The following is a 113694-nucleotide window of genomic DNA, read 5'->3' on the forward strand; positions in this document are numbered from 1 at the left end:
GGGCGCGGCTCCGCCTGCTCGTCGCGTCCCGGGAGCCGGGCACCCTCGGCACGGTGGTGGAGGTGCCGCCGCTCTCGGCCGCGGCCACCGCCGAGCTGATGGCCCGCCACGGCGCGGTCGACGTCCGGCCGGCCGGTGGGAACCCGCTGTTCGCCATCGAGCTGGCCAAATCACCCGGCGGCGTCCCGGACCGGCTCCGCCACCTCGTCGCCGACCTGCTGGCCGCGCAGCCCGCCGGGACCCGCGCCGCCCTGCTCGTGGCGAGCCTGCTCGACGAACCCACCTTGCGCCTGCTCGCCCACTGCGGGCAGGACGACGCGGGGCTGCGCGACTGCCCGCTGGTCCGGATCGGGCCCGGTGGCGAGGTGCGCTTCCGGCAGCCGCTCGTCGCCGCCGCGGCACCGCTGGTGCTGCCGCCGGACGAGGTCCGCGCCGCGCACGCCCGGCTGGCGGCGCTGGTCGCGGACCCGGTGGCGCGGGCCCGGCACCGGGCGGGCGCGGTCGCCGGGTTCGACGAACCCACCGCCGCGCTGCTGGTGCGGGCCGCGGACACCGCCCGCCGCCGGGGTGAGCCCGACCGGGCGGCCGAGCTGGGCGGGCTCGCCGCCGAGCGCACCCCGCCGGGGGCGCGGGCGGCCGGGCGGCGGTTGCGCGCCGCCCGGGACGCATGGACGCGGGACGGCCGGGGGCGGCCACCGCGCTGGCGCGGGCGGTGCTGCGCTCGCCCGGCGTGCCGCGGGCCCCGCGGGTGCGGGCCTGGCTGCTGACCGTCGACGCCGCCGGCTACGCCAGGACCGCGGTCGACGGCATCGTCGGCGAGGCGCTGACCCAGGCCAGGGGTGACGTGGCGCTGGAGGCGCCCGCGACGTACCGGGTCGCGGTGCACGCGGCGGTGGGCGGCGACCTGCGCGCGGCCGCCCGGCAGCTGGCCGACGCGGTGCTGCTGGCCAGGACGGCCGAGGACCTGGGCACCGAGGTCATGTCGCTGTGCTCGCTGGCGCTGTGCCAGGCGGCCCTCGGCGACCCGACCGCCGGCGCGACCCTGGACCTGGCCCGGCGGATCGCGCCGGAGCGGATGGTGGTCGGCCACGTGGGCACGCGGTGGGCGGCGGCCCGCCTGGACCTGTTCGCCGACCGGCTGCCCGCCGCCGCCGAGCACCTGGCGGCGCTGCTCGACTCCGCCGGCGACCGGGGCGTGCTGTCCGAGGTGGTCGGCATGACGTGGGCCGCGGTGGAGGTGTGGGTGGCGATGGGCCGGTGCGCGGGTGCGCGGCTGCGGGCCGCGGAGTGCCTGCGCCTGGCCGAGGCGGCGGGCTCCGACCTCGCCTCGGCCTGCTACGGGGCGGCGCTCGCCGAGGCGTACGGCGGTGACCCGGTGGTGGCGGACGGGTTCGCGCGCCGGGGTGCCGAGCGCGCCGAGGCCGACGGCGACCACTCGTTCCTGGCGCGCAACCTGCACGCCCGGGGCTTGGCGGCGCTGGGCGCGGGCGATCCGCGGGCCGCGCTCGGGCCGCTGCGGCGGGCCGCGGCGCTCGAACGGGACATGGGGGTCGCGGACCCGGCGGTGTTCGCGGTGCTGCCGGACCTGGCCGAACCGCTGGTCGCGACCGGGCGGCTGGCGGAGGCCGCCGGGGTGATCGGGGGCGCCAGGGCGGGTGCGGTGCGGTTGGGCAGGCGTGGCGTGCTCGCGTCGCTGGACCGGGTGGACGGGTTGCTGCACCTGGCGCTCGGGGACCACGCCCGGGCCGAGCGGTCCCTGCGGGCCGCGGTCGAGGCGCACCGGGAGCTGGGGCAGCCGCTCCAGCTCGGGCGCGGGCTGCTGGCGCTCGGCGTCGCGGAGCGCCGGCGCAGGCGCCGGGGTGCCGCCCGCGGGCTGTTCGAGCAGGCCCGGCAGGTGTTCGCCGACAGCGGCGCGCCGGGGTGGGCCGGTCGGGCGGCCGCGCTGCTCGGCGACGCGCCCGGTGGTGCCCGGCTGACCGGGTTCGAGGCGCGGATCGCGCGGCAGGTGGCCGAGGGCGCGGGCAACCCGGAGGTGGCGGGGCGGCTGGGCATCAGCGTCAAGACCGTGGAGGGCGCGCTGACCCGGGTCTACCGCAAGCTCGGGGTGCGCAACCGCACCCAGCTCGCGGCCCGGCTGCGCGGGGAGCGGGAGTTCCCCGTTTCGGGCGGGGGAGCGGCGCGGTCATCCTGAACCCCGCCTGTCCCACCCTGCCAGCGGACGAGGAGATCCCCGCATGCGTTCCATCGCCATCGCCTGCGCACTGCTGTGCGCGGTCACCACCGCCCCGGCGAACGCCGCCGAGGACGGCGGCGCGCAGCCCCTGATCATCGGCGGTGCGCCGGTGTCGTCGGCCCCGTGGGCCGCCGCGGTCTACCGCAGCGGCTCGTTCACCTGCTCCGGCACGATCCTGGCGCCCCAGTGGGTGCTCACCGCCAAGCACTGCGTCGGCGCGGGCCTGTCGGTGCGGGTCGGCAACGTCTACCGCGCCCAGGGCACGCCCAGCTCGGTGACCCGGTACGTCAGCCACCCGCAGGCCGACATGTCCCTGCTCCAGCTCGCCACGCCGATCCAGACGAGCCAGTACTCGCGGCTGGCCGACGCCAACCCGCCCACCGGCTCCACCAACCAGCTCTACGGCTGGGGCTACACCAGCCGCACCGGGCCCGTGTCGCCGCAGCTCAAGACCGCCGACGTGCGGCTGACCTCGATCTGCCGCGACTACTACGGCGGGCAGGCGCTGTGCACCACCCGGATCACCGGCAACGCCTGGTCCGGCGACTCGGGCGGGCCGCAGGTTTACAACGGGCTCCAGGTCGGCGTCGCCTCGACCGCCGACGGGACCTCGACGCAGCAGTACAGCAGCGTGCCCGCGGTCCGGGCGTGGATCCGCTCCACCTCGGGCGTCTGACCCGCCGCCGGGGTGACCGGGCGTCGTCCGGTCACCCCGCGGTCGCCCGCCGCCACTGCTGGTTGGCGTTGCCGCCGCACGTCCACTGGACGAGCTGGGCGCCGTCGGCGGTGGCGGCGTTGAGCACGTCCAGGCACTTGCCGCTGTGCCGGGCGACCAGCCGCGCGTAGCCGCTGCCCGCGTCCTCGAACCGCCAGTGCTGGTTCGCGCCGCCGTTGCAGGTCCACTGGACCACCCGGGCACCGTCGCCGGTGGCCGGCGCGCCGCCGTAGACGTCCAGGCACAGCCCGCTGCCGACGTTGACCACCTCGCTGTACCCGCCGCCGGCGTCGCGCACCCGCCACCGCTGGTTGTCCTGGCCGTTGGGCGCCCACTGGACCACGTTGCCGCCGTCGGTGGTCGAGGCGTTGTAGACGTCGGCGACCTTGCCGCTGTGCCGCGCGGTCAGGGTCTCCGCGGTGGGCACGGGCACGGTGGTGCGCGGGGTGAGCCGGTAGAGGCCGGCGCCGTGCGCGGGCAGCGAGCGGGACAGCGTGCCGCTCACCGCGCCCAGGTTCGCGCCCGACCACAGGTCGACCACCGAGGCCGAGCCGATGCCGAGCTCGGCGAGCCGGAGCGACACCGTCGAGGTCGCGGAGCCCCGGTTGAACAGCGCGACGTACCGGTCCTGGCCGTCGGGGGCGTTCGCGGTCCAGGCCGTGTGCGTGCCCGCGAAGAGCTGCCGGTTGCCGGTGCTGTCCTGGTCGACGGCCAGCACGGCGGCGTTGGTCATCAGCGCCAGCTCGGAGGCGCGGTTCTGGGTCAGGTCGCCGCCCCACATCAGCGGTGAGCGGGTGATCGACCACAGGGTCATCAGGGTGCGCTGCTCGTCGGGCGTCAGGTTGGAGTAGCGCGGCGAGCCCACCGGGCCCTGCTGCGACAACCGGCCGATCGGGATCATGTCCGGGTCGGGCCACGCGCCGGCCCGGCGGTGCGGCGTCCACGCGTGCAGCCGCTCGAACAGGGCGTCCAGGCTCGACCAGTTGTCCCACAGGTCGTTGACGACCCGCCACATGTTGGCGTTGGCGGCGACGTGCGCGCCGTTGCCGGTCGAGGTCGGGCCGGGCGAGAGGCTGAGCACCATCGGCCGGCCGCTGCGCTGGATCGCCAGCCGGTAGCCCTCGACCTCGGCCTGCCGGTAGGTCGGGGCGGCGATGTCGTCGACCTTGACGTAGTCCACGCCCCACGAGGCGAGCAGCCTGAACTGGGCGTCCAGGTAGGACTGGGCGCACGGGTTGGCCATGTTCAGGCCCCAGTTGAGGTTCAGCCACGCGGCGGTGGTGCTGTTGTTGATCTCGTTGGCGCGGCAGTCGGTGCCGGGCACGGGGAGGTTGTCCGCGACCACCTGGCGGGGGATGCCGCGCATCAGGTGCACGCCGAACTTCAGGCCCGCGGCGTGGATGTAGTCGGCCAGCGGCTTGAAGCCGTTGGTGCCCGCGGCGGAGGGGAAGCGGGTGGTGTCGGGCAGCAGCAGGCCGTTGGCGTCGGTGCGCAGCCTGGGCTGGAAGTCGGCGCCCTGGTTGGGGCTGCCGGTGCCGCGGCCGGGGTAGTACCAGGCCCAGTCGATGACGACGTACTGCCAGCCGTGCTGCTTGAGGTTGTCCCTCATGTAGTCGGCGTTGGCCTTGACCTGCGCCTCGGTGACGTTCCAGTTGAACGAGTCGTAGCTGTTCCAGCCCATCGGCGGGGTCGTGGCGACCCCGTTGTCCCACGCCAAGGCGGGCTCCTCCGATCCTGAGGTGCAGGTCGCGGCCAGCAGGGCGGCGGCGGCGAGCAGCGCGCCCGCCCGTCGCGCGGATGAGGTCCGGAGTCCGCCCACGGTGTCTCCTGCTCGTCGTTGAGGGGTGCTTCCGCCGGTTCCCGGCTCGCGCCGTCGAGCGAAGTGCGAAAAAGTGTCGCACCGTTATGTTCACGCTCACAAGAGACGGTAAGGCGTCATGTAGCTGGTTCCTTCGGGTGATTGTGCAGTTGTGGTTAGCGTTCACATGACCGTCTTGCGATTCCGTGCGGCTGATCACGGGCGGATCGCAAGGCAAGCGTCAGGTTCACCCCCGCCGGTCGGTGCCACGATCGGGGCAGGCCGCGCAACGGCGTGCGGCCGCCATCGTGCGGGGGAGGGGCGCTGTGACGTCCGTGGGGACGCGGCCGAGCGCGGTCGCGCGGCGTCGGCCCTGGTGGGACGCCGCGGTCTCGTTCGCGGTCGCGGTGTGCTCCCTGGTGCACGCCATGGCGCCGCGGGAGACGCCGTGGGAGACGCCGTGGCTGGGGCCGGTCCTGGTCGGGATCGGGGTGTGGCTCGCCGTCGCCGCCCTCGCGGAACCCCTCCCGGAGGCGGGTGACGTCGCGGTCGGCGACGCCGTCACCGGCGCCGTCGTCGTGCTCGCGGGGGTGGGCGCGACCGCCAGGGCGGTCGTCCGGTGGCGGTACGCCGCCGACCGGTGACATGACCGCGATACCCCACCAGCACGATCCCGCGGCGCTGCTGCTGATCTGCGACAGCTGCGGGTCCGCCTACGAGGGGGACACCTGTCTGCCTTGGATCACCCTGTGGGCGGTGGCGATCGGCGCGGGGTGGCGCGGCCGGGACCGCGCGATCGGTCCCCACCGCTGCGCCCGCTGCCCGGCTTGAGGGTTGCGACGAGGCCGCCGTGAGGTCGTGCCACCGCCCGCCTGCCGGGCAGGCCGGCCGGGCCGGTCGGCTCGACCTCGACACCCGGCGGCAGCCAGGCGGACAGGTGCTCCACGTCGGTGACGACCTCGAACACGGCCTCGGCGTCGGCGGGCGTGGACCTCGTCCGGGCCGCCGCGCTCGAGGCGCTGAGCGAGCAGTGGGGCGCGCTGGCCCGGGGCGGCACCACGACCACGTGGGCGGAGATCCCGCTCGACGAGGGCTGAGGCGGACCGGTGAACCCGCCGATGCGGGTCGCGGGGCGCGTGGCCATGCTGGGCGCATGGCCGTTGATCCACGTGGTGCGGATGTGAAGCGACTGCTCGCCGAGGACCCGGGCGGGCCGGTGGTGATGCTCAACCTGCTCCGGTTCGCCGAGGGCGGGGACGAGTCGTACCGGGAGTACGCGCGTCACCTGCGCGAGACGTTCCTGCCCCGCTACGGCGCCGAGGTCGTCTACGCCGGCGTCGGGTCCACGGTGCTGGTCGCGGAGGACGGGCAGAGCTGGGACGCGGTGGTGGTCGTCCGCTACCCCGACCGGGCGGCGTTCGGCCGCATGGTGGCCGATCCCGAGTACCAGCAGGTGACGCGGCTGCGCACGGCGGCGTTGAGCGAGGCGGTGCTCCAGGCCACCACGCCGTGGCGGTGAGGCTCAGGGTTGGCGTTCCCGCTGGACGTGCTCCTGGGCCTGGCGCGGGTCGGCGCCGTGCTCGCGTGCGTCGACGGCGGTGCGCAGTTCGTCGGGGTTCATTCGTTCGTGGTGGAGCACACCGAGCAGTTCGGCGCGTTTGTGCAGCGCCTCGATGTCCGTTTTATCCATTGTGGTCCTTTCTGTTGTAACGGACCCCGAAAACGGAATTACCCACTCGGAGCCGGGTACTCACGCGGGACGACGAACGCGCTGAGAGGTGATCGGGTTGACCACCACGACGATGCTGGAGACCTACCCGGCCGAGATCAACCTGGACCGGGTGAAGCTCGCGGCCGTGATCGACGCCCTGATCGCGTGCTCCGAGGCGTGCACGGCGTGCGCGGACGCCTGCCTGGGCGAGGACTCGGTGGCGGAGCTGACCAAGTGCGTGCGCACGAACCTGGACTGCGCCGACGTCTGCGGCACGACGGCGCGGGTGCTGTCGCGGCACACCGGTTACGACGCCAACGTCAGCCGGGGCCTGCTGGAGGCGTGCGCGACGGTGTGCAGGTCCTGCGGCGACGAGTGCGGGGGGCACGCGAGCATGCACGAGCACTGCCGGATCTGCGCCGAGGCGTGCCGGGCGTGCGAGCGGGCCTGCCGCGACCTGCTGGCCGTCATGGGGTGAGCCCGCCCGGTAGGGCTTCGGGTGGCCTCACCGGCTGCCGTGGGGGATGTCGAGCAGGCCCTTCGGCCTCTCGGGCCGGCCAACCCCGCCGGCAGGTCGAGCCGTCGCCGCAGCGGGGGTGTGAGTCGCGCCGACCGCCGTCCTCCGGTGGTCTGGCCGGGCGTCGCGCGACCGCCTCCCGGTAGCCGGGGTCGTCGAGCCCGGCCCGGAACGGGCTGGACACCTCGTTCGCGACCAGGCCCTGCCGCTCCGCCGGCTCGACGAACCGCCCGGAAGTACGCCCAGGCGGCGGCCCGGTCGGCGTCGACCTCCTGCCGCCGCCGGACCACCCGGTGCAGCCACGCCTCCGGCGCCCCGTACCCGCTCTGCCTGACGTCGCTGTTCACCGGCCGTCCCCCGACGATCGCCGAACCGCTCCCGCTGGTGTCCGGCATCGCCCTGACGATCCCGGGCCTGTTCGCGTGCCTGCCGACCGCGGTCACCGGCGTGGTCGAGGCCCTGCGGCGCGGCCGACCTGCCGCGCCCCGGTCATTCGCAGGGCGAGGGCTCCTGGTCGACCGGGTGGAAGCGGACCGTGCCGACCCGGTCGTTGGCGAACTCCAGCGTGTCCCGGTCGACGAGCACCGCGGTGCCGGGGAGGTAGCCGGTGTAGGTCGTAATCCCCCGCTCGTCCGGGGTCGGCCGCGGCTCGGGCAGGGGCTGCTCGGCCTTCCAGGTGCGCCCCGCGAACGCGGCGAACTCGATGCCGCAGTGCACGTACAGGTCGTAGGCGTACCGCGTTCCGATGACCGGTTCCCCGGGGGCGGGGGACAGGGGCGCGGACGACGGGGGCGCCGCGGGGACCGAACTGGCGGTCGTCGAGGTGGGCGGTGCTGCGCCGGGGTCGCCGCCGGTCCCGCACGCCGCCAGGAGGAACGCCGACAACGCCCCGAGGACGGCGGCCGGGCCGCGCTGGTGGATGGTCGTCGAGCGCATGGGGGTCCTTCCGGGCGACGGCACGTGATCACGGTGGGGACGGAACGGGGGCCCATCCTGGTTGCACGGCTCGCGGTCAGGCGTACAGGTCGGCCAGCAGGGCGAAGTCGTTGCCGTCGGGGAGCGGCGCGATGTCGTTGTTCGCGTGGAACAGGCAGCTCGACTCGTTGGTGTTGTGGCTCAGGCCCAGGGCGTGGCCGAGTTCGTGGCACGCGGTCTTGCGGTGGGCGTTGGCGCTGCGCGGGTAGTAGTCGTTGAACTCGCTGCGGACCGAACCGTCGATGAAGAAGGTCCCGTTGTCCTGCCAGGTGGTCTGCGTGGACCAACCGGTCGCGCCGAAGTCGCCGTTGGTCACGTTGACGCAGTGGGCGCCGCCGACGTTCGGGCAGGTCGCCCAGCGGTACCAGGAGTCGACGCCCTGGGCCTGGTTCCAGGTGGACACCGCCGCGTCGACCGGCCAGGCGGCGCTGGTGTGGTCGACGAAGTAGATCTGCGGGTGCGCGTGCCCGTTGCGGGCCCATTCGACCCTGGGGCACGTCAGCGTCGTCGCGGTCCACCACGCGCACGCGCCGTCGTCCAGCGCCGTCACGCCCTCGGCCCGCGGGTCGACCAACCCCGTCACGCCCTGCTCCTTCAGCCGGTCGAACAGCTGCTGGTCGGTGATGCCCGGGGCGGGGGCGTACAGCGTGGTCTCGCTGGTGCCGTCGCCGAGGTCGCGGACGGTCCGGACACCGCGGTCACCGCCCACGCCGGGCTGGGGAGCGGGTCGCGTGGTGGGAGCGGGCGCGGTGGGCGGTTTGGTGGTCTGGGTGACCGCCCCCGGCTTGCCGTCGGACGCGGCCTGGTCCGGCGCCGCGGTCGCGGGCGCGGTCGCGGCGACCAGGGCCGCGGCGAGCAGTCCGACGACCGCGGCCAGGCGTGCTCTCCGTGAATCTGGCATGGCTGTCCCATTCTTCTAATTGGTGCGGGAAGGCGTCGCTGCGGCGGGATTCGCGGTGGGCGTTCCGCGGTCGACCGGGTGGTGCGCGGGGTGGTGCCGCGTGCCAGGCTAATGCGGGACTGATTGTGCACCAAGGGTTTTGCTGATCCCTTCCCGCGCGCGGGCGGCGGCTTCGGGAATTGCTCTGGATGGTGGAACGCCGCCGCGGGATCGGTCGCTGTCCCGCCGGCGGGTGGACTTCTCGGGAGCCGTTGGGAAATGTCCTGTGTTTTGTCAAGCGCGCGTACGGGAAGTTCCACGCGGTTTTTCCCGGTCGTCGCACGGGCGGGCCGCACCTCTGTGTGCGGTCGACCGGCGATCGGACAAGATCACCGGCTCGATCGGACGGGATCAAACATGCAGCCGGTGGCCTTTCTTGTTCAGGCTCCGCTGGTCAAGGTCGGTCCTTACTGCCGGTGAAAGGTCGAGGGTTGGTCTGGTCCATTGGTGGATCTCCTCTTGACCAGCACAAGATCCCTGGCAAGCTCTACGGGTCAAGTGGGTTGCTGTTGGAGTCGACTTGTCGAGCTGCGCACCTCCGGCCGCAGCCGCCGGGCCCGACCTGCCGACCGCCGTGGCGGGTAACCCGTTCGTGGACGGCTGGTACGCCGACCCGGACGTCGCGCGTTCTCCTCGACCGACCTCGTGCACTGGACCAAGCACCCGAACGTGTCGTCTTCATCGACGACGACGGGCACCACCTACCGGGAGATCACACCTTCGGGGTACGTGGAGGGCGCGCAGATGTTCAAGCGCGGCGGCCGGTACTGCCTGATGTGGTTCAAGGGCGGCTGGACGGGCCCCGGCACTCGGTGTCCTACGCCATCGCCGACTCGCCCACCGGGCCGTTCGCCAAGCTGGACGGGGTACTCACGCAGGGCCCGGTGGTCGCGCGCGGCTCGGGGTGCAACTCGGTGCTCAACGTGCCGGGCACCGACACCTAGTACGTCGTCTACCACCGCAGGCCGCTGGGCGAGACCGACGGCAACCACCGCCGGCTCGCCTACGATCGCATGAACTTCAACGCCGACGGCACCACGTACGGGTGGAAGACCCACGGCGGTTCGTGGACCGTCCCGGACGGACGCCTGCGGGCCGGCAGCTCCGCCGGCGGCAAGGCGTTGCCGGACACCGACTTCGACGACTTCGCCCAGGACGCCGACGTCACCGTCACCTCGGGCGGCGGCGACGCGGGCCTGGTGTTCCGGGCGACCGGGGCGGCGGTGGGCGTGGGCGCCTACTCCGGCTACTGCGCGGGCACCGCCCACCACCTGCGCGTCACCGCGGTCGGTTCGTCGATCAGGGTGTACGTCGGCGACATGACCACCCCGCGGATCAGCGCCACCGGCGCGACCCTCGCCTCCGGCGCGAACGGCGTGCGCGTGTTCAACCCAGATCTACGAACTGCGCGTCTTCGGCCGACCGCCGCTCACCCCTGCACCCCCTGCACCCCCTGCACCCCCTGCACCCCCTGCACCCCCTGCACCCCCTGCACCCCCTGCACCCCCTGCACCCACGAGGAGTTCCACGCGCCGCCTCCGTCGCCTCAGCGGCAGCCGTGCTGGCATTGGCCGCCGCGCCGGTCAGAAGCAGCCGGTCGGCGAGCAGACCGACAACCCCGGCGGCATCTTCTGCACGCGGGTCAGGGTCCTCACCCGCGGAACGTCGGCGGGCACACCCCGCCGGCCGAGGCGCCGGCCGGCTCCACCGCCGTGGGCAGCGCGACCGGCGGCTTCACCGAGTTCTCCGCGCCGGTGCCCAACGCCCGGCGCTGGTCGCCCGACGACCCGTACCTCCACGACCTGCGCGTGTCGCTGCACAACGCTCCCGGTACCACCGTGGACCAGGTCGTCGGCTACTTCGGCACGCGCGAGGTCGGCACCCTGGACCAGGTCGAACCCGCCCGCTGGTGCCACCACGCCGACCGGCTCGGCCTGCTGGTGTGGCAGGACGTCCCGCCCACGCAGGCGTTCGACGCCAACCGCACCCCGGCGCAGGTCGCCCAGTTCGAGGCCGAGGCCCGCGAGATCGTCGACGAGCACCGGTTCTCCCCGGCCGTGGTCGCCTACGTGCCGTTCAACGAGGGCTGGGGCGAGTGGAACCTCGCCGACACCCGGCGCATCACGACTGGCGCGTCCACACCGGACCGGACGCGCCCGTCGGCCACCCGGGTCTCCGCGCTGGGCGAGTCCGGTGGCGCCGGGCCGCGCGACCCCGGCCACGGGTACAGCCCCAACGGCCAGTTCTTCGCCTACGAACAGGTGAACAGCACCGCCCAGCTCAACGACCGCTACACCGGCGTGGTCCGCGACGTGCTCGACACCAACCGGGTGCGCGCCGCGCACGCCGACCTGATCGCCGCCTCGCGCAACCTCGACTCCCGGGTGCCCCTGCCCCTCGGGCACGTCCGCTCGTTCCGGGTGACCCCCGGCCACGCCGACCGCTACCTGCGGCACGCCAATACCTGCGGCACGCCAACTCCGCGGCCCGCACCGACGTGATCACCACCGCGAGCGGTGACGGCGCGTGCCAGGACGCGTCGTTCCGGACCGTGGCGGGCCTGGCCGACCCGCGCTGCCACTCGTTCGAGTCGCTGAACTTCCCCGGCTCCTACCCGCGCCATCACGAGTCCCAGGTGTTCATCGCCTCCGGCGGCGACACCGGGTCCAACCGCCCGCAGACCCCCACCGCCGACAGCAGCCGGAACCTCGCGGCGCCCTGGGCGCCGTGGTGGCGTCCCCGTGGTGGCCGACGGCGCGCCACCACGGAGGTTCACCCGTCCAGGTCGATCGCGCTCTTGGCCCGCTCCACCGACTCCGGCGACGCGCCCCGCCCGGGGTTCTCCGTGGCCAGCGCCTGGTTCAGCTCCGCGAACGGCCGCACCCGCCGCTCGTAGCGGGCCGCCGCGCCGGCGAAGTCCCGGGCCAGCTCGTCGGCCAGCACGTAGGCGCCCACCAGGCTCAGGCTGGTGCCCTGGCCGGACAGCGGGGACGGGCAGTGGGCGGCGTCCCCGACCAGCACGACCCGCCCGCGCGACCAGGTGTCCAGGCGCACCTGGGCCATGGCGTCGAAGTAGAAGTCCGGTGCCCCGTCCATGGCCTTGAGCAGCCGCGGGGTCTCCCAGCCCAGGCCGGCCGCCCGCTCGGCGAGCAGCGCCTTCTGCCCCGCCACGTCGTGGCGGTCGTACTCGAAGGGCTCCGAGGCGAAGCCCAGCGTGGCCCGCAGCTCGCTGTTCCCGCGCGCCGGGTACAGGCAGCAGGTCGCGCTGTCGCCCTGCACCCACACCTGCCAGTCGTCCAGGTCCAGGAAGTTCTCGGTGCTGAACACGGCCACGTAGGACCCGAGGTGGCGCAGGAACCGCGACTCCGGGCCGAACGCCAGCCGCCGCACCGCCGAGTGCAGCCCGTCCGCGCCGATCACCAGGTCGAACGCGCGCGGCGCGCCGTGCCGGAAGGTGACGTGCACGCCGCGGTCGTCCTGCTCCAGCGCGGTGATCGAGTCGCCGAACAGGTACTCGACCCCGGCGCGGCCGTGCAGCAGGGACGTGAGGTCGTCGCGCAGCAGCTCGATGTCGTCGCTGTCGAGGCGGCCGCTGCTCAGCGTCATCTCGGTGGAGCGCCACTGCTCGTTGCCCTCGGCGTCGAGCATCGTCATGCCGCGCATCCGGGTCCGCGCCCGCCGCGCCTGCGCCAGCAGGTCCATCCGGTCCAGCACCTCCAGGGCGACGCCCCGCACGTCCAGGGCCTGGCCGCCGCTGCGCAACCCGGGCGCGTTCTCGACGACGGTGGTGGCGAAGCCGTGGCGGTGCAGCCAGTGGGCGGCGGTGAGGCCGGCGACGCCGGCGCCGGAGATGAGCACGCTCTTCATCAGGGGGTCCCTTCCACTGCGGTGTACGCGACTGAACGTACGCAGTACGCGCAGCGTCGACCAAGCCTGTACTAGCTCAATAAGCCCTGTTCAGAGGCCAAGTGCCTGCTAGGTTCTGCACTAGTACAGGAGGAGGCTCGACATGATCCCGCCCTACCAGCGCATCGTCACCGAGATCAGGCGCCGCATCGCCGAGGGCGAGCTGGCCCCCGGTGACCGGGTGCCCTCGGCCCGGCAGGTCGCCAGGGAGTGGGACGTGGCGCTGGCCACCGCCACCAAGGCCCTGACCACGCTGCGCCAGGAGGGCCTGGTCGAGGCGCTGCCGCGGGTGGGCACCACGGTGGCCGCCGCCCGACCGCGGCCGGCCGCGGCCGGGGAGGCGCCCGAGCTGACGCGGGAACGGGTGGTGCGCGCGGCCATCGAGATCGCCGACGCCGAGGGCCTGTCCGCGCTGTCCATGCGCGGCATCGCGGCCCGCCTGGGGGTGGCGGCCATGTCGCCCTACCGCTACGTCACCGGCAAGGGCGACCTCGTGCTGATGATGGCGGACGCGGTGTTCGGCGAGGCGCGGTTGCCCCCGCACCCGCCCGCCCACTGGCGGACGCGGGTGGAGGTGGGCGTCCGGGCGCTGTGGGCGCTGCACCGCGCCCACCCGTGGCTGGCGCAGCTCGGCCCGCTGACCCGGCCGCTGATGGTGCCCAACCTGCTGACCTGCTCGGAGTGGGTGCTGGCCGGCCTCGACCGGCTCGGCTTGGGCGCCACCGCCACGTTCGACCTCAACGTGCTGCTCTACAGCCACGTCCTGGGCATCGCGGTGCACCTGGAGCGACAGGCCCACGCGGAGAGCGTCACCGGCATGTCCGACGAGGAGTGGATGGCCGGCCAGGCCCGCGCCCTGGACCGGCTGACCTCCTCCGGGGCGAGCCACCCGACGTACGCGCGGATCATGGGCTCCTTCGCCGAGACCGGCTACGACCTCGACCTGGACGCGCTGTTCGAACTCGGGCTGCGCTCGATCCTCGACGGGCTGGAGGCGCGGGTCGCCTGATCCGGGCGGCGGACCAGGCCGCCCAGCACCGCCACGGCGCGCGAGAGCGCGGGGGAGCGGTCGTCGGCGCGGACCGCGGCCGCGAGGTCGATGCGGGCGCCGCGGCCGGTCAGCGGCCGGTACGCCACGCCCGCCACGCCCAGGTCGGCCACCGGTTCGGGCACCACGGCGACGCCCAGCCCGGCCGCGACGAACGTCACCAGCGTGGAGGTCTCGGAGACCTCGTGCCGGACGCGGGGCTCGAAGCCCGCCTCGCGGCACAGCTCGGCCACCACCCCGTGCATCACCGACCCGCCCGCCGCGTGCATCACCGACCCGCCCGCCGCGTGCAGGACCAGGTCCTCGTCGCGCAGGTCGGCCACCCGCAGCCGGCGGCGCGCGGCCAGTCGGTGGCCGTCGGGCACGGCCGCGATCAGCCGGTCGGTGCGCAGCACCCGCACCCGCAGCGCCGGCTCGTCCACGGGCGGGCGCAGCAGCGCCAGGTCCAGCTCGTGCCCGAGCAGCGCGGCCACCTGCTCGGGCACCAGCACCTCGCCGCGGAACGACACCTCCACGCCCGGCAGCTCCTCGCGCAGCGCGCGGGCGAAGGCGGGCAGCAGGCTGTAGGTGGCCGACCCGACGCAGCCCACGACCAGCCGGCCCTGCGCGCCCGCGGCCACGCGCCGCGCCTCCTCGGCCGCGTCGTCCACCTCCGCCAGGACCGCGCGCACCCGCCGGAGGTACGCCTCGCCCGCGTCGGTCAGCTCCACCCGGCGCCGGGTGCGCTCGAACAGCAGCACGCCCAGCTCCGCCTCCAGCTGCCGGATCTGCTGGGACAGCGGCGGCTGGGCCATGTGCAGCCGCTCGGCGGCCCGGGTGAAGTGCCGCTCCTCGGCCACGGCGAGGAAGTAGCGCAGGTGACGGAGTTCCACCCCTTCATACTTCCTGCATATCAGTGTCGATGAAATGAGTATTTCCGAATATCACCGGACCGATCTACGGTCGACGGGTGAGCGAAGTCGTCATCTGCGAGCCGATCCGTACGCCGGTCGGCCGGTTCGGCGGTGCCCTCTCCCGGCTCGGTGCCGCGGACCTGGCCCGGGTCGTGCTGGAGGAGCTGGTGCGCCGCACCGGCCTGGGTGAGGGCGACGTCGACGACGTCGTGCTGGGCCAGTGCCACCCCAACGGCGAGTCGCCGGCCATCGGCCGGGTCGCCGCGCTCGACGCGGGCCTGGGCACGGGCGTGCCGGGCATGCAGCTCGACCGCCGCTGCGGCTCCGGGCTCCAGGCCGTGCTGCACGCCGCCGGTCAGGTGGCCACCGGTGCGGCCCGCCTGGTCGTCGCCGGGGGCGTGGAGTCGATGTCGCAGGTCGAGCACTACGCGCTGGGCCTGCGCGACGGCGTCAAGCAGGGCGGGGTGCAGCTGCTGGACCGCCTCGACCGCGCCCGCCTCACCGCCGGCGGCCGGGACCACCCGGTGCCCGGCGGCATGCTGGAGACCGCCGAGAACCTGCGCCGCGAGTACGGCATCTCCCGGCAGGAGCAGGACGAGCTGGCCGTCCGCTCGCACCGGCGCGCCGTCGCCGCCCACGAGCAGGGCCGGTTCGCCGACGAGCTGGTGCCCGTCACCGTGCCCGGCACGCGCGGCAAGCCCGACGTGGTGGTCGACCGCGACGAGCACCCCCGTCCCGGCACCGAGGTCGAGAACCTGGCCAGGCTCAAGCCGGTGCGGATCGCGCTCGACCCGGGGTCCACCGTCACCGCGGGCAACGCGAGCGGCCAGAACGACGGCGCCGCGATGTGCGTGGTCACCACCCGGGACGAGGCCGAGCGGCGCGGGCTGCGGCCCCTGCTGGCGCTGCGCTCGTGGGCGGTGGCGGGCGTGGGCCCCGAGGTGATGGGCATCGGCCCGGTCCCGGCGGCCGCGGCCGCGCTCGGCCGCGCCGGGCTGACCCTCGACGACGTCGACGTCATCGAGCTGAACGAGGCGTTCGCCGCCCAGGTGCTCGCCTGCCTGCGCGAGTGGAAGGTCGACGCGGGCGACGACCGGCTCAACCCCAACGGCTCCGGCATCTCCCTGGGCCACCCGCTGGGCGCCACCGGTGCCCGCATCCTGGCCACCCTCGCCCACGAGATGCGCCGGCGCGAGGCCCGCTACGGCCTGGAGGCCATGTGCATCGGCGGCGGGCAGGGCCTCGCCGCGGTCTTCGAGGGGGTCGCGCCGTGAGCCTGGACAAGGTGGTCGCCGGCGCCGCCGAGGCGGTCGCCGGCGTGCCCGCCGGGGCGAGCGTCGCGGTCGGCGGCTTCGGGCTCGCGGGCATCCCGTGGTTCCTCATCGAGGCGCTGCTGGAGCAGGGCGCCGACGACCTCACGATCGTGTCGAACAACTGCGGCGTCGACGGCGCCGGCCTCGGCCTGCTGCTGGAGCGGCGGCGCATCAGCCGCGTCATCGCCTCCTACGTGGGGGAGAACAAGGAGTTCGCCCGGCAGTACCTGGCCGGTGAGCTGACCGTCGAGCTGACCCCGCAGGGCACGCTGGCCGAGCGGCTGCGCGCCGGCGGCGCGGGCATCGGCGCCTTCTACACCCCCGCCGGCGTCGGCACCCTGGTCGCCGACGGCGGCCTGCCGTGGCGCCACCACCCGGACGGCACGGTGGCGGTCGCCTCGCCGCCCAAGGAGGTACGCACCTTCCGCGGCCGGGAGATGGTGCTGGAGGAGGGCATCGTCACCGACGTGGCCCTGGTGCGCGCCGCGGTCGCCGACCGGGCCGGCAACTGCCGCTTCCACGCCGCCGCCCGCAACTTCAACCCGGTGGTCGCCATGGCGGGCCGGCTGACCGTCGTCGAGGCCGAGCGGGTCGTGGACACCGGCGACCTGCACCCCGACGACGTGCACCTGCCCGGCGTGTTCGTGCAGCGCGTGGTCGCGCTCAGCCCCGAGCAGGCCGCGCGCAAGGACGTCGAGAAGCGGACCACGCGCGGCGAGCGCCCCGCCGAGGAGGACTGACGTGCCCTGGAACCGGGACCAGATGGCGGCCCGCGCCGCCCGCGAGCTGCGCGACGGCGAGTACGTCAACCTCGGCATCGGCCTGCCCACCCTGATCCCCGACCACCTGCCCGCCGGGTCGTCGGTCGTGCTGCACGCGGAGAACGGCATCCTCGGCGTCGGCCCCTTCCCCTACGAGGACGAGGTGGACCCCGACCTGGTCAACGCGGGCAAGCAGACCGTGACCGTGCTGCCCGGCGCGTCCTACTTCGACTCGGCCACCAGCTTCGCCATGATCCGCGGCGGCCACGTCGACACGGCCGTGCTGGGCGGCATGCAGGTGTCGGCGACCGGCGACCTGGCCAACTGGCTGGTGCCCGGCGCGATGGTCAAGGGCATGGGCGGTGCCATGGACCTCGTCCACGGCGCCCGGCGCGTGGTCGTGCTGATGGACCACACCACCAAGCGCGGCGAACCCAAGCTGCTCCGGGCGTGCACGCTGCCGCTGACCGGCCGCGGCGTGGTGTCGCGGGTGATCACGGACCTGGCCGTGCTCGACGTGGCCGACGGTGCGTTCCGGGTGGTGGAGCTGGCGCCCGGCGTGGAGTTCGACGAGGTGGCCGACAAGACCGGGGCGCCTACCCGGAGTGCTGTCGGCGCACCACCTCGGTGATCCAGGTCGGCGCGAACGGGGACGTGCAGTTCGGCGGCGTCGGGTAGTCCTTGAGGACTTCCAGGCGCTCGCCGATGTCGATGGCGCGGGCGCGGTGCCCGGCGTGGGTGATCCCGATCTGGGCCAGGCAGTGGTTCATCGCCCACTGGAGGCGGTCCGGGGCGTCGCGCAGGTGCGCCTCGATGGTGTCGAGCAGCCCGGGGAGGTCGAGCCCCTCGGGCTTCTTGGCGACGCGCTCGGTGGTCAGCGCCCAGCCGGCACCGGCCACCACCGGGTCGGGGTCGGCGGACCAGGCCAGGCGCAGCTCCTCGGCGTGCGGGCTCTTCTTCACCACGTAGTTCACCAGCCAGTCGTGCACCTTGGGTGCCCGCGCTTGGCGCAGCATGGCGTCCAGCTCGTCGCGCCCGAACGCCTTCGGGCGGCAGACCAGGAGCGCCAGCAGCCGCGCCGCGGTGTCGCCGGTCTCCCACAGCCGGCGCGCCAGGTCCTGCTGCGTCTTCAGCCGCTTCGCCAACGCGCGCAACCTGCCGAGGTTCACGCCGTGGTCGTCGCCGTGCTTCTCGTTGACCGCGCGCGCCTTCGGGTCTTCGAGCGCGGCCAGCTCGGCCATCACCTCGGCCACCGTCGTCTCGGTCACCGCAGCCTCCTGTCCACCGGGGGACGCCAGCCTAGTGCTCCGGTGGTCGTTCGTGATCGTCGTGCCCGGCAGGGCCCGCGTGCCGGCGGGGTACTACGAAGCGCGGCGCCGGACCTTCCCGGCCTTCAGGCACGCCGTGCAGACCTTGAGCTTGACCGGCCGGCCGTCGATGGCCGCCTTCACCGGCTGGATGTTCGGGCGGAACACCCGCGCCGAGCGCCCCGGGCACCCGCCGCCTCTGGGCGTTGCGCCCCAGCGCGTTCAAGCGGTTTACGGCCTGCGCAAGACCCCTTGCCCCGAACCGTCACCGGCGCACCGCGCGACCGACCCGGTCGCCCAGGTCCCGCAGGTGGGCGACCAGCTCGGCCGGTTCGCGCACCTCGAACTCGCAGCCCAGCCCGGTCAGCCGGAACGCCAGCCACTCCACCGTGTCGGGGTGGAGCACCACGCGGCAGGACCGCTCGTCCAGCGGCTCGGCGGTCGCCACGGCGGTGCCGAGCCGCCGGGTCACCTCGTCGGCGGGCAGGTGGACCGCTGCCGCGGCCCGGTGGGTGGGCGCGAGCGAGTACGACCGGTCCCGCAGGAACTCGGCGGCGTTGGCGGCGGGCAGCGCGCGCGACGCGCACCGGACGCCGGTCGCCAGCGGGTCGCGGATGCGGTCCACCCGGAACACCCGCCAGTCGTCCCGGTCCACGTCGAACGCGGGCAGGTACCAGCGGCGCCCGGCGGCCACCAGGCCGTGCGGTTCGACCAGCCGCCCGGCCGCCCGGTAGGTGAAGCGCACGCGCTCGCGGTTGGCGATCGCACCGGCCAGCGCGGTCAGCACCCGCGGGTCGACGGCCGCGCCGTCCCCGTGCGGGAACGCGGACGTGGCGGCGCCGAGCACCGCGACCCGCCGCCGCAACCTGCCCGGCAGCACCTGCTCCAGCTTGGTCAGGGCGCGCACGGACGCCTCGTCGATGCCCTCCACCGCGTGACCGGCCGCGATGCGCAACCCGACCGCGATGGCCACGGCCTCGTCGTCGTCGAGCAGCAGCGGCGGCAGGGCACTGCCCGCGACGAGCCGGTAGCCGCCCTCGGCGCCCATGGTCGCCTCGACCGGGTAGCCGAGGTGGCGCAGGCGGTCGACGTCCCGGCGGACGGTGCGCGCGCTGACCCCCAGCCGCCGGGCCAGTTCGCTGCCGGGCCACGCGCGCGGCACCTGAAGCAGGGACAGCAGCTTGAGCAGCCGGACCGGGGTGTCGCCCATGGATTCGAACAGTAGCGGCCATGTAGGACCTGTTCTGACCTACATGGCTCCTACGGTTCAGCCCATGAGCCACGAGATCCGCCCCTTCCGCATCGACGTCCCGCAGGCGGAGCTGGACGACCTGCACACCCGCCTGGCCAACACCCGCTGGTCGCGCCCACTGCCCGGCGGGTGGGACCGGGGCGTGCCCGTCGAGGTGGTGCGGGAGTTCGCGGAGCACTGGCGCACCGGCTTCGACTGGCGGGCGCGCGAGGCCGAGCTGAACGGGTTCCCCCAGTACCTGACGGAGATCGACGGCACGGAGATCCACTTCCTGCACGTCCGCTCGCCGCGCCCCGACGCCCTGCCGCTGCTGCTCACGCACGGCTGGCCCAACTCGTTCGTGGAATTCGTCGACCTCGTCGGGCACCTGACCCCGGACTTCCACGTCGTCGTGCCGTCCGTGCCGGGGTTCGGGTTCTCCGGTGCCCCCACCGAAACGGGCTGGGACGCCGCGCGCGTGGCCCGGCTCTGGGCGCGGCTGATGGACCGGCTGGGGTACGCGGAGTACGGCACGCAGGGCGGCGACTTCGGGGCCTACGTCGCTCCGGAGGTCGCCAAGGTGGGCCTGGGGCGGGTGGTGGGCGTGTACGTCATCAGCGGCCTGGGGTTCCCCACCGCGGACGACGAGCTGACCGGGGACGAGCAGCGGTTGTTCGCCGAGCTGATGAACGCGGACTGGATGCACGGCGTCGACCACCTCGCCCTGCTGAGATCCGCACCGCAGACCTTCGCCCACGGGTGGCACGACTCACCGGTCGGGGCGCTGGCGTGGATGCTCCAGAAGTTCCACGACTTCAACTCCTCGGACCGTCCCCTGGCCGAGTCGATCGACCGCGACCGGTTCCTGACCAACCTGAGCATCCACTGGTTCACCGGCACCTCCGGCACGTCGGCGTGGCCGTACTACGACAGCAGCGGCCCGGCGTGGCCGGTGGGGCAGCGGTCGGTGCCGACCGGCGTGTACAGCGGACCACCCGGGATCCGGCGGTTGGCCGAGCGCACCAACGACATCGTCCACTGGCCGGAGCACAACCCCGCCGGGCACCACTTCATCGCCATGGACCAGCCCGCCGCGCTCGCCGCGGACCTGCGGGAGTTCTTCGCGAAGGTGCGGTGACGGCCCCGCCCGGGACCGGTCCCCCCGGTTGTAGGACAGGCTGGGGGGATGCCCTGTCCCCGGTCGAGAGCGAGGGCCCCGATGACGCGAACCCGCCGTGCGCTCCTGGTGGCGCTGCTCGCGGTTGCCGCCACGTCCCAGCCGGTCACGTCGTGGGCGGTCGGCGGGCCACCGGGCGCCCGGTGGCCCGCCGACCGCACCGTCCACGTCGCGAACTCCACCCGGTTGCGCGACGCCCTCGCCGACGCGCGGGCCGGTGACCGGATCGTGCTCGCCGACGGCCGGTACACCATCGGCGGCATGACCGGCCGGACCGGCACCGCGGCCAGGCCCATCACCGTCGTGGCGGCCCACCGCGGCCGGGCGGTGGTCGACGACGGGCAGCTGGAGGTGGCGAACTCCGCGCACGTGACCGTCGAGGGGCTGACCTGGACCAACCGCTCCACCCTGCTGATCACCGGCTCGAACCACGTGCGGCTGACCCGCAACCACTTCCGGCTCACCGAGGACGCGCAGGTGAACTGGGTGCTCGTCCAGGGCGCGGACAGCCACCACAACCGGATCGACCACAACCTGTTCGAGGACAAGCACCAGCTCGGCAACTTCATCACCGTGGAGGGGTCGGAGACGCAGCAGTCCCGGCACGACCTCATCGACCACAACCACTTCCGCGACATCGGGCCGCGCGCGGTCAACGAGATGGAGGCCATCCGGGTCGGCCGGAGCACGATCTCCCGGTCCAGCGGGTTCACCGTCGTGGAGGCCAACCTGTTCGAGGACTGCGACGGCGACCCGGAGATCGTGTCGGTGAAGAGCAACGACAACACCGTGCGCTACAACACCTTCCGCGCCTCGCAGGGTACGTTGTCGCACCGCCACGGCAACCGCGGCTCGCTGCACGGCAACTTCTTCCTCGGCGAGGGGAAGGAGGGGACCGGCGGCATCCGGCTCTACGGCGAGGACCACCGGGTCTACAACAACCACTTCGAGGGCCTGACCGGCTCCGGCCACGACGCCGCGCTCCAGGTCGACGGCGGCGACGTGGACGTCTCGGGCCCGTTGAACGGGCACTGGCGCGTCTACCGGGCGACCGTCGTCAACAACACCTTCGTGGACAACACGTCGAACATCGAGGTCGGCGCCAACTACACCTTCCCGCCGGTCGGCTCCACCATCGCCGACAACGTGGTGACCGGCGCCCGGGGCAAGCTGTTCAACGAGGTCAAGGCGGTGAACACCACCTACGCCGGCAACATCGCCTGGCCGACCGGGACCGCGACCGCCGGCATCACCGCGGTCCGCGTGGTCGACCCGCTGCTGCGCCCCGCGGGACCGGTGCACCGGATCGGCCCGCGCAGCCCGGCGATCGACGCCGGCACCGGCCGCTTCGCGTTCGTCACCGACGACGTGGACGGCCAGCCGCGCACCGGCGTCGCCGACGTCGGCGCGGACGAGTGGTCGACCGCCGCGGTCGTCCGGGGACCGCTCCGCGCCGGCGACGTCGGCCCGAACGCCCGGTAGGGCAGCCACGTCCGGGAGCCGGCGGTCGTACCCGCCGGCTCCCGGACGTGGTCAGGACGGCAGCTTCGCGGCGGCCACCGCCGCCAGGCGCTGTGCCCGGGGGCAGTACTCGATCCCCGGCCGGTCGCCCCCCACGGTCAGCTCCACCACGTCGATGTGGGTGCCCTGCGCCGAACCCCGCGGCCGGTGGGGGACGCTGACGGCGCAGCCCGTGCTCGACTCCCGGTCCACGTGCACGTACCCGGTGCGGCCGCCGACCTCGACCGGTTCACCCTCGATCAACTGCTGCGCGGGCTCCTGGTCGTAGCGCAGGTTGACGGCGGGCCCGCCGAGCGTGCTGTACCACTTGCACCCCCAGTGGCCGAACACGTTCACGGCCGAGCCGCCGTTGAACCCGGCCAGCGCGACGAGCGCTTCGTCGTCCAGCAGCGCGCAGGCGTCGACGTTGGCGAGCGAGCCGGCGGGGAACGGGACGGCGCGCCGCGGGATGGGGCCGCCGCGCAGCACCTCCAGCACGCTGCCCGTCGCGGACTCGACCACCGCGCAGAGGTCCACCGGGGGGTTCGCCAGCTTCGCCGTCACGCGGACGGCGTACGCGTCGTCCACCACCACGGTGCGGTCGCACTCCTCGCTGGAGCCGGCCTCCACCACGACGTCCAGCGGTCCTCCCTGCACGGCGCGGGACGTCCGGGTGATCAGCTGGATCTCCACGTCGACCGGTTTGACGGCGCGGACGTCGACCAGGGCGTCGCAGCGGTTGAAGTTGCCGTACGTGGTGGACACCCGGGTCGGGCCGAACCGGCGCAGCTCCTCCTGGTCGATCAACGCGCAGGGGTCGGCGGTGCGCTCGTCGCCGACGAGGCCGCCGGCGGAGGCGGACGTCTGCGCCGCCGGCGCCCGGTACGGCCAGGTGAGCACCGCCGCGCTGAGCGCCACGACGAACGCGATCCCCGCGGCGGCCCGGAAGGCGGGACGGCGCCGGACCGGGACGCGGGCGGGGCGGGGTACCGGCGGCTCCCACTCGCCGACGACCTCCTTGAGGCGGGCCCGGACCTCGTCGGCGGTCGGCCTCGCGGCGGGCCGCGGTCGCAGCATGTCCGCCAGCAGCGGGGCGAGGGGACCCGCCCGGCGCATCGGCCGGACCTCGCCGCGCCGGACGCGTTCCAGCACCTCGTGCGCCTCGCCGTCGCCGAACGGCGGCGTGCCCTCGACCGCGGCGAACAGCGTGGCGCCGAGCGAGAAGACGTCCGAGGCCCGGCTCGCCGGGTACCCGCCCGCCACCTCGGGCGAGGTGTACGCGGGCGTGCCGGTGACCCGGCCGTCGTCGGTCCGGGTCACCTCGCGCCAGAGGGAGACGCCGAAGTCGGTCAGCTTGGCCAGGTCGTCGTCGGTGACCAGGACGTTGCCCGGCTTCACGTCGCGGTGCACGATGTTCTTCGCGTGCACGGCGGCCAGCGCGCTCGCGACCTGCACCCCGATCCTCGCCACCCGCTCCGGCGGCAGCGGTCCGCCCGCCGCGAGCACCCGGTCCAGGCTCTCCGCCGGCACGTACTCCATGACGAGCCAGCAGTCGTCGGCGTCGACGGTGTCGAAGACCGAGACCGCGTTCGGGTGGTTCACCTGCGCGGCGGTCTCGGCCTCGCGGCGGAACCGCGCCCGCTCGGCGTGGTCGGCCGCCGCGTGGGGCCGCTTGAGCGCCACCCGCCGCTTGAGCTTCCGGTCGAACGCGGCCCAGACGACACCGCCGGACCCGGAGCCGCGGGCGTCCTCCAACTCGTAGCGCCCGCCGATGACATCCCCCGTACGCACGGTTCGCAGCGTAGGGAACGCGTTTGCCGGCCGTCTCCGATTTCGCCCGGCCAATTCACCGCGAACTGGCCCGATGCGCGGAGTTTCACCCGATGGGAGTCACTTGACCATTGCTCACGTTGTCGAACGTGAAATTGTTGCAGTCCACCCGAGGTGTCAAAGCGCGAATATCGGAATGCGTCCGCGGTCGGACGTCGGCCTCGATCAGGAAAGGGGGTCCAGCAGCGCCAGGTCCGGCGGCACGAGCGTGGTCGACAGGACGAGTTCGCGCAGCAGGTTGTCGTTGAGCGCGTTGCCGACGGGTTCGCCGACCTCCTCGCGCAGCAGCCCGTGCACGCCCGCCGCGGACAGCCTGGCCCGGACGTCGGCGACCATGTGCTCGACCCGCTTGACGCCCCAGCCCGCGTCCGGCTGGAGCTCGTGCAGGATCTCGGCGGCGTGCTGGCGCGACACCGGCTGCGGGTTGGCCTCGTGCAGCAGGTAGCGCTGCCCCAGCACGACCAGCAGCAGGTGCTCGTCCGGCGTGAGCCGCCACCGCCTCGGCGGCTGGGTCACGCTGGAGTGCCGGGTCGTCGGGCGGCCGCCGTCCTCGCCGGCGACGTACAGCTCCAGCAGGTGCTCGCGGTCGTGGGAGCCGCGGATGAACAGCGGCGTGTAGCCGTCGCCCAGCGGCACCGGGTCCTCGTCGCGGAACAGCCACCGGGTCCTGGGCAGGCGGATGGGCAGCCGCCCGGTGTTGGTGACCCACCACCGGCCCGCGCGGCGCGTCAGCAGGCCGTGCAGGCGGCTCACCCGCGGGTCGGTCTCGCCGACGCACAGGTCCACGTCCGGCCGGTTGCGGCCGAACCGCACGCTGCGCCCCTCGACGGGGTTGACGCTGATCCTCCCGCTCAGCGCGAGCGCGACGACGGCTCCGGGCGCGGTGAACGGCACGTCGCGCGCCAGGCTTTCGGTGTCCATGCCGGCCTCCTCGGGTCGCCGCGCAGTGTCGCCGGGTCGCGTCGGGACCCCTCCCGGGGCGGTCCTGTTCCGTACTGCCCCATGATTACCCGAACGACGCGTTTCACAAGGCCCGCGGTCCACGCCGCGGTGTTCTCGGCGGTGCTGCTCGCCGTTCCCGCGGCCCACGCGGCGCCCCAGGAGGGCTACCCGGTGGCGGAGGTGACCGCGAGCGACCACGACGGGAACGTCCCGGCGAACACGCTCGACAACGACCTGGGCACGCGGTGGTCCGCGCACGGCGACGGCGCGTGGATCCGGTACGACCTCGGCACCGCGAAGGCGGTGGCCGCGGTCGCCATCGCGTGGCGCGACGGCGACGTGCGGACGGCCTACTTCGACATCGAGACCTCCCAGGACGGCACGACGTGGGTCCCGGCGGCGGTCGGGCTGCGCAGCCGACCCACCCTCGCCCAGGAGCCCTACGACATCCCGGACGTCACGACCCGGTACGTGCGGGTCGTCGGCCACGGCAACTCCTCGGGCAACGGGTGGAACTCCGTCACCGAGGTCGACGTCCTGGGGGCCGACGCCCCCGGCGGCGGCTGCACGCGGCCCTCCGACGTGCTGGACCTGGCGAACTGGAAGATCACGCTGCCCGTCGACGACCCGAACCGGTCGGGCAGCCAGCCGCTGGAGGTCAGGCAGCCGCAGCTCGACGGCTACGCGCTCGACCCGTGGTTCGTGCCGGCGCCGGACTGCGCGGGCGTGCGGTTCCGCAACCCCGTCAACGGCCTGACCACGCAGAACAGCAGCTACTCGCGGTCGGAGCTGCGCGAGATGACCGACGGCGGCAGCGCGTCGGCGGCGTGGTCGTCGACCTCGGGCACCCACACCATGGTCGTCGACCAGGCGATCAACCACCTGCCCAACGACAAGCCGCACGTCGTCGCCGGCCAGATCCACGACTCCGACGACGACGTGGCGGTGTTCCGGCTGGAGGGCACGAAGCTCTACGTCACCAACGGCGACACCACGCACCACAAGCTGATCACCGACAACTACGCCCTCGGCACCCGTTTCCAGGCGAAGTTCGTGGTGAGCGGCGGGCAGGTCAAGGCTTACTACAACGGCGTCCTCCAGACCACGATCAGCCGGTCGTTCAGCGGCGCCTACTTCAAGGCCGGCGTCTACACGCAGGCCAACTGCGGCAATTCCAGCCCGTGCGACAGCGGAAACTACGGCGAGGTGACGATCTACGGCGTCACCGTGACCCACTCCTGAGCCGAACGGCCCCGGCGCCGGCGCGCCGGGGCCGCCCGAATTCGTGAAAGCGGTCGGGAGGGGTCCCCGGCCATTCCCGCCACGCTGCGCGCATGAGCGATATCCAACTGACCATCGACGACCTCCACGGGATGCTCGACAGCCACCGCTCGCTGCACGACGACCTGACCGAGACCAACGAGCAGAGCCGGTTGCTCGCGCAGGTCCGGCCACCGATGCCGGACCCGGCGACCACCTCCTTCGTCACCGCGGCCTGCCAGGCGGGCCGGGCCTACCTCGACTCGGTCGAGACGACCCGGCAGGAGCTGCAGACGCGGATCGCGGAGTTGCGGGCGTCGATCGAGCAGTACCGGAAGACCGAGCAGGCGACCACGGACACCTTCAAGGGGTAGCGGTGATGGCGGAACCGAGCGGGTACGAGATCTGGCTGATGGTGTCGCAGGGCGCGAGCCCCGACGAGCTGAACCGGGCCGCGGACGTGTCGGAGGAGGCGCGCACGCGCATCCAGGCCCTCGCCGACGAACTGCGCCGGCTCACCGCCAAGGCGCAGGAGCACTGGCAGGGCGAGGCGTCGGACCGGGCGGCACAGGCCGAGCAGCCGATCGAGCAGGCCCTCCAGCGCGCGCAGGAGACGCTGGGCCGGACCGACGCCTCGTGGCGGACCCAGGCGCAGAACTACGGCCGCCTCCGGCAGCAGGTGATGCCGATGGCGACGGCACAGCCGCCGGAGCTGACCCTCTTCGACGAGCTGACGCCGTGGGACACCGACAACGAGATCGCGCGCAAGGAGTGGTTCGAGGCCGATGCCCACAACCGCCGCGTCTACGGGGAGTACGCCGCGATGACGGGCCAGAACCAGGCGGTGCTGCCGCAGATGGCCCAGGCCCCGGGCGGCGTGTTGGCCGCGGACACGGCGGTGCAAGCCACGAGCGGCCCCGGCGTGCGGTCGGCGGCGTCCGCGCCGCCGCAGGTCGGGGGTGCGGGCGCGGGCGCGGGTGCCACCTCGCCCTCGTCGGCGGGGTCGGGCGGCGGTGAGAAGACCTCCGCGCCGCCGGTGACGGGTGCGGCCGGCACCGACGACAACGCCTCCGCGCGGCCGTCGACGAGCGGCGGCGGCAAGACCTCGCTCAGCAACACCGGCGGCGGTGACGGGGGTCTCGGCCTCGCCGGCCGGGGACCGGGCGTCCAGGGGCCCGCCGCGCCCGGACCCGCCGCGCCGAGGCCGTCGGGTGACCGGACGACGATCGCCGACTGGTCCGCCGCCGGTGTGCCGGGCGGCCTGCCGATCACGGCGCCCCCGCCGTCGGCCAGGGACACCGCGCACAAGGCGAACGGCCCGAAGGGCGACCACCTGGCCGGTGCCGCCCCGGTGCTCCCGGGCGGGGTCGGCATCGTCGACCCGACCGGCACCAGGGGGCAGCGGGGTGCCCCGGGCGACCGCTCCGCCGTCGTGGGCAGGGCCCCGGCCGCCGTCCCGGTCGCGGCCGGTGCCCGCGGCGCGGCCGGCCGGGCCGGGACGGCCGGCGCGGGCGGGTTCGCGCCGCACGCCGCGCACTCGCGTGGGGACGAGGACGGGGAGCACAAGCGCACCGTGTACCTGGAGGAGGACGCGGACGCGCTCATCGGCCGGCTGCCCGGCAGCGTGGCGCCAGTGATCGGGGAGGACTGATGTTGCGCGCACCGGTGGTGTTGTCCGACACGGCGTTCGACGTGCTGTGGCACCACGACGACCTGGGGGAGCACCACACGGTGCTGCACGTGCCGCCCGCCGGGGCCAACACCCTGGAGGTCGAGCAGGCGCTCCACCGCGAGGGCGTGCCGGTCGACGAGGCGCTGGAGGCGTTGCGGGTGCTCGCGTTCGCGGACTTCGAGTGCTTCGGCTGGATCGCGTTCAACCGCGGGAGCACGCTGCCGGTCGTCGTCGCCACGGCCGGGCGGCACGGCGTCATCGCGGTGCGGGACAACGGTCACGTGCGGCTCGACGCGGTGCGCGGCGATCCGTCGGACACGCTCGTGGCGTGCCTGCCGGAGGTGCGGCCCGGTCGGGGATCGTCGATCAACGCCCGGGCCGAGGAGGCCCGGGGGTCACGGGCGCTGGTCGAGCTGATGCGGCGCCCGCGCGCCGGCGTCGCCAAGCTCTTCGCGGCCAGGCGCGACCGGTACGGGCGGCGCCGGCGCTCGGCGTCGTTCGTCACCACGATCGACTGCCCGGACGGCCGCTGGCTGGTCGTCCGCTACACCGACGGGCACGGCCAGGGCTGGGTGCACGCCACGCCCGCGACCCGCCCGATCATCAGGGAGTGGCTTCACCGGCTCGGCGACTGACCGGGGGTGCGGAGCGGCGAGCCGACCCGCCGCTCCGCCTCCGGGGAAGCGCTAGGCGTCCCGCCTGACGAACGCCGCGGCCGCCACCGCACCGGCCACCACCACCCAGGCGCACAGCACCGCCGCGCCGGGCACGTCGGCCGCCGTGGTCCGGTAGAGCTGCGCGCCGACGCGCCCGGGCAGGTACTCGGCCACCCGGGTCACCGCGGCCAGCAGCGGCGAGACCAGCAGCACCAGGGTCAGCACGGCGACCAGTGCGCCGACGACGTCCCGGGTCAGGGTCGCCACCGCGTGCGCGAAGAACCCGACCAGCACCAGGTACACCACCGCGCCGGCGGCGGGACCGACCCCCACGCCCGGCAGCACCGCAGCGACCCCGCCGACCGCCGACACCGCCGTCAGCGAGGCGACCACCAGGTACGCCACCCCCTTGCCCGCCAGCAGCAACCCCCGGCGCGGCACGCTGAGCAGCGTCGTCCGGACCTGGCCGTCGGCGTACTCGCCGCCCACCGCCAGCACCCCGAGCAGGACCACCCCGGCCTGCCCGTACTCGACCGCGCGCAGCCCCGACTCGACGGGGGCCACCAGGCCCGCCAACCCCACCGTGACGAGGACGGTGAGAACGGCGCTCGTGACCACGGCGGGCAGCGTGCGCAGCTTGTCCAGCTCCGCCAGCACGACGTCGCGGAACCTCATGCCACGTCCCGCCGCGCGAAGGCGAACCCGGCGACCAGCACCAGCACCGCCGCCCACACCGCCATGGTCACGCCGCCGGCCACCGGGGACAGCATGTCCTCGGCCGCGTAGCGGTCGACGAACATCTGCGCCCCGGCCACGTCGGGCAGGTACCTGGCCAGCGGCGTGACCTTGGTCAGCAGGTAGGTGGCCGAGACCAGCGACGAGTTGGCGATGAACAGCACCAGCGGCACGACCGCGGTGCGCGTGAGGGTGCCGACGGCGAACGCGATCAGCGCGGTGAACACCCAGAACAGCACCGCCCCCGCCACCCGCCAACCGAGGTCGGGCAGCGCGTCGAACGCCGGCCGCCCGGCCGCCGCCTCGGCCACCGACACCGCGGCGACCACCGTCACCAGGGCCAGGAACGCGGACACCGCCACCAGCACGACGGCCTTCGCCGCCAGCAGCACCCCGCGCCGGGGCACGCACAGCAGGCTGGTGGCGAGCTGCCGGCCGCCCCCGCCGTCGGCGGGGCCGGCGGCGTACTCGCCGGTGATGATCAGCACGCCCAGCACCAGCACCCCGATGGTGCCGAACGGGACGGTGACGAACCCGAACCCCGGCGTGGCGTACGGCCCGCGGGCGTTCAGCACGGCGATCCCGGTGGTGCCGAGCACGCTGATCCCGGCGGCGACCCAGGTCGACGGCAGGCCCAGCAGCTTGCCGAACTCGGCGCGGACGGCGTTCAGCACGGCCGCTCCCGGTCGAGCAGGGCGAAGAACGCGTCCTCCAGCGACGCGTGGCCCGCGGTGACCTCGCTGGTCGTGCCGCGGGTGACGACCTGGCCGGCGTTGATCACCACGAGGTCGTCGGCGGTGACCGCGACCTCGGCCATCACGTGGCTGGACAGCAGCACGGTGCGGCCCTCGGCGGCGCGGTCGCGCAGGAGACCGCGCACCCAGCGGATGCCCTCGGGGTCGAGGCCGTTGAGCGGTTCGTCCAGCACCAGCACGGCCGGGTCGCCCAGCAGCGCCGCGGCGATGGCCAGCCGGCGGCCCATGCCCAGCGAGTAGGTCCGGACCCGCTTGCGCGCCGCGTCGGCGAGGCCGACGACGTCCAGCACCTCGTCCACGCGCGAGCGGGGGATGCCGTTGCTGCGAGCCACCCACGACAGGTGGGCGCGGCCGGTGCGGGAGCGGTGCGCGCCGCTGCCCTCCAGCACCGCGCCGACGGTGCGCAGCGGGTGGCGCAGCTCCCGGTAGCGGACCCCGGCGACCAGCGCCGTGCCCGCGTCGGGGGAGTCGAGGCCGAGCAGGACGCGCAGCGTGGACGACTTGCCGGCCCCGTTCGGGCCGAGGAAACCGGTGACGCGGCCGGGGAGCGCGGTGAAGCCGACGTCGCGCACGACGGCCCGGCCGCCGTGCTTCTTGGTCAGGTGGGCGATCTCGATCACGACGCCCAGGTTCGGGCCGCGCGCCCGGCGGGGCATCGGCCAAAGGTTGACACCCGGCTCAGCGGCGCAGCTCGTCCACGAACCCCGACTCGTAGGCGAGCACGACCAGCTGGGTGCGGTCGCGCACGCCGAGCTTGTCGAACAGCCGGCTCAGGTAGGTCTTCACCGTGGCCCGGCTCAGGAACAGCTCGGCGGCCACCTCCTCGTTGGACAGCCCGCGCACGATCGCGGCGACCACCTCGCGCTCGCGGGAGGTCAGGGCGTCGAACCGCTCGCGCGGGCCCGTGCGGCGGGCGGCGAACTCGGCGACCACCCGGCGCGTCACCTCCGGCGCCAGCAGCGCGTCGCCGCGGTGCACGGTCCGCAGCGCGTGCAGGACGTCGGGCACCCCGGCGTTCTTGAGCAGGAACCCGGTCGCGCCGACCCGCAGCGCCTCGTAGACGTACTCGTCGAGGTCGAAGGTGGTCAGCACCAGCACCTTCGCGGCGGTCGACGAGCAGATCAGCCGGGTCGCCTCCAGGCCGTCCATGACCGGCATGCGGACGTCCATCAGCACCACGTCCGGGCGCAGGCGGTGCGCGGCGTCGACGGCGGCCCGGCCGTCCCCGGCCTGGCCCACCAGCACCATGTCGGGCGTGCCGGAGACCAGCTCGCACAGCGACTCGCGCAGCAGGTCCTGGTCCTCGGCCACGAGGACCCTGATGCGCTCACCCACGGCGCACCCCCACCCGCCGGGGCAGCACCGCGCGCACCGCGAACCCGCCCCCGGGCCGCGGCGCGGCGTCGAACCCGCCGCCCAGCGCCTCCACCCGCTCCCGCAGGCCGACCAGGCCGTGCCCGCCGGGGCCGGCCGGTTCACCCGAGGCGGCCGGCCCGCCCGTCCCGCCCGATCCGCCCGTCCCGCCCGGCCCGTCGTCGCGGACCAGCACCTCGACGTCGTCGGGCGAACCGGTGACGGTCACCTCGCACCGCGCGCCCGGTGCGTGCCGCACCACGTTGGTCAGCCCTTCCTGCACCACCCGGTACACCGCCAGCCCGAGCGTCGGCGCGACGCCCTCGACGCCCTCGACCGCCACGCGCACGTCGACGCCCGCGTCCCGCGCCCGCCCGACGAGCACCGCGAGGTCGCCGACGCCCGGCTGCGGCGCGCGGGCGGCGTCCTCCCGGACCGCGCCCAGCACGGCGCGCAGCTCGTCCAGCGCCTGCCTGCCGGTCTCCTCCACGCGCACGAGCCCCCGCCGCAGCCGCTCCGGGTCGTCCCCGGCGACGTGGGCGGTGACGCCGGCCGTGACGGCGATGGTGCCCAGGGAGTGCGAGACCACGTCGTGTACCTCGCGCACCACGCGCAGCCGTTCGGCCAGCACGGCGTGCTCCCGCTCGGCGCGGGCCACCCGCACGGCCTCCTCCCGCTCCCGGCGGACCGCGTCGCCCAGCCGCCACGCGCCCACCACGACCAGCAGGCCGATCGCCGCGTACCGGGCGACCGGCTCGCCGTCGGGGGTGCCGACGACGGCCAGCGCGACGAGCACCCCGAGCGCCACCGACCCCGCCTTGGCCGGCCCGGGGCCGCGGCGGGTGGCCGCGACCCGGTAGAGCGCCCAGGCGGCGGCGGTGAACGGGTCCTGCGCCAGGCCCAGCGCCACGCCGGCGAGCGTCGCGGCGGCGGTGACGCCGAACGAGGCCACCGGCCACCACGAGCGCAGGAGCACGCCCACCACCAGCACGGCGGCCAACGCGTACTCGGCCGGGCCGTCGAGCGGCAGCCAGAACACCATCACGCACAGCGCCGCCACGCCCGCGTCCGCGGCCACCGCGCGCGACGACGGGGCCCTCACGGCACGGGCCCGGTCGACTCGCGCACGACCAGCGTCGTGGCCAGCTCGATGTGCAGGGCCTCGGGCCGGTGCCCGTCGAGCACGCGCATCAGCTGGGTGACGGCGATGCGCCCCATCTCCTCCAGCGGCTGGCGCACGGTGGTCAGGGTCGGGGTGGTCGCCCGGCTGAGGTCGATGTCGTCGAACCCGGCGACCGACAGGTCCTCCGGGACGCGCAGCCCGCGTTCCCGCGCGGCCCGCAACGCGCCCACGGCCAGCTTGTCGTTGAAGCAGACCAGCGCGGTGGGCCGCTGCGGGTGGTCCAGCAGCTCGGCGGCGGCCCGGTGGCCGGCGGCCGCGGTGGGCTCGATGTGCCGCAGGTGGTGCGGCATCGGCAGCACGCCCGCCTGGGACAGCGCCGCGCGGTGGCCGGCCAGCCGGGCGTCGCCGGCCAGCCACTCCTCGGGCCCGGCGACGACGCCGATGGCGCGGTGGCCCAGCTCGACCAGGTGCCGGGTCAGGGCGAGCGCGCCGGCGAAGTGCGCGGCCGAGACGGCGGCGATGTGCGGTGGCGGCGGCGTGCGGGGGTCGACCACGACGAAGGGCAGGTCGGTGCGCGACAGGGCGACGAGCCGGTCGCCGTCCTCGGGCGGGAGGATGAGGATCGCGGCGCTGACGCCGGGCTCGTCGGGCAGGGTCGCGAGCGCGTCGGTGTGCTGCGCGGACTCCCCGGCGTCGAGCAGCAGGCGCAGGCCGTGGACCTTCAGCGCCTCGGCGATCGAGGAGACGATCAGGCCGAAGTAGTCGGTGAGCACGTACGGGCAGCGCACGTAGACGGTGCGGGTCCCGGTGGCGCGCAGCCTGCTCCGCTCGACCGCCCGCAGCACCAGGTCGCGGGTCCTGGGCGCGACGTTGGCGTGGTCGTTGAGCACGCGGGAGACGGTGGCGATCGAGACACCGGTCTCCGCCGCGATGTCGCGGACGGTGACGCGCCTGCTATCGGGCATGGAGGTGGTCGGCTCGTCGTTCCACCTGGTCACTATAGCGATCACGGACCTCGGGGTTGACGCGGGCGCGGCGCCGCATGTTTCATGCTGCAACAACTTGTTCCACCGCTGTGAATCATTTGTTACATCGACTGCTCCCGAGGGACGATGATGAGAACGGCTGTTCGCAGTGCCGCGACGGCGGCCCTGGTCCTCGGCCTGGCCGCCGTGCCGGCCACGCAGGCGTCCGGGCACCGCGACGACGCGCCCCGGGCCCGGGTGTGGGTCACCGCCGCCGACCGGTCGGAGCTGATGGCCGAGCGGCCCGCCGTCGCGTTCGGCACCGGCTCCTCGCCGCACCAGACGATCGTGGTGGACCCCGACCGCGCCGAGCAGGTCGTGGACGGCTTCGGCGCCTCGATCACCGACTCCTCGGCGAGCGTGCTGCACGGGCTGGCCCCCGCCGTGCGCGAGGAGACCATGCGCGGGCTCTTCGACCCGGTGCGCGGCATCGGCGTGAGCTTCCTGCGCCAGCCCGTCGGCTCCTCCGACTTCACCGCCGCGGCCGAGCACTACACCTACGACGACGTGCCGGCCGGGCAGACCGACTTCCCGCTGCGCCACTTCAGCATCGCCCGCGACGAGCAGCGGGTGCTGCCGCTGCTGCGCCAGGCCAAGCGGCTCAACCCGGAGCTGAAGGTCATGGGCACGCCGTGGAGCCCGCCCGCGTGGATGAAGACCACCGGCTCCCTGGTCGGCGGCCGGCTCAAGGACGACCCGGCGGTCTACGACGCCTACGCCCGCTACCTGGTGAAGTTCGTCCAGGCGTACGCGGCGGCCGGCGTGCCGGTCGACTTCCTGTCGGTGCAGAACGAACCGCAGAACCGCACCCCGGACGCCTACCCCGGCACGGACATGCCGGTCGCCCAGCAGCTCAGGGTGATCGAGGCGCTGGGGCCCAAGCTGCGCCTCGCCAGCCCGCGCACGAAGATCCTGGCCTACGACCACAACTGGGCCACCCACCCCAACGACGGCGGGACCGAGACCGACTACCCGTACCAGGTGCTGCGCAGCCGCGCGGCCCGCTGGGTGGCCGGCACCGCGTTCCACTGCTACTACGGCGACCCGGGCGCGCAGACCGCGCTGCACGAGGCGTTCCCGGACAAGGGCATCTGGTTCACCGAGTGCTCCGGCTCGCGCGGCGCGACCGACCCGCCGGCGAAGGTCTTCCGCGACACCCTCACCTGGCACGCCCGCAACGTCGTCATCGGCACCACCCGCAACCAGGCCCGCTCGGTGGTGAACTGGAACATCGCCCTGGACAGCACCGGCGGCCCGCACAACGGCGGCTGCGCCACCTGCACCGGCCTGGTCACCGCGCACCCGGACGGCACCGTCACCACCGACGCCGAGTACTACACCGTCGGCCACCTGTCGAAGTTCGTGAAGCCGGGCGCGCGGCGGGTCGCCAGCACCTCGTTCGGCACCACCGGCTGGAACGGCCAGGTCATGGACGTGGCCTTCCGCAACCCCGACGGCTCCACCGCCCTGGTGGTGCACAACCAGAACGACGACCCGCGCTCGTTCGCGGTGCGGGTGGGGGAGCGGAGCTTCGAGTACACCCTGCCCGGCGGCGCCCTGGCCACGTTCACCTGGCCGCGCCACCACGCGCTGGAGAGCCGCCTGCACCGGGTCCGGCTCGACGGCGCCCGCGCCACCGCCTTCCCCGCCGGCGAGAACGCCGGGGCGCTGGTGGACGACGACGCGTCGACGCGGTGGAGCAGCGGCCGGGCCCAGGCGGCCGGGCAGTACGTGCAGCTCGACCTCGGGTCGCGCGAGCACTTCCGCCGGGTCGCCGTGGACAGCGGCGGCAACCTCGGCGATTACGCCCGCGGCTGGGAGCTGTCGGCCAGCGACGACGGCAGGTCGTGGCGGACCCTGGCGACCGGGACCGGCGTCGGGCAGCTGACCGAAATCGACGTGCGCCGCACCGGCGCCAGGCACCTGCGGATCACGTCGACCGGCACGGCCGGCAGCTGGTGGAGCATCGCGGACGTCCGCCTCTACGACTGAGCCCGGCGGACATCGCCACGAACGGGTGAAATTAGGTCGGTCGGGCCGGCATCTCCACCCGACCGGTTGAACCCGGGGCCGCGGGCGTTGGATGCTGGCCGGACCGCCGGCGCACCCCGACGTGCGCGGGCGGCCGGCGCCCGCGGACCCGGGAGACCTCAGCCATGGCGACAGCGCACCCGCCACCCGGGCGGGCGGCCTTACCCGGTCCACCGGTGCACCGCGCGATCCTCGCGGTGGACGTGGAGCGCTTCACCGACCCGCGCCGGATCAACCCCGACCAGGCGGTCGTCCGCGACGCGGTGTACGCCGCGCTGCGGTGGGCGTTCGACCGGTGCGGCGTGCCGTGGGACGGGGTCTACCACGAGGACCGCGGTGACGGGCTGCTCGGCCTGGTCACGCCGGAGGTGCCCAAGAACCTCCTGGTCACCGCGCTGCCCCGGTACCTGGCGGAGGCGCTGGCGCGGCACAACGAGGGCCGCCCGGCCGAGGTCCGGGTGCGGCTGCGGGTCGCCCTGCACGCGGGCGAGGTGCTGCTGGACGCCCACGGCGTGGCCGCCACGGCGGTCAACGACGCGTTCCGCCTGCTGGAGGCCCAGCCGCTCAAGGACGCGCTCGCGGCCTCGCCGGGCGTGCTCGCGCTGATCGTGTCGGACTGGTTCTACACCGAGGTCGTGCGCAACGACCCGGACGCCGGCGCGGCCACCTACCGGCGGGTGCGCACCACCGTCAAGCGCAGCGTCGTGTCGGGCTGGCTCGGCCTGCCCGACCACCCCTACCCGCCCGACGAGCAGCGCGACGCCCCCGAGCCGGACGGCCCCCGGCAGCTGCCCGCGAGGGCGTCCCGCTTCGTCGGCCGCACCCGCGAGCTGGCGACCCTGCTCGACCTCGTGGCGGCGGGTGGGGACGAGGTGCCGGTGCTGCTGGTCACCGGCACCGCCGGGGTCGGCAAGACCGCGCTGGCCGTGGCGCTCGCGCACCGGGTCCGCGACCTGTTCCCGGACGGCCACCTCTACGCGGACCTGCGCGGCTACGACGGCGGACCGGCGCTGACCCCCGAGCGGGTGCTGGGCGACCTGCTGACCGCGCTCGGCGTCCCGGTCGAGCGGGTGCCCTGCGGCGTCGCGGCGCAGGCGGCGCTGTTCCGGTCCACAGTGGACGGCAAGCGGGTGCTGCTGGTGCTGGACAACGCCGCGGGCGCCGAGCAGGTGCGCCCGCTGCTGCCCGGCTCGCCCGGCTGCCTGGTGCTGGTCACCAGCCGCAACCGCCTGTCGGGGCTGGTCGCCCGCGAGGGCGCGCACCGGGTCGCGCTCGGCAGCCTGTCCGGGGCCGAGGCCGTGGAGCTGCTGCGGCTGGTGGTCGGCCCGGAGCGGGTCGACGCCGAACCCGCCGCCGCGGCCCGCCTGGCGGAGCAGTGCGCGCACCTGCCGCTCGCGCTGCGCATCGCCGCCGAACGGGTCGCGACCCGACCCCACCTGCACCTGGCGGACGTGGTCGCGGAGATCGGGCGGGACCGCGACCGGCTGGACCTGCTGGCCGCCGACGACGACGGCGACACCGAGATCCGGGCGGTGTTCTCCTGGTCCTACCGCGCGCTCCCGGAACCGGCCGCCCGGGTGTTCCGCCTGCTGGGCCTGCACGCCGGCGCCACGTTCGACGTCCGCGCCGCGGCCGCCCTCGCCGACGTCGAACCCGCCGCGGCCCGGCGCCTGCTCGACGCCCTGGCCTCGGTGCACCTGCTCGACGAGACCGCCCGCGACCGCTACCGCCTGCACGACCTGCTGCGCGTCTACGCCGCCGAGCGGGCCGCCGCCGTGGACGGCGACACCGAGTGCGCGGACGCCGTCCGCCGCACCCTCGCCTGGTACCTCCGCGGCGCCGACGCCGCCGACTCGCTCCTGCTGCCGATGCGGCCCTACAGCGTCGACCTGGGCCCCTTCGCCGAGGTGGGCGGGGTCATGGCGTTCACCGGGTACGACGAGGCCCTGGCGTGGTGCGAGGCGGAGCGCGCCAACCTGCTCGCGGCCGCCCAGCAGGCCGCCGAGCACGGCTACCACCAGGCCGCGTGGGCGTTCGGCGCCGCGACGTCCGCCTACTTCGACCTCCGCAAGCACTGGAACGACCGGATCGCCGTGCTGCTGATCGGGTTGGCGAGCGCCGAGCGGGCGGGTGACGGGCGGGGCGAGGCGTTCATGCTGCTGAACCTGGGCGTGGCCTACCGGGACCTGCGGGACTTCGACCGGGCCCTGGAGTGCCTGGACCGGGCCCTGGTGCTCAGCCGGGAGCTGGGCGACCGGTGGACCGAGGGCGGCGTGCTGCACAAGCTGGGCGACACCCACCGCCGGACGCGCCGGTTCACCGAGGCCCTCGACTTCCTCGGGCACGCCCTGGCGCTCGCGCGCGATGTCGGTGAGGAGTGGGGCGAGGGCCGGGTCCTCAACAGCCTCGGCGACACCTGCGTGGACCTCGGGCGGTACGAGGAGGCGCTCGACCACTACGCCGGGGCCCTGGCCATCTGGCGCCGCCGGGGCACCGACTGGGGCGAGGGCGTCACGCTGACCGCCCTGGGCGACACCCACCGGCGCCTGGGCCGGTGCGACGAGGCGCTGCACTGCCTGGAGGGCGCGCTGCTGATCGCCCGGAAGGTCGGCAACCGGCACGGCGAGGCCGAGACGCTGCGGACCTCGGGCGACGTGCACCACGACCTCGGCGACGAGGCCACCGCGCGGGCGCTGTGGCACGAGGCCCTGCTGATCTTCGACGACCTGGGCGACCCGCAGGCCGAGCACCTGCGCGCCCGCGTGCCGGGCTGATCGGGGAGCACTTCCCTCCCCGGCCGGTGGTTCCGCCGTCCGCGGACCACCGGTGCGGACCTGGCCGCCCCTCCGGGCACTCCCGCGGGCACGCGGTGGTGACCGCGACCCGCGCGGGGCTCGAATTCGACCGGACGCGCACGGTGTCGCCCGTCGGACCGGGGGGCACCTGACCTCGCACGAGCGACCGGGGACGCAGCGGGGGCGGGGAAGTGCCGGCTGCCGGCCGTGCAACGCGACCCGGTCACCGCACCGCCGCTCGACCAGCGGTACCGCGAGGCGCTGCGGACCGCGCGGTCGACCGGGAACCGGGACTCGGCCGCCGAACTGCCGAACGGGTTCAACCGCGGTGACACCTTCAGCCGGGCGACGCGGGGATCGCCGCCCTGCACGCGGGCGCGCTCCACAACCCCGCGGTCGGCCCGGGCGCGCGGGTGAGCGAGCCGACCCGTCCCGGTGCGCCGCGTGCCTCCACCGTCGGGCCGAACAGCAGCCGGGCGCCGGTGCGGCCGCCGGGACCGACGTGGCGGCCCTGTCCGGGCCGCAGAAGCTCGCGGAGGCGTTCCGCCGCGCCGACCTCGGCGACGCGGTCCTCCGCACGGCCGGCCACCTGCTCAACTCCGCCGGCGTGGTCAACGCGACCACGTCCGCGCGGCTCGACCGTGATCGCGATGAGCGCGGCGGGCGGACCCGACGACTACCGGGAGGACAGGTACGGCGACGACTCGCGTGACGAACTGCCGCGGCGCTCGCGCAACCAGGGCGAGGCCCAGGGACACCCCCGACCCGGCTCGCGGGAGGCCGAGGCCGCGGTCCGCGACTTCGAGGCGGAGAACCCCTGATCCACCGCGCCGCCCGCGAGGACCGGCGCGGTGCTCGGCGACGGCCCGAGGTGGGCGACAATCCTTCCAGGACCGCGAGGGAGGAAGCCCATGGCGCACGACACCGGCACGGACGAGCAGCTGGTCCGGTCGGGTGTGCGCAGAGCGGTGCGGCGCCTGGTACCGCTGCTCGTCCTGCTCTACTTCGTGAACTACCTGGACCGGGTGAACATCGGCTTCGCCGGCCCGAACGGGATGAACGCGGAGCTGGGCCTGTCGGCCACCCTCTTCGGCGTCGCGGCCGGCGTGTTCTTCATCGGGTACCTGCTCCTGGAGGTGCCCAGCAACCTGATGCTGCACCGGTTCGGGGCCCGCCGGTGGATCGCCCGCATCATGGTGACCTGGGGCGTCGTGGCCACGGCCATGGCCTTCACCCCGAACGCGACCACCCTGGTCGTGCTGCGGTTCCTGCTCGGCGTCGCCGAGGCGGGTTTCTTCCCCGGCATCATCCTGTACCTCACGTACTGGTTCCCGGCCGCGCAGCGGGCCCGCGTGACGGCCTGGTTCATGACCGCCGTGCCGATCTCGACCGCGCTGGGCGCCGTGGTCTCCACGCTGGTCGTCCAGCACGCCGACGGGTTGTTCGGGCTCCCCGGCTGGCGGGTGATGTTCCTGCTGGAGGGCGTCCCGTCGGTGCTGCTGGCGGTGGTGGTGTGGTTCCTGCTGACCGACCGGCCCGCCAAGGCCGCGTGGCTGCCGCCGGCCGAGCGGGACGCGCTGGAACGGGTGCTCGCGGCCGAGCGGGAGCAGGTCGCGCGGGCCGGTCCGCGGTCGGTGGCCGGTGCCCTGCGCAGCCCGCGCGTGCTGGCCCTGTCCTGGGTCTACTTCGGCGTGGTCTACGGCCTCTACGCGCTGGGCTTCTTCCTGCCCACCATCATCAAGGGCTTCGCCGCGCAGTACGGCACCGCCTTCTCCACGGTCGAGCAGGGCCTGATCAACGCCGTGCCGTACGTGGTGGGCCTGGTCGCGATGGTGGTGTGGACCCGGCGCGCGACCGACCCGGCGGTCCGGGTCGCGGTGCCCGCCCTGCTCGGCGGCCTGGCCATCCCGGTGGCGCTCTACCTGGACGACCCGTGGTCGGCGATGGTGGCGGTGACGATCTGCGCGTGCGGCGTGCTGGCCGCGCTGCCCGCGTTCTGGGCGCTGCCCACGGCCCACCTGACCGGCGCCGCCGCGGCCGCCGGCATCGGCCTGGTCAACTCGCTGGGCAACCTGTCGGGGTTCCTCGCGCCGTACGTCACCGGGGTCCTGGCCGACGCGACCGGCGGCAACCGGCTCGGCCTCTGGGTGGTCGGCGCCTGCATGGTGTCCGCGGCGGCGGTGACGTGGGTGCTGCGCCGGGCGTCCTGACGGGCGGTCAGGAGGTCGGCGGCGCCACCGGCGCGGTGCCGACGTGGTGGTGGAACCACCGCGAGGCCAGCCTGATCACCCGGTCGAGCGCGTCGGGCTCCCCGGCCAGCCGACCCGCGCCCGGCACGACCTCCACCCGCTGGTGGGCGGCCGGGTGCTCGTCGCCCTCCTCCAGCACCAGCAGCGCCGGCGCCAGGACGCGGGTGAGGGCGTCCTCCGCGCGGTCCGGGTGCCCACCGACGGAGACCACGGCGCGCACCGCGGCCGGCCGCTCCGCCGCGACGACCAGGGCGACCGCCGCGCCGCCGTCCGCGCCGAACAGGCCGACCGGGTTGCCACCGGTCGCCGGCTGGTCGGCCAGCCAGTCCACCACCGCGGCCAGGCGCCCGGCGAGCACGGGCACGTCGGAGCCGGAGCCGCCCGAGCCCTGGTCCACCCCGCCCAGGTCGACCAGCACGGTGCCCACGTGCTCGCGTTGCAGCGCCTCGGCCACGCGCCGCTCGGGCTCGCCGTCGTGCGCGAACACCACCACGCCGCTGTTGCGGGTCGGCATCGTGAGCCGGACGTCCAGACCGGACCCGTCCAGCGGGACCCGCAGGTCCTCGTCGAGGAACACGACCTCCACCCCTTCCGCGTGACGACCGGTTCCGGGTTGCCCGGTGCGGCCGGTCGAAACCAGCCGACCGGTGTCCGTCCGCGGGGGACGGGCACCGGTCGACGGGGGGTCAGGACGCGGTGCAGGTGAGCGTCGGGGTGCCCGCGGTGCCGGAGGCGACGAAGCCGAAGGTGGTGCTGCCACCCGCGGCGAGCGAGCCGTTGTAGGCCGCGTTGCGGGCGCTGACCGACGTCCCGCTCGTGGTCGCCGTGGCGCCCCAGATCGAGTTGACCCGCTCGCCGGCGGCGAACGTCCAGCCGACCGTCCAGCCGGTGATCGCGGCCGAGCCGGCGGTCACCCGCACCTCGGCCTGGAAGCCGCCGGACCACTGGGCGGTGGTGCGGTACGTGGCCGAGCAACCGCGCGAGGGCACGTCCGAGGAGGTCGTGGTCGTCGTGGTGGTCGTGGTGGTCGTGGTCGTGCTGGTGGGCGTGCCGCCGTCGGTGAAGTTGACGTCGCTGCAGAAGTAGTAGGACTGGTCGAGGTGGCTGGCCTGCCAGACGGTGAACAGCACGTGGTGGCCGCTGCGACCGGGCGCGTTGACCTCGACGGGCGTGGTGGTGCCGGTGGGGATGCGGCCGGTCTGGCCGACCAGCTCCAGGCTGCCCCAGGTCAGCGGCTGGGTCTTGGGGTCGAAGCCCTGCTTGGTGGCGTAGACGCGGATGTAGTCGGCGCCGTGCGAGGACTGGTCGTGCAGGTTCAGGGTGAACCGCGCGGGGCGGTCGACGGTCTTCCAGGCGCCGGGCTTGTCCAGGGCGGCGTAGCGGCCGTTGGCGGCCAGGCCGCCGCTGCACATCTTCCCGTCCGGGACGGCGGCCTGGTGGTTGCCGGCGACGTTCTCGCGCAGCAGGCCGTTCCAGTTGTACATCGCCGACGGGTCGGCCTGCCACGCCTGGTAGCACATGGGGTCTTCGGTGGCCATCTGCTGCGTGGGGCCGTTGGGCCAGCGGAAGTAGCAGCCGTAGTGGCGCGAGGGCGGGTCGCTGACCGCGCCGTGGGCCGAGGCGGTGCCGGCGCCGAAGGTGACCAGCAGGGTGGTCAGCAGGGCCACGCAGGCGCCGAGCACGGCGACGGCCTTGCTCGACGGCTTCGCGAGGGCACGGGCGACCGCGCCGCGGGTGACTGCGCTGGGAGCGTTCCCAGAAGAGGCAAGCATGGAAACCGCCAAATCTCCGTTGATCGACGATGTGGGCTGTGACGACGGGTTCTGTGAACGCGGACCGGGGTGGTCGGTCCGCGTCCACCGTGCCTGGGAGCGCTCCCAGCGCGGCTCAGTCTCAGGATCGGGCCTGATGCCCGGAATCCGCCATTCAGGTATGTGTTGCGCAAATGCGCTGATCGGCCGGTCGGGCGGCAGGGGGATCGGGTGCGTCGCGGCACCCGTCCGGAGGGCGCGGAACCGATTCACCCACCGGGCCGGCACGACAACGGCCCCCCGCGGGAGGCGGGGGGCCGTGGGCAAGGGGTCGGCGCGGCGGTCGCCTCTCGGCGAGTGGCACGACGCGGCTCCAGCCGAACGGTATTCCGCGAAGGCGTTGTAGGTGAGGCCCGGGGGACACGGACCGCACCGACCGCTCCGTACAACGACACCCCCCGCCCCGCTGTTCCCGGCCCGGTGTGGCGTCCGTCTCGCCCGTCCGGGCACGGGAGCGGGCCGAACGCCGGGAACCGCGGAGCACCCGCCCGCCGCGCCACCCGTGGTACAACTCGGACGACCGGGATCGGTGGTTCGGGCGGGCGACCTGGACCGGGGCCGGCTGTGGCTCTGCCGCCACCTCGACGGCACCGGCGGCGAGCGGGTGGCCTTCGAGGCGCTGGAGCGACCGGTCGGGGGATGAGCCTTGGGGGAGGCGCGATGAGGTTGTGCACGTGGTGGGCACTGGTCCTGGTGGTGCTGGCCGGGTCGACCGGCCTGGCGCCGGTCGCGGCGGGCGGGCCACCGCCCGGGGGCGGCGTGCTGGTCCGCCGCACCGCGTACGGCGTCCCGCACGTCCTGGCCGCCGACCACCGGGGCCTGGGCTTCGGCGCCGGGTACGCGGTGGCCGAGGACAACCTGTGCCTGCTGGCCGACATCGCGGTCACCCTGTCCGCGGAGCGGTCGCGCTGGTTCGGCGCCGAGGCGCGCACCCCCGACGGCGTGGGCAACCTCGACAGCGACCTGCACCAGCAGCGGGTCAACCAGACCGGCGTGGTGGAGCGGCTGCTGGCCCGGCCGGCCCCGCTCGGGCCGTCCGGGCAGGCCCGTGAGCTGGTCCGCGGCTACGTCGCCGGGTACAACCGGTACCTGGCCGAGACCGGCGTGGCGAACCTGCCCGACCCGGCGTGCCGGGGCGCGGCGTGGGTGCGCCCCCTCACCGAACTCGACCTGTGGCGCCGCGCGCACCAGCTCGCCACCTCCCTCGACGACGGCTTCCAGGACGCGCTCGTCGGCGCGCAGCCGCCCGGCGAGGCGGCACCGGCCGCCGCCGGGGCGTCGTGGCGGCGGCCCGAGGACGTCGGCAGCAACGCCTACGCCCTGGGGCGGCGGGCCACGGTCGGCGGCACCGGCATGGTGCTGGCCAACCCGCACCTCCCGTGGGTCGGGCCCTACCGCCTCTACCAGCTGCACCTGACGATCCCCGGCGAGCTGAACGTCAGCGGTGCCGCGTTCCTCGGGGTCCCGATGGTCGGGATCGGGCACAACGACCGGCTGGCGTGGACCCACACCGCGTCCACCGCGGCGCCGGTGGCCCTGGCGCGGCTCACCCTGGCGCCCGGCGACCCGCGCGCCTACGTGGTCGACGGCCGGGTGCGGCCGATGGAGCGGGACGACGTCACCGTGGCGGTGCGCCGCCCCGACGGCGGCCTGGACCGGGTGACCCGCACCCTGTACCGCACCGAGCACGGCCCGCTGTTCGAGGACGACGGCGAGCTGGCCTGGACCGACACCACCGCGTACGCCGTGCGCGACCCCAACGCCACCAACCTGCGCGTGGTCGACCAGTGGCTGGCCATGGCGAAGGCCCGGGACGTCCACGGCCTGCACGCGACCCAGGAGCGCCTGCTGGGCGTGCCCGTCTACAACACGCTCGCGGCGGACGCCGACGGCACCGCGTACTTCGGCGCCCTCCAGGTCGTACCGCACATCACCGACGAGCTGGCGGCGCGCTGCGCGACCGGCCCGCGGGTCGGGCTGACCATCCTCGACGGCAGCCGCTCGGACTGCGCCTGGGGCCGCGACCCGGACGCCGTCGAGCCCGGCCTGCTCGGCCCGGCGCGGCTGCCCGTGCTGTTCCGCCACGACCACGTCAGCAACATGAACAACAGCCCCTGGCTGGCCAACCCGGCCGCGCCGCTGACCGGGTACCCGGCCGTCGTCGGCGACGTCGGCACCCAGCGCTCCCCGCGCACCCGGCTGGGCCTGGACATGATCGCCGACCGGCTGACCGGCGAGGACGGCCTCGGCCCGGCCGGGTTCACCCTGCCCACCCTGCAGGCCACCACGTTCGGCAACCGCAACCTCACCGCCGAGCAGGGCCGGGCGGCGGTCGTGGCGATGTGCGCGGCCGATCCGGCGCCGGTCGGCAGCGACGGCACCCCGGTCGACGTGCGGGCCGCGTGCGCCGCGCTGGCCGGCTGGGACGGCCGGGGCGACCTCGACGCGCGGGGCGCGGTCCTGTGGCGCGAGTTCGTCGACCGCCTGGGCCGCTCGGGGGTCGACCCGTGGCGCGTGCCCTTCGACCCGGCCGACCCGACCGGCACCCCGCGCGGCTTCGACACCGCGCGCCCCGGCGTGAGCACGGCGTTCGCCGACACTGTGCGGGCCTTCCAGACCGCCGGGGTGCCGGTGGACCTGCGGCTGGGCGACTTCCAGCGCCACGAGGGCGTGCCGGTCCACGGCTGCGCCTCGTTCGAGGGCTGCTTCAACGCCGTCTCGGCGGGCACCGCGTCCCGGCCGACCGGCGTCACCCGCGGCTCCACCTTCGTCATGGCGGTGGAGCTGACCCCGTCGGGTCCCCGCGCCCGCACGATCCTCATCTACGGCCAGTCGGGTGACCCGACCTCACCGCACCACCTCGACCAGACCCGGCTGCACTCGGCCAAGCAGTGGGTCGTGGGGCGCTTCACCGAGGCCGAGATCGCCCGCGACCCGGAGCTGGTCGTGCGCCGGTTGACCCCCTAGGCCGCGGCGAGCACGTCCTCGCACCACCGCCGGAACGTGGTGGGCGTGAGGGACCGCGACGCGTCGAGCCGCGCCTCGTCCAGCCCGTTGTCCTTGGCCACGAACATGTCGAGCATGCCCCGCGCCACGACCTCGGACATGCCGTGCCCGACGAGCCCGGCCAGGTACTCCTCGCCGGTCACCTGCTCGTAGCGGACCGGCCGGCCCAGCACCTCGGCGATGATCGCGGCCATGTCGTTGCCCGACAGGTCCTCCGGGCCGAGCAGCGGCACGCTGTCCTGCCCGTCCCACGAGCCGTCGAGCAGCAGGGTGGCGGCGACGGCGGCGATGTCCCGGGTGGCGCACGTCGGCAGCGCGCGGTCGGGGGACAGGGGCGAGGTGAACACGCCGCGGTCGCGGATCGACCCGACCTGGCGCAGCGCGTTGTCCATGAACCCGGGCGCGGCGAGCGACCGGTAGGCCACGCCCGTGCCCGCGATCAGGTCGTCCATCGCCAGCGACGCCGTGACCAGCCCGGCCCGCCCGGCGAGCGCCGACCCGCGGCCCAGGGCGGAGAGCCCGACCACGCGGCCGACCCCCTGCTGCGCGAACGCCTCGCACGCCGGTCGGGCGAAGTCGGAGTAGACGGCCTCCAGGCTGGGGGCGCGGTAGTTCGGGGGAGCCACCCAGAACACGGCGTCGGCACCCGCGAACGCCTTCTCGACGACCTCGGCGTCCCCGTGCGACCCCGGCACGACATCAACGCGCTCCCTCACCTGAGCGGGCAGCCGGCCCGGGTCGCGCACGACAACGCGAACGGGCGCCCCGAGGTCGAGCAGGTGCTGGACGACCTGGCTGCCGGTGCTGCCCGTCGGAGTGGTGACGACGATCATGAACAACCTCCACGCGAATGCTCAACGGGCTCGCCGCCACACCCGCGGCGGCGATGGCCAGTCAACCGGTCGGGGCGGCCGACTTTAAGGACCGATCGGGACGACATTGATACCCTGCGGGTATGAGCGACCTGGAGGTCAGGCAACTCCGGTACTTCGTGGCGGTGGCCGAGGAGCTGCACTTCGGGCGCGCCGCCCGGCGCCTGGGCATGGCCCAACCGCCGCTGTCCCGGGCGATCCGCGACCTGGAACGCCACCTCGGCGTGCGCCTGCTGGACCGCACCACGCGCCAGGTCGCCCTGACCACCGCCGGCGAGGGCCTGCTGCACGACGCCCGCGCAGCCCTGGACGCGGTCACCGCGGCCGCCCGCCGGGCCCGCCACGCCGGCCGGGACGACCCGGCGCTGCGACTGGCGCTCAAGGCTGATTACGACGCCGGCCTGCTGCCTCAGGTGCTGGCCGAGTACCAACTGGAGGACGCCGCGCTACCGGTGGAACTGGTGCTGGGCGGGCGGGGCGACCAGGCCCCCGCCCTGCGCGACGGCCGGGCCGACGTCGCCCTGGTGCCGACCCCCTTCGACGACCGCGACCTGGACTCCGAACCGCTGACCACCGAACCGAGGCTGGTCGCCCTGGCCGCGACCGACCCACTGGCCGAGCGCCCGGACCTGTGCCTGGCGGACCTGGTGGACCGGACCCTGCCCGACGGCCTGCCCGCGCACCGGGACCCGGCGCCGATCGAGCACCGCCCGGCACCGAGGCTGGACCTGGCGCAGATCTTCAACCTCGTCGAACTCGGCGGCCGGGTCTGGTTCCCACCCGCCTCGGTGGCCAGGCGCCACCCGAGGCCCGGCATCGTCTACCGCGCCGTGACCGACCTGGCCCCGATCACCCTGGCGGTGGCCTGGCCGCAGAACTCCCGCTCGCCGGCGGTCGCGGCGTTCGTCCGCACGGTCATTGCCGCGGCGGCCGTGGCGCGGTGACCCCGGTACCCTGACAACACCGCTTCGTCGATCCTCGGGCCGATGGGCCAGAGGCCGGCGGGGAGGTACCGGCGAAGAGGTGATCCACCGTGTCGTCAGCGGCCGAGACCGGTAGGCCCATCGGCAGCGGATCAAGTCCCACCGCCAACGGGTTGGCATGAGCAGGCCGGTGCTCGCGGCACTCGTCGGCAGGTCCGCCGAGTGGCTGAAGGCGGTGGAGAACGGCCGGCTGCAACCTCCCAGGTTGCCCGTGCCGCTGCGCCTCGCCCACGCGCTCGACCTCTCGGATCTTCCGGAACTCACGGGGAACGGCCACGCCGTGCCGGTGCGCGTGTTCGCCGGCCAGAGGCACCCCGCGCTCACGGACGGTCCGGCACTCGACATCAGATCACCGGACCCGGATCGGCGCACTCCTACCCGGTCTGATCCGGGATGCGCAGCGCGCTGTGCGGACCCTTCGTGGTGAGGAACGCCGTGAAGCGCGACGGATCCTCGCCGGGGTCTACCTGCCACCGCGGGCGGCGCGTGGGCGATGGTGGGCGCGTTGCGGGACGCGGGCCGATGGGACGAGGCCGTGGCGTTGGCGATCGACGCCGCGAACGGGTTGGCGCCACATCTCGACCGGGAGTCTGCGGACTGGCGCGGTCTCTGGGGTGCACTGCACGCAGAGGTCGCCTGCACGCACGCTCGGCGTGGACGGGCACGGCGTAGCCGACACCTGATCGAGGTGGCGCGAGGGCACTCGCAGCGCGGCGATCGGGTGGCGGTGTGGGCGATGCTGGACAAGGCGGAGCGCACGGCGTCGGAGACGATCCGCTTCAACGGGTTCGCGCGGGAGATACTGCTCGACCTCATCGACCGGCCGCCGGCAGGTCTCAGGGCGGAGGTACGCGACCTCTGCGGCGACCACGAACCGGTCGCCTTCGACGACCCCGCGATCCGCTGGGTCCTGGCCTCGAAACCGGTGCGGACGCTCCACGAGGGCACGATCGGTTCGGTCGAGCGCAGCGCCTGCAGGAACCCACCCTCGAATCCGCCAACAACGCGTGCACCACAGCCCACGCGTCACCCTCGAACAACCCACGACCGACCAGACAGCAACCACCGGCCTCCACCCAACCGGTCATCACCCCTACCCCGCACAACTCCGCCTCACGCTCCGCGATCTCCACCGCCACCTCGCGCTTGCCGCCCCAGGAGTGGTAAATCGAACCGGTGGGTGCCTCGGCCGCGCGGGCAACTGCCGCCCACCGGTCGCGGTGCGGCCCTGCGCGCGCGGCAGTTCCGCCATGGCTCGCACGATTCACCGGTCGGTTCCCCCCGACGCGTGCTAGAACGGTCGCCCCAGAACGGCCGTCCAGAGGGGGATGGGTGTGGAGGACGTCGAGCTGCCGGCGGGTGTCGTCCACTACGTCGCGGTCGGACAGGGCCCGCCGGTCGTCCTGCTGCACGGCCTGCTGATGGACTACGCGCTGTGGGACCGGGTCCTCCCGCGGCTGCCCCAGGGCTTCCGCTACATCCGCCCGACCCTGCCGCTCGGGGCGCACCGGCGCGCCATGGACCCCGGCGCCGACCTCACCCTGCCCGGCCAGGTGCGGATCGTGGCGGACTTCCTGGAGGCGCTGGGCCTGGAGGACGCCACGCTCGTGCACGCCGCCTGGGGCGGTGCGCTGTTCCTCACCGCCCGCGGCCTCGACGGGCGCGTGGCGCGGCAGGTGGTGCTGCCGTGCCAGGCGTTCGACAACTTCCCACCGGGCGGGGTGCGGCTGCCGCGGGTCGGGTGGTCGCGCCGGCTGCTGCTCGGGCGGGTGGCGCGCCGGCTGCCCGACGAGCTGGTCCGGCGCTGGACCGAACCGGTGCTGCGCGACCCCGGCGTGCACCGCGACCTGCTGGCCTACCGCCACACCCGGTTCGACGCGGCCGGGCTGGTGCGCGACACCGAGGCGCTGAGCCGGTTCCGGGGCGACGCGCTGGTGCTGTGGTCGCCCGACAACCGGGTCGTGCCGCCCGCGCACGGCCACCGGCTGGCCGCGCTGATGCCCGGCGCGCGGTACGCCGAGGTGCCCGGCGCCTCCGTGCTGCCCATGCTCGACGAGCCCGAGGCCGTGGCGCGCGAGCTGTCCCGGTTCCTCACCTCGACCCGGCCGGTGCCCCGGCGCCGCTGAGGTCAACGGTCCGGTTGGCTATCCTCGACGGGTGGCCTGGAACACCGAGCAGACGCGCCGCCGGTTGAAGGAGGCGGCCGTGGTGGAGTTCGCCGAGCACGGCCTGTCGGGCACCAGGGTCGAGCGCATCGCGGCCCGCGCCGGGGTGAACAAGGAGCGGCTCTACAACTACTTCGGCGACAAGGAACGCCTGTTCACCGCCGTGCTGTCGGACGAGCTGGCCAGGATCGCCGCGGCCCTGCCGCTGCAATCGCTGTCGGTCGACGACATCGGCGAGTACGCCGGGCGGCACTTCGACTACCACGTGGCCAACCCGCACCTGATCCGCCTGCTCCAGTGGGAGGCCCTGGAGCACGGCGGCGGGCCGGTGCCGGAGGAGGAGGGCCGGACCGTCCACTACCAGGCCAAGGTCGAGGCGTTCCGGGCGGCGCAGGAGCGGGGCGTGCTGGTCGACTCCGCCCGCGCGGCGGACCTGGTGTTCATGATCATGGCGTTGACGTCCTGGTGGCTGGCCGTGCCGCAGGTGGCGCGGATGGTCACCGGCGAGGCGGACCTGGCGCAGCGCCGGGCCGCCGTGGTGGAGGCGGCCCGGCGGCTGGCGCAGGCGGGCTGAGGGCTCTCAGGCCCGGACCCGGGGCCCGACGGCGACGACGGTCGCGGCGGCGGCGAGCAGGCCGCCCAGCACCAGGCACACCACCGCGAACCCGGCCGGCTCCAGCGCGGCGACCACGAGCGGGCCGACCCCGCCGCCCAGGCCGACCAGGAACCCGTACCCGGCCAGCGCCGTGCCCCGGGCGTCACCGGCGGCCTGCCCGACGATCGCGATCAGCGCCGGGATCGCCACCGCGAGGCCCGCGACGAACACCGCGCTGCCGCCCAGCAGCGGCGCGGGCGACCCGGCGCCCGCCTCCAGCACCAGCCCGGCCGCGGCGACCAGGAACGCGGTGACCGCCACCCGGTGCGGGCCGAAGCGGGCGACCAGCCTGCCCGCGAACAGGCCCAGCACGATGCCCGGCAGCCCGGGCAGGCGCACCAGCAGCAGGTCCACGGCGTCGTGCAGGCCGTACCGCTCGCCCACGGCGGTGTTCAGCGCGGTGTACATGCCGACGAACGTGAACAGCAGCGTGACCGCGGCCGCGTAGGCCACCAGCAGCGGTGGCCGGCGGACCAGCTCGCCCAGGCGCGCGAAGGTCCGCCCCAGCGGCACGGGGTCGGGGCGCGGCACGCCCGGCAGCCGCACCACCGCGGCGGCGACGGCGATCAGCAGCGGGACGACCAGCCAGAAGACCCAGCGCCAGCCCAGCGCGCGGTCCACCCCCAGCGCGTAGCCCTGGCTGACCAGGCCCGCCAGCAGGAACGAGCCGGACACCGCGGTGACACCCGCGGCGCGGCGGTGCGCGGGCAGCACCTCGACGGCGTGGGCCACGGCCACCGACGGCACCGACGCGGCCAGGAAGCCCTGCACGACCCGGGCGGCGAGCAGCGGCGCGAAGGACCCCGCCGCGCCCGCCACGACCGCGGCCACGGCGCCCGCGGCGAGCCCGACCGCCATCACCAGGCGGCGGTCGTAGCGGTCGGAGGCGGTGCCGAACAGCAGGTTGCCCACGGCGAACGCGAAGCCGAAGCCGGCGCCGACCCAGGCGGCCGCGGCCAGCGGCACGTCGTAGCGGGCGGCGATGCCGGGGAGCAGGGGGACGGTCAGGTACAGCTGGCCGACGGACAGGATCACGGCCCCGACCAGGACGGCCACGACCAGTGGTGCGCGGTGCATGCAAATCTCCAACCTTGGCGTTGGAAGTGAAGGTAGCCCCGATCGACGACAAACGCCAACGGTGTAGTTGGACTATGGCGCGCGTCACTGGCGTCCGGATGGACTTCGATTTCCCCGCCTCCTACTGTCGCCATTTTCTTGCAATAACTTCCGGGGGGACGCATGACCGGCTCCGCGCACGTCACGGGCAGCACCACGGCCGACCTGATCCGCCGCTGGCAGCGGGGCTGGGGCGAGTGCCGGGGCTGGGCACCGGCGGAGGAGGCGCGCGGCGCCCTGCACCTGCTGCTGCGCCTGCCCGGCCGGTGCCGCGAGGTCGTCGCCCTGCACGCCGACGACGACCCGGCGTCGGTGGCCGCGCTCGCCGCCGAGGTCGCCGCCGACCCCGAACCGGCGTGGCTCACCGTGCCGACGACCCGGCCGGACGAGGTCGAGCGGGTCGTGAGCGAGGCGGGCCTGAGGTCGGCGGGCGCCCGCGAGTGGTTCATGACCCGCGACCTGACCGGTCATCCCGCACCGGAGGCGGTCGACCCCTACCGGTGCACCACCGCCACGTCCGGCCGCGTCGTGACCGCCGAGGTGTGGCACGGGGCCGACCTCGCCGCCCGCGGGAACGTGGCAGTGGTCGACGGGGACGCGGTCGCCGACCGCGTCGAGACCCGGGCCGACCACCGCCGCCGGGGGTTGGGCGGCGTGGTCGTGGGCGCGCTGGCGGCCGAGGCCGCGGCGCGCGGCGCGACCACCGGCCTGCTCGTCGCCAGTACCGCGGGTGAACGCCTCTACGCGTCACTGGGCTGGTCCACCCGCGCCGCCGTGGTGATCGCCACCAACGGCGTCTGACCGGAAAGACACCCTCGGGTGATTCCCTTCGAACACATAAGGGCAATACGGGTGGTGCGACGACGAAATGTGCGGCCTCATTCGCCCGAACACCCACGCAGGGTGCCATAGGAATTTGCGCCTACCCGGTTCGCCATCGCGGGGTTACGGTGTCGATCCGCTCGCGTTCCCGGGTGCGGAATTCCTCCACGGAAGGTGGCGGCATTGAGGACGACATCGGCGTCTCCGGCAGGATCAACGTCCGGCAGGCGGACGGGAGCTGGAACCACTTCGCCTGGGTCCGCGACGGCAACGGCAACAACGACCGCTGCGGCGACGCCAACAACGTCGACGTGATCCGCGAGTCGGCCGACTACACGTTCACGATCTGCCAGCAGAACACCGCCGAGGGCGTGCGCTACAACTGCGCGACCTCGCCGGCCATCTCCGGGGCCTGACGGCTCAGGACCCCGCGTCGCGGGAAAGCGGGAAAGCGGGGAAGCAATGGCGCACGGCCCGCACGAGGCCGTGCGCCGCCCGCCGTCCGGCGCGGTCAGTCCTCCGGCCCGAAGTCGTCCTCGTCCTCCGCCTGCTCCCCGTCCTGGTGCGGCAGCACGGTGGCCAGGTAGGAGCGCAGCGCGGCGGTCGTCCCCACGTCCCGCCCCGCGTCCTCGGACAGGTACCAGCGGTGCACCAGCACCTCGTGGAACAGCTCCGCCGGCGCCAGCACGCCGAGCAGGTCGCGCGGCACCGCCGCCACCACCGGGTCGTAGACCTGGCTGCGCCACAGGTGCGCCGCGGTGGTCTCGGGCACCGGGCGGCCGTCGCGCTGCTCCAGGTAGGCGCGGAACGAGCGCAGGTCGTTGAGCAGGCGCCGGGCCTGGTTCTCCTGGGCCTCCAGGCCGGTGAGGCGGAACAGCTCGCGGCGGTGCTGGCCGCTCTCGGCGACCCGGATGTCCACCCGCAGCCGCACGCCGCCGTCGGAGGTGATCAGCTCGACCTCGCTGACGTCGAAGCCCAGGTCGTTGAGCCGGCGCAGGCGCTCGGCGACCCGGTAGCGCTGCTCGTCGGGCCGGAAGAACTCCTCGCGGGTCACCTCGTCCCACAGCGCGGCGTAGCGGCGCGGCACGCTGTCGGCCAGCTCGATGGGGTCGATGTCGGGTGGCAGCAGCCCGCCCGCCTCCAGGTCCATCAGCTCGCCGCCGATGCGCTCGCGCGCCATGTCCACGTCGTGGTTGCGCTGGCCGTCGGACAGCTGCGGGTGCCGCTCCACGGTCTCGGCGTCGACCAGGTACGCCGCGAGCTTGCCCGCGTCGAGCCGGAACAGCGTGTTGGACAGCGAGCAGTCGCCCCAGAACGTGCCCGCCAGGTGCAGCCGCACCAGCAGCTCGACCAGCGTGTCGACCAGCCGGTCGGCGGAGTGGTCGTCGCCGCGCGGGCTGGAGAACAGGTACCGGTAGGACATCGAGTGCTCCAGGTACCGGGTGACCAGGACGGCCTGCTGGTCGTCCGGGCGGTCCACGCACAGCCCGAGCACCGTCACCGAGGGCATGCCCTCCTTCTCCAGCTCGCCGAGCACCGCGTACTCGTGCCGGGCCAGCCGCTCGGAGATCTCCTTGAGCGCGTACACCCGGCCCTCGCTGGCCACGAACCGCACGACGTGCCGCGAGATGCCCCGTTGCGGCACGGTGAGCAGCAGGTCGTCGTCCCACTCCTCCAGCGGCCGGGCCCACGGCAGGGTCAGCAGGCCGGTCGCCTCGGTCGCGGGCGGACGGAAGAGGAAGCGCATTCGGGTCCTCCGCAGTGGTGCGTTGACGAGCGGAAGGTACCCGTGGTCCGCGCCGTCCCGCGTGTGTGACCGCTCACGGGCGGCGGGCAGGATTGTCGGTGCCCCCCGATAGCGTGCCCGCAAGATCACGTGAAGGGGGACGAAACCCATGTCTGCGACGACGTACCTGGAGCTGTCCGAGCCGGGCGGTGGCGCGCACAAGTTCTACGAGGTGCGGGTCGACGACACCGAGGTCACCATCACCTACGGGCGCATCGGGGAGCAGGGGCAGGTCAGGACCGCGACCTTCGCCGACCACGCCAAGGCGGTCAAGGCGGCCGAGAAGAAGATCGGCGAGAAGGTGCGCAAGGGGTACGCCCCCGCCGTCCGGGGCGTGCGGCAGGCCAGGCCGGTGAGCAGGCGGCAGATCGTCAGCACCCGCTCGACCGCCCACCAGGCGCCGGTGCTGTGGCGGTTCGCCTCCGGCGCGCCCGCGTTCGGCATCTTCATCGGCGAGGACCGGGCCTGGGTCGGCAACGAGAACGGCGACGTCTTCACCCTCGCCCACGACGGCCGGGTCACCGGGCGGTTCGGCCTGCCCGACTCGGTCAAGTGCATCGTGGCCGACGACTTCTGGATCTACGCCGGGTGCGACGACGGCCGGGTGTACGACCTGGGCGCGAAGGTGCCCCGGGTGGCCTACGAGATCGCCGAGGACGTCGACATCTACTGGCTCGACATCCACGACGGCGTGCTGGGCGTGTCCGACCGGCAGGGCCGGGTGACCGTGGTCGACCACGAGGACGAGTTCCAGTGGTCGGTCCCGTCCGGCGGCGACAGCGGCTGGATGGTCCGCTGCTCGCCCGACGGCGTGTTCCACGGCCACTCCCGGGGCGTCACCCACTACACCGGCCGCGGCCACCGGGCGTGGTACGCCGAGACCACGGGGCAGGTGCTGTTCGGCTGGCAGGAGCGCGACGCGGTCTTCGCGGGCACCAGCCGGGGCCGGGTGCAGCGCATCCGCAAGTCCGATGGCGCGAAGACGGGCGACTACCGCTGCGACGCGCCGGTGTTCTCCTGCGCGACCTCGGCCGACGGCGAGCTGGTCTTCGCCGGTGACAACCAGTCCTCGGTGTACTGCTTCGCCGCCGACGGGACCAGGCTGTGGAAGCTCGCCACCGGCTGCGGCTCGGCGTACTCCATGCAGTACCGCGACGAACGCCTCTACCTGGTCACCACGGACGGTTCGCTCGCCTGCGTCGACGCGAGCCCCGCCGCCGTGCGCGCGGCCGAGCAGGGGCGGGTCCCGCAGCGGCAGGACATCAAGGCGGGCGGCATCGAGCGCGTCGAGGCGACCGCCGAGGTGGAGTTCGTCGCGCACGCCGCCCCGGGCGAGGGCGTGGTGGTCGAGTGCGTGCGGGAGGGCGGCCGGGTCCGGGTGCACGTCGTCTCCGACGGCTACGACCGCACGTGGGGCGTGCAGTTCCCGAAGAACATCCGGGTGCCCGGCGCGCGGTTCCTGGTCGCCGAGGTGGTCAGCTCGGCGAGCGGGTCGTTCTACCGAACCAGGGGCGAGATCAAGCGCCTGCGCTGAGCACGCGCCCGACCGTCCGCCGCGGACGCGGCGGCGCCCCGGTCACCGTCGTGGCCGGGGCGCCGCCGGGGCCGGTCAGGCGGTGGCGCAGGGCGCGCCGTTGAGGGTGAAGGAGGCGGGTTTGGCCGTGTCACCGCCGTGGGTGGCCTGGAAGCCGATGCCGATCGAGGCGTTCGGCGCGATCGTGCCGTTGTAGGCGACGTTGCGCGCGGTCACCTGGCCGGAGCTCGGCGAGTAGGTGGCGCCCCAGCCGGAGGTGATGGTCTGCCCGCCGGGCAGGGTGAAGGCCAGGGACCAGCCGTTGACGGCGCTGGTGCCGGTGTTGGTGATGGTGATGCTCTCGACCATGCCGTTGTTCCAGGCGTTGACCGTGCTCGTGACCCGGCACGCGCCCGGCGGCTGGGTGGTCGTGGTGGTCGTCGTGGTAGTCGTGGTGGTGGACGTGGTGGTGGACGTGGTGGTGGACGTCGTCGTGGTGGTGGTCGTCGAGGTCGGGGTGCCGCTGCCGTCCAGGCCGAAGAACGCGACGGCCCGCGCGGCCATCCCGGCCGACGGCAGGCTGTGCCCGGCGCCCTGGATGCTGTACGCCTCGACCAGGGTGGTGCCGCCGGAGTCGTAGCGGCGGCGGTTCCAGCCGGACTGCGGCGTGTCGGTGGACGTCGGCGTCTGGCTCAGCCCGAACACGTTGGTCCACTGCTCGATCGTCTCCTGCAGCAGCGCGTAGGGCACCAGCGTGTCGGCGGTGCCGTGCCACAGCTGGACGCGCGGCCGGGGGCCGGTGTAGCCGGGGTATGCCTGGCGCACCGCGTCACCCCACTGCTGCGGTGTCCGGTTCGCCCCGCCGTTGCCGGTGCACTTGCTGCTGCCGGGCGGGTAGTCGGCCGCGTTGGCGAAGCAGTTGTAGGGCACGCCCATGAACGCGGCACCCGCCTTGAACACGTCCGGGTACAGCGCCAGCATGTGGTTGGTCATCATGCCGCCGGACGACGACCCGGTGGCGAAGACCCGGTTCGGGTCACCGCCGTAGCGCTGCTCGACGTAGTTGACCATCGACACGATCGAGACCGGGTCGCTGCCGCCGCCGCGCCGCTTGGCGGCGTCGGACCACGTGTCGAAGCACTTGCCGAACCCGGCCTCCTGCTGGGCGCTGGGGTAGATGACGATGAACCCGTACCGGTCGGCCTGCGAGGCGAACTCGCTGCCCGAGTAGAAGCCGGGGCCGGAACCGCCGCAGCCGTGCATGGCCACCACGATCCCGGGGTTGGCCGGGCGGGAGTCCGGCACGTAGACGTGCATGCGCATCCCGCCCGGGTTGTTGCCGAAGTTCGTGACCTCGGTCAGCGAGGCCGCGGACGCGGGCGTGGACAGCGGGATGGCGAGGACCGCCACGGCCAGCGACGCCGCCGCGGCGAGGAGGGAACTCCGATTGGGCTTCATTGCGCCTGAACTCCTTTGTTCCACGCGCTCTGGGGAGGGGAGGGCGACGGGTGCGGGTGCTCCTCGGCGGCGAAGACCCGGACCCCTCGTATGACAGTTACCTTGCCTACCGGTCATGAAACTGTCAATCGACCGTCTCGACCACCGCGAACGCGGATTCCGGAACTGGTTACAGTCGGTGGCAGCCACCCGTCCCAGCCACCGCCGGAGCCGCCGTGACCAGCCCTTATGACATCGAGGAGATCTTCCCGGACGACGCGGTCCGACTCCCTCGGCGGCAGTCGGGCAACTCACCGCAGGGCCTGGCCGTGACCCTCATGGCGGACTACACCCTGCGCACCAGGGCGTGGCTGCCGTCGGCGGCCATCGTGGCCCTGCTCGCGGAGGCCGGCGTCAGCTCCGCCGGGGCCCGCACCGCCATCAGCAGGCTCGCCCGCCGCGGCGTGCTGGAGGGCAGCAGGCAGGGCCGCAACAGCTCCTACCGGCTGACCAAGGCGGCCGCGTCCGTCCTGGCCGCGGGCGGCCGGGCGATCGTCTCGTGGGCCGCGGACCCCGGCACCTGGGACGAGTGCTGGACGCTGGTCGCCTTCTCGCTGCCCCAGGACGAGGTCACCCGGCGGCGCGGGCTGCGCAGCCACCTGAGGTGGCTCGGCTGCGCGCCCCTCTACGACGGCCTGTGGGTCTCGCCCCACGACCTCACCGACAAGGCCAAGGCGCAGCTGGCCGACCTCGCACCCGGCGCCATGACCGTGTTCCGCGCCCGGCACGTCGAACTCGGCGCCTCGGTCGGCCGCGACCCCCTCGACGCCTGGGACACCGCCGCCATCGCCGGGCAGTACGAGTCCTTCATCCGGCGGTGGAGCCCGCTGCGCCCGGCCGCCCGGATCACCGGCGCCGACGCCGTCCGCACCCGCACCGAGGTGATGGACACCTACCGCCGGCTGCCCATCCTCGACCCGCAGCTCCCCACCCGGCTGCTGCCGCCGGGGTGGCTGCGCGACCCCGCCCGCGACCTGTTCACCACCGTCTACGACGGCCTGGCCGCACCCGCCCAGGACCACGTGCGCGCCGTCGCGGCCCGGTTCACCGCCGAACCCCTCACCGACGTCCGCGCCCACACCGCCGCCGACCTCCTCGGCGGCTTGGTCGACCCGCGCGAGCCGACCTGCTGAGGCGGTTTTCCGCCTGACGGAAAGGCCGTGTCGACGGTGGTGTGACGGGTGCCATCGTGATCCACACGCGTTGTGCCGAGGAGGAGGTGTGATGACCTCGATCGTCCGCGACCAGTGGTACGTCGCCGCCTACGGCCGGGAGATCGGCCGCGAGCCGTTCGGCCGGACCGTCTGCGGCGAGTCCGTCCTGTTCTGGCGCACCGAGGCAGGCCGGGTCACCGCGATGAGCGACCGCTGCGTGCACCGCCGGTTCCCCCTGTCGGAGCCGCCGAGCCACCTGGTCGGCGACACCGTCGTCTGCGGCTACCACGGCTTCACCTACGGCGCCGACGGCGTGTGCGTGGCGGTCCCGGGCCAGACCAGGGTGCCGCGCACGGCCAGGCTCAAGAGCTACCCGGTGGTGGAGCAGGACTCGTTCGTGTGGATCTTCATCGGCGACCCCGCGCTCGCCGACCCCGCCCGCATCCCGCGCGCGCCGTGGCTGGACATGCCCGGGTGGACCGCGGTGTCGGGCATGGAACCGCTGGCCGCCCGCGCGAGCCTGCTGGTCGACAACCTCATGGACCTCTCGCACGAGACCTACCTGCACGGCGGCTACATCGGCACGCCCGAGGTCGCCGAGACCCCGATCACCACCGAGGTCGACGAGGAGGCCGGGATCGTCTACGTGTCCCGGCGCATGGCCGACGCGGAGTGCCCCCCGTTCTACGCGAGGAGCACGGGCATCCAGGGGCGGATCACGCGCTGGCAGGACATCGAGTTCACCCCGCCCTGCCTCTACAAGCTGCACAGCCGCATCGCGCCGGTCGGCGTGCTGCCGAACGGGGACGGCACCGACCCCGACGCGTTCCACGTCGAGGTCGTCTACGCGATCACCCCGGAGACCGAGTCGTCGACGCACGACTTCTGGGCCGTCGCCCGGGACTTCGCGCTGGACGACGAGGGGGTGTCGGACTTCCTGCGGGAGAGCAACCGGACGGTCGTGCTCCAGGACGTCGCCGCGCTGGACGTCCTGGAGCGCGTGCTGACCGGGGAGCCGGACGGGTACCAGGAGCTGTCGATCAACATCGACACCGGTGGGTTGGCGGCCCGGCGGATGATGGCCCGCCTGGCCGCGGGCGCGTCGGGTGCCGGGGGTGCCGGTGCCGGGGCTCCCGGTGCCGGGTCGTCGGCTGCCGGGGCGTCGGGCGCGGGGGCTCCCGGTGGTGGGGCTCCCGGTGCCGGGCGGTCGGGTGCCGGGCAGCGCGGGGGCGGGTCGTCGGAAGCCGGCGCGTCCGGTGCCGCGGCGGTGGACGTCGCGGCCGCCCGGTGAGCGCCCCGCGCCGCGGCGGCAACCGCGTGGTGCGGGTGGACTGGGTCCCCGGTTCCGACCGCCTCCGAGGCCGCTGCCACTGCGGTGCCGAGACCGAGGCCGACGACCCGGTCCTGCTGTGGGCGTGGCTGGTCGCCCACCCGGACCACCGGCCCGCCGCCCCGCCCGAGGCCACGGGCCCGCCGCCCGCCCACGTCGTCACCGATCCCGCGCTCATCCGGCGACGCACCACCGCGCCCCGCTGATCCCCCCACCAGGAGGAGGCCCGTGCGAACCCCCGGTGCAGACCTGCGGCTGCGCGTCGCCCGGCGCCGCGACGCCGCCCGGGACGTCGTGGTGCTCGACCTGGTCGACCCCTCCGGCGCCGCGCTGCCGGCGTGGGAGCCGGGCGCCCACGTCGACCTGCTGCTGCCCGGCGGGCTGACCCGCCAGTACTCGCTGTGCGGCGACCCGGCCGACCGGTCCGCGTGGCGCGTCGCGGTCCTGCGGGAACCGGCGGGCCGGGGCGGGTCCGCGCACGTCCACGAAGCGCTGCACCCCGGCGTCGACGTCGACGTCCGGGGGCCGCGCAACAACTTCCCCCTGCTGCCCTCACCGCGCTACGTGTTCATCGCGGGCGGCATCGGCATCACGCCCATCCTGCCCATGACCCGCGCGGCGGCCGACGCCGAGTGGGAGCTGCACTACGGCGGCCGCGACCGCGGGTCGATGGCCTTCCTCGACGAGCTGGACCGCGTCACGCCGTACCCGCGGGACGAGGTCGGCCTGATCGACCTGGACCGGGCCCTCGGCACCCCCCGCCCCGACACCCTGGTGTACTGCTGCGGCCCGGAACCGCTGCTGGAGGCCGTGGAGCGGCACTGCCGGGCGTGGCCGGCGGGGTGCCTGCACGTCGAGCGCTTCAAGCCGGGGGAGACCGGCGAACCGGTCGTCGCGGGCACCTTCACCGTCGAACTGGCCCTCAGCGGGTTGACGCTGGCGGTGCCCCCGGGAAGATCCGTGCTGGAGGTCGTCGAGGAGGCCGGGGTGCCCCTGCTGTCCTCGTGCCGGGAAGGGACGTGCGGGACGTGCGAAACGGTGGTGCTCGACGGGACGGTGGACCACCGGGACTCGCTGCTGACCCCGGCCGAGCGGGCGGCCAACGACACCATGTTCCCCTGCGTGTCGCGGGCCGCCTGCCCGAAGCTGGTGCTCCGGCTCTGACCAGGACCGCCAACGGCAAGCTCCTGGCCGTCCTGGACGCCTTCAGCCGGGACCGGCCCGCGCTGACCCTGTCGCAGATCGCCAGGGCGGTGGGCGTGCCGGTGTCCACCGCGCACCGGCTGGTCGCCGAGCTGACCGCGTGGGGCGGCCTGGAGCGCGGGGCGGACGGGCGCTACCGCATCGGCCTGCGCGTGTGGGAGCTGGGCGCGCTGGCACCCCGCGGCCTCGGCCTGCGCGAGGCCGCGCTGCCCTTCCTCCAGGACCTGTACGAGGTCACCCACGAGAACGTCCAGCTCGCCGTGCGGGACGAGGACGAGGTGGTCTTCGTCGAGCGCCTGGCGGCACCGGACTCGGTGACCGTGCTGACCCAGGTCGGCGGCCGGTTCCCGATGCCGCCGACCGGCGTCGGCCTGGTGCTGCTCGCGCACGCGCCGGTCGAGGTGCAGGAACGCGTGCTGGCCGCGCCGATGGCGCGGTACACGCCGTACACCATCACCGACCCGCACCACCTGCGCCGCGTGCTGGCGGACGTGCGGCGGACCGGGGTGGTCATCAGCGACCGCCAGGTCACCACGGACGCCGTGTCGGTGGCCGCGCCCGTGGTGCTCGGCGCCGAGGTGGTGGCGGCGGTGTCGGTGGTGGCCCGCGGTTCCTCGGCGGCGTCCGTCCGCTGGCTCACGCCGGCGGTGCGGGCGGCGGCGTTGGCGATCTCGCGCACCTTGGGGACGTCCGCGGGCGACCCGGCGTAGCGCTCCGGTTCGGACTGTCCACTCACGACGGTTCCCGCCGCCCGGACCTTGCCGGCTCGCGCGGGTGCGGACGACGGGTGATCGCCGGTTCACCACATGGTGCAGCAAGATCACCCGATCGGCCGACGTCCGGCCCGGATGACGTGCCGTCCCCGGTGACCGCGAACCCCGCGTCGCCCTGGACGGCGGCACCGGCCGGCGTCCAGCCCGGGGAACGCGCTGTCACCCGGGCCGGAGGTGTGGCGCTGACCGTTCGGGACCAACCCCTACCGCCCGTGTGCACGCTCCCAATCAGCGTCTCATGCACCCTCTTGAGCACAGCGCCGATCTGCGCTTTCATGACCGTGCACGTTCACAGCCCGAACCGCCACGGGCACCGCACCGTCGATCAAAGGAGATCGGATGTCCGGACCCACCCGGGCGGTCAAGGCCGTCCTCGCCCTGGCGACCGCCGTGCTCCCGCTGACCACGCTCACCCCGCCCGTCTCCGCGGCCGGTGCCCTGAGCATGCTCGGCGCCGACGTCTCGACCGCGCAACGCGCCCTCGACCTCGGCGCGAAGTTCTACGACGCGTCCGGCACCGCCCGGGACCCGCTCGACATCCTCAAGGGCGTCGGCGTGAACTACGTCCGCCTGCGCGTCTGGAACAACCCCAAGAGCGGCTACAACAACAAGGCGAAGGTCCTGGCCTACGCCAGGACCGTCAAGGCCAAGGGCCTCAAGCTCCTGGTCGACTTCCACTACTCCGACACGTGGGCCGACCCGGGCAAGCAGTACAAGCCGGCCGCCTGGTCGGGCCACGACATCGGCCAGCTGCAGGCCGACGTCTACAACTACACCCACGACGTGTGCAGCAGCCTCAAAGCACAGGGCACCACGCCGGACAGCGTGCAGATCGGCAACGAGATCAACGTCGGCATGCTCTGGAACGAGGGCAAGGTCGTCAACAACGATTTCACCAACCTCAGCCTCCTGCTCAAAGCCGGTTACAACGCCACCAAGGCGTGCAACGGCGGTACCAAGGTCATGATCCACACGGCGAACGCCGACAGCCTCGACCACGCCCGCTGGTTCTACGACGGCATCAGGTCGAAGGGCGTGGCCTGGGACATCACGGCGCTGTCGTACTACTGCTCGTGGCACGGCACGTTGGCCAACCTCTACAACGTCATCACCGACGTCCGCTCCCGCTACGGCAAGGACGTGGTCCTCGCGGAGACGGCGTACCCCTTCACCAGCGCGAACGCCGACGGCACCGGCAACTCCGTCACCTCCGGCTGCGCCGACTACCCGCTGACCTGGACCGGCCAGGCCACGAACTTCGCCCACGTCCAGAACACCGCGCGCAACGCCGGCGCCATCGGCGTCTTCTACTGGGAACCGACCTGGTACGCCGTCCCCGGCAACGGCTGGGACCCGGCCGACATCAACGGCAGCGGCAACGGCTGGGACAACATGGCGGTCTTCGACTGGAGCGGTCGCATCAACCCGAACGTCCGCTGGACGCCCTGACCGGGCGCGCCGGGCACGCCTGATCCGCCGTACGCGGTACGGCGGATCAGGCGTGCCCCGGTTGTTTTCGGATTGCCCTGAACGGCGGCGCGCGCAGGAGCTGGCGGCCTGTTGCCGTGAAGTCGTGGAAGCGCTCTCATGGCGCCGGTGAGAGCGCTCCCACAGTACTCTCCCGCCGGTGACGAGGAGGTCACACGAGTTCGAAGCCAGGCCGCCGGCGACGTCTCGTCGCGGCGACAGCCGCGGTGCTCGTCGCGCTTCCCGCCGCTTTCGCCCTGCACGCCAACGCCTCGGTCCCGTCCACCCCCTCGGGCTGGACCCTCCAGTGGAGCGACGACTTCACCGGCAGCGCCAACACGCTGCCCTCCTCGCAGAACTGGATCTTCGACACCGGTCACGGCTACCCCGGCGGCGCCGGGAACCGGGGCACCGGGGAGATCCAGAACTGCACCACCAGCACCGACAACATCGCCCTGGACGGCGCGGGCAACCTGCGGATCACCGCGCTGCGCGACGGCTCGGGCAACTGGACCTCCGGTCGCGTCGAGACCCAGCGGGCGGACTTCAAGCCGCCGGCGGGCGGCAAGATGGCCATCGAGGGCCGGGTGCAGATGCCGAGCGCCACCGGCAACGCCGCCCTGGGCTACTGGCCCGCGTTCCGGGCCCTGGGTTCGCCGTACCGGGGGAACTGCTGGAACTGGCCGTCGATCGGCGAGCTGGACGTGATGGAGAACGTCAACGGCGCGAACAAGGTCTGGGGCACGCCGCACTGCGGCGTGAACCCCGGCGGCGCGTGCAACGAGACGACGGGCCTCGGCTCCGCGCCCCAACTCCTCCTGCACGGGCAACTTCCACACATACCGCTTCGAGTGGGATGCGTCGACCAGCCCGCAGGTGCTCCGCTGGTACGTCGACGGCAGGCAGTTCCACTCCGTGAGCCGGTCGCAGCCGGACGGCACGTCGTGGAACAACATGGCCTCGCACTCCGGCTACTTCCTGCTGCTCAACCTGGCCATCGGTGGCGCGTTCCCAGACGCGATCGCCGGGTTCACCACGCCGACCTCCGCCACCGTGCCCGGCTACTCGATGCTGGTCGACTACGTGGCGGTGTGGACCACCGGCACCGGCGGAACCAACCCGACGACCACGACGACCACGGGCAGCGGCTGGAACGCCTGCGGCGAAATCCAGGCCGAGCAGGCCACGTCGCGCTCGGGCGGCACCATCGAGTCCACCTCGGACACCGGCGGCGGCCAAGACGTAGGCAAGCTCAAGAACGGCGACTGGCTCCGCTTCCCAGCCGTCCGCTTCGATTCCACCACGGCGATCCGGTTCACCGCCAGGGCCGCGTCGGGCGCGGGTGGGTCGGTCAGCGGGCTGGTCGAGGTCCGGCTGGGCGGCCCGACCGCGACACCGGTGGGCAGCTTCGCCATCGCCAACACCGGCGGCTGGCAGTCGTGGCGCACCGTCCCGGCCAACATGGGTGGGGTGACCGGGACGCAGGACGTGTACCTGACCTTCACCAGCGGTCAGCCGTCCGAGTACGTCAGCATCAACTGGATCAAGTTCTCGTAGTCGGGATCGGGTTTTCATTGCCGGGAACAGGTACTCCCGGTCGATCCGGAACCCGGTGGGTCGTGGCCGCCAACGGCAGCGCCACGCCCCACCGGACCTGGCTTGTCGACCACGCAATGTCAACATCAAACATCAGCCGCCAGCGGTGGCATTGCAGCCTGCCGCACTGTCTTGCCCGACTTGCTGTTTTATCCGGCGCACGATGTCAACATCAAACATTAGACGCCAGCGAGGATCAGTGGAGAGCGGCAGCGCTGCCCCCGCCTGCTAACCCTGCCGGGTGTGCAATGTCAACATCAGGGCCAAGGCCAAGGCCAAGGCCAAGGCCAGAGCCGGGGCCGGGGCCGGGGCCGATGTCAACATCAGGGCCAGAGCCGGGGCCGGAGCCAATGTCAACATCAGAGCCAGAGCCAGAGCCAGGGCCATAGCCGGGGTTGGGTCCCGAGCCGGGGTTGGGGCCGGGGCCGGGGGCGGGCATTGGGACCGGGGCCGGGGCTGGGCATCGGGGGATCGGGCATCGGGGGTGGGGGACGGGGGTTGGCTCAGAGGTCGGGGATCGGGCATTGGAGCCGGGGTCGGGCATCGGAGATTGAGGGCCGCGTTCGGGCATCCAGGGTCGGGGTCGGGCATCGAGGGTCGGGGGTCGGGGACTGCGCTGTGGCCGAGCGGCTTGGCTTTTTGGGTGCGGTACTTGCGGACCGCGTGATGTCAACATTAGACATTGGCGGCGGTGGTTGGGCTATGCGGCATTGGATTGTTCTGCTTGGTGTGCAATGTCAACATTGAGCATTGGAGGTGGTTAGCCGGGGCCTCGGGGTGGGCGGGTGCGGTCGATGAAAGTGCGTAGGCGGTGTGCCAGGTCGGTCAGAGTTGGGGCGGGGTTGCGTTCGCAGTGCCTCAGCAGGGGGAGCATTCGGTCGGCCACTCTGGTGGAGGCCAGGCCGTTGGCGTCTACCATGGCTTGGAAGGTTGTGCGGGTCGCGCTGTCGTGGTCGCCGACGAGAAGGTGGTTCAGCGCCAACGCGATCAGGCTGAACACCCTGCTGCGGCGCATCCCGTCGCCGTAGCCGCCGATCGCGGTTTCCAGGGCGGGCATGGCCGAGCGGGTGTGGGCGATGTCGTGGCTGCGGGCCAGTTCGGTGTGGACGACCCCGGTCATGGCGCGCAGGTCGGTCGCGTCGAAGAACGCCGCCCACGGCGGGGGCTCCGTATCGGTGATCGCGGCGAACTCCTCCTCGGCCCGGTGGAGCAGCGCCAGCGCTTCGGTGTGTGCGCCGAGCATGGCGTGCGCCCACGCCTGGTTCGCCGACACGATCGCCGAGGTGCGGGGCGAACCGGCCAGGTCGGCTGAGGCCCGCCCCCGCTCCAAATCGCGCAGCGCGCGGACCGCATCCCGGCGGTGCAGGTGCAGCCGCGCCGATCGGTAGCAGACGTTGGCCGTCAGGTCGTGCTCCGCCTGCTCGGTCAGCAGTTCCAGGGCGGTCCGGTGGTGGTTGCGCGCCGAGCGTCGGCGGCCCGCGTCGAACTCGGCCCACCCGGCCAGGTTGTGCAGGTCGGCCACCGCCACCAGCAGTCGGCCGCGCACCGGCTCGGCGGCGTGCACGCGCAGCAACCGGTGGCCGTGGGCGACCTCGGCGCGCAGCGCCTCGCGGCAGGCGCCACCGCCGTCGTGGTAGTCCAGGCGGCGCAGCTCGCGGGTGGCGGCCTCCAGGTGCTCCACATCGGTCTTCCCGATGCGTGCGAGCACATCGCGGTCCTTGGGGTCACCGGCTTTGCGGGACGACGCCCTCTTCGCGAACATCGGGACTCCTTCCCGCCCCGGCTCCACCCCGTGCTCCCGGGTGCTCACCGCCACGGTAGGACCTGGACGCGGGTGGTTACAGCGGGTCATCCGATCGCAGTAGCGGTGTTCCGGCGCCCCGCGCCCGGTGCTGGGCCGATCGGGTCGGCGGGCAACCCCGTTGGCTGCCCGCCGATCCGGTCACCCCGGTCTCCGGTGGAGACGACCACCTCGACCCGTCGCGGACCTCAGTCCGCGGCGAAGACGACGTCCACCCAGTAGTTGCTGCCGATGTAGTGGCTGTCCGGGAACCCGGCCCCCGACCGGTACCGGCCGTTGGCGTACGCGCCGGGCGCGGTCCACAGCGGTGGCGAGGCGAACTGGCCCCGCAGGCCGAAGTAGTTCCGGTTGACCGCGTACTGCCCGGTGGGGGAGTAGTACGAGGCCACGTAGACCTGGTCGGCCGAGACGGGTGCGGGCGTGTCGAAGGTCAGGGTCTGCCACCCGGTGGCGGTCTCGCCGGTGAACGTGCCGGTCGCCAGCAGCACGCCCTGGTCCGTCCACAGCGAACCCGTGTGGGTGCCGGTGTTGCCCGCGCCCTTGTAGAACCTGACCCCGGTGACGCTGCCGGGCTCGGAGGTGCCGAACCGCACGCCCAGCTCCACCGGCACGCGCTGCCCGGTGGACGGCTCGTCGGGCACGTTCGCCTCGCTGAACAGCGAGCACGGGCATGCCGCCTGCGGCCCGGTGGTGAACGACCACGTCGCGGCCGAGGCCATGGCGTTGCCGTTGACGTCCACCGCGAGCACGGTCGCGGTGTAGCGGGTACCCGGCTTGAGCGGGGCGCTGGGGGTCCAGGTCACGGTCCTGCCGTCGGCGGACGGCGTCGCGGTGCCCGACAGCCCGCCCTGGCCGTCGTCGGCGAGCCGGACCCGCGACGACGCGGGGTCGACCGCCTCGTCGAAGCCCAGGGTGAGGGTGCCGTCCAGGCCCACGCCCGTCGCGGCCGGCGCGGGGCTCCGGGTGTCGAGGACCGGCCGGGTGTGGTCGCCGTTCGTGCCGTGGCGGTAGATGACGTCCACCCAGTAGTTCGACCCGCGGAACCCGGAGAAGGGCATGCCGCCGCCGTAGCGGAACACGCCGTTGGGATCGGTGGCGCTGTCGGGCACGGCCTGCACGTGCCCGTAGCCGACCGGCCTGCGGGGGACGCCGAAGTAGCCCTCGTCGACGGCGTAGCGGCCGCGGGGCGCGAAGTAGGACACCACGTAGGTCGTGTCGACGTCCACGACCACGGGGTTGGCGAAGAACAGGGTCTGCCAGCCGGTGGTGGTCTCGTCGGTGAACGTGCCGGTCGCCAGCAGCTGCCCGGTGGCCGTCCAGAACGAACCCGTGTGGGTGCCGGTGTTGCCCGCGCCCTTGTGGAACCGGACGCCCAGCACCTCGCCCCGGCTGGTGAAGTACACCTTCGCGCCCAGCTCCACCGCGCCGCTGTCGGCGGCCGCGGCCACGGCGGGTGTGGCGAAGTCGTCCCAGATCGTGCACGGGCAGTCCGTGCCGCGCGGCGCGCCCGTGGTGAACGCCCAGGTGTGGGGCGCGCTCGCGGCGTCGGCTTGGACCGACGCGGTGTAGGCGGTGGCCGGGGACAGCGGCGCGGACGGGGTGAACCGCGCGGTCGTGCCGCCGTCGGCGAGCGACACCTGGCCCGCGACCGGGCCCGCGGGGCCGGTGAGGGTGAAGGCGACGGGCGGTTCGGTGAGGGCCACGCCGAACGCGGCGCCCACCACCGGGGTCAGCGCCACGCTGCCGGCCCCGTCGACCGGGCTGGTGCCGGTCGGTGCGGCAGCCCCGGCGGAGGTGTGCGCGAAGGGCGCGAGGAGCAGGGCGGGCACGGCGACGGCGAGCGCCAGCAGCCGTGCCGGGCGTCTGGCGGATTCCGCTGAAGGCATGGTCTTCTCCCTCGGGGCCGGGGCGGCCCGTACACCCGTCGGGGATCGGCGGGTCCCGATGCCCCGTTACCGCCCTTTCGCGGGGATCGCGGTATCCGCCCGTCGCGCGCTTCGGACCGCTTCGGCCCAACGGCCTGTGCCGAAGCGAGTAGTCCACGTGAGTGTGAATGGACACGCCCTGCTGCCGTTCGAGTGACTTCTGTAATGCCCCGGCGGCGGCCCGCGAAAGACCAGCGCAACGCCCCTGCCCCGCACCCAGCGCCCCCCGCAGCTCCGACCGGCCGACCTCTTGGCCGGGGTTGTGCCCCCTGCTCGCGACCCGGCTTCGAGGAGACGACGTGCCGCGCCCGCCCAGACGCCTCCCCGCCCTGCTCCTGACCGCCCTGGCGGTCGTCGGTACGACAATCGCCCCCTCCGACGCACGACCCCGGCCCGCCACCGCGCCCCCACCCGCCACCGCGCCCCCACCCGCCGCCGCACCCCGACCCGCCGTCGACCAAGCCGACCAAGCCGAGCCGCCACCCGGCCCCGCGTCCTACGCCTACGACGCCCTCGGGCGGCTCACCGGCGTCGTGACCGCCGACGGCTCGGTCGCCCGCTACCGCTACGACCCCGCGGGCAACGTCACCGGCGTCGAACGGCTCGGCACCCCCGCGGTCGCGGTGCTGTCGGCGGTACCGAGCCGCGTGCGCCCCGGCGGCTCGATCACCGTCACCGGCAAGGGCTTCGCGGCCACGGGCACCACCGCCCGGATCAACGGCACCGCCGCCACCGTCACCTCCGCCGCGCCGGACAAGCTCGTCCTGACCGTCCCCGAGGGCGCCACGAGCGGCCCGCTGGAGGTCACCTCACCCCACGGCACGGCCTCGCTCGACGGCATCGCGGTGGTCGGCGACGACCGGCCCGCCCTGACCGACTTCACGCCCAGGACCGCCACGGCCGGCACCGCCATCACGCTGACCGTCGCCAACACCGACCCCGGGTTCGCCAACAACCTCGTGCGGGTCAACGGCGTCCTGGCCCCGGTCACCGCGCGCACCGACACCGGCCTCACGGTCACCGTGCCACCCGGCGTCGCCTCGGGCCCGATCTCGTTCAGCACCCCCGCCGGCACCGCGACCAGCAGCGCCGTCCTCGTCGTGCCGCCCGCCGGCGTCGCACCGGAGAACATCGACTCGGCCGCCGCCATCCCGGTGGACACCGCCACCCAGGTCGCGATCCCCGCCGGGAAGTACGCGCTGCGCCACTTCCCGGCCGCCGACGGCGAGCGCTTCGCCGTCACCCTGAGCGGCGGCACGTTCGGCTCCTGCAACCTCGACGCCCGCGCCTACGACGAGCGCAACCGGCAGACCGGCTCGGCCTCGTGCCCGGGCACGAACGGCTGGATCGAGACCGGCCCCGCGACCGGCGCGGGCCTGCGCTCGGTCGTGCTGCGCAACACCTCGACCAGCGCGGGCACCACCTCGGTGACCGTGCACAAAGTGCCCGCCGACCTGGACGCCAGCACCCAGACCCTCGACGGCACCCCGAAGACCGTCACCATCGCGCACCCCGGTCGCAACGCCTTCACCACCTTCCAGGGCACCGCGGGTCAACGGGTGCTGATCCAGGCCAGTGGCACGTCGTCGGCGTTCGGCTGCTGCGACCTGGACTGGTGGCTGGTCGCACCGGACGGCACCCGCGTCGGCGCCGCCAAGTACGGCAACAACACCCTCGACACCACCACCCTGCCGCAGACCGGCACCTACCGCGTCCTGATGAACCCGGCGCGCGGGCTCACCGGCTCGACCACGTTCGCCGCGTGGGACGTGCCGGCCGACCTCGACGCGGGTGCGCAGGCCCTGGACGGCACCCCGAAGACCGTCACCATCGCGCACCCCGGTCGCAACGCCTTCACCACCTTCCAGGGGACCACGGGTCAACGGGTGCTGATCCAGGCCAGTGGCACGTCGTCGGCGTTCGGCTGCTGTGACCTGAACTGGTGGCTCGTGGCGCCGGACGGCACTCGCGTCGGCGCCGCCAAGTACGGCAACAACACCCTCGACACCATCGCGTTGCCGCAGGACGGCACGTACCGGGTGGTCTTCGACCCCGCTGCGGCCCTCATCGGCAGCACCACCGCCAAGGCATGGACGGTCCCCGCCGACTTCGACGCCGGCACCCAGCCCCTCGACGGCACGGCGAAGTCGCTCACCTTCCCCAACCCCGGCCAGAACGGCTACACCACCTTCCAGGGGACCACAGGCCAGCGCGTGCTGATCCAGGCCAGCGGTACCTCGTCGGCGTTCGGCTGCTGTGACCTGAACTGGCAGCTCAACGCTCCCAACGGCACCCGCGTGGGTTCGGCGAAGTACGGCAACAACACCCTGGACACCATCGCACTGCCGCAGGACGGCACGTATCGGATCGTCTTCGACCCCGCAGCCGCGCTGATCGGCTCCACCACGGTCAAGACCTGGACCGTGCCCGAGGACTTCGACGCCGGCACGCAGTCCCTGGACGGCACGGCGAAGTCGCTCACGTTCACCAACCCGGGCCAGAACGGCTACACCACGTTCCAGGGCACCGCGGGCCAGCGCGTGCTGATCCAGACCAGCGGCACGTCGTCGTCGTTCGGCTGCTGCGACTTGAACTGGCAGCTCAACGCTCCCAACGGCACCCGCGTGGGTTCGGCGAAGTACGGCAACAACACCCTCGACACCATCGCTTTGCCCCAGGACGGCACGTACCGGATCACCTTCGACCCCGCAGCCGCGCTCACCGGCTCCACCACGGTCAAGACCTGGACCGTCCCAGCCGACTTCGACGCCGGCACCCAGCCCTTGAACGGCACAGCAAAGCCACTCACCTTCACCAACCCCGGCCAGAACGGCTACACCACGTTCCAGGGCACCGCGGGCCAGCGCGTGCTGATCCAGACCAGCGGCACGTCGTCGTCGTTCGGCTGCTGTGACCTGAACTGGCAGCTCAACGCTCCCAACGGCACCCGTGTGGGTTCGGCGAAGTACGGCAACAACACCCTCGACACCATCGCACTGCCGCAGGACGGCACGTACCGGATCACCTTCGACCCCGCAGCCGCGCTCACCGGCTCCACCACGGTCAAGACCTGGACCGTCCCCGACGACTTCGACTTCGGCCCACTGCCCCTCGACGGCACGCCCAGGACCGCGACCTTCACCAACCCCGGCCAGGACGCCTTCGCCACCTTCACCGGCACCGCCAACCAACGCGTCGTCATCACCTCCGCCGGCACCTCGTCGTCGTTCGGCTGCTGTGACCTGAACTGGCAGCTCAACGCCCCCAACGGCACCCGAGTCGGCTCCGCCAAGTACGGCAACGGCACGCTGGACGCGACCCTCCCCTCCGCAGGCACCTACCGGCTGGTCGTGACACCGGCCGCCGCCCTGGTCGGGTCCGTCACGTTCACCGCCACCCGCCCCGCCGGCACCGCGGCCACCACAACCGGAACCACCCCCGAAACCACCCCCCGGGCACCCGCCCGCAAACCCGACACCACCCGCGAGGCAGCCGACCCGACCCCGGCCCGCCCCGCCCCGGGCCGCGTCCCCGCCGACCTGCGCTCCCCGAACGCCGCCACCCCGGACCCCGAGGCCGACCTGGCCCCGGCCTGGTCGCCCGACCAGGGCAACCTCGACGGCGTCGACTGGTCGACCCGCCGCGCCGACCCCGAGCCCGTCACCGACCTGGTCGCCGAGCCCGGCAGGACCGCGGTCAGCGGCCACGTGCGCGGCCTCGACGGCGCGCCGCTGCGCGGCATCCCGGTGCGCGTCGACGACGTCCGCACCACCACCGACGACCAGGGCCGGTTCCTGCTCACCGGCGTCCGCCCCAACGCCACCACGCTCGTGGTGGACGGCTACAAAGCCAAGTACGGCACGTTCCGCATCCGCGCCAAGGTCCGCGAGAACGCCACGACCCCGCTCGACGCGACCGTCTGGCTGCCGCGCCTGGACCTGCGCAACACCGTCGAGATCGGCGCGCCGACCACCCGCGAGACCGTGCTGACCACCCCGGACGTGCCGGGCCTGGAGGTCCGCGTCCCGGCCGGTTCGGTGGTGCGCGACCAGGACGGCAACGTGGTGCGGGAGCTGGGCATCACCGCCATCCCGGTCGACCGGCCGCCGTACCCGCTGCCGCGCAACGGGATCGTGCCCACGTACTTCACCGTCCAGCCGGGCGGCACGTCGATCTTCCCGGACGGCGCGTCGGTGGTGTACCCGAACTACACCGACCTGCCGCCCGGCACCGAGGTCGACTTCTGGAACTACGACCCGGCCGACAAGGGCTGGTACGTCTACGGCAAGGGCCGCGTCAACGACGACGGCACGCGCGTGGTGCCGGACGAGAAGACCCGGCTGTGGACCCTCGACGGCGCCATGTTCAACACGCCCGGCAACCCCAAGCCGGACAAGCCGTGGTGGCAGGACCTGGTCGACAAGCTGTCCGGTGACCCGGTGGACCTGTCCACGGGCCTGCTCACCGACGCGCACACGGACCTCGGCCTCGGCGACACCGTGCCGATCTCGCTGACCCGCCTGTACTGGCAGGGCGACGGCAAGGTGCGCGAGTTCGGCCTGAACTCCGGCGCCGACTTCAACATGTTCCTGGCCTCCGAGCGCCAGTACCAGGAGGTCGACCTCTACACGCCCGGCGGCGGCCGGGCCCACTACGTGCGCACCTCGCCCGGCACGGGCTACAGCGACGCCGTGTTCGGCGCGGTCGGCTCACCGGGCCGCTTCACCGGCTCCACCATCGCCCAGGTCGACGGCGACTGGGTGCTGAGCCTGCGCGACGGCAGCAAGTACTTCTTCCCCTGGTACTCGCGCCCGCGCGCCGTGCAGGACCGCAACGGCAACCAGGTCACCTTCACCCGCTCCGGCGGCAACAACGGCGAGGTCACCCGGATCGCCTCGCCCAACGGCCGCTGGATCGCCCTGGAGTACGACTCGACCAACCGGGTGGTCGCGGCGCGCGACAACATCGGCCGCGCCACGTCCTACACCTACGACGGCGCGGGCCGGCTGGCCACCGTCACCGACGTGGCGGGCAAGGTCAGCACCTACACCTACGACGGCGCCAACCGCATCACCCGCATCACCGACGCGCGCGGCGTGGCCTACCTCGACGTCGCCTACGACGCGAACGGCCGGGTGCGGCGCCAGGACCTGGCCGACGGCGGCAGCTACGAGTTCGCCTACGTGCTCGACGCGGCCGGCGCGATCACCGAGACGCGCGTGACCCAGCCCAACGGGGCGGTCCGCCGGGTCACGTTCGACGCCAACCACATGGTCGCCACCGACACCGCCGCCCACGGCACGCCGCTGGCCCGCACCACCACCTACGTGCGCGGGCCGGACAACCGGGTGGACGCGGTCGTCGACCCGTACGGCAGGCGCACCGAGTACGCCTACGACGCGGCCCAGCGGATCACCGCGATCACCGACCTGGCCGGCACCGGCGACGCGTTCGTCAGCGGCCGGGCCTCCTACGGGCCGTTCGACCGGCCGCTGAGCACCACCGACGCGGCGGGCCGGACCACCACCTACACCTACGACGCCAAGGGCAACCCGCTCACCGCGACCGACCCGGCGGGCCGGGTCACCACCATGGCGTGGACGGCGGCGGGCCAGGTCGCCTCGGTCACCGACCCCGGCGGCGGCGTCACGTCGTTCACCTACGAGGCGGGCGGCGCGGTCGAGGCGAAGGACCCGCTCGGCCGCACGACCCGGCACTTCGTGGACGCGGCCGGGCGGTTCGTGCAGGAGACCGACCCGTCCGGCGCGGTGACCCTGACCGCCTACGACGAGCTCGACCAGCCCGTCACCGTCACCGACGCGCTGGGCGGCGTGAGCCGCTTCGGCTACGACGACAACGGCAACCTCACCTCCTACACCGACCAGCGCGGCAAGACCACCCGGTGGGCCTACGACGGCCAGGACCGCCCGGTGTCCACCACCGACCCGCTGGGCCGCACCGCCACCACGACCTACGACGCGGCGGGCCGGGCGACGGCCTCGGTCACCCGCGCCGGCACGCGCTCGGAAACCTCCTACGACCTGCTGGACCGGCCGACCTCCACCCGGTTCGGCGTCACCGGTCCGCAGGCGCAGGAGTCCCGGATCACCTACTCCCACGACGGGTTCGACCGGCTGGTCGAGCTGCACGACACCGCCGGCGGCACGCTCACCCACTCCTACGACGCGCGGGACCGCCTGGTCGCCACGACCGGCCCGAACGGCACCGTCGGGTACGGCTACGACGAAGCGGGCAGGCAGACCTCCACCAGCCTGCCCGGCCTGCCCGCCACCACCTACACCTACGACGAGGCGGGCGCGTTCACCGGCGTGGCCCGGGGCGGCGAGGCCACCGCGGTGACCCGCGACGCCGCGGGCCGGGTCGCGACGCTGACCCTGCCGGGCGGCTGGGCGCAGACCTACTCCCACGACGCCGCCGGCCAGGTCACCGGCATCGCCTACGCGCACGCGGGCACGCCCAAGGGCGACCTCGCGTACACCTACGACCCGAGCGGCCGGCGCACCTCGGTGACCGGGAGCCTGGCCGGGGTGGTGCTCCCGGCGGCCCGCGCGGACCTGGCGTACGACGACGCCAACCGGCTGGTCTCGGCGGGCGGCACCGCGCTGACCTACGACGACGACGGCAACCTGCGCGGCGACGGCACCACCACCTACTCGTGGGACGCGCGCGGCCGGCTCACCGGCACCAGCCGCACCGGGCTGACCTCGACCTACTCCTACGACGCGGCGGGCACCCGCACCGCCCGCGTGGTCGGCGGCACCACCACGAGGTTCGTCCACGACGGCGCGAACGCCGTGGTCGAGCTCGACGCCGCCGGCGCGGTCACCGCCGCGCGGCTGGCCGGGGGAGTGGACCAGTGGTTCGCCCGCACCGCCGCCGGCGTCACCGACACCGCGCTCACCGACGCGCTCGGCTCGCCCGTCGCCCTGGGCCGCGGCGACGGCGCGATGGCCGCGACGACCGCCTACGACCCGTTCGGCACGCCCGCCGCGACCGGCGACCGCCGCGGTTCGGACCTGTCGTTCACCGGCCGCCAGGACGACGGCACGGGCCTGATGCACTACCGGGCCCGCTACTACAGCCCGGCGTTGCAGCGGTTCGTCTCCGAGGACCCGATCGGCATCGCGGGCGGCACGAACCTCTACGCCTACGCGGCGAACTCGCCGACCAACCTCACCGACCCGTCCGGCCACAACCCGCTGCTGGTGGGCTGCCTGGTCGGCGGCCTGCTCGACGGCGGCCTGGACTACGCGGGCCAGCGCCTGTCCGGCCGCAAGGTCGACTGGGGCGGCGTGGGCGCGTCGGCCGCCGCCGGGTGCGCGATGGGCGCCCTGGGCGGGCTCGGCGCGCTGGGCCGGGCGGGCAAGGCGCTCGACGCCATGCCGTCGCTGCCCAGGGCGCTGACCCAGGGCCGCAACGCCGAGGCGGGCGTCGACGTCTACCAGGGCATCCGCAACGGCGAGTCGGTGTACTCGGGCATCTCCAACAACGTGGCGCGCCGGGCGGGCGAGCACGCCGGCCGCAACTTCGACCACCTGTCGACGGTCACCAGGAACGGCTCGGTGACCCGCGGCGAGGCCCGCGCCATCGAGCAGGCGCTGATCAACCGCAACCGCGGGGAGAACGTGCGCAACAGCATCAGCCCCGACCGCCCGTACTACGATCAGGCCGTGAGGTGGGGTGAGGCGTGGCTGAACCGCAACGGGTACCCCCGGTGAACCTCGTCGCCGGCCCGGGCTCGCGCAAGGCCGTCCGCCCGGGTGACGTGTTCACCCTGCGGCTGGTCGACGGCAGGCACCTGTTCGGCCGGGTGGTGGCCGCCGACCTGCCCCGGGAGCGGGCGCCCATGCCCGGCGCGAACCTGGTCCACCTCCACGCCGCGGTCTCCGACCGGCCCGAGCCGGACCTGTCCGCGCTGCGCCCGGACGCCCTGCTCGTGCCGCCCCTGTTCATCAACCGCCTGCCGTGGTCCAAGGGCTACTTCCGCACCGTCGCCCACCACGACCTGCGGCCCGCCGACCTGCTCGACCGGTACTGCTTCCGCGACACCACCGGCCGGCACCTGGACCGGGAGGGCCGGCCGACCACCCACGCCGAGCCCTGCGGCACGTGGGGCCTGGCCGGCTACCTCACGGTGGACCGCGAGGTCGGCCGGGCCCTCGGCCTGCCGGTCGCGGGCCACGCCCGGTGAGCCCCACCCGCCGCGCGTTCCTGGCCGGGGCGGTGCTGACCGCCCTGGCCGGGTGCGCGGACCCGCCCGCCGCCCACCCGGCCCTGCGCCGGCCCCGGCGGGCGGGCGCGGTGGCGTTCCTGCGGGCGGACGGGACCGCGCCGCTGCTGGAGCTGCGCGGCGAACCCGACGTGCTGGTGGGCCTGGCGGCGGGCACCCCGGCCATGCCCGCGTTCCCCGGCGAGGTGCTGATCCCGGAGCGCAGCAACACCGACGCGTTCCTCCAGGTCGAGGGCGACGACGAGGAGGGGTGCCAGGCGCGGCTGACCGAGCTGCTGGGTGCCCTGCCCGGCGCCGAGGCGACCTGGCGGACCGCGGTGCGCCGCGACACCGTCGACGACGGCCTCCAGCGCAACCCCTTCGGCTTCGTGGAGGGCCAGACCAACAGCGACGCGGTCCTCCTGCCGAACGGCGACAGCCTGCTGGCGGTGCGCGTCATCCGGCTGGCGCGCGGGTCGTGGGATGCCGACAGCCCGGAGCACCAGCGCCGCGTCATCGGCCGCCACCCGGACGGCACCTGGCTCGACGGCAGCGGCGCCCGCGCCGTGCCCGACTACGCCGCCGACCCGACGGGCGCGGTGATCCCCCTGGACTCGCACGCGCGGGCCATGAACCCCCGCACGCCCGGCGCGCCGGCACCGCGGATGCTGCGCCGGTCGTGGAGCTACCAGGGACCGCCCACGCCGCAGGGCACGCCGGACGAGGGCGTGCTGTTCATGGCTTTCCAGAGCGACTTCGAGCAGGGCTTCGCCCTGGCCCAGTCCCGCATGCCCGGCGACGCGCTCCGCCCGTACCTGCTCACCGTGGGCGGCGGCTACTACACCGTGCCGGGCGTTTAGTCCTCTGTGGACTGTCGACGTCCGCGGGCTCGTGCATCAGGGTGATTTCCGGTTCCCGTGATCGAACCAGTTGGTACGGTGATGCAACTCACAGGACCAACCGCGTCGAGGGGGACCTGTCCGATGACGGTGACCGGCGACGGCACGACCGGCGGTTCGAGCGCACCCACCCCCGAGGAGATCGGGGCCAACTACGACCAGTTCACCGACCTGTACGGGCTGACCATCGGCGATGTGGGCCTGCACATCGGCATGTGGAGCGAGCCCGGTGAGCGCGCGCCCGCGTCCACGCTGGGCGACCTGGCGAATTTGGCGCAGGAGCGGCAGACCGGGTACCACGTCGAGACCCTCGGCCTGCGGCCCGACGAGCACCTGCTGGACATCGGCTGCGGCACCGGCGTGCCCGCGGTGCGGTTCGCCCAGCGCACCGGCTGCCGCGTCACCGGCATCAACGTCAGCCGCGAGCACCTGGCCAGGGCCGAGGGCGCGGCGCGGGCGGCGGGCGTCGAGGACCGCGTCGCGTTCCGCTACGGCAACGCCATGGACATCGACTTCCCGGACGGCACGTTCGACGCGGCCCTGTCCATCGACGTGTACGCCCACCTGTCCGACCGGCAGCGGGCGTTCCACGAGGCCGCGCGCGTGCTGCGGCCCGGCGGCCGGTTCCTGATGAGCGAGTTCACCGTGCGCGGGACGCCGACGAGGGAAGCGCTCGACGCCTACCTCCAGGTGTGGCGCTGCATGCCCCCGACCACGCCCGCGGAGAACATCGACCGGGCGGCCAACGCCGGCCTGGAACTGGTGCGGGTCGAGGACATGACCCAGAACTGCGCGTTCAGCGGCGAGCTGATGGGCCTGCTCTACCGCGACCGGCACGACGAGATCGTCGAGCGCTACGGGGCGGAGCTGGTCGCCCGGATGGACGCCGCGGTGCCGCTGGTGCGCTCCTTCATCCACCACAACCTCGGCTCGTACCTCTTCCTGTTCCGCAAACCCGCCTGACCGCCCGGTCGACCAGGCCGGCCTCCGGTTACGGAAAGTCCCGGAACATCGCGCTCGTTAGGCCATTTGTGCCAAACCGATTCGTCTCGATATGGTGGTTTGTGACAGATGGCACAGTTTGTTATGTCTTTTCTGCCCTGTTCGGGTGATTTGTTGATCTACTGCCCATCACTCGATCAGGTGAAGGATGGTGCGGTCCCGCCAGGCGGGTCGACTCCCGCCCGGTCCCAGGTCCCCCGAAGGGCTGCACCCACGTGGCTAGAAAAGGCATCGCCGCCGTCGCCGTCCCTGTCGTCCTCAGCGCGCTGCTGACCGCCGGCGCCGCCCCGGCCCGGTCGCAGGTGCCGCTGCAGAGCCCGATCGACATCACCCCCTCGGCCGTCCGCCTCAACCCGCACCTGCCCCAGCTCCAGATCTCCTACGGCCACCACGCCGCCGGCGACCTGCACTACGTCCGCAAGGACGCCGAGGCCGCCGACGGCTGCACCGCGCGCAACCACGAGGAGACCGAGGAGTTCGAGGTCGAGCCCGGCGCCGGCCACGTGACGCTCTCCGGCGTCCGCTACGACCTCGTGCAGTTCCACTTCCACACCCCCTCGGAGCACCGCTTCGCCGGCCACGCCGACCCGCTGGAGATGCACCTGGTGCACCGCAGCGCGGAGGGCGGGCTCCTGGTGATCGGCGTGCCGCTGCGCGTCGGTGCTCCGTCCACAGTGGACAAGGTGCTGGAGCACCTGGCCCCCGAGTGCGGCGAGGAGGTGCACCTGGGCGACATCGACCTGAACACCCTGCTGCCGGTCAACCGGGCCACCGCCCGCTACACCGGCTCGCTCACCACCGCGCCGTTCACCGAGGGCGTGCAGTGGTTCCTGATGGGGGAGAAGACGGTCACCCAGGCGACCGTCAGCCACTTCCAGGAGTTGTTCTACGCGGGCAACGCGCGCCCCGTGCAGCCGCTGAACGGCCGCACCGTCCAGGTCGAGCTGCCGCACCTCTGACACCACCGGTGGGGTGAGGCAGCCCCTCACCCCACCGGCTCGGCATGATGTCCGGCGTGAACCACCCCGGCGCGGACCACTTCGGCGCGGACCACCCCGGCGCGGACCACTTCGGCGCCGTCCGCCACCGGTACGTCCACCAGCCCGACGGGGGTGGCGTCTTCTGCGTCGGCAACGCCGCCGAGTGCGACCACCTCGCCGCGGACACCGCCTGCCCGGCCTCCGGGCCCTGATGCGGGTCAGCTCCGTCGTCCCGCCGGTGCCGCCCGAGGTCGTCGACCCGCTCCCGCCGCTGGAGTTCCCGCGCGTGAACGTGAGCGGCGAGCAGGCGGTGCCGGACCGGTTGCGCGGCCTGACGTCCCTGCGCCACCTGGAAGTGGTCGACCTGCGCGACGTCGACGTGTTCGACCACCTGGCCGCGCCCCCGCGGGCACTGGAGATCGCCGGCACCGGCCGCGCCTTCCCGCTCCACCGGCTCCCCTCGGTCGCGACGCTGGAGGCGTTGCGCCTCAACGGCGTGCGCGCCGAGGTCGACTGCGCCGTGTTCCGCGAGCTGCCCGAGCTGGTCGACCTGACCGTCCTGAACTCACGGCGGATCGTGAACGTCGAGGCGTTGCCGGACTGCCCGAAGCCGGCCGGCACCACCTTCGCCGACTGCGGCAACCCGTTCAAGAAGCAGGGCAAGGCGTTGTTCGAGGCCCGGGGCTTCGCCCGCCCGGACGTCGACTTCTCCTGACCGGACCCGTCAGCCCCCGTCGAGCACGGCCCGAAGCGCGCCCACCGCGTCCACGTCACGGGCGATGTCGTCGTCGAAGCGGGTGTCCGCCCCGACGAGCGGTGCGACCACCTCCGCGACGCGGTCGCGGAGGTCGGGGCGCGCGACGAGCGCGGTGCGCAGCACCCGGCCGGCGACGGGGGCGAGGTGGCACACCCGGCCCACCGCGATCGCGGCCCGCAGGCCCGCGACGGCGAGGTCGACCGCCTCCTCCGGGGCGATCCCGCCCAGCTCCTGGAGCGCCTGCACCGCGACCGCGCCCGCCCAGGGGTCGGGCCCCGCCCACGAGTCCCGGCCGTTGCGGGCGATGTCGCCCAGCAGCTCCACCCACTCCCGGCGGCGGTCGGCGTCCGACGCGGCGAGCCGGTGCCCGAGCGCGACCGCGTCGGTCAGCGGGTCCCCGGCCGCGTCCGCGACCGCGCGCACCGTGGGCCACGCGCGTGCCACGTCCCCGGCTCCCGCGACCAGCCGGGCCGCGACGAGCTGGCAGTGCCGGTCGGGGGAGGAGACCCGCGCCGTCCCGTCGAGCAGCTCCAGGCAGGTGTCGTGGAAGGCGGGCGACGGGTGCCGGGCCCAGGCCGCGAGGAGGTCGGCGTCGCCGTCCGCGAGCCGCCACACCCGCTCGAACGCCCCGTCGCCGACGCCCAGGAGCGCGGTCGCGGTCGCGACCCAGGCCGCCGCGTCGTCATCGGGCACCCGTGGCGTCTCGACGGGCCACCCGGCGGCGAGCACCGCCGGGTGGTCGGCCGCGATCCGGGCCAGGAGCCGGCACACCCGCTCCGGCGCGTGGGGCAGGGCGGCCGGCAGGGTGCGCACCACCTCCTCGGAGGGCGGGAGTTCCGCCAGCACGGCGACCCAGCCGGCCACCGCGGGCGGCCACGCGGCGATGGCGGCGACGGCCAGGTCGATCAGGTCGTCGGCCGCCCACGCCACCGGGCGCGCCGCGAGGAGCGCGGCGGAGAACGGCCTGCGCCCGCCGGCCCCGTCGGCGACCACGGGCTCCCGCGGGCACCCGGCCACCACGGCCCTCGCCGCCGCGGCCCACCGCCGGTCCCGCGCGGCGAACAGCGCGACGGCCGCGCTCGCCGGCAGACCCGTGGCGACCGGCCCCCCGGCGAACCCGGCGACGGCGTCGCACACCTCGGGCGACCGCTCCGGCGCACCGGGGCGCACCCGCGCGAGCGCACCCACCAGGCGGACGGCCGACGTCGTCGCCCGGGCGTCCCCGACGAGGTCCAGCAGCCCGGTCAGCGCCGGGTCCGCCGCGGCGCGGGACACCCCGGCCAGGGCGACCCACCCGTCGACCAGGTCGTCGACAGCCGCCGCGCGTGCCTCCCGCAACCGGCGCAGCACCGGCCGGGCCGCCGCGCCCGCCGCCTCCACCAGCAGGGCCGGTGACGCGCCCCCCTCGTACCGCCCGGCGTGATCGGGCCACAGCCGCACGAGGTGGTCGACGGCGCCGGGCAGGTCGCGCCCGTCGACGACGCCGCACCACGCCGCGGCGAAGAGGACCGCGTCGTTCCCGCGCGCGGCCACGGCGGCCGGGTCGAGCGCCCCGTGCCGCGACAGCGGCCTCGTCAGCGCGACCGCGGCCTGCTCGTCGTCCTCCTGCTCGAACCGCGCCCGCAGGACCGGGACGACCTCGGTGGCGTCCACGAGGTGCGTGGCGATCTCGTAGACCGCCGCGCGCACCTCCGCGTCCGGGTCCGCCGCCAGCGGCAGCAGCCGCCGGGCCACGTCGGCCAGTGCCGCCCGGCCGCCCTCGGGCAACCGGTCGGCGATCGCCTGCGCGCACGCCCCGAGCAGCCACAGCGCACCGCCGCGGCCCGGCGCGGCCCGGTCCAGGGCGAGGTCGACCAGGAACGGCACGGCGGCCACCGTGGCGGGGTAGGCGCCGCCCTGGTGGACCAGCGAGCCGAACAGCTCGCCGAACGCCTCCTCCCAGTCCTCGCCGCGCAACCGCGCCAGCAGGCCGGGCGTGTCCTCCGCCGGGCCGTACGCGTGGTGCAGCCGCGACCAGTCGGGGTCCTCCAGCGTGATCACCGCGCGAGCCTAGCCAAGGCCGGACCGCGGGCCAGGGCGGCGCGGGTACCGCGCAGAGGTGGACGACTTGCGCCCCGCCGACCGGCCCGCGGCCCACCAACCGCTCGACGCGGTCTCCGGCGACCCGCACAGCCAGTTCGTGCTGCCGGGCGCGCGGGGTGCCGGCAGGAGCACCCTGGCCGTGCTCTGCACGTTGGCCGCGGTGTAGCTGACCCGCGCCGTACCCGTTCGCGCCCGTGGAGCGGATCGGCGGCCTGTGCGCCGATCGGGGCTCCACCGGCACCGCGGCGGCCGAGCGGGACCGGGCCCGCCGTCGACCCGGTCCGCGCCGGGGCCGCCGATCAGCGTGTCGTTGCCGTTTCCGCCGGTGAGGTTGTCGTTGCCGTCCTCGCCCCGGACCCGGAAGGAGCCGGCCCGGGGTGGCGGTCGCGTTGTCACCGCGCGCAACCACCGTGAACGGGCACCGCACCCCCGCCGGCTCCCGGGACCGACCGCCGGCTACTCCGACTCGCGCCGCGTGAGCACCAGGGGGACGTCGTCGGTGATGGCGATCGTGTGCTCGGAGTGGGCGGTGCGCGAACCGTCGGCGGAGCGGATGGTCCAGCCGTCGTCGTCGTAGACGATCCGGTCGGTCGTGCGGGTGAACCAGGGTTCGAGCGCGAGGGTCAGCCCCGGCCGCAGGACCAGGCCGCGACCCGCCCGGCCCTTGTTGGAGACGTGCAGGTCCTCGTGCATGGTGCGGCCGATGCCGTGGCCGCCGAACTCGGTGTTGACCGGGTAGCCGTGGTCGCGGGCCACCGCCCAGATGGCCGCCGAGATGTCACCCAGCCGGTTGCCCGGCCGCGCCACCTCGATCGCGGCCTCCAGCGCCTCCTCGGTGGCGCGGATGATCCGCAGGTCCTCCTCGGCGGGGGTGCCGACGACGATCGTGCGCGCCGAGTCGGCCACCCAGCCGTCGATGCCCACCGCGAGGTCCGCGCTGAGCACGTCCCCGTCGCGCAGCGTGTAGTCGTGGGGCAGGCCGTGCAGGACGGCGTCGTTGACGGACAGGCAGATGACGTTGCGGAACGGCCCGCGCCCGAACGACGGCGCGTAGTCCCAGTAGCAGGACTCCGCCCCGCGCCGCGCGATCATGCCGCGCACGTGGTGCTCCAGGTCCAGCAGGTTGACGCCCACGTCGGCGAGGCGGCCGACCTCGGAGAGCACCTCGGCGACGAAGCGCCCGGCCACGTGCATGCGTTCGACTTCCGCAGGCGTCTTCAACTCGATCACGAACACCTCGCGTCACGGGGGTTGGTATAGTTATACCGGAACCCTAGCACTTGCCGGTATAGTAATACCAACCCTATCCTGGTGACATGGTCCGCCAACCGCTGACGCCCGAGCAGGTCGAAGCCGGCAGGCGCCTCGGCGCCCTGCTCCGCCGCGCGCGGGCGAACCGGGACCTGGCCGAGGTCGCGCACGCGGCCGGCATCTCGCCGGAGACCCTGCGCAAGATCGAGACCGGGCGGCTGCCCTCACCCGGGTTCGGCACGATCGTCTGCCTCGGCGAAGCGCTCGACCTGCCGGTCCAGGAGTTGGCGGCCACCTGGCGCGGCACCGACCTGCCGCTGGGTGCCGCCTCCTGAGCCCTCACTCGTCCTCGCCCCAGGTCCCGACGACCGCCAGCGCCGCCTCGCCCGCGTCGAAGGCCGAGAACAGCTCCGCCTCCGCGGCCGGCCCGTCCTGGAGCAGCAGGACCACCGGCTGGTCCCCGGTCCCGGTGGCCGGGTCGAAGTCCGTGGCGATCTCCCGGCGCAGCAGCACGACGCCGTCCTCCACCAGCGGGGCGTCGCGCAGCGGCGCGCCGGCCTCGGCCAGGTCCTGCCGGTACTGCGAGATCATGTGGTCGTACACCTCGGGGGAGGTCAGCAGGACCACGGCGAGTCGGTCGCCGTCGCGCTCGTAGCGCACGCCCAGGTCGAACGGGAGCAGGTAGAACACGCCCTCCTCGCCCTCGTGCCCCCGGTCCAGCAGGACGTCCACCAGCTGCTGGCCGGGGTCGCCCGAGGTGGGGTCGATCCCGATCAGGACCAGCTCGGCCTCGTCGTCCCCGCCGTCCTCCAACGGCGGCACGACGGTGATCCACATCTGTTCGGCGTCACCCATGCCGGGCATCCAAGCCCATGTGCCGCACCGGTGGTCGGTGGCGTTACCGAGCTGTTCCCCGGTGCCCCGCAGGGCCCGTCGTGCCACGGCCCCGGGACCACCGCGAAAACCCGTTGGCGGACCGCCGGGACCGCTGCTAACTTCCCGGAGGCCGTGCGAGAGACCGAGGAGGTGGTACCCGTGAACCTGTTGACGTGGGTGCTCCCCTCAGGGGTCACGGTCGGGCGGTAGGTCGTCCGGGAGCGCCGCTCGCGAGCACTCCCGAAAGGCACGACCCATGCGATTCACCTCCGAACAGCGCCTCGACGACGGCGCCCTGGAGCGCGAGTTCACCCTCGGCGGCATCCCCGGCATCCTGTGGACGCCCGGCTCCGCCCCCGAACCGGCCCCGCTGATCCTGGTCGGCCACCCCGGCGGCCTGGACAGGATGTACCCCCGGGTGGCGGCCCGGGCCCGGCACTCCGTCGCGGAGGGCTTCGCCGCGGCCACGATCGAGCTGCCCGGCAGCGGCGACCGGCCCCGTTCCGCGGCCGCCGACCGGGCCCGCGCCGACCTGCGCCGGGCGCTGGAGGCCGGTGAGCCGGTCGACGACGGCATCGTCGACCGGCTCGTCCTCCCGCTGGTCGAGCAGGCGGTCCCGGAGTGGCGGGCCGCGCTGGACGCCCTCCTCGCGCTGCCCGGCATCGGCGGCCCGGTCGGGTACTCGGGCGGGGTGATCGCCATCGGCACCCGGCTGGCGGCGGTCGAACCCCGCATCTCGGCCGCCCTCCTGTACGCCGGGAGCTTCGTGCCCCGCGCCATCGTCGAGCAGGCCCGGCGGGTCACCATCCCGCTGCTGGTCCTGCTCCAGTGGGACGACGAGCACAACGACCGGCAGATGGCCCTGGACCTGTTCGACGCCTTCGGCTCCGAGGAGAAGACCCTGCACGCCAACATGGGCGGGCACACCGGCGTGCCGTGGTTCGAGGGTGACGACGGGAACCGGTTCTTCGCCCGGCACCTGAGGTGAGGTCGGGCCACCGCTCGTCGAGGACGGCTCCTCGACGAGCGGTGGCCCGACGCTGTCCGAAGTGGACGGTTTCGGCCCCGGTGCGGTGTTGCCGGGTCGTGCCCGCCGCTCACCACGAGGACCTTCCCGGTGCCGCGGACGTCCGGCCGCGACCACGGGTTCGCCGCGCGGATCGGCCGCCCGCCGCACCTGCCGCAGGCGGGCGGCCAGGTCGTCGAACGCCCGCACGTCGCCGGGGAGGTCGTGGCAGGGGATCACCCGGTGCGCGGCGTGCGTGGGTGATGGCCGCGCGAAGGCCGCCGCGTCCGGGTCGGGACCCATGACGTCCCGCAGGAGTTCCGCGAGCGCGGGCCAGTCCCCGGTACTCGGCCGCCACGTCCCCGCCGTGCAGCGCGCAGGACTCCGTCACGGCGCACCACCCGGCGAACGCGGAGAAGGCGTCCTCGGTGCCGCGCGCCTCGTCGAACGCCATGCGCCGCACGCCGATGCCGCGGTCGACGGCCCCGTCCAGCACGGCCGCCCGCACCCGGGACGGGAACAGCTGGGCGTAGGTCGCCCCGAGCAGGGTGCCGCGGGACCGGCCCAGCCGGCTCACCCGCTCCTCGCCCGGGGCCGCGCGCACCGCGTCGAAGTCCCTGGCGGCGCTGACGGTGTCGACGTGGTCGACCAGCGGACCGGTGGCCCGGCGGCACGACTCGGCCACCGCGCGGTTGTGGGCCACGAGCGCCCGGAACCGCCGCGGCGTCGCCGGGAACCGCGTGACCGCCGGGTCGACGGGCGGCGTGGGGCAGGTGATCGCCGGGCGACTGTCGCCCACGCCCCGGGGGCCACGCCGACGATGTCGAAGCGCTCGCGCAGGACCGCCGGGAACACCTCGGCCGCGTAGTCGCGCACCACGGGCACGGCGGGCCCACCCGGTCCGCCCGGGTTGACGAACAGCACGCCGACCCGGCGCGCGGGATCGGCGGCGGACACCCTGGCCACGGCCGGGGAGATGCGGTTGCCACCGGCGTCGGCCCGGTCCAGCGGGACCTCCACGGTGGCGCACTCGGCACCCCGCGCACCGCACGGCCGCCACCCCGGCGACGCCGGCGCGGGTACCGCCGACGCCACGACCACGCCCGTCGCGGTGGCCGCGGCCGGCGCCCCCGGTGTCCGGCCGGGATCGATCACGATCGGACCGCGCGTCGGCGGGCGTCGGTCGGCGGGGTGATCCCGCCTCATCCGCAGGACCTGCGGCGGGACCGGGGCCTACCCGCGCTCCCCGCCCGCCTCGCGGGCCTTGCGCCGCTGCTCCTCGGCGCGCTCGCGGCAGCGGCGCAGGAACTCCGCGTCGGCCTCGGCGTCCACGGCGGCGGAGCGGCCGGGCCGGTCGTACTCGGGGAACCCGGGCGCGGCCCGCTCGTGGGCGCGCGGCCGGGCGACCGCCCGCACCGGCCTGCCCGCGACCAGCCAGGTGATCGAGCCGACCAGCGGGAAGAACAGGACGACCAGCAGCCAGGCCACCTTGGGCAGGTTCCTGGCGTCACCGTCGTCGGTGGTGATGACGTCGATCAGGCAGAACAGCCACAGGCCCAGCGCGAGGACGCCGAAGAAACCCCCGAAGTACAACACTTTCCCCACCCCCTGGAGTGAAGGGGGCAGGCTAGCAGCACGGCCACCGGCGGGTGCGCCGACGGCGACGACGACACCGGACCGGCCGCCGCCCACCTCGGGTACCGCCTCCCGGACGTCGGTGCGGGTGCCCCGTCGGGGTCGAGCGCCGCAAGGCCGCCGTGCCGCGGTGACCCGGGAAAACGGCTCGTCGGCCGCGCCTCCCGGGTCACCGCGGCGCCGACGGGCGCCCCACGTCGGCCAGGCCGCTGATCCGGACCAGCGCGTCCTGCACCGGCCAGGGCAGCACGCGGGCCAGCGTCGCCGGCAGGCGGATCCACCGGGGCACCGACACCTCGCACCGCCCCCGCTCCAGGGCCGCCACCACACCCCTGGCCACGGTGTCGGGGCGGAGCGGGCCGAGCAGGGCCATGGGCGCCACGGCCGAACCCATGGCCGTGTCCGTGTGGTGCGGGTGCACCACCAGGACGCCGACGCCGGTCCCGCGCAGCTCCCGGTGCAACGCCTGGCTGAAGGCCAGCACGGCCGCCTTGGTCCCGCTGTAGACGGCCATCCCGGCGAGCGGGGTGATCCCGGTCGGGCTCGCGATGTTCACCACGCGCCCCCGGCCGCGGTCCCGCATCCTCGGCACGACGATCCGGCACGCCTGCACCAGCGCCCGGTAGTTGACGTCGATCGCGCGGTCGACGACCTCGGGGGACAGGCTGTCCAGGGTGCCCACGGGGCAGGTCCCGGCGTTGTTCACCCACACGTCGATCGGCCCCAGGTCGGCCTCGACCCGCTCGACGAGCCGCCGAACCGCGTCGGTGTCGGTCACGTCGAGCACCTCGCCGGCGCAACCGGCGCCGACCGACCCCGCGGCCGCCCGGCACCCGGCGGCGTCCCGGTCGACCACGACCACCCGGTGGCCGCGCGCCGCGAGCCGGCGCGCGATCGCGAGCCCGATGCCGCCGGCACCACCCGTCACCACGGCGATCCGTTGCTGCGGCACGTCGTCCTCCTCAGGGCGCGGGGTCGCCGGTGCCCGGCTCGGGCCGGAGGTGGAAGACCCGCACGGCGCGGCCGGAGCGCGCAGCGTAGGCGCCGAAGACCGGGGCGGTCCCGGAGGCGCGCAGGAGTTCGAGGAAATCGCCGTCCGCGTCGACCGGGTGCGCGGTCACCGGGAAGGTGCGGCCCCGCCAGGTGACGGTGGCGCCCGGCTCGTGCCGCAGGTTGGTGCTCCACCCCGGGTGCCGGGCGCGGCCGAAGTTGCTGCCGATCACGTAGAAGCCGTCGTCGGAGCACAGGCACAGCAGCGGCACGCGCCGCGCCAGGCCGCTGCGCCACCCGGTGGTGGTCAGGACCAGCACGGGGAAGAAGAGCCGGCTGAGGACCAGGCGCCCGCCGCTGAGGCGGAACACCGCCCGGTCGAGGTCCGTCAGCGCCCAACCGGCCACGCGGGCGAACAGGGTCGTCGTCGCGACCCGGACGACGACCCGCCTGATGGCGGAGGCGGGTCGCCGCCCTCCGAGAACGTCCATGTGCACGACCAACGACGGGGGAGCTGATGTCGGCCGCACTGTGGCAGAGCCCGGGACCGGGCCCTGGGACCGTCACCTGATCGGAGCGGGTCCGGACCCGGCCGGTCCGCGGTGGTCGGGACCGGAATGCCCCGATCGGGTGGAAACCCCGGCCCGCCGCCGCACACGGGGAAGACGAAGGGGTGTGCGGGTGAGCGGGGACGGTGCGTCCGCGGCTGTCGCGGTGGAGGTCGTCACGGTTGACGGCGTGTCGGTGCTGCGCGTGGCCGGTGAGGTGGACACGAGCACGGTGGGCGAGGTGCGCCGCGCGCTGCTGGCGTGGGTGGACGGCGGTTCGGGCGGGATGGTGCTCGACCTGGGCGGGGTGACGTACCTGCCCTCCGTCGGGCTGGCCCTGCTGGTCGAGGCCGCCGGGTACGCCGACCGGCGCGGTGTGCGGTTCGTGCTGGTCGCGGCCGGCCGCGCCGTGCTGCGGCCGATCCGGGCGACCCGGTTGGAGGAGGTGTTCGCGGTCTACCCGGACCTCGGCGAGGCCGTCGCCGCGGTGCGGGACGCGCCGGTGCCGCTGCCACCGGAGGCGTTGGGGGGCGGTTGAGCGCCGGGTCGGGGAAAAACGGGGAAGCGGTTCACCTCCGCGGCCGGCGCGCGGTGGAATCCGCCGCCGCGTCGGACCGCGGATGTGAACTGCCGGTGAATTCGGTCCGCCCTTCCGGTTGACGGGACTTGTTCCGCCCGGTTGACGAAACTTGCCGCGAAAGCCGCGTCCGGCGGTGACCGGCTATCTCCACACGCGGAATTCACAACCCGGCCCGGTGTGACGCCGTTCGGCGCCGCCGCGTTCCATTCGAAACGACGCCGTTCAGCGCGACGGCGAGTGGGTGACGAGGGTGCGGCCCGCGGATTCGCGCTGAGGGGTGATTCGGCTGTAGGGCACCGCGCCACCCGCCAGCGTCCCACCGGCGGCGGCCCGCGCCAGCAGCGCGTGGTGGTCCGGCGCGCCCAGTTCGAGGTCGGCGCCGACGAGCAGGAGCACCGCCCGGCGCCTGCCCGCCGCCCACGACCACACCCCGGGGCGTGCGACGGCGGCGCGGTCGAGCAGCGGCGTCCGGTGCGGCCAGCGCAGGGTGAGCGCGCCGTCGGCGGACTCCTCGACGGCCCAGCCCCGGGTGGTGGGCAGGGCGATGCGGTCGAGGTCCGAGACCAGGGTCAGGCCCTTGGCGGCCAGGGCGGTGGGCAGGGGCACCGGGAGCGGGGTCCGCCCGTCCAGCAGCAGCACGGCGATGCGGTTGTCCCCGCGACCCCAGACGGCGGTGCGGACGTGCAGGCGTGCTTCGGCGCTCATGATCGAACCTCCAATTCGCGCCAGATCGATTCTAGGGGCCTTGCGGGAAACTTTCTTCACCAATGCGAGTGAATCCGCCTCTCTGGTTAACAAAGGGTTGGTACAGGTCGTACAAATACCCGTGAATGGGAGGGTAAAGCGATGCATTGATCTGTGATGTACATCACCTTGGGTTGTAATCAACTTGACACGGAGAGTTACATGGAATTTATTCGCGCCCAATTGGGCGGCAACTTCGAGGAAGGACCAGGGGGATGCGCGCGGTATTCCAGCGCGGTGGGGGTGAGCGGCCGAAGCCGGGTTTGGCGGGCGACGCGCTGCTGTCCACCAGCAGGTTCCTCACCCGGGCCGAGGTCGCCGACGACCGGCGCGCCGTTTTCCACGACGGCGGTCGCGAGGGCGACGCGTTCTACCGGGACCGGTGGAGCCACGACAAGGTCGTGCCCTCCACGCACGGGGTGAACTGCACCGGTTCGTGCCGGTGGAACGTCTACGTCAAGGACGGGATCATCACCTGGGAGACCCAGGACGTGGACTACCCGTCCACCGGGCCCGACCGCCCCGAGTACGAGCCGCGGGGCTGCCCGCGCGGCGCTTCCTTCTCCTGGTACACCTATTCGCCGCTGCGGGTGCGCTACCCGTACGCGCGCGGCGTCCTGGTGGAGATGTACCGCGAGGCGCGCCGGGTGCACGAGGACCCGGTGCTCGCGTGGGCGTCCGTGGTGGACGACCCGGTCAAGCGCCGCGCCTACCAGCGCGCCCGCGGCAAGGGCGGCCTGGTCCGGGTCTCCTGGGACGAGGCGGTGGAGATGGTCGCCGCCGCGCACGTGCACACCATCGCCCGCCACGGCCCGGACCGCATCGCCGGGTTCTCGCCCATCCCGGCCATGTCGATGGTCTCGCACGCGGTGGGCTCCCGGTTCATGGCGCTCATCGGCGCGCCGATGCTGTCGTTCTACGACTGGTACGCCGACCTGCCGCCCGCCTCGCCGCAGGTGTTCGGCGACCAGACCGACGTGCCGGAGTCCGCGGACTGGTGGGACGCGGCCTACCTGGTGCTGTGGGGCTCCAACGTGCCGGTGACCCGCACCCCGGACGCGCACTTCATGACCGAGGCCCGCTACCGCGGCCAGAAGGTCGTGGTGTGCTCACCGGACTACTCCGACGCGACGAAGTTCGCCGACGAGTGGCTGGCGCCGCACCCGGGCACCGACGCGGCGCTGGCGATCGCGATGGGGCACGTGGTGCTGCGCGAGCACTTCGTCGACCGGGAGGTGCCCTTCTTCGCCGACTACGCCCGGCGGTTCACCGACCTGCCGTTCCTGGTCACCCTGGAGGAGCGCGGCGACGACCTGGTGCCCGGCAAGTTCCTCACCGCCGCCGACCTGGGCGAGGACGGGCCGGGCGCGGAGTGGAAGACCGCGGTGCTCGACGCCGACCGCGACGTGCCGGTGGTGCCCAACGGGTCGCTGGGGTTCCGGTGGGCCGACGAGCCGGGCCGGTGGAACCTGGACCTGCGCGGCGTCACCCCGGCGCTGACCGCGCGCGGCGGGCCGGACGGCGCGGTCGAGGTGCTGCTGCCGCGGTTCGACGCCCCGGACGGCAGCGCCGGGACGGTCACCCGCGGGGTGCCGGTGCGCCGGGTGGCCGGCCGCCTGGTGACCACCGTGCTCGACCTGCTGCTGGCCCAGTACGGCGTGGCCCGCCCCGGCCTGCCCGGCCGGTGGCCCACCGGCTACGACGACGAGGACGCGCCCGGCACGCCCGCCTGGGCGCAGCGGCTGACCGGCGTGCCCGCGGCCCGGACCACGCGCATCGCCCGCGAGTTCGCCGACACCGCGGTGCGCTCGGAGGGGCGCTGCATGATCGTCATGGGCGCGGGCACCAACCACTGGTTCCACTCCGACCTGGTCTACCGCTCGTTCCTGACGCTGCTGCTGCTCACCGGCTGCCAGGGCCGCAACGGCGGCGGGTGGGCGCACTACGTCGGCCAGGAGAAGGTGCGGCCGCTGACCGGCTGGTCCACCCTGGCCGGCGCGCTGGACTGGCACCGCCCGCCGCGCCAGATGATCGGCACGGCGTACTGGTACACCCACACCGACCAGTGGCGCTACGACCGGCTCACCGCCGACGGGCTGACCTGGCCGGGCGCCCGGGGCACCCTGGCCGGCCGGGCGGTGGCGGACTGCCTGGCGCAGTCGGCGCGGCTGGGCTGGATGCCGTCCTACCCCACGTTCGACCGCAACCCGCTGGACCTGTGCGCCGAGGCCGACGCCGCCGGGGAGGACCCGGTGTCGCACGTGACGGGCCGGGTGCGCGCCGGCGAGGTCGGGTTCGCCTGCGAGGACCCGGACGCCCCGGCCAACTGGCCGCGCGTGCTGACCGTGTGGCGGGCCAACCTGCTCGGCTCCTCGGCCAAGGGCAACGAGTACTTCCTGCGGCACCTGCTGGGCGCCGACGGCAACCCCCGCGCCGAGCAGACCCCGCCCGGGCAGCGCCCGCGCACCGTGCGGTGGCGGGAGGAGGCACCGGAGGGCAAGCTGGACCTCCTGCTGGCGCTGGACTTCCGGATGACCAGCACCACGCTGTTCGCCGACGTGACCCTGCCCGCGGCCACCTGGTACGAGAAGCACGACCTGTCCAGCACGGACATGCACCCGTTCGTGCACTCCTTCAACGCCGCGGTCGACCCGCCGTGGCAGGCGCGCACCGACTTCGACGCCTTCCACGCCATCGCCCGCAGGTTCAGCGAGCTGGCGGCAACCCACCTGGGCACCCGCCGCGACCTGGTGGCCACCGCGATGCAGCACGACACCCCGGGCGAGACCGCCCAGCCCGGGGGAGTGGTGCGCGACTGGCGCGACGGGGGGTGCGAGCCGGTGCCGGGCCGCACGTTCCCCGTGCTGACCGTCGTCGAGCGCGACTACACCGCGGTCGCCGCCAGGCTGGGCGCGCTCGGGCCGCTGGTGGACAAGCTGGGCGTGACCACCAAGGGCTGGACCGCGGACGTCACCCCGGAGCTGGCCTGGCTCGCCGAGGCCAACGGGGTCGTCCGGGGCGGGCCGGCCGCGGGCAGGCCCGCCCTGGACACCGACCGCAAGGCCGCCGAGGCCGTGCTCGCCCTGTCCGGCACCACCAACGGCCGCCTCGCCGACGAGGGCTTCCGGGCGCTGGAGGAACGCGTCGGCACCCCGCTGCGCCCTCTGGTGGAGCACCACCGCGAGCACCGGGTGACCTTCGCCGACACCCGCGCCCGCCCGGCGCCCGTGGTCACCAGCCCGGAGTGGTCCGGCGACGAGTCGGGCGGCCGCCGCTACGCGCCGTTCACCATCAACGTCGAGCGCCTGAAGCCGTGGCACACCCTCACCGGCCGCCAGCACTTCTACCTCGACCACGACTGGGTGGCCGAGATCGGCGAGCAGCTGCCGGTGTACCGGCCGCCGCTGGACATGCACCGCCTGTTCGGCGAACCCCGCCTCGGGCCCAACGGCCCCGAGGTCACCGTCCGCTACCTGACCCCGCACTCCAAGTGGTCCATCCACTCCGAGTACCAGGACAACCCCATCATGCAGACCCTCTCGCGCGGCGGACCGGCGTTCTGGGTCAGCCCCGCCGACGCCGCGGCCATCGGCGTGCGGGACAACGACTGGGTGGAGGCGGTCAACCGCAACGGCGTGGTGGTCGGGCGGGCGATCGTGTCGCACCGGATGCCCACCGGCACCGTGTTCCTCTACCACGCCCAGGAGCGCACGGTGAACGTGCCCAGGAGCGAGACCACCGGCAAGCGCGGCGGCATCCACAACTCCCTGACCCGCCTGCAGATCAAGCCGACCCACCTGGTCGGCGGGTACGGGCAGCTGTGCTTCGCCCTCAACTACTACGGGCCGACCGGCAACCAGCGCGACGAGGTCACCGTGCTGCGCCGCCGCGGCCAGGAGGTGCGGTACTGATGCGGGTCATGGCTCAGCTGGCCATGGTGATGAACCTGGACAAGTGCATCGGGTGCCACACCTGCTCGGTCACGTGCAAGCAGACCTGGACCAACCGCGGCGGCGTGGAGTACGCCTGGTTCAACAACGTCGAGACCAAGCCCGGCCAGGGCTACCCGCGCCGCTACGAGGACCAGGGGCGCTGGCGCGGCGGGTGGACCCTGCGGCACGGGCGGCTGGTGCCCGCCGCGGGCGGGCGGGTGCGGCGGCTGCTGTCGCTGTTCGCCAACCCCGGCATGCCGCACCTGGACGACTACTACCAGCCGTGGACCTACGACTACCGCACGCTGACCGACGCCCCGCTGGGCGACGACACGCCGGTGGCCCGGCCGGTGTCCGCGGTGACCGGCGCGCCGGCCGAGGTCACCTGGGGCCCCAACTGGGAGGACAGCCTGGGCGGCGCGCCCGAGCACGCCGCGGCCGACCCGGTCGTGCAGCGGCTGGGGCGCGAGGTGCGCTTCGAGTACGAGCAGGCGTTCATGTTCTACCTGCCGCGCATCTGCGAGCACTGCCTCAACCCGTCGTGCGTGGCCTCCTGCCCGTCCGGGGCGATGTACAAGCGGTCCGAGGACGGCATCGTGCTGGTGGACCAGGACCGCTGCCGCGGCTGGCGGATGTGCGTGTCCGGCTGCCCGTACAAGAAGGTCTACTTCAACCACAAGACCGGCAAGGCCGAGAAGTGCACGTTCTGCTACCCGCGGCTGGAGGTGGGGCAGCCGACCGTGTGCGCGGAGACGTGCGTGGGCCGGCTGCGCTACATCGGCGTGCTGCTCTACGACGCCGACCGGGTCGGCGAGGCCGCGAGCACGAAGGACGAGCAGCGCCTCTACCAGGCGCAGCTGGGCGTGTTCCTCGACCCGCACGACCCCGCCGTGGTGCGGGAGGCGCAACGGGCGGGCATCCCGCACGACTGGATCACCGCCGCGCGGCGCTCCCCGGTGCACGAGCTGATCTGCCGCCACCGCGTCGCGCTGCCGCTGCACCCGGAGTACCGCACCATGCCCATGGTCTGGTACGTGCCGCCGCTGTCGCCGGTGGTCGACGCGCTGGCCGGCACCGGCTTCGACGGCGAGGACTCCGGCAACCTGTTCGGCGCCATCGACACCCTGCGCATCCCGCTGGACTACCTCGCGGGCCTGTTCACCGCGGGCGACCCGGAACCGGTCCGGATGGCGCTGCGCAGGCTGGCCGCCATGCGGTCGCACATGCGCGCGGTCAACCTGGGCGAACCGCCCGACCCCGCCGGCCCGGCCCGGGTCGGCATGGACGCGGGCTCGGTCGAGGCCATGTACCGGCTGCTGGCCGTGGCCAAGTACGAGGACCGGTACGTCATCCCCACCGCCGCCGTCGGCGACGCGCACGACCTGGAGGGCATCGCCACCACGTGCGCGGTGGGCGGGGACGGCGGCGCTGCCGACGGGAGCACCGACCTGTTCGTCTGGCGCGACGGGGAACGCCCCGCCGGCCTGTTCCCCACGCTGCGCCGGGAGGCCCCGTGAGCACCAGGGTCCACCACCAGGTGGCGGCGCACTGCCTGCACTACCCCGACGCGGTGGGCGGGGTGCTGCCGCTGCTCGGCCGCTGCCTGGCCGAGGCACCCGACGCCGGCCTGGCCGGGCTGGTCGACCACCTGCGGCGCACGCCCGCGGTCGAGGCCGCCCGCCACTACGTCGAGGTGTTCGACACCAAGGCCGACCGGTGCCTGCACCTGACCTGGTACACCGACGGCGACACCCGCCGCCGCGGCGGCGCCCTGGCGGCGCTCAAGCAGCGCTACCGGGAGCACGGCTACCTGCTCGACCCCGGCGAGCTGCCCGACTACCTGCCGGTGCTGCTGGAGTTCGCCGCCCACACCGGCGAGCCCGGGGTGCGGCTGCTGGCCTCCTACCGCCCGGCGCTGGAGCTGCTGCACCGCAACCTGCTGCCCCTGGGCACCCCGTACGCGCCCGCCGTGGCCACCGTGCTGGCCACGCTGCCGGTCCGCGACGACGCCCGCCCCGTCACGGGCGGCGCACCGGTCGAGCGGGTCGGGCTCGAACCGGTCCTGCTCGGCTACCCCACCGGACCCCGGGAGCGGACACCATGACCCTGGACCTGCTGCTGTGGGCGGTGCTGCCCTACGTCACGATCACCGTGCTCGTCGGCGGCACCGCCTGGCGCTACCGGTACGACCGGTTCGGCTGGACCACCCGCAGCTCCCAGCTGCACGAGTCCCGGCTGCTGCGGGTGGGCAGCCCGCTGTTCCACCTCGGGCTGCTGCTCGTGCTGGCCGGCCACGTCGGCGGCCTGCTCGTGCCCGCGTCGGTGACCCGGTGGCTGGGCCTGCACGACGAGGCGTACCACCTGGTCTCGCTCACCGCGGGCGGCCTGGCGGGCGCCGCCGCCCTGGTCGGGCTCGGCGTGCTGCTCCACCGGCGGCTGCGCACCCCGGCCGTGCGCGCGGCCACCAGCCGAGGCGACCGGCTCACCTTCCCGCTGCTGGCCCTGGTGCTGCTGCTGGGCATGACCGCCACCGTGCTGCTCAATGGCGTGGGCGGCGGGTACGACTACCGCGAGACCGTCTCGCCGTGGGTGCGCGGGGTGCTGCTGCTGCACCCGGACCCGGCGCTGATGCACGACGTGCCCCTGGTCTACCGGCTGCACGCGCTGGCGGCGATGGCGTTGTTCGCGCTGTGGCCGTTCAGCCGGCTCGTGCACGCCTTCAGCGCCCCGCTGCACTACCTCGTGCGCCCCTACATCGTCTACCGCGGTCGCGACGACCGCCTGGCCGCCCGGCCCGCACCCCGCGGCTGGGACGACCGGTGACGCGCCTGCGCGCCGCGCTGCGCCCGGCGGCCGGGGCCCTGCTCACCACCGCCGTGCTCGCCGCCCTGGCCGTGCTCACCGCCCAACCGCTGATGTTCCCCTCCCTGGGACCCACCGCGTACCTGCTGTTCGCCACCCCGACCCACCCGGCCGCCAGCCCGCGCAACACCGTCGCCGGCCACCTGATCGGCCTGCTGGCGGGCGCGGCGGGCCTGGCCGCGTTCGACCTGTGGGACACCGCGCCCCACCTGGACCACCTGACGTGGGCCCGCGCCGGGGCCGTCGCCCTGGCGCTGACCTGCACGTGCGGCGGCATGGCGTGGTCGGGCCTGCCGCACCCGCCGGCCGGGGCCACGACCCTCATCGTCGCCCTCGGCCTGCTGCGGACACCGCTGCAACTGGTGGAGATCATGGTCGGGGTGGTGGTGCTGGTGGTCGTGGCGGGCACGGTCAACCGGCTGACCGGCGTGCCCTACCCCCTGTGGTCGGTGGAGGCGCCCGCCAGGGAGCGGTCGTTGCGCTGAGGGTCCCACGAGGCCAGCAGGCGCAGGGCCCGCTCGGACGGCGAGCCGGGCTCGGCGGTGTAGATGGTGAGGGTGAGGCCGGGTTCGGAGGCCATCTCCAGGCCCTCGTAGGCGAGGGTGAGGTCACCGACGACGGGGTGGTGGAAGTCCTTGGTGCCGGTGCCGTGGTGGCGGACGTCGTGCGCGCCCCAGCGGGTGCGGAAGGCGTCGCTGCGGGTGGACAGCTCGCCGACGAGGTCGTGCAGCCCCTTGTCGTGCGGGTTGCGGCCGGCCTCGACGCGCAGGATGGCGACGGAGACGTCCGCGGCGAGGTCCCAGTCCGGGAAGAACCGGTGGGAGGCCGGGTCGAGGAACTGGAACCGGGCGAGGTTGGGCGGTCGCTGCGGGTCGGCGTAGAGGGGAGCGTAGAAGGCCCGCGCCAGGGAGTTCACGGCGAGCAGGTCGAGGCGGCCGTTGCGGACGAACGCGGCACCCGCGGTGACCGCGTCCAGGGTCCACTGGAGGCTCGGGTGCGGGGTCCACTGCCTGGACCTGGTCCGCCGCGGCCCGAGCGCGCTCGTGCCGTTCGCGGCCCGGGCCAGGTCGAACAGGTGCGCGCGCTCGGCGTCGTCGAGGCGCAGCGCGCGGGCGACGGCGTCCAGCACCCCGGTCGACACCCCGGCGAGCGCGCCGCGCTCCAGCTTGGCGTAGTACTCGATGCTCACCCCGGCCAGCGCGGCGACCTCGGTGCGGCGCAGGCCCGGGACGCGGCGGTTGGTCCCGGCGGGCAGGCCGGCCGACTGCGGTGAGATCTTGGCCCTGCGCGAGACCAGGAACTCGCGAACCTCCGAGCGGTTGTCCACCCCACCACGGTAGGCCCCGCGGCCCGCCCGAGGGGTGCCCTGCCGGTACACCTCCCAGCCGGAACTCCCCCGTCGCGGGCGCCGGTGGTGTGCTGGACCGGTCACCCCTCCAGGGTGACTTCCGCCATGGCGCACCGCGGACCGGGTTCCGATCGCGCCGGGCGGGCACCCCCGGGAAAAATGCCTTCGAGGAGAACCACCATGCTCGGTGTTGTCCTGCACGCCCCCGGCGACGTCCGGGTCGAGCAGCGCGAGGACCCGCGGGTCCTCGCACCGACGGACGCGGTCATCCGGCTGGCCGCGACCTGCGTCTGCGGTTCGGACCTGTGGAGCTACCGCGGCGTCAACGACGTGACCTCGCCCACCCCGATGGGGCACGAGTACGCCGGGGTCGTCGAGGAGGTCGGCGACGAGGTCCGCGACGTCAAGCCGGGCCAGTTCGTGGTCGGCTCCTTCTTCGCCTCCGACAACACCTGCGAGATCTGCCGGTCCGGGTTCCAGACCTCCTGCGTGAACCGCGTGCCGGTCGGCGCGGGCGGCGCGCAGGCGCAGTACCTGCGGGTACCGCTGGCCGACGGCACCCTGGTCGCCACGCCCGAGATGCCCTCGGACGACCTGGTGCCGAGCCTGCTGGCGGCCTCGGACGTGCTGGGCACGGGCTGGTTCGCCGCCGTGGCCGCCGAGGTGCGGCCGGGCGCGACGGTGGCCGTGGTCGGCGACGGCGCGGTCGGCCTGCTCGGCGTGCTGGCCGCGCGGGAGCTGGGCGCGGAGCGGATCATCGCGATGAGCCGGCACGAGTCCCGGCAGAAGCTGGCCACCGAGTTCGGCGCCACCGACATCGTCACCGGGCGCGGCGACGAGGGCGTGGCCGCGGTCAAGGAGCTGACCGGCGGGCTGGGCGCGCACAGCGTGATCGAGGCGGTCGGCACCCAGGAGTCGATGATGCAGGCCATCCGCTCCACCCGCGCCGGCGGCGCGGTGGGCTACGTCGGCGTGGCCCACGACGTCGCCCTGCCGGGCGAGGAGCTGTTCTACTCCCACGTGAAGCTGCTCGGCGGCCCGGCACCGGTGCGCCGGTTCCTGCCCGACCTGATCGACCGCGTCTGGAGCGGTGCGATCGACCCGGGCAGGGTCTTCGACCTCACCCTGCCGCTCGACCGGGCCGCCGAGGGGTACCGGGCGATGGACGAGCGCCGCGCCATCAAGGCCCTGTTGACGGTGTGAGCCGCCCGCTCGGCGGCCCGGAGCGCGGCTGGCGCCGGGTACCGCGCGCTCGACACGATCGTGGCGTTCGCGCGCGAGCACGGGGTGGCGGTGGTCGCGCCGGAGGAGCCGGCCGCCCGGGTCGACGCGGTGGTCAGCCCGGGCGTCGACCACGGCGATCTCGGCTTCCGGTGAGGCGACCCCTTTCGGGTGAAGCGGGTGGCGCGCGCTTCTCCGCCGCCGGTGCCGGTGGTTGTAATGGTCGGGCATCGGGGGAACTCTTGGGGGAGAGTGTTCGATGAGGACACTGGACAGGTACCGCTTTCGACGAGACCCGCTCGCCTTCGTCGAAGACCTCCGCCGCCGCGCACCGGGCGGCGTGCTCCGGCTCCCGTGGGGCGGCTGGTGCGTGAGCGACCCGGACCTGGCGCAGGTGTTGTTGCGCGGCCCGGAGTTCAACGGCGGCGCCTCGGACTTCTTCGGCTCGCTGCTGCCGACGCGCGAGGCCCAGGTGGCGCTCGGCCACGCGGTGCGCGACGTGCTGCGGTCACGCCTGGCCGAGTACCGCGACCGGCTGGCCGCCGAGGTGGCCGCGCTGCCCGCGGCCGGCCGGTGGCCGGCGACCGGGGTGCGGCTCGTGCACCGCTGCCTGGCCGACGTGCTGCTGCACCCCGGCACGGCGCCGGCGACGCGGCGGTCGCTGGAGCGGGCCGCGAGCGGCGGCCTCGTGGTCCGGCCCCGGCGCCTCTGGTCGCGGGTGCGCGCGGAAGCGTTGCGCGGCAGGCTGATCGCGGCGCTGACCGACGAGGTGGGACGCCGGAGGGGGCGCGTCGGCGAGCCGCGGGACGTGCTGGACGCGGTGGTCGGCGCGTGCCCCGCGGGCCTCCCGGACCGGACCGCGGCCCGGCTGTACCTGGTGCTGTACCGGTCGATCGTGGCGCCCGTCGGCTGCTCGCTGGCGTGGTCGGTGCTGCTGGCCTGCCTGCACCACGCGTCGGGCTCGCCGTGGCCGTGGCCGGTCGACGCGGTGGTGCGCGAGGCGTTGCGGCACCGGCCGATGGCGTGGATGGTCGGCCGCGGCGTGGTGCGCCCCACCGAGTTCGGCGGTGTCGCCCTGCGCCCCGGCGAGGTCCTGTCGGTCTGCCCGTACCTGCTGCACCACGACGAGCGCCACTGGGCCGAGCCTGGCGCGTTCCGGCCCGAGCGCTGGGCCGGACCGGGGCGGCGCGGGCCCTACCTGCCGTTCGGCGTGGGTCCGTTCGCGTGCGTCGGGGCGTCGGTGGCGCAGGCGCTGACCACCGAGGCGTTGGCCGCGCTCACCGACGACGCGCGCCTGGCCGTCACCGGGGGCGACACGCGCCCGGTCATCACCGACGGCGCGGTGCCGCGCCCGTTCACCCTGCACCGCAGCTGACCCCGCACCGGGGTGCCCGACGTTCGTGGACAGGGGGTGAACAGCCATGGCCGCAGTGCTGCGACGCGTCTTCCGGACCGCGCCGGCCCGCCGCTGGAACTGGGAGTAGGAGCGGGCCCGAACCGGTGGCCCGGGCGGTCGACCGCCCGGGCCACCGGCGTGGTCGCCGGTCCTGCCACCGCCCCGTCCGCCGTTCGCCGCGTCGTCGTCCGCCGTTCGCCGCGTCGTTCGCCGGGCGGATCGTCACGTCCGCGCGACCAGTTCGGCGTGCACCTCGTGCAACCGTCGCACCGCCTCGCGCGCCCGCGCGCGGTCCGGTGCTTCGAGCAGGAACACCACGGCGAGCATCACCGCGGCGTCGAGCCGGTGGACGAGCAGCGCCGGGTCGTCCGCGGGCCAGTGCCCGCCCGCCGCCTCGTAGCCGGCCCGGGTGCCGGCCGCGTCCAGGCCGTTGTCGGGCAGCCGGGCGAACTCCTCGAACCGGCCCAGCTCCAGCACCGGGTCGCCGACCAGGGCGTTGGACCAGTCCAGCAGGGCGGTCACCGCGCCGTCCGCGCAGCGCAGGTTCGGCCGGCGCACGTCCAGGTGCAGCAGGCTGTTCGCGGTGCGGTCGGCGAGCAGCGCGGCCAGCAGATCCTGCGGCGGGGGAGCGGGCAGCTCGGCGACCTCCGCGGCCGCCCGCCAGCGGCGGACCAGGCGCGCGGGCACCGCCCCGTCGGCCGGGGGGCGCAGGCCGTCGACGGGGACGCGGTGCAGCCGGGCGAGCAGGCCGCCCAGGGCGACCGGGTCGGGTCGCGAACCGTCGTCGGGCACGTACCGGCTGATGAGCACGTCCGGTGCCGACCCGGTGCCGGGCACCAGCTCCAGCGGTTCGGCGACGGGCAGCCCCTCGGCCGCGAGCCGCGCGGTGACCTGCCGCTCCCACGTGAGCAGGGCCCGGGTGTCCACCAGGGGGTCGTTGGCGTTGGACTGGAACCGGCCGCCCGAGGACACCCGCAGCACCACCGGCTCGCCCGCCGCCGTCCGGGCTTGGTGGACGGTGAACTCCAGCCCGCTGCCGATCCGGCGCAGGCCGGTCAGCCCGCGTTCCCGGGCAACCCGCTCGGTGGTTCCGCGTGCCATGGTCGGATTGTGGCCGATCATCCCGCCGGGGAACACGTCGTTGTGCCGTCGGTGGCGGGAATACCGGCCATCAACAGGATTTGGCCACCTCGCGGAACGCCGCCCGGTAGGCGTGCGGGCTGGTGCCCGCCACGCGCTTGAACCGGTCGCGGAAGGCGGTGGGCGAGCCGAAGCCGACCTGGGCGGCGATCCGGTCGACCGGGTGGTCGGTGGTCTCCAGCAGGTGCTGGGCGCGGCGGACCCGGGCGCGCAGCAGCCACTGGAGCGGGGTGGTGCCGGTCTGCTCGCGGAAGCGGCGGTTGAGGGTGCGGGTGCTCGTGCCCGCCTCGGCGGCGACGTCGTCGAGGGTCAGCTCGCGCGCGCAGTTGTCCTCCAGCCACCGCAGCAGCGGCTCCAGCTCCGACCCGCGCGGTGCGGGCGGGAGGTCGTGCACGATGAACTGGGCCTGGCCGCCCTCGCGCTCCAGCGGCATGACCGACAGCCGGGCGGCGTCGGCGGCGACCGCCGAGCCGTGGTCGCGGCGGATCAGGTGCAGGCACAGGTCCAGGCCCGCGGCGGCGCCGGCGGAGGTGAGGAACTGGCCGTTGTCGACGTAGAGCACGTCCGGGTCCACCCGGACCGCGGGGTGGCGGGCGGCCAGCTCGGCGGCGGCGAGCCAGTGCGTGGTGGCGCGCAGGCCGTCGAGCAGGCCGGTGGCGGCCAGGGTGAACGCGCCGGAGCAGATCGAGGCGATCCGGGTGCCGTGCGCGGCGGCGCGGCGCAGCGCGTCCAGCACCTCCCCGGGCACCGGGGTGAGGTCGGTGCGGCCGGGCACCACGATCGTGTCGGCCTCGGCCAGCGCCTCCAGGCCGTGGTGGGGGTGGAGGGTGAACGCGCCGGCGTCGACCGGGCCCGTCCCGCAGACCCGCACCCGGTAGGCGGGGCGGCCGTCGGGCAGGCGGGTGCGGGTGAACACCTCGATCGGGGTGGACAGGTCGAACGGGACCACCTTGTCCAGCGCGAGGACGGCCAGCGTGTGCACGGGCCCCACCTTAGGCGGGAATCCGTTGGAACGTGGCAATCCGGCCACTTCCGGGCGCCCGGTCCGCGCCCCTAGCGTTCCCCGCACCGAGAGAAGGGGGCCCAACCGATGCTGGCCCAGGTAGTGCTGTTCGACGGCTTCGACCCGTTGGACGTCATCGCCCCGTACGAGGTGCTCGCCCTGGGCGCCACGCTCACCGACGACCCGCTGGAGGTCGAGCTGGTCACCGCCGAGGGGCCGCGCGAGGTGCCCAGCGGCCTGGCGGCCGTGTCGTTGCGCGCCACCGCCCGGCTCGACCCGGCGCGTGCCGACCTGGTCGTCGTCCCCGGTGCCGCGGGCACCCTGGCCGACGGCGAGCCCGACGAGGGCAGCGTCCTGGGCCGCCTCGGTCGCGCCGCGCGCGGCGAGCTGGCCGGGCTGCTGGCGGAGGCGCTGGAGCGGCGGGACGTGCTGGTGGCGACCGTGTGCGGCGGGTCGGTGCTGCTGGCGATGGCGGGCCTGATCCGGGGCCGTTCGGCCACCGGTCACCGGCTGGGGCTGGGCGCGCTGGCCGGCGCCGGGGTGCGGGCGCTGGACGCCCGGGTCGTCGACGACGGCGACCTGGTCAGCTCCTCGTCCGTCACCTCGGGCCTGGACCTGGGCCTCTACCTGCTGGAGCGCCTGGTCGGCCCGCGCGTGGCGGTCGAGGTGGAGCGGTTCACCGCCCACGAGCGCCGCGGCACGGTGTGGCGCCCGGTCGGTGCCGAGCCGCTGGTCACCACTGGGCCAGGAACCGGCGGACCAGCTCGTCGGTGAACGCGCGCGGCACGGGCTCGCCGGTGACCAGGACCCGGTGGTGCACCGGACCGACGAGCTGGTCCACGGCCAGGTCGGTGTCCAGGTCCGGGGGAAGGTCGCCGCGCTCGACCGCGCGCAGCAGCGGCAGCCGGTCGCGTTCGCGCTGCCGGGCCAGGTGCCCGGTGCGCAGGCGGGCGGCCAGGTCCGGGTCGTGCTGCGCCTGCCCGACCAGGGCCCGGTACACCGCGCCCGGGTCGGAGCGGGTCAGGAACTCCGCCAGGCGGTGCAGGTGCTCGCGCAGCTCGTCGCCGAGGTCGCCGAGGTCGGGCGGGGTCAGGTGCTGGGCCAGGTCGTCGCCGAACGCCTCCAGCAGGACGTCCACCTTGGACGGCCACCAGCGGTAGATCGTCTGCTTGGCCACGCCCGCGCGGGCGGCGATGCCCTCCACGGTGACGCCGGCGAAACCGCGTTCGGCCACCAGGTCGTCGGCGGCCTCCAGCACGGCCCGGCGGGCGTCCTCGCTGCGCCCGTATCGGTTACCGCGGTGCACGGCGGGCAGCCTACCCGCCGTAGACAAGACTCAACGTTGCGTCTAGCGTAGGTCGCATGACCAGCACCCTGCACCGCCCGCCCGTCCGCGACCTGCTCGACCGGCTGTTCGCCGCCGCCGACCGGGACCGGCCCGTGGACGTCGGCGCCGCCACCGCCCTGGAGCGGGCCGACGCGCTCGCCGACGTCTACATGCCCGTTTCCCGGTCGGGCGGCGAACTGCTCTACGCCCTGGTGCGCGCCACGCGCCCGGCGACCGTGGTGGAGTTCGGCACCTCGTTCGGCATCTCCACGCTGCACCTGGCCGCGGCCGTGCGGGACAACGGCTCCGGCCACGTGCACGGCAGCGAGTTGAGCGCGGCGAAGGTCCGGGCGGCACGGGAGAACCTGGCCGCCGCGGACCTCGCCGACGTCGTCACCGTGCACGAGGGCGACGCCCTGGAGACCCTGGCCGGGATCGGGGGGCCGATCGGCCTGGTCCTGCTCGACGGCTGGAAGGAGCTGTGCCTGCCGGTGCTGCGGCTGCTCGAACCGCGGCTCGCGCCGGGCGCGCTGGTGGTGGCCGACGACGTGAGCTTCCCGACGATGGCCGACTACCTCGCCCACGTGCGCGACCCGGCCAACGGCTACGTCAGCGTGGAGTTCCCGGTGGAGGACGGCATGGAGATCAGCTGCCGGGCCTGAACGCGCCGGACCCGTTCACCGCCGCCCGGTGAACGGACCGGATCGAATCGAACCATTGCCGATGAATACGAATATTGCTCTTGGGGGAGATGGTCGGGGGCGTCGGAGTTCGGCTACGCTCGCGCGGAATCAACAGCACGTGGAATTCACCCAGCAGTTCCGCGCCGGTTAGCGCGGTTGTCGTGCCTTTGCCTGAGGAGGGACGTGGCAGTTCCGGCCGGCGCGACCGTCGCGCTGTTGGATGACGTGTCCTGCACGTACGCCGGTCTCCGCCGCGTACGGCGGTGGACCATGGTCTTCGCCTGGTTCTGCGGTGTCCTGTTCGCCGTGGAGCTGGCGCTCATGGGCCGGACGCCCGTCAGCGGCGTCGCGGCGCTGGTCGCGGGGCTGGTGCTGTGCGGGTGGCTGGTGCGGCCCGGGAAGGACGGCTGGGGCGTCGCGGTCGTCGAGACCGCCGTCATCGTGACCGGCACCCTGGTGCTGCCGGTGCCGCAGCCGGTGCTCGGCTTCCTGTTCGGCGTCACCGTCCGGCGGATGCTGCTCGACGGCGAGTACCGCTTCCCGGTGCGCGCCGCGCTGCCCCTGCTCGGCTACGTCGGCGGTTTCGGCGCGCTGGTGGTCAGCGGTCGGGTCGACTTCGGGCCGGACACCGCCGCACCGGCGCTGATGCCGCTGGTGGGCCTGGTCGTCGAGTCGGTGGCGCTGTACGAGACCGCGCGCGCCGCGCGCCTGGCCGACGCCGCCCGGTACCGCGCCGACCGCGCGCACCGGGCCGCGGAGGCCGCCGTGCGGGCCAGCCCGGTGGGGCTGGTGCTGCTCGACGGCGAGGGCAGGCCGGAGCTGTTCAACGACCGCGCCGCCGACCTGCTCGGGTGGGACGGGTCCGGCGCGGTGCCGTGCCCGCACGGCCCCGACATCACCGCCTGCGCGGAGGGCTGCGCCCGACCCGGGCCGGAACCGGTGGAGCTGCGGCTCGACCGCGCCGGCACCGCGCTCACCCTGCACCCGGTCGACGTCTCCGACGCCGACGGGGCGGGCCGGGTGATGGTCGCCGTCGTCGACGTCACCGCGCGGCGGCGGTGGGAGGACGAGCTGCGCGAGCGCTCCGAGCACGACGAGCTGACCGGCCTGGTCAGCCGCCGCCACTTCCTCGAACTGGTGGATCGGGCGCTGGCCTCGGGCGACGACGTCGCGCTCCTGCTGGTCGACCTGGACCGGTTCAAGGAGGTCAACGACGTCGAGGGCCACCAGGCGGGCGACCGGCGGCTGGTCGAGGCGGCCCGGCGGCTGCGCGGTGCCACCGGCGGGCAGGACGTGGTGGCGCGGCTGGGCGGCGACGAGTTCGCCGTGCTGACCGCGCCCGGCGACGGCGGCGTGGACCTCGCGGACCGCGTGCTGGCCGCCCTGGCGCCGGTCAGCCGGGCGAGCGCCGGCGTGGCCGTGCCCGGTTGGGAGGGCACCGGCCGCACGTCGCGCGACCTGCTGCGCGACGCCGACGTGGCGATGTACGTGGCCAAGCGCGAGGGCGGCGGCGGGGTCCGGCGGTTCCGCCGCGAGATGGGCGAGGACGTCGCCGTGCGGCAGCGGGACAAGGCCGACCTGCGCGACGCGCTGTCCAACGACGAGCTGGTCCTGCACTACCAGCCGATCATCGACCTGGCCTCGGCGCGCACCACGCACGCCGAGGCGCTGGTGCGGTGGCAGCGCCCCGGCCGCGGGCTGCTGGGGCCGGACCGGTTCATCGGGCTGGCCGAGGAGACCGGGCTGATCGTGCCGCTGGGCACGCACGTGCTGCGCACCGCGTGCGGTCAGGCGGTGCACTGGCAGGACCGCGGCCACCGCCTCGGCGTGGCCGTCAACGTCTCGCCCGGCCAGCTCTCCGGCGAGCAGTTCCCGCACCAGGTCGGCGAGCTGCTGGGTGCCACCGGCCTGGAGCCGGGGCGGCTGACCGTGGAGGTCACCGAGTCGGTGTGGGCCGACGAGACCGCGATGCGGGTGCTGATGGACGTGCGCGAGCTGGGCGTGCGGGTGGCGCTGGACGACTTCGGCACCGGCTACTCCTCGCTGAACTACCTGCGCCGCTACCCGTTCGACCTGGTCAAGATCGACAAGTCGTTCACCGACGGCCTGGGCGAGGACAGGCGGACCGAGGGCGTGGTGCGGTGCATCATCGACCTGGCCGCCGTGCTGGGCGCCCGCACCGTCGCCGAGGGCGTGGAGACGCCGACGCAGGCGCACTGGCTGCGCGACGCCGGCTGCGACTACCTCCAGGGCTACCTGTTCGGCAAGCCCGACCTGCTGGAGAACTGGCGGCCCGAGCTGCTCACCGGCTCCCAGCCGCTGCTGCGCGCCTGACCCCGGCGGTGGACTCCCGCACGACCAGCTCCGGCGGCCGCACCGCGACCGGCGCGTCGTCGGCCTCCCCGAGCGCCACGAGCAGCAGGCGCGCGGCGGCCCGGCCGAGGTTGACCAGGTCCTGCCGCACGGTGGTCAGCGTCGGGTAGACCAGCTCGGCCAGCGGCAGGTCGTCGTGGCCCACCACGGACAGCTCGCCCGGCACGTCGACGCCCAGCCTGCGGGCGGCGCTCAGGGCGGCCACGGCCATCGTGTCGTTGGCGAGCAGCACCGCGGTGGGCCGGTCGTCGGCGCCCAGCAGCGCGCGCACCGCGTCGACGGCGCCGGCCGCGGTGAAGTCGGAGACCAGCGTGCGGGCCGGGGCGAGGCCGCGCGCGGCCAGCGCCTCCTCGAACGCCCGCCGCCGGTGGTGGGTGTGCACGCGGTCCTCGGGACCGGAGACGTAGGCGACGCGGCGGTGGCCGAGGTCGAGCAGGTGCTCCACGGCCGCCCGGACGCCCGCCTCCCGGTCCCCGCCGGCCCGCGCGGAGGGGACCGGGTCGTCGCGCCACGGCGTGCCGACCAGCACGGCGTGCGCGCCCAGCTCGCGCAGCAGGGCGAACCGGGTGTCGTCCACGCGGCTCTCGGTGAGCAGGAAGCCGTCCACCCGGCGCTCGTCGGCGAGCCTGCGGTAGGCGGCCTCCTCGGCGGCCGGGTCGTCGCCGACCAGGTGCAGCAGCAGGCCGTGGCCGGCGGGGGACAGCTCGGCCTCCACGCCGGTGATGAGCCGGGTGAAGTGCGGGTCGGCGCTGAGCAGGTCCGGTGGGCGGCGCACCACCAGGCCCACGGCGCGCGTCCGGGCGCCGCGCAGGGCGACGGCCGCCGCCGACGGGGTCCAGCGCAGTCGGGCGGCGGCCCGGAGCACCCGGTCGCGGGTGGGCGCGGAGATGCCGCCCTTGCCGTTGACCACCTTCGACACGGCCGCGACCGACACCCCGGCCAGCGCGGCCACGTCCGCGATCGTCGGCTTGCCCGACCCGCGTCGACCGGTCACGCCACCTCCCCGTTCGGGCCGCCGAGGTAACAGCAGGTCTCGACACCACGGCTCGTTAAACGATATACCTGCTCTGTGCGGCGCAATTCGGCGAAGTTGGCGGTCGGGGACGCCCCGGACGCGACTTCCCGGACCGGCACGCAGCGCCGGGCCTGCGCGGCGGCGCGGGAGGCCGACCTGCCCGTCGGGGTGGTGCGCGAGGTCAACGGGCTGCCCGGGGGCTGCGCGCTCCACCTGGTGCCGTCGGTCGAGCAGTTCACCGCGCCGACCTGGCACGAGACCTTCGGCGGGGCCGGTCGGCCGGTACGACGAGCGCCCCGTCGGCCGCCGGCCGACGGGGCGCTGCACGGCCTCGACGGCGAACCGCTCACCGAGGTGGAGTCGGCCCCCTGCGGCATCGTGGTGCTCGGACCGCGGAGGAGCGAGGCATGAGGATCGAGTCGGTCGAGGTCGTGGTGACCTGCCCGGGGCGCAACTTCGTCACCCTGCGGGTCACCACCGACGACGGCCTCACCGGGTGGGGCGACGCCACCCTCAACGGCCGGGAGCTGGCCGTGGAGGCGTACCTGCGCGAGCACGTGGCACCGCTGCTGCTCGGGCGGGACGCGGGCGCGATCGAGGACACCTGGCAGTACCTGTACCGGGGCGCCTACTGGCGGCGCGGACCGGTGACCATGGCCGCCATCGCCGCGGTGGACACCGCGCTGTGGGACATCAAGGCCAAGGCCGCCGGGATGCCGCTCTACCAGCTGCTCGGCGGCGCGTCGCGGGTCGGTGCGCTGGCCTACGGGCACGCGTCGGGGCGCGACCTGCCCGAGCTGTTCGACTCCATCCGGCTGCACCTGGAGCGCGGCTTCCGGGCGATCCGGGTGCAGACCGGCATCCCGGGCCTGGCCACCGTCTACGGCGTGGCCGCGTCCGCGGCGGGCGGCGGCGAGCGCTACGACTACGAACCGGCCCGGCCGACCGCGCTGCCGGTGGAGGAGACCTGGGACACCCGCGCCTACCTGCGGCACGTGCCGGGCGTGTTCGAGGCGGTGCGCCACGAGTTCGGGCCGGAGCTGCCGCTGCTGCACGACGGGCACCACCGGATGACCCCGGTCGAGGCGGCCCGGCTGGGCAGGGCCCTGGAGCCCTACGACCTGTTCTGGCTGGAGGACGCCACCCCCGGCGAGGACCAGGCGGCGCTGCGGCTGGTCCGGCAGCACACCACCACGCCGCTGGCCATCGGCGAGGTGTTCAACAGCGTGCACGACTACACGACTCTGCTGAGCGAGCGGCTGATCGACTACGTGCGGTCGGCCGTGACGCACACCGGCGGGGTGACCGGGTTGAAGAAGGTGCTGGACCTGGCGTCGGTGTACGGGGTCAGGTCGGGCATCCACGGGCCCACCGACATCTCGCCGGTCGGCATGGCGGCGGCGCTGCACCTGGACATCGCGGTGCACAACTTCGGCATCCAGGAGTACATGCCGCACACCGCCGAGACGTTGGAGGTGTTCCGCACGTCGTTCACCTTCGCCGACGGCCTGCTGCACCCGTCGGACGCGCCGGGCCTGGGGGTGGAGCTGGACCTGGGGGCGGCGGCGCGGTTCCCGTACCGCGCCGCCTACCTGCCGGTGAACCGGCTGGCCGACGGCACCCTGCACGACTGGTGACGGCGGGTCAACCGGCGAGGAAGCCGAGCAGCTCCGCGGTGACGAACCCCGGGTTCTCCTCGACCAGCCAGTGCCCCGCGCCCGGCACGTCCACCGCCCGCACGACGGCGGCCAGGCGCGGGGCGACGGTGGCCAGGACCGCGTCCCGCTGCCCCTGGGCGGTCAGGACCAGGGCCGGGACCCGCACCGGGGCCGTCGCCACGACGTCGGCGACGTCGCGGTCCAGGGCGCGGTAGAGCTCGAAGCCGCCCGCCAGGGCCTCGGGCCTGCGGTAGGTCCGCGCGTACTCGTCGACCTCGGCGTCGGTGAACGGGGAGCGGTCGGAGGTGCCGCCGAAGGCCGTGCCGCCGAAGGAGACCTGCGGGTAGAACAGCGCCAGGTGGTCGCGGACGTCGTCGCCGACCACCGCCTCCGGGACCCGCGGCTGGGAGTGGAAGGCGATGTGCCAGCTCAGCGAGCGGTAGGCGGGCCCGTCGACGCCGGGCCGGGCAGCGGCAGGTCGAGGTAGCCCAGGCGGGTGGTGTCGGCGGGGAACTGCGCGGCGTACTGGAACGCCGCGGCGGCGCCGAGGTCGTGCCCGACGACGGCGGCGCCGCGGACGCCGAGCCGGTCGGCGACGAGCGAGTGCGCGTACCGCGCCAGGGTGGCCTTGTCGTAGCCGGTGGGCGAGCCGGTGCTGTCGCCGAGGCCGGGCAGGTCGACGGCGTGGACGGTGTGGTGCCCGGCGAGCGCCGGCATGATCGGCCACCAGCCGAACCAGGTCCGCGGCCAGCCGTGCAGCAGCACCACCGGCGAGCCGCTGCCGCCGGTCACGTAGTGCAGCCGGACGCCGTCGACGTCGGCGAACTCGTGCCGGAAGGTGCTCGCGAACCCCGGGTCCTGTGCCGTGGCGGCGGCGTGCGGGGGGAGTTGCCCGGCGGGTGCCGAGCAGGCCGCGGTGGCGATGACGAGGGCGAGGATCGCCGCGATGCGCGCTGTGGCCATGTGAAGTCTCCTGTCCTCGGGGGCTGTGCGGTCAGCCTCGCCGGACCGGGCCCGGCCTGGCACGCGTTCTTGCCGTTGTGGCAAGTTGGCGGCATGGACGAGGAAGACGTGCTCGGCGCGGTGGGACCGAGGCTGCGCGCGTTGCGGCGCGACCGGGGCATCACCCTGGCCGAGCTCTCCGCGGTGACCGGGATCTCGGAGAGCACCCTGTCGAGGCTGGAGGGCGGGCAGCGCAGGGCGACCCTGGAACTGCTGCTGCCGCTGTCCCGCACCTACGACGTACCGCTGGACGACCTCGTCGGCGCGCCCCGCACCGGCGACCCGCGCGTCCACCTCAAGCCGATCCACCGGTTCGGCACGGTCCTGGTGCCGCTGTCCCGGCGACCGGGCGGGACGCAGGCGTTCAAGATGGTGATCCCGGCCCGGCCGGAACCGCTCGAACCGACCCCGCGGACCCACGAGGGCTCCGAGTGGCTGTACGTGCTCAACGGCCGCCTGCGGCTGGTGGTGGGGGAGCGGGACCTGACGCTGCCGCCCGGCGAGGCCGCCGAGTTCGACACGTCGTTGCCGCACTGGCTGGGCAGCGCCGACGGTGGCGCGGTCGAGCTGCTGGTCTTGTTCGGACCGCACGGGGTGCGGGCGCACGTGCGCCCCTCGCGGCGTTAGGAGCTGTTTGAAGTTCGGACCTGGGTGGGTCCGGTGGTGTGCTGGTTGGGGCTGGTAGCACCCTGGTGTGGCGGTTTCGCACCGGGTCGGGCTGGCGCGACGTGCCCGAACGGTACGGGCCCTGGTCGACCGTCTACTCCCGGTTCAGTGCCTGAGCGGGGTGGCGGTCGCCGGGGAGACCCTGGATGCGTTGGAGCAGGCGTTGACCGAGGAAAAAAGGGGCTCCGTTGCCCACCCAACAGAGCGTGCTGCGGGTGGTGCGTCGCGGCCCGCGCCGGCCGAGGCCGGTGCGGGCACGCCTGCCGATCGGGACCGTGCCGCCCGCAGGCGTCGTCGGAAGGCGCGGGCTGCGGCGGCCGGGCTCGGCCGGTCCCGGGGCGGGCTGAGCAGCAAGATCCACGCCGCGGGGTTGCCGTTGGCGTTCGTGCTCACCCCCGGACAACCCGCGGTTGCGGACGGTGCTGGACCGGGGGCGCCGACCCGCCGGTTGGCCCCGGGCGACTGGCGAGCCGGTCATAGCTGAACGATTTTCACCACTATCACTTCAGTGCGAACCAAAACCAGAACATCAGCCCGCGTCGGCGCGACCGATCAGCCGCCGGTGGATGACGGCCTCCGGGCTGAGGACCAGCAACGCCTCGGTGAGCGCGTCGGCGGCGGCGTGGACGTCCTGGTCGGACAGCGGTTCGAGGGCGTCGAGGACGAACAGGGCGCTGGTGGTGGCGGTGGTGATGCGGGTGCGGGTGCACTGCCGCCAGTTCCAGCGGCGGCAGGTGGCGCCGGCGTCGTCGCACCAGACGACCTCGCCGATCTCGGGGTGCTCGACCACCGGTTCGCCGCCCGCGGTGGTGTCGAAGGGTTCGTCGCCGCGGGCGCGGATCAGGCGTGGTGGTCCGACGTAGGCGGTGCGGTCCTCGCCGCCGATGGGGATGAGGTGGGTGATGGAGACGGCGTTGTAGGCGTCGGTGATGCGGTCGATGCGGGGGAGGCCGTCGGGGTCGAGGCGGCGCAGGAGCGCTTCGGCGCTGGGGCGGGTGCGCTGGGGTTTGGCGCCGAAGGCGCGGTAGGCCGCGCGCCAGGCGGCGGGGTGGGGCAGTTGTTCGGGTGAGCGGCCGTCGAGGGTGTGGCGGGCGGTGTGCTCGGCGGTGGTGAGGAGGTGTTCGCTGGTGGTGTCGCTGTCGCCGCCGCGGAGGTGGTCGGCGGTGATCAGGAGTGCCCGGTAGTCGGGGCGCAGGTCGTGGACGGCGGGGTCGATGGTGGCGGTGGCCAGCCACTCGCGGGGGTCGGTGTGCTGGTGGTCGGTCACGGGTGGGCCTCCGCCGGTGTTCGGGCTGGGACGCGGTGGGGGTGACACGGGGCGTGGCCGTGTCGGCCGGCGTAGCCTAGCCGTGGGCGTCGTCGGTTCGTGCGGGGCGTTGTTTTGGGTATTCTTGGGCGGCTGGCACCGGCCTGTACGGCACCCGTCACACGTTCGTGCTGCTCACTCGGTGTGCGTGGTCAGGGACGGGACGGGGATCGACGGATGGGTACTCCGCAGGGGTCGCAGCTGCAGTTGCGGGTGTTGGAGGCGGTGACCGACGGCACGCTGCGCGAGTTGGACCTGGAGAAGGTCTTCGAGGTGCTGTTGTGGCGGGTGCGGGAGTTGTTCGCGGTCGACACGGCGACGATCCTGCTGACCGATCCCGGTGGTGGGCAGTTGGTGGCCCGGGCGGCGTCCGGTCTGGAGGAGGAGGTCTTCCAGGGCGTGCGGGTGCCGGTGGGGTCGGGGTTCGCGGGTCGGGTGGCGCAGAGCCGGGCGGCGGTGCAGATCGACCACGTGGACGAGTCGACGGTGGTCAACCCGTTGTTGTGGGAGCGGGGCCTGCGGGTGATGCTGGGTGTGCCGATGGTGGCGCAGGGTGAGCTGACCGGGGTGTTGCACGTGGGCAGTGTCACGGCGCGTCGGTTCACCGAGGAGGAGACGGACCTGTTGCAGCTGGTCGCGGACCGGTTGGCGATGGCGGCTCACATGCGTCGGTCGAATTCCGAGCGGGTCGCGGCGTCGATGTTGCAGGACAGCTTGTTGCCGGGGCAGTTGCCGTCGCCGGAGGGGTGGGAGTTGGCGGCCCGGTACGTGCCGGGTGCGGACGTGGGCGTCGGTGGTGACTGGTACGACGTGTTCCCGTTGCCGGGTGGGCGGGTCGGCCTGGTGATCGGTGACGTGGTGGGCAAGGGGTTGGACGCGGCGATCGTGATGGGGCGGTTGCGCAGTGCGTTGCGGGCCTATGCGCTGGAGTTCGGTGATCCGGCGGAGGTGTTGGCCAAGCTGGACCGGAAGGCGAGCCACTTCGAGGCGCACACCATGGCGACGGTGGCTTATGCGGTGATCGACACGGTGTCGGGGCGGATGGAGCTGGCCTTGGCGGGTCACCTGCCGCCGGTGTTGGCGGTGCCGGGTGCGGTGCCGGTGTTCGTGGAGGCGCCGTTGGGGCCGCCGATCGGGTATGACCTGGCGGTGTCGGGTCGTCGGGGTGCGGTGGTGGAGGTGCCGCCGGGTGCGGTGTTCGTGTTGTACACCGACGGGTTGGTGGAGCGTCGGTGGGAGGACTTGGACGAGCGCCT

The 113694-nt window shown here is 74.3% G+C and carries 107 protein-coding genes and 5 pseudogenes (2 of these 112 only partly in view); 67 read left to right on the forward strand and 45 right to left on the reverse strand.

Annotated elements, in window-relative coordinates; translation table 11 throughout:
* The 3 genes in view from EKG83_RS48030 to EKG83_RS21880 are tightly spaced (at most 43 nt apart) and all read left to right on the forward strand, a layout consistent with a single transcriptional unit that may run on beyond the window.
* Positions 1 to 767, forward strand: the 3' portion of a protein-coding gene (locus tag EKG83_RS48030) for an ATP-binding protein (protein ID WP_228122758.1). The gene continues 403 nt to the left of window position 1, outside the view; only the last 767 of its 1170 coding nucleotides appear in the window; its start codon lies beyond the left edge, outside the window; the stop codon is at positions 765 to 767.
* The gene (locus EKG83_RS48035; protein ID WP_228122760.1) at positions 668 to 2191 is read left to right on the forward strand and encodes a LuxR family transcriptional regulator; all 1524 of its coding nucleotides are present in this window, start codon (positions 668 to 670) and stop codon (positions 2189 to 2191) included. The genes EKG83_RS48030 and EKG83_RS48035 overlap by 100 nt, the downstream gene beginning before the upstream one ends.
* A gap of 43 nt (positions 2192 to 2234) precedes the next feature.
* Positions 2235 to 2909 (forward strand): S1 family peptidase, encoded by a 675-nt coding sequence (locus tag EKG83_RS21880; protein ID WP_033429599.1) that lies wholly within the window; start codon positions 2235 to 2237, stop codon positions 2907 to 2909.
* Positions 2910 to 2940: 31 nt separating this feature from the next.
* Here the strand turns inward: EKG83_RS21880 and EKG83_RS21885 are convergent, their stop codons facing one another.
* Positions 2941 to 4767 carry an alpha-galactosidase gene (locus EKG83_RS21885; protein WP_153278289.1) on the reverse strand — a complete coding sequence of 609 codons (1827 nt, stop codon included), beginning with the start codon at positions 4765 to 4767 and terminating at the stop codon, positions 2941 to 2943.
* A 305-nt stretch (positions 4768 to 5072) separates the two neighbouring features.
* Between EKG83_RS21885 and EKG83_RS21890 the strand changes: the two genes are divergently transcribed.
* The 4 genes from EKG83_RS21890 to EKG83_RS21905 all read left to right on the forward strand — a co-directional run bounded on the left by EKG83_RS21890 (position 5073) and on the right by EKG83_RS21905 (position 6265).
* On the forward strand, positions 5073 to 5390 hold the full coding sequence (locus tag EKG83_RS21890; RefSeq protein ID WP_033429598.1) for a hypothetical protein: 318 nt from the start codon (positions 5073 to 5075) through the stop codon (positions 5388 to 5390).
* A 1-nt stretch (position 5391) separates the two neighbouring features.
* On the forward strand, positions 5392 to 5577 hold the full coding sequence (locus EKG83_RS21895) for a hypothetical protein (RefSeq protein WP_033429597.1): 186 nt from the start codon (positions 5392 to 5394) through the stop codon (positions 5575 to 5577).
* 119 nt (positions 5578 to 5696) lie between these two features.
* Positions 5697 to 5843, forward strand: a complete 147-nt coding sequence (locus EKG83_RS21900) for a hypothetical protein (protein ID WP_153278290.1) — start codon at positions 5697 to 5699, stop codon at positions 5841 to 5843.
* Between the two features lie 83 nt (positions 5844 to 5926).
* Positions 5927 to 6265, forward strand: a complete 339-nt coding sequence (locus tag EKG83_RS21905; protein WP_228122768.1) for a DUF1330 domain-containing protein — start codon at positions 5927 to 5929, stop codon at positions 6263 to 6265.
* A gap of 3 nt (positions 6266 to 6268) precedes the next feature.
* Here EKG83_RS21905 and EKG83_RS21910 read toward each other — a convergent pair whose 3' ends face one another.
* Complete coding sequence (locus EKG83_RS21910) at positions 6269 to 6436, reverse strand: hypothetical protein (RefSeq protein WP_153278291.1); 168 nt, start codon at positions 6434 to 6436, stop codon at positions 6269 to 6271.
* A 97-nt stretch (positions 6437 to 6533) separates the two neighbouring features.
* Here EKG83_RS21910 and EKG83_RS21915 point away from each other — a divergent pair, with 97 nt between their 5' ends.
* On the forward strand, positions 6534 to 6935 hold the full coding sequence (locus tag EKG83_RS21915) for a four-helix bundle copper-binding protein (RefSeq protein ID WP_033429805.1): 402 nt from the start codon (positions 6534 to 6536) through the stop codon (positions 6933 to 6935).
* A gap of 528 nt (positions 6936 to 7463) precedes the next feature.
* On the opposite strand, the gene EKG83_RS21920 is transcribed toward EKG83_RS21915, so the two are convergent.
* Both EKG83_RS21920 and EKG83_RS21925 read right to left on the reverse strand, forming a co-directional pair.
* On the reverse strand, positions 7464 to 7910 hold the full coding sequence (locus EKG83_RS21920) for a hypothetical protein (RefSeq protein ID WP_033429595.1): 447 nt from the start codon (positions 7908 to 7910) through the stop codon (positions 7464 to 7466).
* A gap of 76 nt (positions 7911 to 7986) precedes the next feature.
* Positions 7987 to 8850, reverse strand: coding sequence for a matrixin family metalloprotease (locus EKG83_RS21925; RefSeq protein WP_051765169.1), 864 nt, complete (start codon positions 8848 to 8850; stop codon positions 7987 to 7989).
* A gap of 815 nt (positions 8851 to 9665) precedes the next feature.
* On the opposite strand from EKG83_RS21925, the gene EKG83_RS47010 reads away from it, so the two are divergent.
* The 3 genes and pseudogenes from EKG83_RS47010 to EKG83_RS49710 form a co-directional block, all read left to right on the forward strand.
* The gene (locus tag EKG83_RS47010; RefSeq protein WP_194283046.1) at positions 9666 to 9833 is read left to right on the forward strand and encodes a hypothetical protein; all 168 of its coding nucleotides are present in this window, start codon (positions 9666 to 9668) and stop codon (positions 9831 to 9833) included.
* A gap of 69 nt (positions 9834 to 9902) precedes the next feature.
* On the forward strand, positions 9903 to 11390 hold the full coding sequence (locus EKG83_RS48040; RefSeq protein ID WP_228122770.1) for a glycoside hydrolase family 2 protein: 1488 nt from the start codon (positions 9903 to 9905) through the stop codon (positions 11388 to 11390).
* A pseudogene (locus tag EKG83_RS49710) lies at positions 11387 to 11479 on the forward strand (AbfB domain-containing protein); the annotation flags it as partial. The gene EKG83_RS48040 and the pseudogene EKG83_RS49710, both read left to right, overlap by 4 nt.
* A 182-nt stretch (positions 11480 to 11661) precedes the next feature.
* Here the strand turns inward: EKG83_RS49710 and EKG83_RS21940 are convergent.
* On the reverse strand, positions 11662 to 12756 hold the full coding sequence (locus EKG83_RS21940) for an FAD-dependent monooxygenase (RefSeq protein WP_033429594.1): 1095 nt from the start codon (positions 12754 to 12756) through the stop codon (positions 11662 to 11664).
* 142 nt (positions 12757 to 12898) lie between these two features.
* Between EKG83_RS21940 and EKG83_RS21945 the strand changes: the two genes are divergently transcribed.
* Positions 12899 to 13804: a TetR/AcrR family transcriptional regulator C-terminal domain-containing protein gene (locus tag EKG83_RS21945; protein WP_033429593.1), complete on the forward strand. Its 906-nt coding sequence runs from the start codon at positions 12899 to 12901 to the stop codon at positions 13802 to 13804.
* On the opposite strand, the gene EKG83_RS21950 is transcribed toward EKG83_RS21945, so the two are convergent.
* Positions 13726 to 14715 carry a LysR substrate-binding domain-containing protein gene (locus tag EKG83_RS21950; RefSeq protein WP_063741279.1) on the reverse strand — a complete coding sequence of 330 codons (990 nt, stop codon included), beginning with the start codon at positions 14713 to 14715 and terminating at the stop codon, positions 13726 to 13728. The genes EKG83_RS21945 and EKG83_RS21950 overlap by 79 nt on opposite strands.
* Positions 14716 to 14792: 77 nt before the next feature.
* Here EKG83_RS21950 and EKG83_RS21955 point away from each other — a divergent pair, with 77 nt between their 5' ends.
* Genes EKG83_RS21955 through EKG83_RS21965 form a run of 3 tightly spaced genes read left to right on the forward strand, consistent with a single transcriptional unit; the run spans position 14793 to position 17441 of the window.
* Positions 14793 to 16010, forward strand: a complete 1218-nt coding sequence (locus tag EKG83_RS21955) for an acetyl-CoA C-acetyltransferase (RefSeq protein ID WP_211269037.1) — start codon at positions 14793 to 14795, stop codon at positions 16008 to 16010.
* A gap of 2 nt (positions 16011 to 16012) precedes the next feature.
* Positions 16013 to 16789 (forward strand): CoA transferase subunit A, encoded by a 777-nt coding sequence (locus EKG83_RS21960; protein WP_211269050.1) that lies wholly within the window; start codon positions 16013 to 16015, stop codon positions 16787 to 16789.
* Between the two features lies 1 nt (position 16790).
* The gene (locus EKG83_RS21965) at positions 16791 to 17441 is read left to right on the forward strand and encodes a CoA transferase subunit B (RefSeq protein ID WP_033429590.1); all 651 of its coding nucleotides are present in this window, start codon (positions 16791 to 16793) and stop codon (positions 17439 to 17441) included.
* Here EKG83_RS21965 and EKG83_RS21970 read toward each other — a convergent pair.
* From EKG83_RS21970 to EKG83_RS21980, 3 genes are all read right to left on the reverse strand, one after another.
* Positions 17407 to 18078, reverse strand: coding sequence for a DNA alkylation repair protein (locus EKG83_RS21970; protein ID WP_033429589.1), 672 nt, complete (start codon positions 18076 to 18078; stop codon positions 17407 to 17409). The two genes, EKG83_RS21965 and EKG83_RS21970, sit on opposite strands and share 35 nt — an antisense overlap.
* Positions 18079 to 18171: 93 nt before the next feature.
* On the reverse strand, positions 18172 to 18285 hold the full coding sequence (locus EKG83_RS21975) for a large ribosomal subunit protein bL28 (RefSeq protein ID WP_084716209.1): 114 nt from the start codon (positions 18283 to 18285) through the stop codon (positions 18172 to 18174).
* A 97-nt stretch (positions 18286 to 18382) separates the two neighbouring features.
* Positions 18383 to 19327 carry a helix-turn-helix transcriptional regulator gene (locus EKG83_RS21980; protein ID WP_033429588.1) on the reverse strand — a complete coding sequence of 315 codons (945 nt, stop codon included), beginning with the start codon at positions 19325 to 19327 and terminating at the stop codon, positions 18383 to 18385.
* 64 nt (positions 19328 to 19391) lie between these two features.
* Between EKG83_RS21980 and EKG83_RS21985 the strand changes: the two genes are divergently transcribed.
* Together EKG83_RS21985 and EKG83_RS21990 are read left to right on the forward strand one after the other, a co-directional pair.
* Positions 19392 to 20486, forward strand: a complete 1095-nt coding sequence (locus tag EKG83_RS21985; protein WP_033429587.1) for an epoxide hydrolase family protein — start codon at positions 19392 to 19394, stop codon at positions 20484 to 20486.
* An 81-nt stretch (positions 20487 to 20567) separates the two neighbouring features.
* Positions 20568 to 22007 (forward strand): polysaccharide lyase 6 family protein, encoded by a 1440-nt coding sequence (locus tag EKG83_RS21990; RefSeq protein WP_228122772.1) that lies wholly within the window; start codon positions 20568 to 20570, stop codon positions 22005 to 22007.
* A 51-nt stretch (positions 22008 to 22058) separates the two neighbouring features.
* Here EKG83_RS21990 and EKG83_RS21995 read toward each other — a convergent pair whose 3' ends face one another.
* Both EKG83_RS21995 and EKG83_RS22000 read right to left on the reverse strand, forming a co-directional pair.
* Positions 22059 to 23816, reverse strand: coding sequence for a serine/threonine-protein kinase (locus EKG83_RS21995; protein WP_170191794.1), 1758 nt, complete (start codon positions 23814 to 23816; stop codon positions 22059 to 22061).
* Positions 23817 to 24020: 204 nt separating this feature from the next.
* Positions 24021 to 24776, reverse strand: a complete 756-nt coding sequence (locus tag EKG83_RS22000; protein ID WP_033429584.1) for an FHA domain-containing protein — start codon at positions 24774 to 24776, stop codon at positions 24021 to 24023.
* An 81-nt stretch (positions 24777 to 24857) separates the two neighbouring features.
* Here EKG83_RS22000 and EKG83_RS22005 point away from each other — a divergent pair, with 81 nt between their 5' ends.
* The 4 genes from EKG83_RS22005 to EKG83_RS22020 all read left to right on the forward strand — a co-directional run bounded on the left by EKG83_RS22005 (position 24858) and on the right by EKG83_RS22020 (position 28364).
* The gene (locus EKG83_RS22005; protein ID WP_051765164.1) at positions 24858 to 26039 is read left to right on the forward strand and encodes a polysaccharide lyase family 7 protein; all 1182 of its coding nucleotides are present in this window, start codon (positions 24858 to 24860) and stop codon (positions 26037 to 26039) included.
* Between the two features lie 92 nt (positions 26040 to 26131).
* Positions 26132 to 26431 (forward strand): hypothetical protein, encoded by a 300-nt coding sequence (locus EKG83_RS22010; protein ID WP_153278294.1) that lies wholly within the window; start codon positions 26132 to 26134, stop codon positions 26429 to 26431.
* A 5-nt stretch (positions 26432 to 26436) separates the two neighbouring features.
* Positions 26437 to 27708, forward strand: a complete 1272-nt coding sequence (locus tag EKG83_RS22015; RefSeq protein WP_153278295.1) for a PPE domain-containing protein — start codon at positions 26437 to 26439, stop codon at positions 27706 to 27708.
* Positions 27708 to 28364: an ESX secretion-associated protein EspG gene (locus EKG83_RS22020; RefSeq protein WP_084716207.1), complete on the forward strand. Its 657-nt coding sequence runs from the start codon at positions 27708 to 27710 to the stop codon at positions 28362 to 28364. Before EKG83_RS22015 ends, EKG83_RS22020 begins: the two co-directional genes overlap by 1 nt.
* 51 nt (positions 28365 to 28415) lie before the next feature.
* Here EKG83_RS22020 and EKG83_RS22025 read toward each other — a convergent pair whose 3' ends face one another.
* Genes EKG83_RS22025 through EKG83_RS22050 form a run of 6 tightly spaced genes read right to left on the reverse strand, consistent with a single transcriptional unit; the run spans position 28416 to position 33349 of the window.
* Complete coding sequence (locus EKG83_RS22025) at positions 28416 to 29060, reverse strand: ABC transporter permease (RefSeq protein ID WP_051765161.1); 645 nt, start codon at positions 29058 to 29060, stop codon at positions 28416 to 28418.
* Positions 29057 to 29794: a hypothetical protein gene (locus EKG83_RS22030; protein ID WP_051765159.1), complete on the reverse strand. Its 738-nt coding sequence runs from the start codon at positions 29792 to 29794 to the stop codon at positions 29057 to 29059. Before EKG83_RS22030 ends, EKG83_RS22025 begins: the two co-directional genes overlap by 4 nt.
* A complete protein-coding gene (locus EKG83_RS22035) occupies positions 29788 to 30531 on the reverse strand; it encodes an ABC transporter ATP-binding protein (RefSeq protein ID WP_228122774.1) in 744 nt (247 codons plus the stop codon). The genes EKG83_RS22030 and EKG83_RS22035 overlap by 7 nt, the downstream gene beginning before the upstream one ends.
* A 22-nt stretch (positions 30532 to 30553) precedes the next feature.
* The gene (locus EKG83_RS22040) at positions 30554 to 31210 is read right to left on the reverse strand and encodes a response regulator transcription factor (RefSeq protein WP_033429579.1); all 657 of its coding nucleotides are present in this window, start codon (positions 31208 to 31210) and stop codon (positions 30554 to 30556) included.
* Positions 31203 to 32330 (reverse strand): sensor histidine kinase, encoded by a 1128-nt coding sequence (locus EKG83_RS22045; protein WP_033429578.1) that lies wholly within the window; start codon positions 32328 to 32330, stop codon positions 31203 to 31205. The genes EKG83_RS22040 and EKG83_RS22045 overlap by 8 nt, the downstream gene beginning before the upstream one ends.
* Positions 32327 to 33349: a LacI family DNA-binding transcriptional regulator gene (locus EKG83_RS22050; RefSeq protein WP_211269035.1), complete on the reverse strand. Its 1023-nt coding sequence runs from the start codon at positions 33347 to 33349 to the stop codon at positions 32327 to 32329. The genes EKG83_RS22045 and EKG83_RS22050 overlap by 4 nt, the downstream gene beginning before the upstream one ends.
* 117 nt (positions 33350 to 33466) lie before the next feature.
* Here EKG83_RS22050 and EKG83_RS22055 point away from each other — a divergent pair, with 117 nt between their 5' ends.
* Both EKG83_RS22055 and EKG83_RS22060 read left to right on the forward strand, forming a co-directional pair.
* The gene (locus EKG83_RS22055) at positions 33467 to 35368 is read left to right on the forward strand and encodes a glycoside hydrolase family 30 beta sandwich domain-containing protein (protein WP_211269034.1); all 1902 of its coding nucleotides are present in this window, start codon (positions 33467 to 33469) and stop codon (positions 35366 to 35368) included.
* A 215-nt stretch (positions 35369 to 35583) separates the two neighbouring features.
* Positions 35584 to 38181, forward strand: a complete 2598-nt coding sequence (locus tag EKG83_RS22060; RefSeq protein ID WP_033429576.1) for an ATP-binding protein — start codon at positions 35584 to 35586, stop codon at positions 38179 to 38181.
* A gap of 358 nt (positions 38182 to 38539) precedes the next feature.
* Here the strand turns inward: EKG83_RS22060 and EKG83_RS22065 are convergent, their stop codons facing one another.
* Positions 38540 to 38791 carry a hypothetical protein gene (locus EKG83_RS22065; RefSeq protein ID WP_033429575.1) on the reverse strand — a complete coding sequence of 84 codons (252 nt, stop codon included), beginning with the start codon at positions 38789 to 38791 and terminating at the stop codon, positions 38540 to 38542.
* Between the two features lie 61 nt (positions 38792 to 38852).
* Here EKG83_RS22065 and EKG83_RS22070 point away from each other — a divergent pair, with 61 nt between their 5' ends.
* Complete coding sequence (locus tag EKG83_RS22070; protein WP_153278296.1) at positions 38853 to 39023, forward strand: hypothetical protein; 171 nt, start codon at positions 38853 to 38855, stop codon at positions 39021 to 39023.
* A gap of 90 nt (positions 39024 to 39113) precedes the next feature.
* Positions 39114 to 40412 (forward strand): MFS transporter, encoded by a 1299-nt coding sequence (locus EKG83_RS22075; protein ID WP_051765156.1) that lies wholly within the window; start codon positions 39114 to 39116, stop codon positions 40410 to 40412.
* A 7-nt stretch (positions 40413 to 40419) separates the two neighbouring features.
* Here EKG83_RS22075 and EKG83_RS22080 read toward each other — a convergent pair whose 3' ends face one another.
* Entirely contained in the window at positions 40420 to 41028 is a 609-nt protein-coding gene (locus EKG83_RS22080; RefSeq protein ID WP_084716240.1) for an alpha/beta fold hydrolase, read from the reverse strand.
* Between the two features lie 109 nt (positions 41029 to 41137).
* Positions 41138 to 42223, reverse strand: a complete 1086-nt coding sequence (locus EKG83_RS22085; protein WP_084716206.1) for a lytic polysaccharide monooxygenase auxiliary activity family 9 protein — start codon at positions 42221 to 42223, stop codon at positions 41138 to 41140.
* A 699-nt stretch (positions 42224 to 42922) separates the two neighbouring features.
* On the opposite strand from EKG83_RS22085, the gene EKG83_RS22090 reads away from it, so the two are divergent.
* On the forward strand, positions 42923 to 45229 hold the full coding sequence (locus EKG83_RS22090; RefSeq protein ID WP_033429573.1) for a penicillin acylase family protein: 2307 nt from the start codon (positions 42923 to 42925) through the stop codon (positions 45227 to 45229).
* Here EKG83_RS22090 and EKG83_RS22095 read toward each other — a convergent pair.
* A complete protein-coding gene (locus tag EKG83_RS22095; RefSeq protein ID WP_033429572.1) occupies positions 45226 to 46101 on the reverse strand; it encodes an NmrA family NAD(P)-binding protein in 876 nt (291 codons plus the stop codon). The two genes, EKG83_RS22090 and EKG83_RS22095, sit on opposite strands and share 4 nt — an antisense overlap.
* A gap of 122 nt (positions 46102 to 46223) precedes the next feature.
* Between EKG83_RS22095 and EKG83_RS22100 the strand changes: the two genes are divergently transcribed.
* The 4 genes from EKG83_RS22100 (at position 46224) to EKG83_RS22115 (ending at position 49862) form a co-directional block, all read left to right on the forward strand.
* Complete coding sequence (locus EKG83_RS22100; RefSeq protein WP_033429571.1) at positions 46224 to 47084, forward strand: LysR family transcriptional regulator; 861 nt, start codon at positions 46224 to 46226, stop codon at positions 47082 to 47084.
* A 130-nt stretch (positions 47085 to 47214) separates the two neighbouring features.
* Complete coding sequence (locus EKG83_RS48050) at positions 47215 to 47550, forward strand: helix-turn-helix domain-containing protein (protein WP_228122901.1); 336 nt, start codon at positions 47215 to 47217, stop codon at positions 47548 to 47550.
* A gap of 907 nt (positions 47551 to 48457) precedes the next feature.
* Entirely contained in the window at positions 48458 to 49249 is a 792-nt protein-coding gene (locus EKG83_RS22110; RefSeq protein WP_228122776.1) for an alpha/beta fold hydrolase, read from the forward strand.
* Positions 49250 to 49280: 31 nt separating this feature from the next.
* Positions 49281 to 49862, forward strand: coding sequence for a TetR family transcriptional regulator (locus tag EKG83_RS22115; protein ID WP_033429569.1), 582 nt, complete (start codon positions 49281 to 49283; stop codon positions 49860 to 49862).
* Between the two features lie 6 nt (positions 49863 to 49868).
* Here the strand turns inward: EKG83_RS22115 and EKG83_RS22120 are convergent, their stop codons facing one another.
* Positions 49869 to 51020 (reverse strand): MFS transporter, encoded by a 1152-nt coding sequence (locus EKG83_RS22120; RefSeq protein ID WP_033429568.1) that lies wholly within the window; start codon positions 51018 to 51020, stop codon positions 49869 to 49871.
* 162 nt (positions 51021 to 51182) lie between these two features.
* On the opposite strand from EKG83_RS22120, the gene EKG83_RS22125 reads away from it, so the two are divergent.
* On the forward strand, positions 51183 to 51860 hold the full coding sequence (locus EKG83_RS22125; RefSeq protein ID WP_033429567.1) for a GNAT family N-acetyltransferase: 678 nt from the start codon (positions 51183 to 51185) through the stop codon (positions 51858 to 51860).
* Positions 51861 to 52033: 173 nt separating this feature from the next.
* Positions 52034 to 52297, forward strand: a complete 264-nt coding sequence (locus EKG83_RS22130; protein WP_033429566.1) for a hypothetical protein — start codon at positions 52034 to 52036, stop codon at positions 52295 to 52297.
* 95 nt (positions 52298 to 52392) lie between these two features.
* Here the strand turns inward: EKG83_RS22130 and EKG83_RS22135 are convergent, their stop codons facing one another.
* Positions 52393 to 53628: a DUF4032 domain-containing protein gene (locus EKG83_RS22135; RefSeq protein ID WP_033429565.1), complete on the reverse strand. Its 1236-nt coding sequence runs from the start codon at positions 53626 to 53628 to the stop codon at positions 52393 to 52395.
* Positions 53629 to 53776: 148 nt separating this feature from the next.
* Here EKG83_RS22135 and EKG83_RS22140 point away from each other — a divergent pair, with 148 nt between their 5' ends.
* Entirely contained in the window at positions 53777 to 55201 is a 1425-nt protein-coding gene (locus tag EKG83_RS22140; RefSeq protein ID WP_033429564.1) for a WGR domain-containing protein, read from the forward strand.
* 75 nt (positions 55202 to 55276) lie between these two features.
* Here EKG83_RS22140 and EKG83_RS49715 read toward each other — a convergent pair whose 3' ends face one another.
* Together EKG83_RS49715 and EKG83_RS22145 are read right to left on the reverse strand one after the other, a co-directional pair.
* Entirely contained in the window at positions 55277 to 55549 is a 273-nt protein-coding gene (locus EKG83_RS49715) for a cellulose binding domain-containing protein (RefSeq protein WP_407690787.1), read from the reverse strand.
* Positions 55550 to 55708: 159 nt separating this feature from the next.
* A pseudogene (locus EKG83_RS22145) lies at positions 55709 to 56638 on the reverse strand (extracellular catalytic domain type 1 short-chain-length polyhydroxyalkanoate depolymerase); the annotation flags it as partial.
* Between the two features lie 215 nt (positions 56639 to 56853).
* On the opposite strand from EKG83_RS22145, the gene EKG83_RS22150 reads away from it, so the two are divergent.
* The 6 genes and pseudogenes from EKG83_RS22150 (at position 56854) to EKG83_RS22175 (ending at position 62586) form a co-directional block, all read left to right on the forward strand.
* Positions 56854 to 57810 carry a PaaX family transcriptional regulator gene (locus EKG83_RS22150; protein ID WP_033429562.1) on the forward strand — a complete coding sequence of 319 codons (957 nt, stop codon included), beginning with the start codon at positions 56854 to 56856 and terminating at the stop codon, positions 57808 to 57810.
* A gap of 91 nt (positions 57811 to 57901) precedes the next feature.
* A pseudogene (locus EKG83_RS22155) lies at positions 57902 to 58927 on the forward strand (Rieske 2Fe-2S domain-containing protein); the annotation flags it as partial.
* 191 nt (positions 58928 to 59118) lie between these two features.
* Positions 59119 to 59367, forward strand: a complete 249-nt coding sequence (locus tag EKG83_RS22160; protein WP_033429561.1) for a hypothetical protein — start codon at positions 59119 to 59121, stop codon at positions 59365 to 59367.
* A gap of 22 nt (positions 59368 to 59389) precedes the next feature.
* Positions 59390 to 60325: a PDR/VanB family oxidoreductase gene (locus tag EKG83_RS22165; protein WP_033429560.1), complete on the forward strand. Its 936-nt coding sequence runs from the start codon at positions 59390 to 59392 to the stop codon at positions 60323 to 60325.
* Positions 60298 to 61074 carry an IclR family transcriptional regulator gene (locus EKG83_RS22170; protein WP_084716239.1) on the forward strand — a complete coding sequence of 259 codons (777 nt, stop codon included), beginning with the start codon at positions 60298 to 60300 and terminating at the stop codon, positions 61072 to 61074. Before EKG83_RS22165 ends, EKG83_RS22170 begins: the two co-directional genes overlap by 28 nt.
* A gap of 402 nt (positions 61075 to 61476) precedes the next feature.
* The gene (locus tag EKG83_RS22175) at positions 61477 to 62586 is read left to right on the forward strand and encodes a glycoside hydrolase family 53 protein (protein ID WP_033429559.1); all 1110 of its coding nucleotides are present in this window, start codon (positions 61477 to 61479) and stop codon (positions 62584 to 62586) included.
* A 400-nt stretch (positions 62587 to 62986) separates the two neighbouring features.
* Here EKG83_RS22175 and EKG83_RS48055 read toward each other — a convergent pair whose 3' ends face one another.
* Positions 62987 to 63181: a hypothetical protein gene (locus tag EKG83_RS48055; RefSeq protein WP_228122778.1), complete on the reverse strand. Its 195-nt coding sequence runs from the start codon at positions 63179 to 63181 to the stop codon at positions 62987 to 62989.
* A 299-nt stretch (positions 63182 to 63480) separates the two neighbouring features.
* Here EKG83_RS48055 and EKG83_RS48065 point away from each other — a divergent pair, with 299 nt between their 5' ends.
* Positions 63481 to 64161 (forward strand): carbohydrate-binding protein, encoded by a 681-nt coding sequence (locus EKG83_RS48065; RefSeq protein ID WP_346004620.1) that lies wholly within the window; start codon positions 63481 to 63483, stop codon positions 64159 to 64161.
* A 799-nt stretch (positions 64162 to 64960) separates the two neighbouring features.
* On the opposite strand, the gene EKG83_RS22185 is transcribed toward EKG83_RS48065, so the two are convergent.
* Together EKG83_RS22185 and EKG83_RS22190 are read right to left on the reverse strand one after the other, a co-directional pair.
* Entirely contained in the window at positions 64961 to 65962 is a 1002-nt protein-coding gene (locus EKG83_RS22185; RefSeq protein WP_051765148.1) for a hypothetical protein, read from the reverse strand.
* 227 nt (positions 65963 to 66189) lie between these two features.
* Entirely contained in the window at positions 66190 to 67887 is a 1698-nt protein-coding gene (locus tag EKG83_RS22190; RefSeq protein ID WP_153278297.1) for a DUF4082 domain-containing protein, read from the reverse strand.
* A gap of 338 nt (positions 67888 to 68225) precedes the next feature.
* On the opposite strand from EKG83_RS22190, the gene EKG83_RS49075 reads away from it, so the two are divergent.
* From EKG83_RS49075 to EKG83_RS22225, 7 genes are all read left to right on the forward strand, one after another.
* Positions 68226 to 75665 carry an RHS repeat-associated core domain-containing protein gene (locus tag EKG83_RS49075; protein ID WP_033429557.1) on the forward strand — a complete coding sequence of 2480 codons (7440 nt, stop codon included), beginning with the start codon at positions 68226 to 68228 and terminating at the stop codon, positions 75663 to 75665.
* Entirely contained in the window at positions 75635 to 76138 is a 504-nt protein-coding gene (locus EKG83_RS22200; protein WP_084716204.1) for an immunity 26/phosphotriesterase HocA family protein, read from the forward strand. The genes EKG83_RS49075 and EKG83_RS22200 overlap by 31 nt, the downstream gene beginning before the upstream one ends.
* The gene (locus EKG83_RS22205; RefSeq protein ID WP_051765144.1) at positions 76135 to 77016 is read left to right on the forward strand and encodes a Dyp-type peroxidase; all 882 of its coding nucleotides are present in this window, start codon (positions 76135 to 76137) and stop codon (positions 77014 to 77016) included. Before EKG83_RS22200 ends, EKG83_RS22205 begins: the two co-directional genes overlap by 4 nt.
* A 123-nt stretch (positions 77017 to 77139) precedes the next feature.
* A complete protein-coding gene (locus tag EKG83_RS22210) occupies positions 77140 to 78018 on the forward strand; it encodes an SAM-dependent methyltransferase (protein WP_051765142.1) in 879 nt (292 codons plus the stop codon).
* Between the two features lie 254 nt (positions 78019 to 78272).
* Positions 78273 to 79016, forward strand: a complete 744-nt coding sequence (locus EKG83_RS22215) for a carbonic anhydrase family protein (RefSeq protein WP_051765140.1) — start codon at positions 78273 to 78275, stop codon at positions 79014 to 79016.
* Between the two features lie 56 nt (positions 79017 to 79072).
* Entirely contained in the window at positions 79073 to 79249 is a 177-nt protein-coding gene (locus EKG83_RS22220) for a hypothetical protein (protein WP_153278298.1), read from the forward strand.
* Positions 79249 to 79752: a hypothetical protein gene (locus EKG83_RS22225; RefSeq protein WP_033429554.1), complete on the forward strand. Its 504-nt coding sequence runs from the start codon at positions 79249 to 79251 to the stop codon at positions 79750 to 79752. The genes EKG83_RS22220 and EKG83_RS22225 overlap by 1 nt, the downstream gene beginning before the upstream one ends.
* A gap of 9 nt (positions 79753 to 79761) precedes the next feature.
* Here the strand turns inward: EKG83_RS22225 and EKG83_RS22230 are convergent, their stop codons facing one another.
* Positions 79762 to 81834: a hypothetical protein gene (locus EKG83_RS22230; protein ID WP_033429553.1), complete on the reverse strand. Its 2073-nt coding sequence runs from the start codon at positions 81832 to 81834 to the stop codon at positions 79762 to 79764.
* Between the two features lie 58 nt (positions 81835 to 81892).
* On the opposite strand from EKG83_RS22230, the gene EKG83_RS22235 reads away from it, so the two are divergent.
* Positions 81893 to 82042 carry a hypothetical protein gene (locus EKG83_RS22235; RefSeq protein ID WP_153278299.1) on the forward strand — a complete coding sequence of 50 codons (150 nt, stop codon included), beginning with the start codon at positions 81893 to 81895 and terminating at the stop codon, positions 82040 to 82042.
* Positions 82043 to 82146: 104 nt separating this feature from the next.
* On the opposite strand, the pseudogene EKG83_RS47025 reads toward EKG83_RS22235, so the two are convergent.
* Together EKG83_RS47025 and map are read right to left on the reverse strand one after the other, a co-directional pair.
* A pseudogene (locus EKG83_RS47025) lies at positions 82147 to 82272 on the reverse strand (hypothetical protein); the annotation flags it as partial.
* A 60-nt stretch (positions 82273 to 82332) separates the two neighbouring features.
* The gene (gene map / locus EKG83_RS22240) at positions 82333 to 83106 is read right to left on the reverse strand and encodes a type I methionyl aminopeptidase (RefSeq protein WP_033429787.1); all 774 of its coding nucleotides are present in this window, start codon (positions 83104 to 83106) and stop codon (positions 82333 to 82335) included.
* 86 nt (positions 83107 to 83192) lie between these two features.
* On the opposite strand from map, the gene EKG83_RS22245 reads away from it, so the two are divergent.
* The gene (locus tag EKG83_RS22245; protein WP_033429552.1) at positions 83193 to 83462 is read left to right on the forward strand and encodes a helix-turn-helix domain-containing protein; all 270 of its coding nucleotides are present in this window, start codon (positions 83193 to 83195) and stop codon (positions 83460 to 83462) included.
* A gap of 4 nt (positions 83463 to 83466) precedes the next feature.
* On the opposite strand, the gene EKG83_RS22250 is transcribed toward EKG83_RS22245, so the two are convergent.
* On the reverse strand, positions 83467 to 83982 hold the full coding sequence (locus EKG83_RS22250) for a hypothetical protein (RefSeq protein WP_033429551.1): 516 nt from the start codon (positions 83980 to 83982) through the stop codon (positions 83467 to 83469).
* 277 nt (positions 83983 to 84259) lie between these two features.
* On the opposite strand from EKG83_RS22250, the gene EKG83_RS22255 reads away from it, so the two are divergent.
* Positions 84260 to 84991 (forward strand): dienelactone hydrolase family protein, encoded by a 732-nt coding sequence (locus tag EKG83_RS22255; RefSeq protein WP_033429550.1) that lies wholly within the window; start codon positions 84260 to 84262, stop codon positions 84989 to 84991.
* Positions 84992 to 85100: 109 nt separating this feature from the next.
* On the opposite strand, the gene EKG83_RS22260 is transcribed toward EKG83_RS22255, so the two are convergent.
* The 4 genes from EKG83_RS22260 to EKG83_RS22275 form a co-directional block, all read right to left on the reverse strand.
* Positions 85101 to 85808 carry an alpha/beta fold hydrolase gene (locus tag EKG83_RS22260; RefSeq protein WP_248782359.1) on the reverse strand — a complete coding sequence of 236 codons (708 nt, stop codon included), beginning with the start codon at positions 85806 to 85808 and terminating at the stop codon, positions 85101 to 85103.
* A 434-nt stretch (positions 85809 to 86242) separates the two neighbouring features.
* Positions 86243 to 86605, reverse strand: a complete 363-nt coding sequence (locus EKG83_RS22265) for a PLD nuclease N-terminal domain-containing protein (RefSeq protein WP_033429548.1) — start codon at positions 86603 to 86605, stop codon at positions 86243 to 86245.
* Between the two features lie 208 nt (positions 86606 to 86813).
* Positions 86814 to 87596, reverse strand: coding sequence for an SDR family NAD(P)-dependent oxidoreductase (locus tag EKG83_RS22270; RefSeq protein WP_051765138.1), 783 nt, complete (start codon positions 87594 to 87596; stop codon positions 86814 to 86816).
* A 10-nt stretch (positions 87597 to 87606) separates the two neighbouring features.
* A complete protein-coding gene (locus EKG83_RS22275) occupies positions 87607 to 88125 on the reverse strand; it encodes a nitroreductase family deazaflavin-dependent oxidoreductase (RefSeq protein WP_051765136.1) in 519 nt (172 codons plus the stop codon).
* 190 nt (positions 88126 to 88315) lie between these two features.
* On the opposite strand from EKG83_RS22275, the gene EKG83_RS47030 reads away from it, so the two are divergent.
* Positions 88316 to 88720, forward strand: a complete 405-nt coding sequence (locus tag EKG83_RS47030; protein ID WP_170191793.1) for an STAS domain-containing protein — start codon at positions 88316 to 88318, stop codon at positions 88718 to 88720.
* Between the two features lie 264 nt (positions 88721 to 88984).
* On the opposite strand, the gene EKG83_RS22285 is transcribed toward EKG83_RS47030, so the two are convergent.
* Entirely contained in the window at positions 88985 to 89467 is a 483-nt protein-coding gene (locus EKG83_RS22285) for a hypothetical protein (protein ID WP_033429547.1), read from the reverse strand.
* 254 nt (positions 89468 to 89721) lie between these two features.
* Here EKG83_RS22285 and EKG83_RS22290 point away from each other — a divergent pair, with 254 nt between their 5' ends.
* Genes EKG83_RS22290 through EKG83_RS22310 form a run of 5 tightly spaced genes read left to right on the forward strand, consistent with a single transcriptional unit; the run spans position 89722 to position 96785 of the window.
* Entirely contained in the window at positions 89722 to 93417 is a 3696-nt protein-coding gene (locus tag EKG83_RS22290) for a nitrate reductase subunit alpha (RefSeq protein ID WP_194283049.1), read from the forward strand.
* The gene (gene narH / locus EKG83_RS22295; RefSeq protein ID WP_033429546.1) at positions 93417 to 94955 is read left to right on the forward strand and encodes a nitrate reductase subunit beta; all 1539 of its coding nucleotides are present in this window, start codon (positions 93417 to 93419) and stop codon (positions 94953 to 94955) included. The genes EKG83_RS22290 and narH overlap by 1 nt, the downstream gene beginning before the upstream one ends.
* Positions 94952 to 95542, forward strand: a complete 591-nt coding sequence (gene narJ, locus EKG83_RS22300) for a nitrate reductase molybdenum cofactor assembly chaperone (RefSeq protein WP_033429545.1) — start codon at positions 94952 to 94954, stop codon at positions 95540 to 95542. Before narH ends, narJ begins: the two co-directional genes overlap by 4 nt.
* Positions 95539 to 96261 (forward strand): respiratory nitrate reductase subunit gamma, encoded by a 723-nt coding sequence (gene narI, locus EKG83_RS22305; protein WP_033429544.1) that lies wholly within the window; start codon positions 95539 to 95541, stop codon positions 96259 to 96261. Before narJ ends, narI begins: the two co-directional genes overlap by 4 nt.
* Positions 96258 to 96785: an HPP family protein gene (locus EKG83_RS22310; RefSeq protein WP_051765131.1), complete on the forward strand. Its 528-nt coding sequence runs from the start codon at positions 96258 to 96260 to the stop codon at positions 96783 to 96785. The genes narI and EKG83_RS22310 overlap by 4 nt, the downstream gene beginning before the upstream one ends.
* On the opposite strand, the gene EKG83_RS22315 is transcribed toward EKG83_RS22310, so the two are convergent.
* The gene (locus EKG83_RS22315; protein ID WP_033429543.1) at positions 96734 to 97627 is read right to left on the reverse strand and encodes a helix-turn-helix transcriptional regulator; all 894 of its coding nucleotides are present in this window, start codon (positions 97625 to 97627) and stop codon (positions 96734 to 96736) included. The genes EKG83_RS22310 and EKG83_RS22315 overlap by 52 nt on opposite strands.
* Positions 97628 to 97828: 201 nt before the next feature.
* Here EKG83_RS22315 and EKG83_RS22320 point away from each other — a divergent pair, with 201 nt between their 5' ends.
* The gene (locus EKG83_RS22320) at positions 97829 to 98851 is read left to right on the forward strand and encodes a zinc-dependent alcohol dehydrogenase family protein (protein WP_033429542.1); all 1023 of its coding nucleotides are present in this window, start codon (positions 97829 to 97831) and stop codon (positions 98849 to 98851) included.
* Positions 98852 to 99128: 277 nt separating this feature from the next.
* A complete protein-coding gene (locus EKG83_RS22325; RefSeq protein ID WP_033429541.1) occupies positions 99129 to 100244 on the forward strand; it encodes a cytochrome P450 in 1116 nt (371 codons plus the stop codon).
* A 243-nt stretch (positions 100245 to 100487) separates the two neighbouring features.
* On the opposite strand, the gene EKG83_RS22330 is transcribed toward EKG83_RS22325, so the two are convergent.
* Together EKG83_RS22330 and EKG83_RS22335 are read right to left on the reverse strand one after the other, a co-directional pair.
* Positions 100488 to 101366: a phosphotransferase family protein gene (locus tag EKG83_RS22330; protein WP_170191792.1), complete on the reverse strand. Its 879-nt coding sequence runs from the start codon at positions 101364 to 101366 to the stop codon at positions 100488 to 100490.
* A 70-nt stretch (positions 101367 to 101436) separates the two neighbouring features.
* Complete coding sequence (locus EKG83_RS22335; RefSeq protein WP_033429539.1) at positions 101437 to 102387, reverse strand: GlxA family transcriptional regulator; 951 nt, start codon at positions 102385 to 102387, stop codon at positions 101437 to 101439.
* A gap of 108 nt (positions 102388 to 102495) precedes the next feature.
* Between EKG83_RS22335 and EKG83_RS22340 the strand changes: the two genes are divergently transcribed.
* Positions 102496 to 103182, forward strand: a complete 687-nt coding sequence (locus EKG83_RS22340) for a DJ-1/PfpI family protein (RefSeq protein WP_051765130.1) — start codon at positions 102496 to 102498, stop codon at positions 103180 to 103182.
* Here EKG83_RS22340 and EKG83_RS22345 read toward each other — a convergent pair.
* Entirely contained in the window at positions 103142 to 103714 is a 573-nt protein-coding gene (locus EKG83_RS22345; RefSeq protein WP_084716198.1) for a TetR/AcrR family transcriptional regulator, read from the reverse strand. The genes EKG83_RS22340 and EKG83_RS22345 overlap by 41 nt on opposite strands.
* A 56-nt stretch (positions 103715 to 103770) precedes the next feature.
* Between EKG83_RS22345 and EKG83_RS22350 the strand changes: the two genes are divergently transcribed.
* Both EKG83_RS22350 and EKG83_RS22355 read left to right on the forward strand, forming a co-directional pair.
* Positions 103771 to 104397, forward strand: a complete 627-nt coding sequence (locus EKG83_RS22350; protein WP_033429537.1) for an O-methyltransferase — start codon at positions 103771 to 103773, stop codon at positions 104395 to 104397.
* Positions 104398 to 104601: 204 nt separating this feature from the next.
* On the forward strand, positions 104602 to 106752 hold the full coding sequence (locus EKG83_RS22355; protein ID WP_153278301.1) for a putative bifunctional diguanylate cyclase/phosphodiesterase: 2151 nt from the start codon (positions 104602 to 104604) through the stop codon (positions 106750 to 106752).
* On the opposite strand, the gene EKG83_RS22360 is transcribed toward EKG83_RS22355, so the two are convergent.
* Positions 106721 to 107785 carry a LacI family DNA-binding transcriptional regulator gene (locus tag EKG83_RS22360; protein ID WP_051765128.1) on the reverse strand — a complete coding sequence of 355 codons (1065 nt, stop codon included), beginning with the start codon at positions 107783 to 107785 and terminating at the stop codon, positions 106721 to 106723. The two genes, EKG83_RS22355 and EKG83_RS22360, sit on opposite strands and share 32 nt — an antisense overlap.
* A 75-nt stretch (positions 107786 to 107860) precedes the next feature.
* Between EKG83_RS22360 and EKG83_RS22365 the strand changes: the two genes are divergently transcribed.
* A complete protein-coding gene (locus EKG83_RS22365) occupies positions 107861 to 108217 on the forward strand; it encodes a hypothetical protein (RefSeq protein ID WP_153278302.1) in 357 nt (118 codons plus the stop codon).
* The gene (gene manD / locus EKG83_RS22370; protein WP_033429535.1) at positions 108214 to 109443 is read left to right on the forward strand and encodes a D-mannonate dehydratase ManD; all 1230 of its coding nucleotides are present in this window, start codon (positions 108214 to 108216) and stop codon (positions 109441 to 109443) included. Before EKG83_RS22365 ends, manD begins: the two co-directional genes overlap by 4 nt.
* A 7-nt stretch (positions 109444 to 109450) precedes the next feature.
* On the opposite strand, the gene EKG83_RS49720 is transcribed toward manD, so the two are convergent.
* Positions 109451 to 109849 (reverse strand): alpha/beta fold hydrolase, encoded by a 399-nt coding sequence (locus EKG83_RS49720; RefSeq protein ID WP_407690770.1) that lies wholly within the window; start codon positions 109847 to 109849, stop codon positions 109451 to 109453.
* Positions 109850 to 109893: 44 nt separating this feature from the next.
* Positions 109894 to 110427 carry an alpha/beta fold hydrolase gene (locus EKG83_RS49725; RefSeq protein WP_407690771.1) on the reverse strand — a complete coding sequence of 178 codons (534 nt, stop codon included), beginning with the start codon at positions 110425 to 110427 and terminating at the stop codon, positions 109894 to 109896.
* Between the two features lie 93 nt (positions 110428 to 110520).
* Here EKG83_RS49725 and EKG83_RS22380 point away from each other — a divergent pair, with 93 nt between their 5' ends.
* From EKG83_RS22380 to EKG83_RS22390, 3 genes and pseudogenes are all read left to right on the forward strand, one after another.
* Entirely contained in the window at positions 110521 to 111093 is a 573-nt protein-coding gene (locus EKG83_RS22380; protein ID WP_033429534.1) for a helix-turn-helix domain-containing protein, read from the forward strand.
* 65 nt (positions 111094 to 111158) lie between these two features.
* Positions 111159 to 111248, forward strand: coding sequence for a transposase (locus tag EKG83_RS49730; protein WP_211269033.1), 90 nt, complete (start codon positions 111159 to 111161; stop codon positions 111246 to 111248).
* A gap of 161 nt (positions 111249 to 111409) precedes the next feature.
* A pseudogene (locus EKG83_RS22390) lies at positions 111410 to 111535 on the forward strand (IS5/IS1182 family transposase); the annotation flags it as partial.
* 126 nt (positions 111536 to 111661) lie between these two features.
* Here EKG83_RS22390 and EKG83_RS22395 read toward each other — a convergent pair.
* Positions 111662 to 112399, reverse strand: a complete 738-nt coding sequence (locus tag EKG83_RS22395; RefSeq protein WP_033429533.1) for a B3/B4 domain-containing protein — start codon at positions 112397 to 112399, stop codon at positions 111662 to 111664.
* A 216-nt stretch (positions 112400 to 112615) separates the two neighbouring features.
* On the opposite strand from EKG83_RS22395, the gene EKG83_RS22400 reads away from it, so the two are divergent.
* On the forward strand, positions 112616 to 113694 hold the 5' portion of the coding sequence (locus tag EKG83_RS22400) for a PP2C family protein-serine/threonine phosphatase (RefSeq protein ID WP_033429532.1). The gene runs 136 nt beyond the window's last position; only the first 1079 of its 1215 coding nucleotides appear in the window; its start codon is at positions 112616 to 112618; its stop codon lies off the right edge, out of view.

The organism is Saccharothrix syringae, from assembly GCF_009498035.1.
GTDB classification, from domain to species: domain Bacteria; phylum Actinomycetota; class Actinomycetes; order Mycobacteriales; family Pseudonocardiaceae; genus Actinosynnema; species Actinosynnema syringae.

Coding starts and splice junctions, on each gene's coding strand:
- EKG83_RS48035 (WP_228122760.1), top strand. CDS start 668: ATGGACGCGGGACGGCCGGGGGCGGCCACCGCGCTGGCGCGGGCGGTG.
- EKG83_RS21880 (WP_033429599.1), top strand. CDS start 2,235: ATGCGTTCCATCGCCATCGCCTGCGCACTGCTGTGCGCGGTCACCACC.
- EKG83_RS21895 (WP_033429597.1), top strand. CDS start 5,392: ATGACCGCGATACCCCACCAGCACGATCCCGCGGCGCTGCTGCTGATC.
- EKG83_RS21910 (WP_153278291.1), bottom strand. CDS start 6,436: ATGGATAAAACGGACATCGAGGCGCTGCACAAACGCGCCGAACTGCTC.
- EKG83_RS21920 (WP_033429595.1), bottom strand. CDS start 7,910: ATGCGCTCGACGACCATCCACCAGCGCGGCCCGGCCGCCGTCCTCGGG.
- EKG83_RS21925 (WP_051765169.1), bottom strand. CDS start 8,850: ATGCCAGATTCACGGAGAGCACGCCTGGCCGCGGTCGTCGGACTGCTC.
- EKG83_RS48040 (WP_228122770.1), top strand. CDS start 9,903: ATGAACTTCAACGCCGACGGCACCACGTACGGGTGGAAGACCCACGGC.
- EKG83_RS21940 (WP_033429594.1), bottom strand. CDS start 12,756: ATGAAGAGCGTGCTCATCTCCGGCGCCGGCGTCGCCGGCCTCACCGCC.
- EKG83_RS21945 (WP_033429593.1), top strand. CDS start 12,899: ATGATCCCGCCCTACCAGCGCATCGTCACCGAGATCAGGCGCCGCATC.
- EKG83_RS21980 (WP_033429588.1), bottom strand. CDS start 19,327: ATGGGCGACACCCCGGTCCGGCTGCTCAAGCTGCTGTCCCTGCTTCAG.
- EKG83_RS21985 (WP_033429587.1), top strand. CDS start 19,392: ATGAGCCACGAGATCCGCCCCTTCCGCATCGACGTCCCGCAGGCGGAG.
- EKG83_RS21990 (WP_228122772.1), top strand. CDS start 20,568: ATGACGCGAACCCGCCGTGCGCTCCTGGTGGCGCTGCTCGCGGTTGCC.
- EKG83_RS22000 (WP_033429584.1), bottom strand. CDS start 24,776: ATGGACACCGAAAGCCTGGCGCGCGACGTGCCGTTCACCGCGCCCGGA.
- EKG83_RS22005 (WP_051765164.1), top strand. CDS start 24,858: ATGATTACCCGAACGACGCGTTTCACAAGGCCCGCGGTCCACGCCGCG.
- EKG83_RS22010 (WP_153278294.1), top strand. CDS start 26,132: ATGAGCGATATCCAACTGACCATCGACGACCTCCACGGGATGCTCGAC.
- EKG83_RS22015 (WP_153278295.1), top strand. CDS start 26,437: ATGGCGGAACCGAGCGGGTACGAGATCTGGCTGATGGTGTCGCAGGGC.
- EKG83_RS22020 (WP_084716207.1), top strand. CDS start 27,708: ATGTTGCGCGCACCGGTGGTGTTGTCCGACACGGCGTTCGACGTGCTG.
- EKG83_RS22025 (WP_051765161.1), bottom strand. CDS start 29,060: ATGAGGTTCCGCGACGTCGTGCTGGCGGAGCTGGACAAGCTGCGCACG.
- EKG83_RS22035 (WP_228122774.1), bottom strand. CDS start 30,531: ATGCCCCGCCGGGCGCGCGGCCCGAACCTGGGCGTCGTGATCGAGATC.
- EKG83_RS22055 (WP_211269034.1), top strand. CDS start 33,467: ATGAGAACGGCTGTTCGCAGTGCCGCGACGGCGGCCCTGGTCCTCGGC.
- EKG83_RS22070 (WP_153278296.1), top strand. CDS start 38,853: ATGAGCGCGGCGGGCGGACCCGACGACTACCGGGAGGACAGGTACGGC.
- EKG83_RS22075 (WP_051765156.1), top strand. CDS start 39,114: ATGGCGCACGACACCGGCACGGACGAGCAGCTGGTCCGGTCGGGTGTG.
- EKG83_RS22085 (WP_084716206.1), bottom strand. CDS start 42,223: ATGCTTGCCTCTTCTGGGAACGCTCCCAGCGCAGTCACCCGCGGCGCG.
- EKG83_RS22090 (WP_033429573.1), top strand. CDS start 42,923: ATGAGGTTGTGCACGTGGTGGGCACTGGTCCTGGTGGTGCTGGCCGGG.
- EKG83_RS22095 (WP_033429572.1), bottom strand. CDS start 46,101: ATGATCGTCGTCACCACTCCGACGGGCAGCACCGGCAGCCAGGTCGTC.
- EKG83_RS22100 (WP_033429571.1), top strand. CDS start 46,224: ATGAGCGACCTGGAGGTCAGGCAACTCCGGTACTTCGTGGCGGTGGCC.
- EKG83_RS22120 (WP_033429568.1), bottom strand. CDS start 51,020: ATGCACCGCGCACCACTGGTCGTGGCCGTCCTGGTCGGGGCCGTGATC.
- EKG83_RS22125 (WP_033429567.1), top strand. CDS start 51,183: ATGACCGGCTCCGCGCACGTCACGGGCAGCACCACGGCCGACCTGATC.
- EKG83_RS22135 (WP_033429565.1), bottom strand. CDS start 53,628: ATGCGCTTCCTCTTCCGTCCGCCCGCGACCGAGGCGACCGGCCTGCTG.
- EKG83_RS22140 (WP_033429564.1), top strand. CDS start 53,777: ATGTCTGCGACGACGTACCTGGAGCTGTCCGAGCCGGGCGGTGGCGCG.
- EKG83_RS49715 (WP_407690787.1), bottom strand. CDS start 55,549: ATGGTCGAGAGCATCACCATCACCAACACCGGCACCAGCGCCGTCAAC.
- EKG83_RS22175 (WP_033429559.1), top strand. CDS start 61,477: ATGTCCGGACCCACCCGGGCGGTCAAGGCCGTCCTCGCCCTGGCGACC.
- EKG83_RS48055 (WP_228122778.1), bottom strand. CDS start 63,181: ATGGCCATCTTGCCGCCCGCCGGCGGCTTGAAGTCCGCCCGCTGGGTC.
- EKG83_RS22185 (WP_051765148.1), bottom strand. CDS start 65,962: ATGTTCGCGAAGAGGGCGTCGTCCCGCAAAGCCGGTGACCCCAAGGAC.
- EKG83_RS22190 (WP_153278297.1), bottom strand. CDS start 67,887: ATGCCTTCAGCGGAATCCGCCAGACGCCCGGCACGGCTGCTGGCGCTC.
- EKG83_RS22210 (WP_051765142.1), top strand. CDS start 77,140: ATGACGGTGACCGGCGACGGCACGACCGGCGGTTCGAGCGCACCCACC.
- EKG83_RS22225 (WP_033429554.1), top strand. CDS start 79,249: ATGCGGGTCAGCTCCGTCGTCCCGCCGGTGCCGCCCGAGGTCGTCGAC.
- EKG83_RS22245 (WP_033429552.1), top strand. CDS start 83,193: ATGGTCCGCCAACCGCTGACGCCCGAGCAGGTCGAAGCCGGCAGGCGC.
- EKG83_RS22250 (WP_033429551.1), bottom strand. CDS start 83,982: ATGGGTGACGCCGAACAGATGTGGATCACCGTCGTGCCGCCGTTGGAG.
- EKG83_RS22255 (WP_033429550.1), top strand. CDS start 84,260: ATGCGATTCACCTCCGAACAGCGCCTCGACGACGGCGCCCTGGAGCGC.
- EKG83_RS22275 (WP_051765136.1), bottom strand. CDS start 88,125: ATGGACGTTCTCGGAGGGCGGCGACCCGCCTCCGCCATCAGGCGGGTC.
- EKG83_RS22285 (WP_033429547.1), bottom strand. CDS start 89,467: ATGAGCGCCGAAGCACGCCTGCACGTCCGCACCGCCGTCTGGGGTCGC.
- EKG83_RS22290 (WP_194283049.1), top strand. CDS start 89,722: ATGCGCGCGGTATTCCAGCGCGGTGGGGGTGAGCGGCCGAAGCCGGGT.
- narH (WP_033429546.1), top strand. CDS start 93,417: ATGCGGGTCATGGCTCAGCTGGCCATGGTGATGAACCTGGACAAGTGC.
- narI (WP_033429544.1), top strand. CDS start 95,539: ATGACCCTGGACCTGCTGCTGTGGGCGGTGCTGCCCTACGTCACGATC.
- EKG83_RS22320 (WP_033429542.1), top strand. CDS start 97,829: ATGCTCGGTGTTGTCCTGCACGCCCCCGGCGACGTCCGGGTCGAGCAG.
- EKG83_RS22325 (WP_033429541.1), top strand. CDS start 99,129: ATGAGGACACTGGACAGGTACCGCTTTCGACGAGACCCGCTCGCCTTC.
- EKG83_RS22330 (WP_170191792.1), bottom strand. CDS start 101,366: ATGGCACGCGGAACCACCGAGCGGGTTGCCCGGGAACGCGGGCTGACC.
- EKG83_RS22340 (WP_051765130.1), top strand. CDS start 102,496: ATGCTGGCCCAGGTAGTGCTGTTCGACGGCTTCGACCCGTTGGACGTC.
- EKG83_RS22350 (WP_033429537.1), top strand. CDS start 103,771: ATGACCAGCACCCTGCACCGCCCGCCCGTCCGCGACCTGCTCGACCGG.
- manD (WP_033429535.1), top strand. CDS start 108,214: ATGAGGATCGAGTCGGTCGAGGTCGTGGTGACCTGCCCGGGGCGCAAC.
- EKG83_RS49725 (WP_407690771.1), bottom strand. CDS start 110,427: ATGGCCACAGCGCGCATCGCGGCGATCCTCGCCCTCGTCATCGCCACC.
- EKG83_RS22380 (WP_033429534.1), top strand. CDS start 110,521: ATGGACGAGGAAGACGTGCTCGGCGCGGTGGGACCGAGGCTGCGCGCG.